This is a genomic window from Ottowia sp., from assembly GCF_047601385.1.
Lineage (GTDB): Bacteria > Pseudomonadota > Gammaproteobacteria > Burkholderiales > Burkholderiaceae_C > Ottowia.
The window spans coordinates 3,247,241-3,359,880 of the sequence record NZ_JASGJP010000001.1; the positions used below are offsets into that span (position 1 = coordinate 3,247,241).

The 112,640-nt window shown below is 69.2% G+C and carries 100 protein-coding genes, 7 tRNA genes and 4 pseudogenes (2 of these 111 running past the window's edge); 55 read left to right on the top strand and 56 right to left on the bottom strand.

The annotated features are described in order from the left end of the window. Positions 1–330: the 5' portion of a transcription termination factor Rho gene (gene rho, locus QM772_RS15765; RefSeq protein WP_415138110.1), read on the bottom strand. 936 nt of this gene lie to the left of the window's left edge; the window shows 330 of its 1,266 coding nt (coding positions 1–330); its start codon is at positions 328–330; its stop codon lies off the left edge, out of view. 232 nt (positions 331–562) lie between these two features. Further along, complete coding sequence (trxA, locus tag QM772_RS15770; RefSeq protein WP_415138112.1) at positions 563–895, bottom strand: thioredoxin TrxA; 333 nt, start codon at positions 893–895, stop codon at positions 563–565. A 103-nt stretch (positions 896–998) separates the two neighbouring features. Between trxA and QM772_RS15775 the strand changes: the two genes are divergently transcribed. Both QM772_RS15775 and QM772_RS15780 read left to right on the top strand, forming a co-directional pair. Continuing rightward, positions 999–3,515, top strand: coding sequence for a PD-(D/E)XK nuclease family protein (locus QM772_RS15775; RefSeq protein WP_415138114.1), 2,517 nt, complete (start codon positions 999–1,001; stop codon positions 3,513–3,515). A 699-nt stretch (positions 3,516–4,214) separates the two neighbouring features. Further along, on the top strand, positions 4,215–7,502 hold the full coding sequence (locus QM772_RS15780) for a UvrD-helicase domain-containing protein (protein ID WP_415138116.1): 3,288 nt from the start codon (positions 4,215–4,217) through the stop codon (positions 7,500–7,502). A gap of 161 nt (positions 7,503–7,663) precedes the next feature. On the opposite strand, the gene QM772_RS15785 is transcribed toward QM772_RS15780, so the two are convergent. Further along, entirely contained in the window at positions 7,664–8,317 is a 654-nt protein-coding gene (locus tag QM772_RS15785; protein ID WP_415138118.1) for a flavin reductase family protein, read from the bottom strand. Positions 8,318–8,415: 98 nt separating this feature from the next. Here QM772_RS15785 and QM772_RS15790 point away from each other — a divergent pair, with 98 nt between their 5' ends. Then, entirely contained in the window at positions 8,416–9,768 is a 1,353-nt protein-coding gene (locus QM772_RS15790) for a TIGR03862 family flavoprotein (RefSeq protein ID WP_415138120.1), read from the top strand. A gap of 194 nt (positions 9,769–9,962) precedes the next feature. Here QM772_RS15790 and QM772_RS15795 read toward each other — a convergent pair whose 3' ends face one another. Genes QM772_RS15795 through QM772_RS15805 form a run of 3 tightly spaced genes read right to left on the bottom strand, consistent with a single transcriptional unit; the run spans position 9,963 to position 13,289 of the window. Beyond that, positions 9,963–11,435 (bottom strand): NAD-dependent succinate-semialdehyde dehydrogenase, encoded by a 1,473-nt coding sequence (locus QM772_RS15795; protein ID WP_415138122.1) that lies wholly within the window; start codon positions 11,433–11,435, stop codon positions 9,963–9,965. Between the two features lie 42 nt (positions 11,436–11,477). Next, entirely contained in the window at positions 11,478–12,923 is a 1,446-nt protein-coding gene (cls, locus tag QM772_RS15800) for a cardiolipin synthase (RefSeq protein WP_415138124.1), read from the bottom strand. Positions 12,924–12,929: 6 nt separating this feature from the next. Then, positions 12,930–13,289 (bottom strand): ArsC family reductase, encoded by a 360-nt coding sequence (locus QM772_RS15805; RefSeq protein WP_415138126.1) that lies wholly within the window; start codon positions 13,287–13,289, stop codon positions 12,930–12,932. A gap of 41 nt (positions 13,290–13,330) precedes the next feature. On the opposite strand from QM772_RS15805, the gene folC reads away from it, so the two are divergent. The 10 genes from folC (at position 13,331) to ribD (ending at position 22,053) form a co-directional block, all read left to right on the top strand. After that, on the top strand, positions 13,331–14,629 hold the full coding sequence (gene folC, locus QM772_RS15810) for a bifunctional tetrahydrofolate synthase/dihydrofolate synthase (RefSeq protein ID WP_415138128.1): 1,299 nt from the start codon (positions 13,331–13,333) through the stop codon (positions 14,627–14,629). A 10-nt stretch (positions 14,630–14,639) separates the two neighbouring features. Then, on the top strand, positions 14,640–15,443 hold the full coding sequence (locus tag QM772_RS15815) for an SPOR domain-containing protein (protein ID WP_415138130.1): 804 nt from the start codon (positions 14,640–14,642) through the stop codon (positions 15,441–15,443). A 171-nt stretch (positions 15,444–15,614) separates the two neighbouring features. Next, a complete protein-coding gene (locus QM772_RS15820; protein WP_415138132.1) occupies positions 15,615–16,103 on the top strand; it encodes a CvpA family protein in 489 nt (162 codons plus the stop codon). Positions 16,104–16,320: 217 nt separating this feature from the next. Then, positions 16,321–17,826, top strand: a complete 1,506-nt coding sequence (purF, locus tag QM772_RS15825; RefSeq protein WP_415138134.1) for an amidophosphoribosyltransferase — start codon at positions 16,321–16,323, stop codon at positions 17,824–17,826. Continuing rightward, complete coding sequence (locus tag QM772_RS15830; RefSeq protein WP_415138136.1) at positions 17,823–19,073, top strand: O-succinylhomoserine sulfhydrylase; 1,251 nt, start codon at positions 17,823–17,825, stop codon at positions 19,071–19,073. The genes purF and QM772_RS15830 overlap by 4 nt, the downstream gene beginning before the upstream one ends. Positions 19,074–19,131: 58 nt before the next feature. After that, positions 19,132–20,538: a glutamate--tRNA ligase gene (gltX, locus tag QM772_RS15835; RefSeq protein ID WP_415138138.1), complete on the top strand. Its 1,407-nt coding sequence runs from the start codon at positions 19,132–19,134 to the stop codon at positions 20,536–20,538. A gap of 35 nt (positions 20,539–20,573) precedes the next feature. Continuing rightward, positions 20,574–20,649: transfer RNA gene (locus tag QM772_RS15840), tRNA-Ala, on the top strand. Positions 20,650–20,676: 27 nt separating this feature from the next. Next, positions 20,677–20,752, top strand: a tRNA-Glu gene (locus tag QM772_RS15845). Between the two features lie 47 nt (positions 20,753–20,799). Then, positions 20,800–20,876 (top strand) — tRNA-Asp (locus QM772_RS15850). A 61-nt stretch (positions 20,877–20,937) separates the two neighbouring features. Next, positions 20,938–22,053 (top strand): bifunctional diaminohydroxyphosphoribosylaminopyrimidine deaminase/5-amino-6-(5-phosphoribosylamino)uracil reductase RibD, encoded by a 1,116-nt coding sequence (gene ribD / locus QM772_RS15855; RefSeq protein WP_415138140.1) that lies wholly within the window; start codon positions 20,938–20,940, stop codon positions 22,051–22,053. Here ribD and QM772_RS15860 read toward each other — a convergent pair whose 3' ends face one another. The 5 genes from QM772_RS15860 to QM772_RS15880 form a co-directional block, all read right to left on the bottom strand. After that, the gene (locus QM772_RS15860) at positions 22,054–22,344 is read right to left on the bottom strand and encodes a hypothetical protein (protein ID WP_415138142.1); all 291 of its coding nucleotides are present in this window, start codon (positions 22,342–22,344) and stop codon (positions 22,054–22,056) included. It lies immediately after the preceding gene. A 167-nt stretch (positions 22,345–22,511) separates the two neighbouring features. Continuing rightward, a tRNA-Arg gene (locus QM772_RS15865) sits at positions 22,512–22,588 on the bottom strand. 15 nt (positions 22,589–22,603) lie between these two features. After that, a tRNA-Pro gene (locus tag QM772_RS15870) sits at positions 22,604–22,680 on the bottom strand. A gap of 37 nt (positions 22,681–22,717) precedes the next feature. Continuing rightward, the gene (locus tag QM772_RS15875) at positions 22,718–23,413 is read right to left on the bottom strand and encodes a glutathione binding-like protein (RefSeq protein WP_415138144.1); all 696 of its coding nucleotides are present in this window, start codon (positions 23,411–23,413) and stop codon (positions 22,718–22,720) included. Between the two features lie 144 nt (positions 23,414–23,557). Continuing rightward, on the bottom strand, positions 23,558–24,577 hold the full coding sequence (locus QM772_RS15880) for a zinc-dependent alcohol dehydrogenase family protein (protein ID WP_415138146.1): 1,020 nt from the start codon (positions 24,575–24,577) through the stop codon (positions 23,558–23,560). A gap of 9 nt (positions 24,578–24,586) precedes the next feature. Here QM772_RS15880 and QM772_RS15885 point away from each other — a divergent pair, with 9 nt between their 5' ends. Continuing rightward, positions 24,587–25,636 (top strand): AraC family transcriptional regulator, encoded by a 1,050-nt coding sequence (locus tag QM772_RS15885; RefSeq protein WP_415138148.1) that lies wholly within the window; start codon positions 24,587–24,589, stop codon positions 25,634–25,636. Positions 25,637–25,749: 113 nt separating this feature from the next. Here QM772_RS15885 and QM772_RS15890 read toward each other — a convergent pair whose 3' ends face one another. The 8 genes from QM772_RS15890 to lexA all read right to left on the bottom strand — a co-directional run bounded on the left by QM772_RS15890 (position 25,750) and on the right by lexA (position 33,725). After that, positions 25,750–27,009, bottom strand: coding sequence for an acyl-CoA dehydrogenase family protein (locus QM772_RS15890; RefSeq protein WP_415138151.1), 1,260 nt, complete (start codon positions 27,007–27,009; stop codon positions 25,750–25,752). 53 nt (positions 27,010–27,062) lie between these two features. Further along, a complete protein-coding gene (locus QM772_RS15895) occupies positions 27,063–28,145 on the bottom strand; it encodes a phosphotransferase (protein WP_415138153.1) in 1,083 nt (360 codons plus the stop codon). A 1-nt stretch (position 28,146) separates the two neighbouring features. Continuing rightward, the gene (locus QM772_RS15900; protein ID WP_415138155.1) at positions 28,147–28,866 is read right to left on the bottom strand and encodes a Crp/Fnr family transcriptional regulator; all 720 of its coding nucleotides are present in this window, start codon (positions 28,864–28,866) and stop codon (positions 28,147–28,149) included. Between the two features lie 147 nt (positions 28,867–29,013). Next, complete coding sequence (locus QM772_RS15905) at positions 29,014–29,793, bottom strand: oxepin-CoA hydrolase, alternative type (RefSeq protein WP_415138157.1); 780 nt, start codon at positions 29,791–29,793, stop codon at positions 29,014–29,016. A 185-nt stretch (positions 29,794–29,978) separates the two neighbouring features. Next, positions 29,979–31,502, bottom strand: coding sequence for a 3-hydroxyacyl-CoA dehydrogenase (locus QM772_RS15910; protein ID WP_415138159.1), 1,524 nt, complete (start codon positions 31,500–31,502; stop codon positions 29,979–29,981). 102 nt (positions 31,503–31,604) lie between these two features. Next, positions 31,605–32,612: a D-2-hydroxyacid dehydrogenase family protein gene (locus tag QM772_RS15915; protein WP_415138161.1), complete on the bottom strand. Its 1,008-nt coding sequence runs from the start codon at positions 32,610–32,612 to the stop codon at positions 31,605–31,607. Between the two features lie 72 nt (positions 32,613–32,684). Then, positions 32,685–32,927 carry a hypothetical protein gene (locus QM772_RS15920; protein ID WP_415138163.1) on the bottom strand — a complete coding sequence of 81 codons (243 nt, stop codon included), beginning with the start codon at positions 32,925–32,927 and terminating at the stop codon, positions 32,685–32,687. A 132-nt stretch (positions 32,928–33,059) separates the two neighbouring features. Beyond that, a complete protein-coding gene (gene lexA / locus QM772_RS15925; protein WP_415138165.1) occupies positions 33,060–33,725 on the bottom strand; it encodes a transcriptional repressor LexA in 666 nt (221 codons plus the stop codon). Positions 33,726–34,257: 532 nt separating this feature from the next. Here lexA and QM772_RS15930 point away from each other — a divergent pair. After that, on the top strand, positions 34,258–34,665 hold the full coding sequence (locus QM772_RS15930; RefSeq protein WP_415138167.1) for a CAP domain-containing protein: 408 nt from the start codon (positions 34,258–34,260) through the stop codon (positions 34,663–34,665). Between the two features lie 66 nt (positions 34,666–34,731). Here QM772_RS15930 and adk read toward each other — a convergent pair whose 3' ends face one another. The 7 genes from adk to QM772_RS15965 all read right to left on the bottom strand — a co-directional run bounded on the left by adk (position 34,732) and on the right by QM772_RS15965 (position 40,640). After that, on the bottom strand, positions 34,732–35,388 hold the full coding sequence (adk, locus tag QM772_RS15935; RefSeq protein ID WP_415138169.1) for an adenylate kinase: 657 nt from the start codon (positions 35,386–35,388) through the stop codon (positions 34,732–34,734). A 148-nt stretch (positions 35,389–35,536) separates the two neighbouring features. Next, positions 35,537–36,292 carry a 3-deoxy-manno-octulosonate cytidylyltransferase gene (kdsB, locus tag QM772_RS15940; RefSeq protein ID WP_415138171.1) on the bottom strand — a complete coding sequence of 252 codons (756 nt, stop codon included), beginning with the start codon at positions 36,290–36,292 and terminating at the stop codon, positions 35,537–35,539. 28 nt (positions 36,293–36,320) lie between these two features. Continuing rightward, the gene (locus tag QM772_RS15945; protein WP_415138173.1) at positions 36,321–38,054 is read right to left on the bottom strand and encodes a carboxylesterase/lipase family protein; all 1,734 of its coding nucleotides are present in this window, start codon (positions 38,052–38,054) and stop codon (positions 36,321–36,323) included. Positions 38,055–38,068: 14 nt separating this feature from the next. Continuing rightward, positions 38,069–38,278 carry a Trm112 family protein gene (locus QM772_RS15950; protein WP_415138175.1) on the bottom strand — a complete coding sequence of 70 codons (210 nt, stop codon included), beginning with the start codon at positions 38,276–38,278 and terminating at the stop codon, positions 38,069–38,071. Positions 38,279–38,285: 7 nt separating this feature from the next. Further along, complete coding sequence (gene lpxK, locus QM772_RS15955) at positions 38,286–39,305, bottom strand: tetraacyldisaccharide 4'-kinase (protein WP_415138177.1); 1,020 nt, start codon at positions 39,303–39,305, stop codon at positions 38,286–38,288. A 268-nt stretch (positions 39,306–39,573) separates the two neighbouring features. After that, complete coding sequence (locus QM772_RS15960) at positions 39,574–39,990, bottom strand: ExbD/TolR family protein (protein WP_415138179.1); 417 nt, start codon at positions 39,988–39,990, stop codon at positions 39,574–39,576. Then, on the bottom strand, positions 39,987–40,640 hold the full coding sequence (locus QM772_RS15965) for a MotA/TolQ/ExbB proton channel family protein (protein WP_415138181.1): 654 nt from the start codon (positions 40,638–40,640) through the stop codon (positions 39,987–39,989). Before QM772_RS15965 ends, QM772_RS15960 begins: the two co-directional genes overlap by 4 nt. Before the next feature lie 352 nt (positions 40,641–40,992). Here QM772_RS15965 and xseA point away from each other — a divergent pair, with 352 nt between their 5' ends. The 3 genes from xseA (at position 40,993) to QM772_RS15980 (ending at position 45,427) form a co-directional block, all read left to right on the top strand. Beyond that, positions 40,993–42,387 (top strand): exodeoxyribonuclease VII large subunit, encoded by a 1,395-nt coding sequence (gene xseA / locus QM772_RS15970; RefSeq protein WP_415138183.1) that lies wholly within the window; start codon positions 40,993–40,995, stop codon positions 42,385–42,387. 77 nt (positions 42,388–42,464) lie between these two features. Further along, positions 42,465–43,046 carry a superoxide dismutase gene (locus QM772_RS15975; protein ID WP_415138185.1) on the top strand — a complete coding sequence of 194 codons (582 nt, stop codon included), beginning with the start codon at positions 42,465–42,467 and terminating at the stop codon, positions 43,044–43,046. Positions 43,047–43,192: 146 nt separating this feature from the next. Beyond that, positions 43,193–45,427 (top strand): NADP-dependent isocitrate dehydrogenase, encoded by a 2,235-nt coding sequence (locus QM772_RS15980; protein ID WP_415138187.1) that lies wholly within the window; start codon positions 43,193–43,195, stop codon positions 45,425–45,427. Positions 45,428–45,484: 57 nt separating this feature from the next. Here the strand turns inward: QM772_RS15980 and QM772_RS15985 are convergent, their stop codons facing one another. Together QM772_RS15985 and QM772_RS15990 are read right to left on the bottom strand one after the other, a co-directional pair. Further along, positions 45,485–45,955, bottom strand: coding sequence for a DUF192 domain-containing protein (locus tag QM772_RS15985; protein ID WP_415138189.1), 471 nt, complete (start codon positions 45,953–45,955; stop codon positions 45,485–45,487). A 128-nt stretch (positions 45,956–46,083) separates the two neighbouring features. Further along, on the bottom strand, positions 46,084–46,290 hold the full coding sequence (locus tag QM772_RS15990; protein ID WP_415138191.1) for a hypothetical protein: 207 nt from the start codon (positions 46,288–46,290) through the stop codon (positions 46,084–46,086). A 152-nt stretch (positions 46,291–46,442) separates the two neighbouring features. On the opposite strand from QM772_RS15990, the gene icd reads away from it, so the two are divergent. Beyond that, positions 46,443–47,702, top strand: coding sequence for an NADP-dependent isocitrate dehydrogenase (icd, locus tag QM772_RS15995; RefSeq protein WP_415138193.1), 1,260 nt, complete (start codon positions 46,443–46,445; stop codon positions 47,700–47,702). A gap of 61 nt (positions 47,703–47,763) precedes the next feature. On the opposite strand, the gene QM772_RS16000 is transcribed toward icd, so the two are convergent. Further along, complete coding sequence (locus tag QM772_RS16000) at positions 47,764–48,036, bottom strand: cold-shock protein (RefSeq protein WP_415138195.1); 273 nt, start codon at positions 48,034–48,036, stop codon at positions 47,764–47,766. A gap of 143 nt (positions 48,037–48,179) precedes the next feature. Between QM772_RS16000 and clpS the strand changes: the two genes are divergently transcribed. Both clpS and clpA read left to right on the top strand, forming a co-directional pair. Further along, positions 48,180–48,554, top strand: coding sequence for an ATP-dependent Clp protease adapter ClpS (gene clpS / locus QM772_RS16005; RefSeq protein WP_415138197.1), 375 nt, complete (start codon positions 48,180–48,182; stop codon positions 48,552–48,554). Positions 48,555–48,656: 102 nt separating this feature from the next. After that, entirely contained in the window at positions 48,657–50,996 is a 2,340-nt protein-coding gene (gene clpA / locus QM772_RS16010) for an ATP-dependent Clp protease ATP-binding subunit ClpA (RefSeq protein WP_415138199.1), read from the top strand. A gap of 100 nt (positions 50,997–51,096) precedes the next feature. On the opposite strand, the pseudogene QM772_RS16015 reads toward clpA, so the two are convergent. The 4 genes and pseudogenes from QM772_RS16015 to QM772_RS16030 form a co-directional block, all read right to left on the bottom strand. Beyond that, positions 51,097–51,174: pseudogene (locus QM772_RS16015) on the bottom strand (aromatic compound catabolic protein); the annotation flags it as partial. 49 nt (positions 51,175–51,223) lie between these two features. Beyond that, positions 51,224–52,597: a tetratricopeptide repeat protein gene (locus tag QM772_RS16020; protein WP_415138201.1), complete on the bottom strand. Its 1,374-nt coding sequence runs from the start codon at positions 52,595–52,597 to the stop codon at positions 51,224–51,226. Then, a complete protein-coding gene (locus tag QM772_RS16025) occupies positions 52,594–52,797 on the bottom strand; it encodes a hypothetical protein (protein ID WP_415138203.1) in 204 nt (67 codons plus the stop codon). Before QM772_RS16025 ends, QM772_RS16020 begins: the two co-directional genes overlap by 4 nt. A 5-nt stretch (positions 52,798–52,802) precedes the next feature. Next, on the bottom strand, positions 52,803–54,290 hold the full coding sequence (locus tag QM772_RS16030) for a glycosyltransferase family 2 protein (protein WP_415138205.1): 1,488 nt from the start codon (positions 54,288–54,290) through the stop codon (positions 52,803–52,805). A 94-nt stretch (positions 54,291–54,384) separates the two neighbouring features. Here QM772_RS16030 and QM772_RS16035 point away from each other — a divergent pair, with 94 nt between their 5' ends. Both QM772_RS16035 and QM772_RS16040 read left to right on the top strand, forming a co-directional pair. Beyond that, entirely contained in the window at positions 54,385–55,350 is a 966-nt protein-coding gene (locus QM772_RS16035; protein WP_415138207.1) for an ATP-grasp domain-containing protein, read from the top strand. Further along, positions 55,341–56,294 (top strand): histidine phosphatase family protein, encoded by a 954-nt coding sequence (locus QM772_RS16040; protein ID WP_415138209.1) that lies wholly within the window; start codon positions 55,341–55,343, stop codon positions 56,292–56,294. Before QM772_RS16035 ends, QM772_RS16040 begins: the two co-directional genes overlap by 10 nt. Here QM772_RS16040 and QM772_RS16045 read toward each other — a convergent pair. Next, positions 56,279–57,331 (bottom strand): response regulator, encoded by a 1,053-nt coding sequence (locus tag QM772_RS16045; protein ID WP_415138211.1) that lies wholly within the window; start codon positions 57,329–57,331, stop codon positions 56,279–56,281. The two genes, QM772_RS16040 and QM772_RS16045, sit on opposite strands and share 16 nt — an antisense overlap. Before the next feature lie 27 nt (positions 57,332–57,358). Between QM772_RS16045 and QM772_RS16050 the strand changes: the two genes are divergently transcribed. Continuing rightward, a complete protein-coding gene (locus QM772_RS16050) occupies positions 57,359–59,230 on the top strand; it encodes a response regulator (RefSeq protein WP_415138213.1) in 1,872 nt (623 codons plus the stop codon). 28 nt (positions 59,231–59,258) lie between these two features. Here the strand turns inward: QM772_RS16050 and QM772_RS16055 are convergent, their stop codons facing one another. Then, on the bottom strand, positions 59,259–59,852 hold the full coding sequence (locus QM772_RS16055) for a PaaI family thioesterase (RefSeq protein WP_415138215.1): 594 nt from the start codon (positions 59,850–59,852) through the stop codon (positions 59,259–59,261). 49 nt (positions 59,853–59,901) lie between these two features. Between QM772_RS16055 and QM772_RS16060 the strand changes: the two genes are divergently transcribed. Together QM772_RS16060 and QM772_RS16065 are read left to right on the top strand one after the other, a co-directional pair. Continuing rightward, positions 59,902–60,360, top strand: a complete 459-nt coding sequence (locus QM772_RS16060) for a MarR family winged helix-turn-helix transcriptional regulator (RefSeq protein ID WP_415138217.1) — start codon at positions 59,902–59,904, stop codon at positions 60,358–60,360. 76 nt (positions 60,361–60,436) lie between these two features. Next, positions 60,437–60,817: a VOC family protein gene (locus QM772_RS16065; RefSeq protein WP_415138219.1), complete on the top strand. Its 381-nt coding sequence runs from the start codon at positions 60,437–60,439 to the stop codon at positions 60,815–60,817. 82 nt (positions 60,818–60,899) lie between these two features. Here the strand turns inward: QM772_RS16065 and QM772_RS16070 are convergent, their stop codons facing one another. The 5 genes from QM772_RS16070 to cyoA are packed head-to-tail and all read right to left on the bottom strand — an operon-like array spanning position 60,900 to position 65,803. After that, on the bottom strand, positions 60,900–61,682 hold the full coding sequence (locus QM772_RS16070; RefSeq protein ID WP_415138221.1) for an SURF1 family protein: 783 nt from the start codon (positions 61,680–61,682) through the stop codon (positions 60,900–60,902). Beyond that, positions 61,660–62,115: a cytochrome o ubiquinol oxidase subunit IV gene (gene cyoD, locus QM772_RS16075; RefSeq protein ID WP_415138223.1), complete on the bottom strand. Its 456-nt coding sequence runs from the start codon at positions 62,113–62,115 to the stop codon at positions 61,660–61,662. Before cyoD ends, QM772_RS16070 begins: the two co-directional genes overlap by 23 nt. Further along, the gene (gene cyoC / locus QM772_RS16080; RefSeq protein WP_415138225.1) at positions 62,115–62,747 is read right to left on the bottom strand and encodes a cytochrome o ubiquinol oxidase subunit III; all 633 of its coding nucleotides are present in this window, start codon (positions 62,745–62,747) and stop codon (positions 62,115–62,117) included. Before cyoC ends, cyoD begins: the two co-directional genes overlap by 1 nt. Next, positions 62,740–64,743, bottom strand: a complete 2,004-nt coding sequence (cyoB, locus tag QM772_RS16085; RefSeq protein ID WP_415138227.1) for a cytochrome o ubiquinol oxidase subunit I — start codon at positions 64,741–64,743, stop codon at positions 62,740–62,742. The genes cyoC and cyoB overlap by 8 nt, the downstream gene beginning before the upstream one ends. Positions 64,744–64,759: 16 nt before the next feature. Continuing rightward, positions 64,760–65,803: a ubiquinol oxidase subunit II gene (gene cyoA / locus QM772_RS16090; RefSeq protein ID WP_415138229.1), complete on the bottom strand. Its 1,044-nt coding sequence runs from the start codon at positions 65,801–65,803 to the stop codon at positions 64,760–64,762. 229 nt (positions 65,804–66,032) lie between these two features. On the opposite strand from cyoA, the gene QM772_RS16095 reads away from it, so the two are divergent. After that, positions 66,033–67,355, top strand: a complete 1,323-nt coding sequence (locus QM772_RS16095; protein ID WP_415138231.1) for an MFS transporter — start codon at positions 66,033–66,035, stop codon at positions 67,353–67,355. Positions 67,356–67,401: 46 nt separating this feature from the next. Further along, positions 67,402–68,865, top strand: a complete 1,464-nt coding sequence (gene sbcB, locus QM772_RS16100; protein ID WP_415138233.1) for an exodeoxyribonuclease I — start codon at positions 67,402–67,404, stop codon at positions 68,863–68,865. A 78-nt stretch (positions 68,866–68,943) separates the two neighbouring features. Here sbcB and serB read toward each other — a convergent pair whose 3' ends face one another. Then, a complete protein-coding gene (serB, locus tag QM772_RS16105; protein ID WP_415138235.1) occupies positions 68,944–69,684 on the bottom strand; it encodes a phosphoserine phosphatase SerB in 741 nt (246 codons plus the stop codon). Positions 69,685–69,749: 65 nt separating this feature from the next. Continuing rightward, entirely contained in the window at positions 69,750–70,355 is a 606-nt protein-coding gene (locus QM772_RS16110; protein WP_415138237.1) for a TetR/AcrR family transcriptional regulator, read from the bottom strand. An 84-nt stretch (positions 70,356–70,439) separates the two neighbouring features. On the opposite strand from QM772_RS16110, the gene QM772_RS16115 reads away from it, so the two are divergent. Next, the gene (locus QM772_RS16115; RefSeq protein WP_415138239.1) at positions 70,440–71,057 is read left to right on the top strand and encodes an NAD(P)H-dependent oxidoreductase; all 618 of its coding nucleotides are present in this window, start codon (positions 70,440–70,442) and stop codon (positions 71,055–71,057) included. Here QM772_RS16115 and QM772_RS16120 read toward each other — a convergent pair whose 3' ends face one another. Together QM772_RS16120 and QM772_RS16125 are read right to left on the bottom strand one after the other, a co-directional pair. Further along, positions 71,058–71,642, bottom strand: coding sequence for a L,D-transpeptidase (locus QM772_RS16120; protein ID WP_415138241.1), 585 nt, complete (start codon positions 71,640–71,642; stop codon positions 71,058–71,060). Positions 71,643–71,845: 203 nt separating this feature from the next. Next, on the bottom strand, positions 71,846–72,748 hold the full coding sequence (locus QM772_RS16125; protein ID WP_415138243.1) for a sulfite exporter TauE/SafE family protein: 903 nt from the start codon (positions 72,746–72,748) through the stop codon (positions 71,846–71,848). A 222-nt stretch (positions 72,749–72,970) separates the two neighbouring features. Between QM772_RS16125 and QM772_RS16130 the strand changes: the two genes are divergently transcribed. Continuing rightward, positions 72,971–73,999 carry an IS30 family transposase gene (locus tag QM772_RS16130; protein ID WP_415133647.1) on the top strand — a complete coding sequence of 343 codons (1,029 nt, stop codon included), beginning with the start codon at positions 72,971–72,973 and terminating at the stop codon, positions 73,997–73,999. Positions 74,000–74,114: 115 nt separating this feature from the next. On the opposite strand, the pseudogene QM772_RS16135 reads toward QM772_RS16130, so the two are convergent. From QM772_RS16135 to QM772_RS16160, 6 genes and pseudogenes are all read right to left on the bottom strand, one after another. After that, positions 74,115–74,394: pseudogene (locus tag QM772_RS16135) on the bottom strand (hypothetical protein); the annotation flags it as partial. Continuing rightward, positions 74,388–74,914: pseudogene (locus QM772_RS16140) on the bottom strand (IS5 family transposase); the annotation flags it as partial. The pseudogenes QM772_RS16135 and QM772_RS16140, both read right to left, overlap by 7 nt. A gap of 66 nt (positions 74,915–74,980) precedes the next feature. After that, positions 74,981–75,779, bottom strand: a protein-coding gene (locus tag QM772_RS16145) for an IS5 family transposase (RefSeq protein WP_415136166.1) whose coding sequence is annotated in 2 segments (ribosomal slippage) — positions 74,981–75,514 and positions 75,516–75,779 — 798 coding nt in all. Because the reading frame shifts where the segments join, the coding sequence is not laid out codon by codon here. Between the two features lie 36 nt (positions 75,780–75,815). Beyond that, positions 75,816–76,757, bottom strand: coding sequence for a hydroxymethylglutaryl-CoA lyase (locus tag QM772_RS16150; RefSeq protein WP_415138245.1), 942 nt, complete (start codon positions 76,755–76,757; stop codon positions 75,816–75,818). Further along, entirely contained in the window at positions 76,754–78,016 is a 1,263-nt protein-coding gene (locus QM772_RS16155; protein WP_415138247.1) for a CaiB/BaiF CoA transferase family protein, read from the bottom strand. Before QM772_RS16155 ends, QM772_RS16150 begins: the two co-directional genes overlap by 4 nt. Next, on the bottom strand, positions 78,006–78,995 hold the full coding sequence (locus tag QM772_RS16160) for a Bug family tripartite tricarboxylate transporter substrate binding protein (RefSeq protein ID WP_415138249.1): 990 nt from the start codon (positions 78,993–78,995) through the stop codon (positions 78,006–78,008). Before QM772_RS16160 ends, QM772_RS16155 begins: the two co-directional genes overlap by 11 nt. Here QM772_RS16160 and QM772_RS16165 point away from each other — a divergent pair. After that, complete coding sequence (locus tag QM772_RS16165; RefSeq protein WP_415138251.1) at positions 78,979–79,788, top strand: GntR family transcriptional regulator; 810 nt, start codon at positions 78,979–78,981, stop codon at positions 79,786–79,788. The genes QM772_RS16160 and QM772_RS16165 overlap by 17 nt on opposite strands. Before the next feature lie 252 nt (positions 79,789–80,040). Here QM772_RS16165 and mfd read toward each other — a convergent pair whose 3' ends face one another. Then, positions 80,041–83,511, bottom strand: coding sequence for a transcription-repair coupling factor (gene mfd / locus QM772_RS16170; RefSeq protein ID WP_415138253.1), 3,471 nt, complete (start codon positions 83,509–83,511; stop codon positions 80,041–80,043). A gap of 125 nt (positions 83,512–83,636) precedes the next feature. Here mfd and ispD point away from each other — a divergent pair, with 125 nt between their 5' ends. Next, a complete protein-coding gene (gene ispD / locus QM772_RS16175) occupies positions 83,637–84,437 on the top strand; it encodes a 2-C-methyl-D-erythritol 4-phosphate cytidylyltransferase (protein WP_415138255.1) in 801 nt (266 codons plus the stop codon). Further along, positions 84,434–84,916 carry a 2-C-methyl-D-erythritol 2,4-cyclodiphosphate synthase gene (ispF, locus tag QM772_RS16180; RefSeq protein WP_415138257.1) on the top strand — a complete coding sequence of 161 codons (483 nt, stop codon included), beginning with the start codon at positions 84,434–84,436 and terminating at the stop codon, positions 84,914–84,916. Before ispD ends, ispF begins: the two co-directional genes overlap by 4 nt. Positions 84,917–84,965: 49 nt before the next feature. Here ispF and QM772_RS16185 read toward each other — a convergent pair whose 3' ends face one another. Together QM772_RS16185 and ompR are read right to left on the bottom strand one after the other, a co-directional pair. Then, on the bottom strand, positions 84,966–86,369 hold the full coding sequence (locus QM772_RS16185; protein WP_415139628.1) for an ATP-binding protein: 1,404 nt from the start codon (positions 86,367–86,369) through the stop codon (positions 84,966–84,968). Positions 86,370–86,455: 86 nt separating this feature from the next. Beyond that, positions 86,456–87,187 (bottom strand): two-component system response regulator OmpR, encoded by a 732-nt coding sequence (gene ompR / locus QM772_RS16190; RefSeq protein ID WP_415138259.1) that lies wholly within the window; start codon positions 87,185–87,187, stop codon positions 86,456–86,458. Between the two features lie 170 nt (positions 87,188–87,357). On the opposite strand from ompR, the gene QM772_RS16195 reads away from it, so the two are divergent. From QM772_RS16195 to rimO, 7 genes and pseudogenes are all read left to right on the top strand, one after another. Continuing rightward, positions 87,358–87,666, top strand: a complete 309-nt coding sequence (locus QM772_RS16195; protein ID WP_415138261.1) for a hypothetical protein — start codon at positions 87,358–87,360, stop codon at positions 87,664–87,666. 59 nt (positions 87,667–87,725) lie between these two features. After that, positions 87,726–88,430 carry an SIMPL domain-containing protein gene (locus tag QM772_RS16200; RefSeq protein WP_415138263.1) on the top strand — a complete coding sequence of 235 codons (705 nt, stop codon included), beginning with the start codon at positions 87,726–87,728 and terminating at the stop codon, positions 88,428–88,430. A gap of 133 nt (positions 88,431–88,563) precedes the next feature. Next, entirely contained in the window at positions 88,564–89,499 is a 936-nt protein-coding gene (locus QM772_RS16205) for an alpha/beta fold hydrolase (protein ID WP_415138265.1), read from the top strand. After that, positions 89,496–91,692 (top strand): annotated as a pseudogene (locus QM772_RS16210) (RelA/SpoT family protein). The gene QM772_RS16205 and the pseudogene QM772_RS16210 overlap by 4 nt, the downstream one beginning before the upstream one ends. 32 nt (positions 91,693–91,724) lie before the next feature. Continuing rightward, positions 91,725–91,801, top strand: a tRNA-Val gene (locus QM772_RS16215). A gap of 123 nt (positions 91,802–91,924) precedes the next feature. Beyond that, positions 91,925–92,479: a polyhydroxyalkanoate synthesis repressor PhaR gene (phaR, locus tag QM772_RS16220; RefSeq protein WP_415138267.1), complete on the top strand. Its 555-nt coding sequence runs from the start codon at positions 91,925–91,927 to the stop codon at positions 92,477–92,479. Positions 92,480–92,522: 43 nt separating this feature from the next. Next, on the top strand, positions 92,523–93,947 hold the full coding sequence (gene rimO, locus QM772_RS16225; RefSeq protein WP_415138269.1) for a 30S ribosomal protein S12 methylthiotransferase RimO: 1,425 nt from the start codon (positions 92,523–92,525) through the stop codon (positions 93,945–93,947). 119 nt (positions 93,948–94,066) lie between these two features. Here rimO and QM772_RS16230 read toward each other — a convergent pair. Then, positions 94,067–94,151, bottom strand: a tRNA-Leu gene (locus tag QM772_RS16230). Between the two features lie 48 nt (positions 94,152–94,199). Here QM772_RS16230 and rnr point away from each other — a divergent pair. Further along, entirely contained in the window at positions 94,200–96,470 is a 2,271-nt protein-coding gene (gene rnr / locus QM772_RS16235) for a ribonuclease R (protein WP_415139630.1), read from the top strand. Between the two features lie 80 nt (positions 96,471–96,550). After that, positions 96,551–97,312: an SDR family oxidoreductase gene (locus QM772_RS16240; protein ID WP_415138271.1), complete on the top strand. Its 762-nt coding sequence runs from the start codon at positions 96,551–96,553 to the stop codon at positions 97,310–97,312. A gap of 2 nt (positions 97,313–97,314) precedes the next feature. Here QM772_RS16240 and QM772_RS16245 read toward each other — a convergent pair whose 3' ends face one another. Next, entirely contained in the window at positions 97,315–98,838 is a 1,524-nt protein-coding gene (locus QM772_RS16245; protein ID WP_415139632.1) for an NAD(P)H-hydrate dehydratase, read from the bottom strand. A gap of 40 nt (positions 98,839–98,878) precedes the next feature. Here QM772_RS16245 and QM772_RS16250 point away from each other — a divergent pair, with 40 nt between their 5' ends. Then, positions 98,879–99,604, top strand: coding sequence for an aspartate/glutamate racemase family protein (locus tag QM772_RS16250; protein ID WP_415138273.1), 726 nt, complete (start codon positions 98,879–98,881; stop codon positions 99,602–99,604). Between the two features lie 19 nt (positions 99,605–99,623). Here QM772_RS16250 and QM772_RS16255 read toward each other — a convergent pair whose 3' ends face one another. Continuing rightward, the gene (locus tag QM772_RS16255) at positions 99,624–100,874 is read right to left on the bottom strand and encodes a D-amino acid dehydrogenase (RefSeq protein ID WP_415138275.1); all 1,251 of its coding nucleotides are present in this window, start codon (positions 100,872–100,874) and stop codon (positions 99,624–99,626) included. 190 nt (positions 100,875–101,064) lie between these two features. On the opposite strand from QM772_RS16255, the gene rpsB reads away from it, so the two are divergent. From rpsB to fabZ, 12 genes are all read left to right on the top strand, one after another. After that, positions 101,065–101,820, top strand: a complete 756-nt coding sequence (rpsB, locus tag QM772_RS16260) for a 30S ribosomal protein S2 (protein WP_415138277.1) — start codon at positions 101,065–101,067, stop codon at positions 101,818–101,820. A 120-nt stretch (positions 101,821–101,940) separates the two neighbouring features. Next, complete coding sequence (gene tsf, locus QM772_RS16265; RefSeq protein WP_415138279.1) at positions 101,941–102,834, top strand: translation elongation factor Ts; 894 nt, start codon at positions 101,941–101,943, stop codon at positions 102,832–102,834. Positions 102,835–102,885: 51 nt separating this feature from the next. Further along, positions 102,886–103,608 (top strand): UMP kinase, encoded by a 723-nt coding sequence (gene pyrH, locus QM772_RS16270; RefSeq protein WP_415138281.1) that lies wholly within the window; start codon positions 102,886–102,888, stop codon positions 103,606–103,608. Between the two features lie 29 nt (positions 103,609–103,637). Then, on the top strand, positions 103,638–104,198 hold the full coding sequence (gene frr, locus QM772_RS16275) for a ribosome recycling factor (RefSeq protein WP_415138283.1): 561 nt from the start codon (positions 103,638–103,640) through the stop codon (positions 104,196–104,198). A 38-nt stretch (positions 104,199–104,236) separates the two neighbouring features. Next, entirely contained in the window at positions 104,237–104,965 is a 729-nt protein-coding gene (gene uppS, locus QM772_RS16280) for a polyprenyl diphosphate synthase (protein ID WP_415138285.1), read from the top strand. Positions 104,966–104,971: 6 nt separating this feature from the next. Then, positions 104,972–105,829, top strand: coding sequence for a phosphatidate cytidylyltransferase (locus tag QM772_RS16285; RefSeq protein WP_415138287.1), 858 nt, complete (start codon positions 104,972–104,974; stop codon positions 105,827–105,829). Next, positions 105,826–107,022 carry a 1-deoxy-D-xylulose-5-phosphate reductoisomerase gene (locus QM772_RS16290; protein WP_415138289.1) on the top strand — a complete coding sequence of 399 codons (1,197 nt, stop codon included), beginning with the start codon at positions 105,826–105,828 and terminating at the stop codon, positions 107,020–107,022. The genes QM772_RS16285 and QM772_RS16290 overlap by 4 nt, the downstream gene beginning before the upstream one ends. A 31-nt stretch (positions 107,023–107,053) precedes the next feature. Continuing rightward, a complete protein-coding gene (rseP, locus tag QM772_RS16295; protein WP_415138291.1) occupies positions 107,054–108,430 on the top strand; it encodes an RIP metalloprotease RseP in 1,377 nt (458 codons plus the stop codon). Between the two features lie 56 nt (positions 108,431–108,486). Next, a complete protein-coding gene (gene bamA / locus QM772_RS16300) occupies positions 108,487–110,784 on the top strand; it encodes an outer membrane protein assembly factor BamA (protein WP_415138293.1) in 2,298 nt (765 codons plus the stop codon). 35 nt (positions 110,785–110,819) lie between these two features. Next, positions 110,820–111,302 carry an OmpH family outer membrane protein gene (locus QM772_RS16305; protein ID WP_415139634.1) on the top strand — a complete coding sequence of 161 codons (483 nt, stop codon included), beginning with the start codon at positions 110,820–110,822 and terminating at the stop codon, positions 111,300–111,302. Between the two features lie 55 nt (positions 111,303–111,357). Continuing rightward, positions 111,358–112,344: a UDP-3-O-(3-hydroxymyristoyl)glucosamine N-acyltransferase gene (gene lpxD / locus QM772_RS16310; protein ID WP_415138295.1), complete on the top strand. Its 987-nt coding sequence runs from the start codon at positions 111,358–111,360 to the stop codon at positions 112,342–112,344. A 60-nt stretch (positions 112,345–112,404) separates the two neighbouring features. Continuing rightward, positions 112,405–112,640: the 5' portion of a 3-hydroxyacyl-ACP dehydratase FabZ gene (gene fabZ, locus QM772_RS16315; RefSeq protein WP_415138297.1), read on the top strand. The gene runs 208 nt beyond the window's last position; 236 of the gene's 444 nt are visible here — the first part of the coding sequence; it begins with the start codon at positions 112,405–112,407; the stop codon falls past the right edge of the window.

The following is a 112,640-nucleotide window of genomic DNA, read 5'->3' on the forward strand; positions in this document are numbered from 1 at the left end:
GTAGCGCTCGCCGTCCTTGGGGATGCGTACCTCGCCCTCGATCATGTCGCCGGTGTGCAGGTTGAAGCGGCGCACCTGGCTGGGGCTGATGTAGATGTCGTCGGTGCTGGCGGTGAAGCTGGTGTCCGGGCTGCGCAGGAAGCCGAAGCCGTCGGGCAGGATCTCCAGCACGCCGTCGGCGAACACCTGCTCGCCCGCCCGGGCGCGCTTCTTGATGAGGGCGAACATCAGCTCCTGCTTGCGCATGCGGCCGGCGTTGTCGATTTCGAGCGTTTCGGCCTGCTTCAGCAGTTCGGAGACGTGCAGCGCTTTCAGTTCGTTCAGGTGCATGGGAGTGGGCGTCCAGCGGTGGGGCTCGCGGTGCGTCGGCATGGGTGGCCGGCAGCGGGGGGTGACGGGGAAAACTAACGCTAGGGGGAGGGGCGACACCCTGCCTGGGTATCGCCGGGGGCGCGCGGCTCGGGTGGGCCAGGGCGTCGGGCCTGCGCCCGGATACGGGGCGCGGCTTGCGGGGGGATTATGACAGGAAACGCGGCCGGGGCCGCGCCAGTTCAGGCTGGACTCAGGCCAGTTGCTGGTCGATGAACTGCGACAACTGCGCCTTGGTCATGGCGCCGACCTTGGTGGCCGCGAGCTGGCCGTTCTTGAACACCATCAGCGTGGGGATGCCGCGGATGCCGAACTTGGCCGGCACGGTGCGGTTCTCGTCCACGTTGATCTTGGCGATCCGCAGCTTGCCGTCGTAAGTGCTGGCCAGTTCGTCCAGCGTCGGCGCGATGGCCTTGCAGGGGCCGCACCATTCAGCCCAGAAATCCACCAGCACCGGCTTGTCGGCGCCCAGCACGTCGGCTTCGAAAGAGCTGTCGCTCACGTGTTTGATCAGGTCATTGGCCATCAGGCGATCCTTCCTCAGCGGGGTTCATCCGAGCGGATAAAGTAGGCCGGATTGTGACAGAAACCCGCCTGCCCGTTCCCCACCCGCGATCCCGCCGCACGCTATGGCCGCGATAGCTGCAAACGATGGCCGCACCAGCGCCAGCGCCGTGCCGGACCATTGGGCCGCGCTGCTCGCCGAGGTGCAGCGCCAGTTGCGCGCGCTGGCCGCCCACCCGGCGCGCAGCGTGGTGCTGCTGCCCTACGCCCAGCTCGTGCCGCTGGCCCGGCGGCTGTGGGCCGTGCAGTGCCCGGACGGCTTCGCGCCGCGCTTCGAGACCACGCGCACCTGGGCCGCGCGCGTGGGCCTGTTCACCCCCGGGCCGACCGATCTCTGCGGCGACCATGGGCGCGACCTCCTCACCGCCGCCTCGCTGCTGGAGGCCGCCGGCCTGGGCGCGCAGCGCCAGCACCTGGCCGGCCCGCTGCTGGCGCAGGCCCAGCAGCTGGCGGCCATTGCCGCCAGCCTGCCGCCCGCGCTGCGCACCGACTGGGCCGAGCGCTCCCGCGCCACGCTGCCCGCGCCGGGCGAAGGCCCGATGGCGCTGGAGGCCGCGCTCGGCCGCATCGCCCTGGCCTGGGCCGGCACCTCCGACTACGCCACCGACGTGCTGTTCGGCGCCCGCGTGCGCGATGCGCTGGACGCGCTGTTCATCGTCCCCGGCCTGCAACCCGACCCGCTGGCCACGCACCTGATCGAGCACCACTTCGAGAAGGCCGTGCTGCTGCCCTGGCCCGCCGACGCGCCCACCGGCGCCGTGGCGCTGCACACCTGCGCCGACGGCGAGGACGAGGCCGAGCGCGCCGCCGCCTGCGTGCTGGCGCACCTGGCCGAGGGCCGCGCGCCGGTGGCGCTGGCGGCGGGCGACCGCGTGCTCACGCGCCGCATCAGCGCGCTGCTGGCCGCGCGCGGCGCGCGGCTGCGCGACGAGCCGGGCTGGAAGCTCTCCACCACCCACGCCGCCGCCCAGGTGGTGGCGCTGCTGCGCACCGCGGCGCGCGGCGCGCCGGCCGACGCGGTGCTGGACTGGCTCAAGCTCGCGCCCGACGTCGATGCAGCGGCCCTGCGCGCGCTGGAGCAGCACCTGCGCCGGCACGCCGTGCGCGGCTGGGCCGAGGCCGCCGCGCGCACGGCGGGCCAGCCGCTCACGGCGCGTGTCGAGGCCCTGCGCGCCGCGTTGCAGGCTCCGCGCCCGCTGCCGGACTGGCTGGCCGCCCTGCGCGAGGCGCTGGCCGCTTTCGGCGCCTGGCAGCCGCTGCGGGAAGACGCCGCCGGCGCCGCCGTCATCGAGGCGCTGGGCCTTGACGATGAGGCCGGCTGGGCGGCCTGGCCCGCTGCCCGCCGCCGCATGGGCCTGCGCGAGTTCACCCGCTGGCTGACCGACACGCTGGAGGCCGCCAGCTTCCGCCCGCCGCACCCGGCCGGCGCGCAGGTGGTGGTGCTGCCGATGAGCCAGCTGCTTGGCCGCCCCTTCGCGGCCCTGGTGCTGCCCGGCGCCGACGAGCAGCGCCTGCCCGCCGCGCCCGAGCCCGCCGGCCCCTGGACCGAGGCGCAGCGGCGCGACCTGCACCTGCCCCGGCGCGAGGAACTGCACGCCGCCCAGGCCGCCGCCTGGCGCGTGGCGCTGGCCGTGCCGCAGGTGGACGTGCTGTGGCGCACCAGCGACGACAGCGGCGAGCCGCTGCTGCCTTCGCCTCTGGTGCAGGCGCTGCAACTGGCGGGGCAGGGCGTCACCGGTGTCGATGCGCGCATCGCCCGCGCCCTCGTCGCCCGGCCCGTGCAGCCACCCGCGCCCAGCGGCGCGGACTTGCCCACGCAGCCGCTCTCGGCCAGCGCCTACGAGATGCTGCGCGCCTGCCCGTACCGCTTCTTCGCCTTGCGCCAGCTCGGGCTGGCGGAGGAGGGCGAGCTGGACGTGGAGGTGGACAAGCGCGACTTCGGCCTGTGGCTGCACGACGTGCTGCGGCGCTTCCACGAGATGCTTCAGGCCGACCCGCCCGCCGATCGCGCGGCCCTGATGGACGCCGCCGCCGAGCAGGCCACGCAGGCCCGGGGTTTGCAAGGCGGTGAGTTCCTGCCCTTCGCCGTGGCGTGGCCGCCCTTGCGCGAGGGCTATCTGCAATGGCTGGCCGGCTATGAATCCACCACCGGCGCCGTGTTCGAGCAGGCCGAGCAGCGCGTGCAGCGGACGCTGGGCGAATTGAGGCTGCACGGCGCCTTCGACCGCGTGGATCGCTTGCCCGATGGCGCGCCGCTGGTCATCGACTACAAGACCGAAAGCCCCGCGCGCACCCAGGCGCGCCTGAGGGCCGGCAGCGAGGACACGCAACTGGCCTTCTATGCGCTGCTCACCGGCCACGATGCGCCGCAGGCGGCTTACCTGAACGTGAGCGAGCGCGAGGCCGCCAAGCTGTACGCGCCGGACGAGCTGCTGCAACTGGCGGGTGCGCTGCACCAGGGCATCTCGGACGATCTGGCGCGCGTGGTGGAGGGGGAGCCGATGCGGCCGCTGGGGGAGGGGAGTGTGTGTGAGTGGTGTGCGGCGAGGGGGTTGTGTCGGAAGGATTTCTGGCATGGGTGAGGAGGCTGTTTTGTTGGCTGCGCCGCTGGCCGGGAGTTCGCCCCGGCGGGCGACCTACTTTCTTTGCTTCGCCAAAGAAAGTAGGCAAAGAAAGGCGACCCCACTTCGCGTGTCCCCTGCGCTGCGCTCCGGGGCAACCTGCGGTGCTCGGTCGTGTGGCGGCATTGCGGAACTCACTTTGCTGCTGCGCAGCGCCGTTCAGACAACCGCAATGAGTCAGAGCACGAAGCGCGTGCATGCTGCGCTGCACGCGCCCGCCCCACGCCCTGCGCTCCTCGGCACGCGCAGAGGGGAGGGGGAACCCCAACGGGCCATCGCTGCGCTCGGCCCCGCACACGCGGCGCGTAGCGCCCGCGCCTTGGAGGCCGAGCGAAGCGATGGCCCGTGTGGACTTCAAACCCCCTGTGGCTGCGCCTGCGGCGCGGGGCTTGCGGGGTGGCGGCTGCACCGCAGGATGCAGACGCTTCGTGAACTGACTCGCCGCGGTTGTCTGAACGGAGCGCCGCAGGCGCGCAGTGAGTTCTGCGGCGCACCCCGCAAGCCCCGCGACGCAGGTTTGCCCCGCAGCGCAGCGAAGGGGTCGCAGACTTGGGGTCGCCTTTCTTTGCCTACTTTCTTTGGCGAAGCAAAGAAAGTAGGTGCGCCGCCGGGCGCACATCCCGGCCAGCAGCGCATCCAACCCCCACAGGCGGCCGAGCAATGACCACCCCCGCCTACGAACACAACAACACCCCCTGCACCCGCGCGGCCTTCTACGCCATCGCCTGCGACCCCCGCCGCCACGTCGCCGTCGAAGCCTGCGCCGGCGCGGGCAAGACCTGGATGCTGGTTTCACGCATCCTGCGCGCGTTGCTCGAAGGTGCTGCACCGCAGGAGATCCTGGCCATCACCTTCACCCGCAAGGCCGCCGGCGAGATGCGCCAGCGCCTGCAAGCCTGGCTGGCCGACTTCGCCCGCCCGCGCGCGGGCGAGACGCCGCCCGCCTGGGCCGCGCGCCTCGACGCCGAACTGCTTGCAAGAGGAATCGAGCCCCAGCGCTTGCCGGACGGGCGCGAGCAGCTACAAAATTTGTATCAAACCCTGCTCGTCAGCGGCCGCACGGTGCAGATCCGCACCTTCCACAGCTGGTTCGCGGCCCTGCTGCGCAGCGCGCCGCTGCAAGTGCTGGCCGACCTGGGCCTGCCCGCCAGCTACGAACTGCTGGACGACACCACCGACGCCGTGGCCGAAGCCTGGCGCCGCGCGCTCGACGCCATCGACGGCGACCCCGCCCTGCGCGCCGACTACGCCGCCCTGGTGGCCGACCTCGGCCGCACCCGCGCGCACGCCGCGCTGGAGGCCGCGCTGGCACGCCGCGTCGAATTCGCGCTGGCCGACGAAGCCGGCCACGTGGATGAAGCGGTGGCGCCACCATCCGCGCTCTGGCCCGAGTTCGCCGACGACGCCCACCCGGCCGACGCGCTGCTGACCGCCGCCGCGCGCGAACGCTGGCTGGCCCGCGCCCGCCAACTCGGCGCCGAGAAGAACAAGACTCCGCAGGCCACCGCTGCCGCCGTGGTCGATGCATTCGAGTCGCTGCCCGAGGCGGCCCCGCGCCTGGCCGCGCTGCAAGCCGCCTTCTTCGTCAAAACAGAAGACCGGCTGACCAAACACTTGCAGAAGTTTCCCGCCGCGCAGGAGGCCGAGCCCGAGTTGCAGCGCCTGCTGGCCGCCGCCCGCCAGCACCAGGCCCGCGCCCACCACCAGCGCATGGCGCGCCTCACGCGCGCTTTCATCCGCGCTTTCGCACTGCTCAAGCAGGAACGCGGCTGGGTCGATCTGGCTGACGTGGAGCGCGCCGCGCTCACGCTGCTGTCCGACGATTTTTTGAGCGGCTACGTGCAGCAGCGGCTGGACGCGCGCGTGCGCCACCTGCTGATCGACGAGTTCCAGGACACCAACCCGCTGCAATGGCAGGCGCTGCACGCCTGGCTGCAAGGCTACGCCGGCGCGGGCGGCGGGCTGGCGCCGCCCAGCGTCTTCATCGTCGGCGACCCCAAGCAGAGCATCTACCGTTTCCGCGGCGCCGATCCGCGCGTGTTCGGCGCCGCGCAGCGCTTCATCGCCGAAGCCCTGGGCGGCGACCTGCTGGCTTGCGACCATACGCGCCGCAACGCGCCCGCCGTGCTGCACGCCGTCAACGCCGTCATGGCCGCGGCGCAGGCGGCGGGCGAGTTCGACGGCTACCGCGCCCACACCACCGAGTCGGCCGATGGCGACGGGCTGGTCGCCGCGCTGCCGCTCATCCCGCGCCCCGAGCGCGCGGCGGACGATGACGACCCCTTCCATTGGCGCGACAGCCTCGCCACCCCGCGCGTCGAGCCCGAGGAACACCAGCGCACGCTGGAGGCGCGCCAGGCCGCGCGCTGGATCGCCGCGCAGGTGGCGGCCGGCACGCCCACCAAGGAAATCATGGTCCTCAGCCGCAAGCGCCAGCCGCTGGGCGAGTTGCAGGCCGAGCTGCGCGCCTTGGGCATCGCCTGCGAGCAGCCCGAGGCGCAGAACCTGGGCGACCTGCCCGTGGCGCAGGACGTGCTGGCGCTGGTCGATGCGCTGGTCTCGCCGGGGCACGACCTGTCGCTGGCGCGCGCGCTCAAGTCGCCGCTGTTCGGCCTGCCCGACGACGACCTCGCGCGCATCGCCCTGGCCGCGCGCGCGGCGGGCGGCGAGCGCCCCGCCTGGCTCGACGTGCTACCAAATACAGAGCTGCTGGCGAAGGACGGACGGGCGCTGCACGCCGATTTGATGCAATACCGGCATTGGCTGGCCACCCTGCCGCCGCACGACGCCCTGCAAGCCATTTACCAGCACGGCGACGTGCTGGCCCGCTTCGCCGCCGCCGCGCCCGCGCCCGAGCGCGCCCACACGCTGGCGCAGCTGCGCGCGCTGCTGGCCGGCGCCTTGCAGGTCAACGGCGGGCGCTACCTCACCGCCTACCAGTGGGTGCGCGCCCTGCGCCGCCAGCGCCTGCCCGCGCCGCGCCACGCGCAACCCGACAGCGTGCAACTGCTCACCGTGCACGGCGCCAAGGGGCTGGAGGCCGACTGCGTGCTGCTGCTGGGCACGGCCGCCGGCGCCGACAGCGCGCGCGCCGGCCCCGGCGTGCTGATCGACTGGCCCGGCAGCGATCCGCGCCCGCGCCGCCTGGCCTTCGTCGCCAACGACCGCGACCCGCCGCCCAGCCTGGACGAATTGGCCGCGGGCGAGGACGCCGCCCGCGCGCGCGAGGAACTCAATGCCCTGTACGTCGCCATGACCCGCGCGCGGCGGCGCCTGGTCGTCAGCGGCGTGGAGCCGCACCGCGCGCCTGCGTCGAGCTGGTGGCAGCGCATCGAGCCCGCCGCCGCGCCGCTGCCCGCGCCCGCCGAACCCGCTGCGGCGGCCGCGCCGCCGGCCGAGTTCTATATGCCGGAAGTGCCTCCAGCGCCCGCCAGTCAAGCGCCAGCAGCTATTAAAACAGAAGTATTCGACGAGCCCGAGCGCAGCGAGCCCACCGATGCCTCGCGCCTGGGCGAGGTCATGCACTGGCTGCTGGAGCACGCCGCCGACGCGCCCCAGGGTTGGCGCGCCGAGCGCATCGCCCAGGCCATGCGCCGCTTCGGCGTCACGCCCGGGCAGGCCGCCCGCGCCGACGCGCTGGCGCGCCGCATCTTCACCGGCGAGGCCGCCTGGGCCTGGTCGCCCGAGCACGTGCTGGAAGCCTTCGACGAAGTCGAACTCGTCCACCAGGGCCAGCGCCTGCGCATCGACCGCCTGGTGCGCCGCCGCGCCAGCGCCGCCGAGCCCGAGGCGTGGTGGGTGCTGGACTACAAGAGCGCGTTCCATCCAGAGCGCGATGCCGTGCTGCAAGACCAGCTTGCCCGCTACCGCGCCGCCATCGAGCGCCTGCACCCGGGGCAGGTGGTGCGGGTGGCGTTCCTGAGCGGGGAGGGCAGGGTGGTGGCATGAGACACCCCGTGTCAACCCCCCGCTGTTTTGAGCAAGGTTTGGAAGGCGCCATGGCGAGCGGGATCGCAGGGCGAGCGCTCGGTCCAGGCACGCCGGATGACACGCACCCAGGCGCGGCACAGGATGCGCACGGCGTTGCGCAAGGGCGCTGGTCGCCACCCTCACATCTCGTCGATCGCCGTGCTGGCGCCGCCGCCGCGCGGGGCCGCCCGGCCTTCCTGCGCCTCGATGGCGAAGCGGTCCCGGCAGTTGACGTAGAAGCTCGCCCCGAAGCGCCCCACGGGGAAGAAGTCCTGCAGGCGCACGCGCCAGCGCTCGGTGTCCACCAGCCCGTCGCGCACGGCCAGCCACTGCACGCGGCCGATGAAGACGTAGCGGCTCTCGGTCTCCAGCGTCTCGTGCAGCACGCATTCGAAGGCCACCGGCGCCTGCACGATGCGCGGGGGCGCCACGCTGCGGGACGGCACCGCCGTCAGCCCGGTGTAGTCCAGCTCGCTCTGGTCCACGGGCAGCCGGTCGCCGCAGCGGTGCATGGCGGCGGCCATGGCCTCGTCGGTGATGTGCACCACGAACTCCCGCGCGCGCAGGATGTGCGCGGCCGTGTCCTTGCGCGCGCCCGCCAGCAGCTTGTTGATGCTGAGCATCACCACGGGCGGGTCTTCGCCCATCATGTTGAACATGCTGAAAGGGGCGGCATTCACCGTGCCGTCCTCGCCCAGCGTGGTGACCAGCGCAATCGGGCGCGGCACGATCAGGCTGGCCATGAGCTTGTAGCGGGCGTGGCTGTCCAGGCCAGCGAAATCGATCTCGGTCATCAGCAGGCGCCTCCTTTCCAGCGCATGGGGCCTGCGCGGCTGCAAGTCACATGCCCGGGCCCCGCACCATGGCGGTGCCGCTGCCGCGAAGACGCACAATGCCGGGCCTGCTGCCCAGACGCATGATGCCTCAGCCCTTGTCCCGCTCGTCCGCGCCCGTCGTCGTCATCGGCGCCGGCCCCGCCGGCCTGATGGCGGCCGAGGTGCTCTCGCGCGCCGGCGTGGCGGTGGATGTGTTCGACGCCATGCCCTCGGCCGGCCGCAAGTTCCTGCTGGCGGGGCGCGGCGGGCTGAACCTGACGCATTCGGAGCCGCTGGCGCCGTTCACCGGGCGCTTCCGGCAGGGCGACGGCGAGGGGGCGGATGCGGTGGCCGGCTGGCTGCGCGACTTCGGGCCGGACGCGGTGCGCGGCTGGGCGGCGGGGCTGGGCGTGCAGACCTTCGTCGGCACCTCGGGGCGCGTGTTCCCCACCGAGATGAAGGCGGCGCCGCTGCTGCGCGCCTGGCTGCACCGGCTGCGCCACCCCGACACGCCCGGCGCGGCGCCGGTGCGCTTTCACATGCGGCACCGCTGGGCGGGTTGGGCGGCGCCGGATACTCCTGATTCGATAGCTGCTCGCGCTTGCCCAGCAAGCGCTGGAGGCACTTTTTGCTTTGAGTCGCCGGCCGGCCCCGTCACCCTGTGCCCGCGCGCCGCCGTGCTGGCGCTGGGCGGCGGCAGCTGGCCGCGCCTGGGCTCGGACGGCGCCTGGGCGCCCTGGCTGGCGCAGGCCGGCGCCGACGTGGCGCCGCTCGCGCCGGCCAACTGCGGCTTCGACGTCGGCTGGTCGCCGTACTTCGCCGAGCGCTTCGCCGGCCAGCCGCTGAAGAACGTGGCGCTGTCCTTCACCGACGGCCGGGGCCACGGCTTCGCGCGGCGCGGCGAGTTCGTGCTGACGGCCACCGGCATCGAAGGCAGCCTGGTCTACGCGGCCAGCGCTTTGCTGCGCGATGAAATCGCCCGCAGCGGCCACGCCACCCTGCACCTGAACCTGCTGCCCGCGCGCACGCCCGAGCAGGTGCGCGCCGCCGTGGCGCACCCGCGCGGCAGCCGCAGCCTGTCGTCGCACCTGAAGAGCCGCCTCGGCCTGGCCGCCGTGCACACCGCGCTGCTGCACGAGCTGCTGCCGCCCGCGCAGCTGCACGATGCGGCCGCGCTGGCGGCGGCCATCGGCGCGCTGCCGATCACGCTGCGCGCGCCGCGTCCGCTGGCCGAGGCCATCAGCAGCGCCGGCGGCGTGCGCTTTGCGGCGCTGACCGACGCGCTGGAACTGCGCGCCCGCCCCGGCCTGTTCTGCGCCGGCGAGATGCTGGACTGGGAGGCGCCCACCGGCGGCTACCTGCTGACGGCCTGCCTGGCCAGCGGCGCGCGCGCCGCGCGGGGCGTGCTGGCGCGGCTGGGCAATGAATGACGAACGACGCAGGCTGACGCGTCAGCGCTTCTCCATCGAGCATCTCTCCGCAGCTTATGAAACTTCACTGCGCGAGAGGCCGCGGAGCAGGCCATGCCAGTGCACCCGTGGCCGGGGTTTCCCCGGCCAGTGGGTGCGCCCCCTTCAAGGGGGGAGGCGCAACATCGCGCAGCGAGTGGAGCAACGGGGGTGGCTCATTTCAATACGTCGCCGATGCACAGGTACTTCATCTCGACGTACTCGTCGATGCCGTGGCGCGAGCCTTCGCGGCCCAGGCCGGACTGCTTGACGCCGCCGAAGGGCACGTGCTCGCTGGCGATGATGCCGACGTTGATGCCCACCATGCCGTACTCCAGCCCCTCGCTCACACGCGTGATGCGGCCGATGTCGCGGGCGTAGAAGTAGCTGGCCAGGCCGAACTCGGTGGCGTTGGCGGCGTCGATGGCCTCCTGCTCGGTCTTGAAGCGGAACACCGGCGCCAGCGGGCCGAAGGTCTCCTCGCGCGCCACCAGCATGTCGGCGGTGGCGTCGGCCACCACGGTGGGCTCGAAGAACTGGCCCGTGAGCCGCTTGCCGCCGGTCAGCACCCTGCCGCCCTTCTTGACGGCGTCCTTCACGTGCTTCTCGACCTTGGCGACGGCCGCCGGCTCGATCAGCGGGCCCTGCGCCACGCCCTCGTCGAAGCCGTTGCCCACCTTCATGGCCTTGACCCTGGCGGCGAACTTCCTGACGAACTTGTCGTACACGCCGTCCTGCGCGTAGATGCGGTTCGCGCACACGCAGGTCTGGCCGGCGTTGCGGTACTTGCTGGCCAGCGCGCCCTCGACGGCCGAGTCGAGATCGGCGTCGTCGAACACGATGAAGGGCGCGTTGCCGCCCAGCTCCAGCGCCAGCTTCTTCACCGTGGGCGCGCACTGCGCCATCAGGATGCGGCCGACCTCGGTGGAGCCGGTGAAGGACAGGTGGCGCACCACGTCGCTCTCGCACAGCACCTTGCCGATGGCCGGCGCGTCGCTGCCGGTGACGACGTTGATCACCCCGTCGGGCACGCCGGCGCGCACCGCCAGCTCGGCGGCGGCCAGGGCGGTGAGCGGCGTCAGCTCGGCCGGCTTGATGACCACGGGGCAGCCGGCGGCCAGCGCGGGCGCCACCTTGCGCGTGATCATGGCGAGCGGGAAGTTCCACGGCGTGATGGCCGCGCACACGCCGATCGGCTGGCGGATGACGGCCAGGCGCCGGTTGTTGTCGAAGGGGGGCAGCGTCTCGCCGTTGATGCGCTTGGCTTCCTCGGCGAACCACTCGACGAAGCTGGCGCCGTAGGCGACCTCGCCCTTGGCCTCGGCGTAGGGCTTGCCCTGCTCGGCGGTCATCAGGCGGCCCAGGTCGTCCTGGTGCTGCATCAGCAGGTGGAACCACTTCATCAGGATGGCGTGGCGCTGCTTGCCGGTCAGCTCGCGCCAGGGGGCCCAGGCGGCGTTGGCGGCCTCGATGGCGGCCTTGGTCTCGCGCGCGCCCAGGTCGGCCACGTCGGCCAGCTTGCGGCCGGTGGCGGGGTCGATGACGTCGAAGCGCTGCCGGCCCTTGACCCATTTGCCGCCGATGAGGCCGTCGGTCTTGAGCAGGCTGGGGTCCTTGAGCAGGGCGAGAGGGGTAGCTTTGGCGTCCATGAAGCGGGTCTCCTGAGGTGATGCGGCCGATTTTAGGCAGGCTTACAGCAGCGGCGAGGCCAGCCGCGCCACGGCCTCGAACAGGCGCTGGTGCGGCGGCGTCCGTCGGGTTTCGGGCACCAGGCGGCAGTGCGACAGGTCGGCGTCGAACATGGCGGCCAGCTGGCGGTTGAAGCCGGGGTCGAACACCACGGCGGCGACCTCGAAGTTGAGGCGGAAGCTGCGGTTGTCGAAGTTGGCGCTGCCCACCATGCCGTAGCGCTCGTCCACCACCAGCGTCTTGGCGTGGAACATGCGGCCGTGGTATTCGAACACCAGCACGCCGGCGTCCTGCAGGTCGGGGTAGTAGGAGCGCGCGGCGGCGGTGACGATGCGCGAGTCGCTGCGCTCCGGCACGATCAGCTTGACCTGCACGCCGCGCAGCGCGGCATTGGTGAGCGCCGCCAGCGCCGCCTCGGTGGGCACGAAGTAGGGCGTGGCCAGCCACGCGCGCTCGCGCGCGAAGTTCAGCGCGTCGATCATGGCGCGGTGGATGGCCTCGGTGTCCGAGTCGGGGCCGGAGGCGACGACCTGCACCGGCAGGCTGCCTGGCGGCTCCTGCGGCAGCAGGTCCTCGTCGGGCGCCGGCACCGGGCCTTCGGCGTAGCGCCAGTCCTGCAGGAACACGTATTGCAGCCAGCGCACCGCGCCGCCGCGCAGCAGCAGGTGGGTGTCGCGGTAGGCGTCGGAGCGGATCTCCTCGTTCTCGTCGTCGGTGACGTTGATGCCGCCGGCGAAGCCGGTGCGCCCGTCGATCACCACGATCTTGCGGTGCGTGCGCAGGTTGACCAGCGGGCGCAGGCGGTCCAGCCGCGTGGGGTGGAACACCGCGAACTCGCCGCCGGCGGCGTGGAAGTCGTCCAGCAGCCGGCGGTGGGGGCGCGACAGCAGGCGGGGCGAGCCGACCGCGTCCACCAGCAGGCGCACCTTGATGCCTGCGCGCGCACGCGCCGTCAGCGCTTGCAGCAACTGCGTGCCGGTCTGGTCGGGCTCGAAGATGTAGTACTCCAGGTGGATGTGGCAGCGGGCGCGCTCCACCTCGCGCAGCAGCGCCCGCAGCGTGGCGCCGCCGCTGGGCAGCAGCGCGACCTCGCGCGCGCTGGACAGCGGCAGCCCGCTGGCGCGCTCGATCAGCGCGGCGTGCTGGCGCGCCCATTCGGGCACCTCGGTGTACTCGGCGCGCAGGGCCTCGCGGTCCTGGCGCGACATGGCCGCGGCCTTGTGGTGCCAGCGCCGCAGCCGCTGGCGCTTGATGCGCTGCGGCCCGAAGTAGGCGTAGATGAAGTAGCCCAGCACCGGCATCAGCGCCAGCGACATGATCCACGCCAGCGTGGAGACCGGCGACTTGCGCTGAAGGATGATCCAGACTGCCAGGGTGACGGTGGAAACCGTCCACACCCAGCCCAGCCAGAAGGTCCAGGGGTGGCCGGCGATGACGAGGCCGCTCACGGCTGCTCAGCCCAGCCGGTGTTCCCAGTCCGCCGGCGCGAAGCCCACGGTCACGCCGCCATCGCTCCACTCGACCACCGGGCGCTTGATGGCGCTGGGCTCGCGCAGCAGCAGCGCGGCGGCGCTGGCGGCGTCGCGCACGCCGGCCTGCGTGGCCGCGTCCAGCTTGCGCCAGGTGGTGCCCTGGCGGTTGAGCACCTTCTCCCAGCCGGCGGCGGCGATCCAGCGGTCCAGATGGTCGCGCGGCACGCCCTGCTTCCTGAAGTCGTGGAAGGCGGCTTCGGCGCCGCGCTCGGCCAGCCAGGCGCGCGCTTTCTTCACGGTGTCGCAGTTGGGGATGCCGTAGAGGGTGACCGGTGCGCTCATGCGGGCGATGATGCCACGCGTCGGTGACAATCCGCAGCCTGATGAATACGCTCGAAGACTGGCTCGCGCACGCCGAGCGCCTGCACCCCAAAGCCATCGAACTGGGCCTGGACCGCGTGCGCGCGGTGGCCGAACGCATGGGCCTGCGCTTCGACTGCCCGGTGTTCACCGTGGCCGGCACCAACGGCAAGGGCTCCACCGTGGCGATGCTGGAGGCCATCCTGGGCGAGGCGGGTTTCCGCGCCGGCGCCTACACGTCGCCGCACCTGGTGCGCTTCGAGGAGCGCTGCCGCGTGCGCGGCGTGCCCGTCGATGCTTCTGAATTGGTAGCTGCCTGCGCAGACGTGGAGCGCGCCAGAGGCCAAATCGACCTGACGTATTTCGAGTTCACCACGCTCGCCATCCTGCACGTGCTGTCGCGCGCCGGGCTGGACGCGGTGATCCTGGAGGTGGGCCTGGGCGGCCGGCTGGACGCGGTGAACGTCATCGACGCCGACTGCGCCGTCATCACCAGCATCGACATCGACCACGCCGAGCTGCTGGGCGGCACGCGCGAGCAGATCGGGCTGGAGAAGGCCGGCATCCTGCGCACCGGGCGCCCGGCCATCGTCAGCGACCCGGTGCCGCCGCAGAGCGTGATCGACCGCGCGGTGGAAATCGGCGCCGACCTGTGGCTGCCCGGGCGCGACTACAACTTCACCGGCGACCGCCAGCAGTGGGCCTGGGCCGGGCGCGGGCGCCGCTACGCCGGCCTGGCCTACCCGGCGCTGCGCGGCGCCAACCAGCTCGTCAACGCCTCCGGCGTGCTGGCGGCGCTGGAGGCGATGCGCCCGCGGCTGCCGGTCACCGCCCAGGCCGTGCGCACCGGCCTGGCCATGGTGGAGCTGCCCGGGCGCTTCCAGGTCGTGCCCGGCCAGCCGGCGCTGGTGCTGGACGTGGCGCACAACCCGCACGCCGTCGCCGCGCTGGCGCTCAACCTGGACGCGATGGGCTTCTACCCCGCCACCCACGCCGTGTTCGGCGCCATGGCCGACAAGGACCTGGCGCCCATGCTCCAGCGCATGGACCCCCTGGTGGACCGCTGGTACTTCACCGACCTGCCCACGCCCCGCGCCGCCAGCGGCGCCGCCTTGTTGGCCGCCTGGCAGGCGCTGACGCAGCGCGGCGACGCCGCCGCGCAGGTGGCCGCGAGCCCCCTGGAAGCACTGCGCGCGGCGGCCTTGGCGGCCACCCCCACTGATAGAATCGTCGTCTTCGGATCGTTCTACACCGTGGGCGGCGTGCTGGAGCACGGCATCCCGCGCCTGCAAGCCGGCCGGCCCGACCCGGCCGAGCGCTGACCCAGGATTTATGGCCTTCTTCAAGTTCCGCCAGCGCGGCCAGCCTCAGCCCGAACCCCGCACCCGTGCCGACGCGCCCGCCGCCGGCGCCCAGGAAACCGTCGATGGCCTGCGCCGCCGCGCGCGCCACCGCCTGGTGGGCGCGGCGGTGCTGGTGCTGGTGGCGGTGATCGGCTTCCCGCTGCTGTTCGACACCCAGCCGCGCCCGGTGGCGGTGGACGCGCCCATCACCATCCCCGACAAGGACAAGGCGCCGCCGCTGCGCGGGCCCGAGGCGTCCCGTGGCAACAACGGCAGCCGCGTGGCCGCCACCGCCAGCCTGGACGAGCGCGAGGAGGTCGTCGCGCCCGCGCCGCGCCGCAGCGAGACCAGCACGCCGGCGCCGGCCGCGCGCCCCGCCGAACCCGCCCGCGACACCCGCGCCGAGGACGAGGCGCGCGTCCGCCGCGAGGCCGAGGCCAAGGCCAAGCGCGAAGCCGAGCAGGCCGCCAAGGCCAAGCGCGAGGAGGCCGCGCGCGCCCGCGCCGCGCTCGAAGGGCAGAACAAGCCCGCGGCCGCCACCCCGGCCGCCGCGGGCGACGACAAGGGCCGCTTCATCGTCCAGGTCGGCGCCTTCGCCGAGGCCGACAAGGTGCGCGAGGTGCGCCAGCAGGCCGAGCGCGCGGGCCTCAAGACCTACACCCAGGTGGTGGACACCAAGGAAGGCAAGCGCACCCGCGTGCGCGTGGGCCCTTTCGCCACCCGCGCCGAGGCCGAGAAGGCCGCCGCCGCGTTGCAGAAGGTCGGCTTGACGGGCGGCATCTACGCGCTCTGAGAAGGTGTGAACGAACCCCGCATGCCCGCCTTGAGCGCCCAAACCCGCCCGCTCGGCGTTGCAAATGCTCGCCATAGCCCGCGCTATGGCTGCGCTTTGCGCCTTGAGCGGACGGCTTTGGACACTCCTTTCGGGCACGCGGGATTCATTCGCACCTTCTGAGACCAGCCCGTGTCCGCCATCGACTGGATCTGCCTGGCCGTGCTGCTGGCCTCGCTGCTGCTGGGCGCCTGGCGCGGGCTGCTGTACGAGGTGCTGGCCATTGCCGGCTGGGTGGTGGCCTTCTTGGCGGCGCGCTGGTCGGCCGGCGTGGTTGGCGGCTGGCTGCCGATGGGCGAATCGAGCGAGCCGCTGCGCCACGCGGCCGGCTTCGTGCTGGTGTTCATCGCGGTGGCGTTCCTCTGCGGCATGCTGGCCACGCTGGCGCGCCACGCCGCCAGGTCGCTGGGCATGCGGCCGGTGGACCGCGTGTTCGGCGCCGCCTTCGGCGTCGCGCGCGGCCTGCTGCTGCTGCTGGTGCTGGCCGCCCTGGTGCTGATGACGCCGCTGCGCGAAGCCGAGTGGTGGCGCCAGTCGGCCAGCGCGCAATGGCTCGAAGCCGCCCTGATGCAGATCCACCCCTGGCTGCCCGAATCTTTCGGCAAATACCTTTCGGCCTGAATGTATGAACCACCCCCGTTGCTCCACTCGCTTCGCGATGTTGCGCCTCCCCCCTCAAGGGGGCGCGCCCGCTGGCCGGGGGAACCCCGGCCAGGAGCGCACTGGCGCGGCCTGCTCCGCGGCCTTTCGGCGCCTTGGGTTTCAAGCGTCGCTGGAAAACTGACCCCTTCGGCCCGACAATCGGCTCATCCCCCACCCCACCACGAGCGCAATCACCATGTGTGGCATCGTCGGCGTTGTCAGCAACGCACCCGTCAACCAGCTCATCTACGACGCGCTGCTGCTGCTCCAGCACCGCGGCCAGGACGCCGCCGGCATCGTCACCCAGCAGGACCGCAAGTTCTTCATGCACAAGGCCAAGGGCATGGTGCGCGACGTGTTCCGCACGCGCAACATGCGCGCGCTGCCCGGCGCCAGCGGCCTGGGCCAGGTGCGCTACCCGACGGCGGGCAACGCCTTCAGCGAGGAGGAGGCGCAGCCTTTCTACGTCAACGCGCCGTTCGGCGTGGCGCTGGTGCACAACGGCAACCTGACCAACGCGCAGGCGCTGCGCGCCGAGCTGTATTCCACCGACCACCGCCACATCAACACCGAGAGCGACTCCGAGGTGCTGCTGAACGTGCTGGCGCACGAGCTGGAGAAGGCCACGCGCGGCGCCAAGCTGGGGCCGGACGAGGTGTTCGCCGCCGTCGCCGGCGTGCACCGGCGCGTGCGCGGCTCCTACGCGGTGATCGCGCACATCGCCGGGCGCGGCATGCTGGCCTTCCGCGACCCGTTCGGCATCCGCCCGCTCAGCTTCGGCCGCGCGCCGGACGGTGGCGTGATGGTGGCCAGCGAATCCGTCGCGCTGGAGGGCACCGGCTACGCGCCCGAGCGCGACCTGGCGCCGGGCGAGGCGATCTACGTCACGCTGGACGGCGCGCTGCACGCGCACCCCTGCGCCGAGCGGGCGCAGCTGTCGCCCTGCATCTTCGAATACGTGTACCTCGCGCGGCCCGACTCGGTGCTGGACGGCATCTCGGTCTACCAGGCGCGCCTGAACCTGGGCGAGACGCTGGCCAAGCGCGTGGTCTCCACCGTGCCGCCGGACGAGATCGACGTGGTGATCCCCGTGCCCGAGTCCAGCCGCCCCAGCGCCACCGAGCTGGCGCGGCTGCTGGGCAAGCCCTACCGCGAGGGCTTCGTCAAGAACCGCTACGTCGGCCGCACCTTCATCATGCCGGGCCAGGCGGTGCGCAAGAAGTCGGTGCGCCAGAAGCTCAACGCCATCGCCAGCGAGTTCGCCGGCCGCAACGTGCTGCTGGTGGACGACTCCATCGTGCGCGGCACCACCAGCCAGGAGATCGTGCAGATGGCGCGCGAGGCCGGCGCGCGCAAGGTCTACCTCGCCAGCGCCGCGCCGCCGGTGCGCTTTCCCAACGTCTACGGCATCGACATGCCGACCAAGGAAGAGCTGGTGGCGCACGGCCGCACGGAAGAAGAGGTGCGCCGCATCGTCGGCGCCGACGCGCTGATCTACCAGGACGTCGAGGCCATGAAGCGTGCCATCGGCGCGCTGAACCCGGCGGTGCAGGGCTTCGACGCCTCGTGCTTCGACGGCGTCTACGTCACCGGCGACATCACCGACGGCGACATCGCGCGCATGAACCAGCAGCGCGTGAAGACCGGCGAGGACGACGAGGACGCCTCCCGCCTGACCCTGCCCAACGCCACCACCGCATGACCCAAGACCAAGATACTCCTGGCCAGGACGGCCGCCAGCGCCCGCTGCCAGCCGGTTTGCACCCCGATACTCTCGCTGTCCGCGTCGCCATCGAGCGCAGCCAGTACGGCGAGAACTCCGAGGCGCTGTACCTCACCAGCGGCTTCGTGCAGCCCGACTCGGCCACCTCGGCCGAGCGCTTCGCCAGCGGCCAGGGCTACACCTACACGCGCACCTCCAACCCCACCGTCACCGCGTTCGAGAACCGGCTGGCCGCCATGGAGGGCGCCCAGGCCGCCATCGCCGCCGCCAGCGGCATGGGCGCGGTGCTGCTGATGATCATGGGCCTGCTGAAGGCGGGCGACCACGTGGTGCTGTCGCGCTCCATGTTCGGCTCCACGCTCAACCTGTTCGGCAAGGAATTCGCCAAGTTCGGGGTGGAGACCAGCTTCGTCTCGCAGACCGACGTGGCCGAGTGGCGCGCCGCCGTGAAGCCCAACACCAGGCTGCTGTTCGCCGAGACGCCCACCAACCCGCTCACCGAGGTGTGCGACATCGCCGCGCTGGCCGAGATCGCGCACGCCGCCGGCGCGCTGCTGGCGGTGGACAACGCCTTCGCCACGCCCGCGCTGCAACAGCCCATGCGGCTGGGCGCCGACGTCGTCATGCACTCCGGCACCAAGTACCTCGACGGCCAGGGCCGCGTGATGGCCGGCGCACTGTGCGCCAGCGCCGAGCTGGTGCGCGAAAAGTTCGCCCCCGTCGTGCGCACCGCCGGCATGGTGCTCTCGCCCTTCAACGCCTGGGTGGTGCTGAAAGGGCTGGAGACGCTCGGCGTGCGCATGAAGGCGCACTGCGAGAACGCGTTGGCCGTGGCGCGCTGGCTGGAGGCGCAGCCCCAGGTCGCGCGCGCCTACCACCCCGCCTTGCCCTCGCACCCGCAGCACGCGCTGGCCATGCGGCAGATGAGCGGCGGCGGCGGCGTGGTCACCTTCGAGGTCAAGGGCGAGGGCGCCGAGCAGCTGCGCCGGCGCGCCTTCCACGTCATCGACAGCTGCCAGCTGCTGTCCATCGCCACCAACCTGGGCGACACCAAGACCATCGTCAGCCACCCCGCCACCACCTCGCACGGGCGCCTGACTGAAGAGCAGCGCCTGGCCGCCGGCGTCAGCCAGGGCGTGATCCGCGTGGCGGTGGGGCTGGAGCATCCGCGGGACGTGATCGCCGACCTGGCGCGCGGCCTGGCGCGCTGCGGCGACATCCCTTGATTTGCTTTTGATTTGATAGCTGCTCACGCTTGGCCATCAAGCGCTGGAGGCCGAAAACATGCCTGAAAACTCCGCACCCACGCCACGCGTGCGCACGCGCTTCGCGCCATCGCCCACCGGCTTCATCCACCTGGGCAACATCCGCTCGGCGCTGTACCCCTGGGCTTTTGCGCGCTCGCGGCAGGGCGACTTCATCCTGCGCATCGAAGACACCGACCTGGAGCGCTCCACGCAAGCCGCCGTCGACGTGATCCTCGAAGGCATGGCCTGGCTCGGCCTCGACCACGACGAAGGCCCCTACTACCAGATGCAGCGCATGGAGCGCTACAAGCAGGTGCTGGCGCGGTTGCAGGAAAAGGGCCACGTCTATCCCTGCTACATGAGCGTGGAAGCGCTGGATGCGCTGCGCGAGAAGCAGATGGCCGCCAAGGAAAAGCCCCGCTATGACGGCACCTGGCGCCCCGAGCCCGGCAAGCAGCTGCCGCCGGTACCCGAAGGCGTGAAACCCGTGCTGCGCTTCAAGACACCCAGGGACGGCATCGTCGGCTGGGACGACAAGTGCAAGGGCCGCATCGAATTCCAGAACGGCGAACTCGACGACCTCGTCATCGCCCGTCCCGACGGCACGCCCACGTACAACTTCTGCGTCTGCGTGGACGACATGGACATGGGCATCACCCACGTCATCCGCGGCGACGACCACGTCAACAACACCCCGCGCCAGATCCACATCTTCGAGGCGCTGGGCGCCACGGTGCCCGTCTTCGCCCACCTGCCCACCGTGCTCAACGAGCAGGGCGAGAAGATGAGCAAGCGCAACGGCGCCAAGCCCGTCACGCAGTACCGCGACGAAGGCTACCTGCCCGACGCGATGGTCAACTACCTCGCCCGCCTGGGCTGGAGCCACGGCGACGACGAGATCTTCAGCCGCGCGCAGTTCCTCGAATGGTTCGACCTCGACCACCTGGGCCGCAGCGCCGGCCAGTTCGACGAGGCCAAGCTGCGCTGGGTCAACGCCCAGCACCTGAAAGCGATGGACGACGCGGCCCTGGCGCCGCTGGTCGCCGCGCAGCTGAAAGCGCATGGCATCGAGGCCGACGAGCGCCTGCCCGCCATCTGCGGCCTGTTCAAGGACCGCTGCGATACCACCGTCGCGCTGGCCGACTGGGCGCGGGCTTTCTACGCCGACGTGCAACCCAAGGCCGAAGACCTGGCCAAGCACGTGACCGATGCCGTCAAGCCCGCCATCGCCACGCTGGCGGCGAAACTGGCCGGCGTGGAGTGGCGCACCGACGCCATCGCGGCGGCCATCAAGGAGACGCTGGCCGCGCACGGCCTGAAGATGCCGCAACTGGCCATGCCCGTGCGCGTGCTGGTCATGGGCACGCCGCAGACGCCCTCGCTCGACGCCGTGCTGGCGCTCGGCCAGCGCGAAAAAGTTCTGGCGCGTTTGAACCGGGCCTGAATTTCGACATATAATGCGAGGCTCGACACCCGAGAGGGGGTATAGCTCAGCTGGGAGAGCGCTTGCATGGCATGCAAGAGGTCAGCGGTTCGATCCCGCTTACCTCCACCAACCGAAGTGTCGAAGTTCCCAGGTTTTGACCCTATCGTCTAGAGGCCTAGGACATCACCCTTTCACGGTGAGTACCGGGGTTCGAATCCCCGTAGGGTCGCCAAGTTTTGTGGCGCTTGGCTCCGCGAGGAGCGAAAGCTGCACCAACGCGGAGCGGTAGTTCAGTTGGTTAGAATACCGGCCTGTCACGCCGGGGGTCGCGGGTTCGAGCCCCGTCCGCTCCGCCAAAAATCAACGGGTTAGCAGCGCAAGCGGCTAACCCGTTTTCTTTTTTCCACCGCCTTGCCCATGACCGCCGACGCCCTCGATCCGCCCATGCGCCTGGCGCTCGATCTGGCCGCGCGGGCGCGCGTTGCGTGCCCGCCCAACCCGGCCGTGGGCTGCGTCATCGTGGGGACCGACGGCGCGGTGCGGGGGCAGGGCCACACGCAGCCGGTGGGGCAGGCGCATGCCGAGGTGATGGCGCTGCGCGACGCGGCGGCCCGCGGGCATCCGGTGGCCGGCGCCACGGCGTACGTCACGCTGGAGCCCTGCGCGCACCACGGGCGCACGGGGCCATGCTGCGACGCGCTGGCTGCGGCCGGCATCGGCCGGGTGGTGGCCTCGCTGCAAGACCCGAATCCGCGCGTGGCGGGCCAGGGCTTCGCGCGCTTGCGCGCGGTCGGCATCGACGTGCAGGTGGGGCCCGGCGCGGAGGAATCACGCGAGCTGAACATCGGCTTCTTCAGCCGCATGGTGCGCGGCCTGCCCTGGGTGCGCCTGAAGGCGGCCGGTTCGCTCGACGGGCGCACGGCGCTGCCCAACGGGCGGAGCCAGTGGATCACCTCGCCCGAGGCGCGCGCCGACGGCCACGCCTGGCGCGCGCGCGCCTGCGTGGTGCTGACGGGCATCGGCACCGTGTTGCAGGACGACCCGCAACTCGACGTGCGCCTGGCCGCCGCGCCGCGCCAACCCGATCTGGTGGTGGTGGACAGCCGGCTGGAAACGCCGATGAATGCCCGCCTGTGGCACGTCGATAGACGTCGCGTGCGCATCTACACGGCGGCGCAGGACACCGCGCGCCAGCAAGCCCTGGCTGATCGGGGCGCCGAGGTGATCGTGCTGCCCGATGCGCGCGGCAAGGTCGATCTGGCGGCCATGCTGCGCGACCTGGCGCGGCGCGAGGTGAACGAGGTGCACGTCGAGGCCGGCTTCAAGCTCAACGGCTCGCTGATGCGCGCCGGCCTGGTGGACGAGTTGCTGCTCTACCAGGCGCCGCTGCTGCTGGGCGAGGGGCAGGGCATTGCCGCCATCGGGCCGTTCGAGACGCTGGCCGAAGGCACGCGCTTCGAATGGCGCGACGTGCACCGTGTCGGCCCCGACCTGCGGGTGCTGGCGCGCGGGCTGGGCCGCGGCGGCTTCTGATCAACTGGCCGGGTTGGCGGGGCGCGCCTGCGCCGTCTTGCCGGGGTCGAGCACGGCCAGCTGCATGGAGATGTCGAACAGCCGCACCTTGCTGGCGTAGTGCCGGTCCAGCCGCCATTCGTCCAGGATCTCCATCGCCAGCTTGAACTTGTCGGCGTCCAGCAGGTACAGGTCGGTGATCGGGAAGCTCGCCTCCGACTCCAGCGCCAGCACCAGGCGGGACAGGGTTTTGGCGTTGGCGTCGTTCGGCTGGCGTTCGATGAATTTGCGGGCTTCCTTGATGGCGCGCATGACGGGGCGTCCTTTCGGCGGGCGTGTTGGGGTGGGGTGCGCGGCGGCAACGCAGCGGCGCACGGGTCGGCGATCGACCACCGGATGATGCTAGCGAACGGGCGCGCGGCGCGCTACCGCATCATCGAACTGTCACCAAACTGAAATGAGCGCCGCGCGCGGTGGGGTGGCCTGCCCGGAGGGAGTCGAACCCCCGACCCACGGCTTAGAAGGCCGTTGCTCTATCCAACTGAGCTACGGGCAGATCGACGGGATGAGGTGGTCGGCGTGGCGGGATTCGAACTCGCGACCCTCTGCTCCCAAAGCAGATGCGCTACCAGGCTGCGCTACACGCCGACAAGAGGCCGATTCTAACTGGCGCCATCGCACCGGCTCAGCGCCGCCGGTACTGCGTCTGGCCGAACAGCACTTCCTTCTCGGCGGCGCTGCGCACCGGCTTGCGCCGCTCGGCCAGCACCTGCACGCCGCGCTGCACCGCCGGGCGCGCGGCGACGCGGTCGAACCACCCCTTGAGCGCGGGGTAGTCGGCCCAGTCGATGCCCTGGTTCTCCCACGAGCGCAGCCAGGGGAAGACGGCGATGTCGGCGATGGTGTATTCGTCGCCCGCGATGTAGGCGCCGGTGTGCTCGATCTGCCGGTCCATCACGCTGTACAGGCGCTTGGCCTCGTTGGTATAGCGGTCGATGGCGTAGCCGATCTTCTCCGGCGCATAGAGGCGGAAGTGGTGCGCCTGGCCGAGCATGGGGCCGACGCCGCCCATCTGGAACATCAGCCACTCCAGCGCGCGGTAGCGGCCGCGCACGTCGGCGGGCAGAAAGCGTCCTGTCTTGCCGGCCAAGTAGAGCAGGATGGCGCCGGACTCGAACAGCGAGATGGGCGCGCCGTCCGGCCCGTCGGCATCGACGATGGCGGGGATCTTGTTGTTGGGGCTGATGGCCAAAAAGTCCGGCTGGAACTGGTCGCCCGCGCCGATGTCCACGGCGTGCACGCGGTAGGGCAGGCCGCACTCCTCCAGCATGATGTGGACCTTGTGGCCGTTGGGCGTGGGCCAGGAATACATGTCGATCACGGGGCGCTCCTTGCGGGGGTGGGTTGGCCACATTGTGGCCGGCCCGGCGACGAAAAGCGTTCGGGTGTCAGGTATCCAGAACGAAGAACGCGAGCCGTGGGGCCGCGCGTTCGATGGATACCACTGGGCGGCGTGCCCTGGCGTTCATTCGTCGGTGTGTCGTATGACGACTTTGCCGAAGTGGGCACCAGTGTCGAAGTACTCGAATGCCTGCCTGGCTTCGGAGAAACTGAATAGGCGATCGATGACGGGACGCAAGTTCCGCGCATCGATCGCCTCGTTCATCATCTCGAACTGCCGGCGGCTACCGACCGTGGAGCGTATGACGGTAACGATGTTGCTGCCAAGGCTTGCCGGATCGAAAGTTGTCGATTTGGACAGGACGCCAATCAGATTGATCTGAGCACCCAGGGCCGCGGCTCTTATGGAGCGCTCCAGCGTCCCGATGCCGCCCACCTCGATGACGTGGTCCGCTCCGCGTCCATGCGATGCCTTGCGGACCGCGATGTGCCAGTCAGGATCTTCGCGGTGGTTGATCGTCACATCTGCTCCGAGGGCAGTCAGCTTCGCCGCTTTCTCCGTGCTGGACGTGGTCGCGATGACGCGAGCCCCCATCAGCTTGGCGAACTGAAGCGCAAAGACGGAGACGCCGCCTGACCCTTGCGTCAATACGATTTCTCCAGGCAATACCCGCCGAAAGGCCGTCAGGGCCGACCAGGCGGTCAGGGCTGCGCAGGGCAGGGTGGCGGCCTCCTCGAACGTCAGGCTGTCTGGCAGCGGAACACACGCATCCTCATCGGCGACACGAAGTTCGGTCAGCCAGCCGTCCTCGGAGAGGGTGGGTTGAACGCTGATCGCCTCTGCCGAAATCGGGCCTGCGATCCATTTGGGCAGAAAAGAGCCGGCAACGCGATCACCCACCTGGATGCGGGATACCCGGGGCCCGACGGCAATGACCTCGCCAGCCCCGTCCGATAGGGGAACGCGGCCCGCGGGCACCGCGGACCGACCGTACTGGCCCTTCAGGAGCAGGAGATCGCGGTGGTTCAGCGAACTGGCCCGCACGCGGATCAAGACCTTCGTGTCCGCTGGCCGGGGATCTGGATGGTCTTTCAAGACCAGCCCATCCAGGCTGCCTAGCTTGTCGATGTGATAGCTCAGCATAAGTTCTCCATGTCGTTCTCGGACAGTTTCATGGAGGAGAGCTGGCTGATCTATCGTCATAAGTGCAAATTCATGTGCCAATCGTCCAGACGGTGCTATCTTTGGCGCGTGGATGCGCTGACCGACATTCTCTCGACCGTCCGTTTGCGCGGAGCCCTTCACACGAGGCTGGAGGCGAGTCCTCCCTGGGGCATTGATTTCGCGGCTTCGGAGAAGCTGCGCTTTGCGCTGGTTTCGCATGGCTTTTGCCATCTCGTGCCGGGAGGCGGCTCAGCGCCGATCCCGTTGAAGCGCGGGGATGGCTTCTTGCTCGTGGGCCCGGAGCCTTTCTCTCTTCGGGACAGGCCGCAATCGCAGGCGCAGCCCTGCGCGACCGTTGTCGATCGTGCCGCTGGCGGATTCGTCAAGATCGGCGACGGGCCAGCCGCCACGAGCCTTGTCCTCGGGTGGTTCACGTTCGAGCCGGGGAGCAGCAGCCTTCTCCGCGATCTTCTTCCGCCCATCACCTGCTTCAGCCTTTCCAGCCCGAGGTTTCGCACCACTCAGGCCGCCCTCGATCTTCTTTCCGCCGAAGCATCGAGTGACGCTCCCGGAGCCGACCTGGTCGTCGGGCGTGTCGGCGACATTCTTCTGGTCGAAGCCATCCGGGCCCATCTGGCGAACAGCGACGTGCATGAGGCCGGCCTTGTCTGCCTTCTCGCCGACAGAAGGATCGCCCGCGCCCTGCAGGCCATCCACGCAGACGCGGGGCATGCCTGGACGCTGGCGGAGCTTGCGCATATCGCCGGAATGTCGCGTTCGTCGTTGGCGGCCGAGTTCCGGCGCAAAGCGGGTCAGCCGGTCATGGACTACGTGGTGCGCTGGCGCATGCGGCTGGCCTGCATGCGTCTGCGCGACTCCAGCATGCCCTTGTCGCGGATCGCCCGCGAGGTTGGCTACGAGGCCGAAAGCGCCTTCGGCCGGGCGTTCAAGCGCATCATGAAAATAACGCCCGGCGCATATCGTCGGTCCATGCGCGGGCGCGGTGGCGAGGGCGATCGAGAACCGTCTGTGCGATGAAAGAAAAAGCGCAGTGTCCATCCGGACACCGCGCTTGCTCTTTGCTATGTTATCGATAGCTGCCGGCGCTTGCTACATGGGCGATAGAGGCCGATTTGGCTTGTAATCCACGCTCAGGAGCCGCGCGTGATGGGCATCTCCACTTCCTTGGCGCCCACCGCGTACTTGGCCAATTCCAGCTTGGCCAGCGAGTTGCGGTGCACTTCGTCCGGGCCGTCGGCCAGGCGCAGGGTGCGCTGGTGGGCGTAGCTGTTGGCCAGGATGAAGTCGTCGCTCACGCCGCCGGCGCCGTGCGCCTGGATGGCCCAGTCGATGATGCGGGTGGACATGTTGGGCGCCACGATCTTGATCATGGCGATCTCGGCCTGCGCGACCTTGTTGCCCACGGTGTCCATCATGTAGGCGGCCTTGAGCGTGAGCAGGCGCGCCTGCTCGATCATGCAGCGCGCCTCGGCGATGCGCTCGCGCCACACGCCCTGGGTGGAGATGGGCTTGCCGAAGGCCACGCGCTGGTTCAGGCGCTTGCACATCATCTCCAGCGCGCGCTCGGCGGCGCCGATGCTGCGCATGCAGTGGTGGATGCGGCCCGGGCCGAGGCGCCCCTGGGCGATGGCGAAACCCTGGCCCTCGCCCTTGAGCAGGTTGCCGGCGGGCACGCGCACGTTCTCCAGCAGCACCTCCATGTGGCCGTGCGGCGCGTCGTCGTAGCCGAACACGGACAGCGGGCGCAGCACCTTCACGCCCTTGCTGCTGGCGGGCACCAGGATCATGGACTGCTGCGAGTGGCGCGGCGCCTCGGGGTCGGTCTTGCCCATCACGATGTAGACGGCGCAGCGCGGGTCGCCGGCGCCGGAGGACCACCACTTGCGGCCGTTGATGACGTATTCGTCCCCCTCGCGGCGGATCGAGCACTCGATGTTGGTGGCGTCGGACGAGGCCACGGCCGGCTCGGTCATCAGGAAGGCCGAGCGGATCTCGCCCTTGAGCAGCGGCTCCAGCCACTCGTCCTTGTTGGCCTCGGAGCCGTAGCGCTCGATGGTCTCCATGTTGCCGGTGTCGGGCGCGGAGCAGTTGAACACCTCGGGCGCCCAGGGGTTGCGGCCCATGATTTCGCACAGCGGCGCGTATTCGAGGTTCGACAGACCCTCGGGCGCGCGCGGCGAGCGCGGCAGGAACAGGTTCCACAGGCCGGCGGCGCGCGCCTTGGGCTTGAGCTGCTCGATGATCTTGGTGGGCACCCAGGCGTTGCCCTTGGCGCGGTTCTCGGCCACTTCGCGCAGGTAGACGGATTCGTTGGGGTAGATGTGCTCATCCATGAAGGCCAGCAGCCTGGCCTGCAGGTCCTTGACCTTGGGGGTGAACTCGAAATCCATGACGTGTCGTCCTCGGTTGGTGGAAATGAAAAGGGCGGTTCGCCGGTGCCGGTCTAGGCCCGTTGCGCGAACTGCCAGGCCAGCTCGGCCATGGGCCGCGCGCGCGCGCCGTTGGCGCGGGCCTGCTCGCTGGAGGCGGTGCCGGCTTCCACCCGCTTGGCGATGCCTTGCAGGATGGCGGCGATGCGGAACATGTTGTAGGCGAGGTAGAAGTTCCAGTCCGGCGCCAGCGCCTCGGGCGTGGTGAAGCCGGTGCGCTCGCAGTAGCGGCGGATGTAGTCCTGCTCGCTGGGGATGCCCAGGCTGGCCAGATCGAGCCCGCCGATGCCGCGGAACAGGTTGGCGTCGATGTGCCAGGACATGCAGTGGTAGCTGAAGTCGGCCAGCGGGTGGCCCAGGGTGGACAGCTCCCAGTCCAGCACGGCGAGCACGCGCGGCTCGGTGGGGTGGAACATCAGGTTGTCGAGCCGGAAGTCGCCGTGCACGATGCTGGTGAGGTCGGTGCGGGCGCTGGCCGGGATGCTGGCGGGCAGCCACTCGATGAGCTTGTCCATCTCGGGGATGGGCTGCGTCACGGAGGCCAGGTACTGCTTGCTCCAGCGGCCGATCTGGCGCTCGAAGTAGTTGCCGGGCTTGCCGTAGCTTTCGAGTCCGCGCGCCTTGTAATCGACCTTGTGCAGCGCGGCGATGACGCGGTTCATCTCGTCGTAGATGGCCGCGCGTTCGGCCGGCGCCATGCCGGGCAGGGACTGGTCCCACAGCACGCGGCCTTCGACGAATTCCATCACGTAGAACGCGCGGCCGATGACGGACTCGTCATCGCAGAGCACGTGCATGCGCGCCACCGGCACGGCGGTGCCGGCCAGGCCGGTCATGACGGCGAACTCGCGCTCGATGGCGTGCGCCGAGGGCAGCAGCTTGGCCACCGGGCCGGGCTTGGCGCGCATCACGTAGCTGCGCGCGGGCGTGACGAGCTTGTAGGTGGGGTTGGACTGGCCGCCCTTGAACATCTCTACGGACAACGGGCCGGCGAAGCCGTCCATGTGCCGGCCGAGCCAGGCGGAAAGCGCAGCGACATCGAAGGCGTGGGCTTGCGCCACGGGGCGGGTGCCGGTGAATTGGTCGGTACTGCTCATGTCAATGCTCTGAATCGCCGATGTTCAGCAGGGCGGCGCGGTCGCGCACCACCAGGCCGCCGGGCTCGATGCGGATCACGCCCTCGCGCTCCATCGTCTTGAGCTCCTGGTTGACGCGCTGGCGCGAGGCGCCCAGCAGTTGCGCCAGCTCTTCCTGCGCCAGTTGCAGGGTGATGCGCACCTCGTCGTCCGCCGACAGGCTGGGCACGCCGTAGCTGCGCACCAGGTGGCTGAGCTGCTTGGCCAGGCGCGCGCGCAGCGGCAGGGTGTTGAGGTCTTCCACCTGCCCGAACAGCAGGCGGATGCGCCGCGCCTGCAGGCGCAGCAGGGCTTCGTACAGTTCGGCGTGCTGGCTGAGGATTTTCTGGAAGTCGGCGCGCGCCACGCACAGGATGGTGGTGGCGCCATGCGCATAGGCGTCGTGCGTGCGCCGGTCGCCGTCGAAGATGGCGATGTCGCCGAACCAGATGCCCGGCTCCACGTAGGTCAGCGTGATCTGCTTGCCGGTCAGCGTGGTCGAGCTCACGCGCACCGCGCCTTTGGCGCAGGCGATCCAGTGCTCGGGCGGCTCGCCGCGGGCGGCGATCAGGTCGCCGTCCTGGTAGCGTTTGACGAAGGCGCATCGAAGGATGTCGTGCCGCAGAGAGGGTGAAAGGGAGGAGAACCAGCGACCACCGTTGATCGCCTCGCGTTCCTCCATCGTAAGAATGGGGTCGTCCATGGTCTGTCCTATGGGTGACTGCGAAACCCGGCATTGTCGCCCGGGGGACGGCGGCGGCATGGCGAATGACATCGCTGCGCTTCGATGACGAATGACCTATCCCGTCATTGGACATGCCCGGGCGCCAGCCGGGTGGTCATCTGTCATTCACTCGTAGCGCGGGGTCTGCCGGGAAAGGAACGCCGCGATGCCGATGCCGCCGTTGGCGTGGTGCAGGTTCTTCACGAAGTGCTCGCGCTCCAGCGCCAGTTGCGTGGGCAGGTCGTTGGCGCTGGCTTCGTTGATCAGTTCCTTGATGCTGGTCAGGACGTTGGGTGCGCGCGCGCCGAGCCTGGCCGCCCAGTCCAGCGCGGTGCCCAGCGCCTGGCCGGCGTCGCACAGGCGGCCCACCACGCCCAGCTCGTGCAGGCGCTGGGCGCCAATGCGCTCGCCCAGCATCAGCAGCTCGGTCACCAATTGGCGCGGCAGCGCGCGCGACAGGCTCCAGCTGCCGCCGCCGTCGGGCGACAGTCCGACGCTGCTGTAGGCCATGACGAACACCGCGTTGCGCGCGGCCACGATCAGGTCGCAGGCCAGCGCCAGCGAGAAGCCCGCGCCGGCGGCCGGCCCTTCGACGGCGGCGACGACGGGCTTGGGGAAGGCGCGGATGGCCTCGATCCAGGTGTGCAGCTCCTCGATGCTCTGCGCCTGCACCTCGGGCGGTTTCTGGCGGTTGGCCTGCAGGCGCTGCAGGTTGCCGCCGGCGCAGAAGATGTCGCCCTCGCCGGCGATGACGACGCAGCGCACGTCGGGGTTGGATTCGGCGGCGTTCAGCGCCTCGACGCCGGCGGCGTACATCTCGGGGCCGAGCGCGTTGCGGTGCTCGGGGTTGTGGATGGTCAGCACCATGGTGCTGCCCTCGAAGGTGCTGCGCAGTTCGGCGGTCATGGTGGTACGGTTGCTATTTTATCGGTAGCTGCTGGCGCTTGTCTGGCGGGCGCTGGCGGCATATTCTTTATCTAAAGAGGGGCTGCGGAGCAAGCCATGCCCGCGAACGCCACGCCCGGACCTGCGCCGGGCATTGGCGTTGTCCCTCCTCTGGGGGGAAGGCACCGAAGGTGACTCAGGGGGGATCAACTTTCTTCGTGCAGCAGCGACAGGCCGATGGCGCCGCGCCGGCGCAGCCAGGGGCTGGGGCGGTAGCGCGGGTCGCCGTACACGGTTTGCAGGTTGAACAGCACTTCCAGCACGTTGGCCGGGCCGAACTTGTCGCCCATGGCCAGGGGCCCGAGCGGATAGCCGAGGCCGAGCGTGACGGCGGTCTCCAGGTCCCGCGGGCTGCACACGCGCTGCTGGCACATGTCGGACGCGATGTTGACGATGGTGGCCACCACGCGCTGGGTGACGAAGCCGCCGGAGTCGCGCACCACGCTCACCGCCTTGCCGTCGCGCGAGAACAGCGCGTGGGCGGCATCGCGCATGTCGCTGCGCGTGGCGGGGTTGGTGGCCAGCACGCGGCGCCTGGTGGCCTTGTCGTCCACCAGCAGGTCGATGCCGATGGTGCGCGCCGGGTCCAGCCGCTCGACCACCGCCACGGTGGTGACGTCGAAGCCCAGCGGCGCCACCAGCGTCAGCGCATGCATCGAGGGCGAGGGACCGGTCTCGATCTTGGCGCCCAGGTCCTTCAGCAATTGCAGCAGCTCGGCGCGGCGCGCGGCGCGGGGGGAGACCCACACCGGCGGCAGCTCGGCCACCTGCGGCACGGGCGGTTCGGGCGCCATTTGGGCGGCGCCGTCCACGTACTTGTAGAAGCCCTCGCCCGACTTGCGGCCCACCACGCCGCCGGCCAGCCGCTGCGCGGTGATGACGCTGGGGCGGTAGCGCGGCTCGTCGTAGTACTGGCGGTAGATGGATTCCATCACCGGGTGCGAGACGTCCAGCGCGGTCAGGTCGAACAGCTCGAACGGCCCGAGCCTGAAGCCCACCTGGTCCTTCAGGATGCGGTCGATGGTGGCGAAGTCGGCCACGCCCTCGCTGACGATGCGCAGCGCCTCGGTGCCGTAGCCGCGCCCGGCGTGGTTGACGACGAAGCCCGGCGTGTCGGCCGCCTGCACCGGCGTGTGGCCCATCTGGCGCGCGTAGTCGGTCAGCGCGGCGCAGGTGTCTGGGCTGGTCTTCAGGCCGGCGATGACCTCCACCACCTTCATCAGCGGCACCGGGTTGAAGAAGTGGTAGCCGGCGAAGCGCTCAGGGCGCTTCAGCCCGGCCGCGATGGCTGTCACCGACAGCGACGAGGTGTTGCTGGCCAGCACGGCGGCGGGCTGCACGATGCCTTCCAGCTCGGCGAACAGCGCCTTCTTCACGTCCAGCCGCTCGACGATGGCTTCGACCACCAGGTCGCAGCCTGCCAGCTCGGCCAGGCTGGCGGCGGGCCGCAGGCGCGCCTTGTGGGCGGTGGCCTGGGCGGGGTCGAGCCGCCCCTTGTCGGCCAGCTTGTCCCACTGCGCGCCGAGCGCATCGCGCGCCTTGGCGATGGCGTCCGCCTGGGTGTCGAACAGCAGCACGGCGCTGCCGGCCTGGGCGGCGATCTGGGCGATGCCGCGGCCCATGGCGCCGGTGCCCACGATGCCCACGGTGGTGAAGCGAGGAGTCGTCATGCCGGCAGATTATGGTGCACGACGATTGCTATGTAAAAAATAGCTGCCGGCGCTTGACTGGTGAGCGCTGGAGGCCAATTTGGCTTTAAAACTTTCTGCGCTTCAGCGCCTGACCTGCAAGGCGCCGGGGTTGACGATGTTGGTCGGCGTGCCGCGCAGGTAGTTGACGACGTTGTCGAACGCGGCGCCGAAGTACAGCTCGTAGCTGTCCTGCTCCACGTAGCCGATGTGCGGCGTGCAGATGCAGTTCTCCAGCCGCAGCAGCGCGTGGCCTTGCAGGATGGGCTCGGTCTCGAACACGTCCACCGCCGCCATGCCGGGGCGGCCGCGGTTGAGCGCGCTGACCAGCGCGTCCGGCTCGATCAGCTCGGCGCGCGAGGTGTTCACCAGCAGCGCGGTGGGCTTCATGCGGCCCAGGTCCTCCAGCCGGACGATGCCGCGCGTGGCGTCGGCCAGCCGCAGGTGCAGCGACAGCACGTCCGACAGGGCGAAGAACTCGGCCCGCGAGGGCGCGGCGTGGTAGCCGTCGGCGCGCGCGCGCCCCATCGATTCGGGCGAACCCCAGACCATCACGTTCATGCCGAAGGCGCGGCCGTAGCCGGCCACCAGCCGGCCGGTCTTGCCGTAGCCCCAGATGCCCAGCGTGCGCCCGCTCAGCACCGTGCCCAGGCCGAAATTGGGCGGCATCGACGCCGCCTTCAGCCCCGACTGCTGCCAGGCGCCGTGCTTGAGGTTGCCGATGTATTGCGGCAGGCGCCGCGCGGCGGCCATGATCAGCGCCCAGGTCAGCTCGGCCGGCGCCACCGGCGAGCCCACGCCCTCGGCCACGGCGATGCCGCGCGCCGTGCAGGCCGCCACGTCCACGTGGGGGCCCACGCGGCCGGTCTGCGAGATCATCTTCAGCCGCGGCAGCTTCTCGATCAGCTGGCGCGTGATCTGCGTGCGCTCGCGGATCAGCACGATCACCTCGGCGTCGCGCAGGCGCACCGACAACTGGCCCAGACCCTTGACGGTGTTGGTGTAGACCTTGGCCGGATAGGCCTCCAGCTTGGCCGCGCAGGCCAGCTTGCGCACGGCGTCCTGATAGTCGTCGAGGATCACGATGTTCATCCCCGCATTGTGCCGCCGGCCGCGCGGCGGGCCATACGGCGAGCCAGGCGCAACCGGCGGTGCGCGTGCCCTTCAGGCGCGGCGCGGCTGCGGCGGCGTCTGCGCCGCCTCGATGGCGGCCAGGCGCTCCAGCTCGGCACAGACATCGACCAGGCGGCCGGAGATGCGCAATTCCCCCGCGCCGGCGGTCGGCTGCGTCACGCGCACGGCGGGCCGGGCCGGGCCGCGGGCAACCGGACGCGCGGCGGCGATGCGCGCGCGGCGGCGGTAGGCGGGCACGGCGTAGTCGGCCAGGTGAAAGACGTTCGTTCCCATGTAAAACCTCTCAGGACGGTTGGACACAGGCGAGATTGACCAAGGGGTGCGCCGCCGCAGGGTGTGGGCGATGGCCAAGGCGCCATCGCCTGCACGCCCGCCACCTGGGCGGCGCAAGGTGGAAGGTGCGCGCTACATCAGCATGCTGTTGCGGATCAGGCCCACGGCCAGGCCCTCGATCTCGAAAGGCTCGCCCGGCTGCACCACGATGGTGGGGTAGTCGGGGTTCTCGGCGTGCAGCTCGATGCGGTTCCTGTCGCGGTGGAAGCGCTTGACGGTGACGTCCTCGCCCAGCCGTGCCACCACGATCTGGCCGTTGCGCGCCTCGCGCGTGGCCTGCACGGCCAGCAGGTCGCCGTCCATGATGCCGGCATCGCGCATCGACATGCCGCGCACGCGCAGCAGGTAGTCGGGGCGCTGGGGAAACAGGGTGGGTTCGAGGTGGTAGGTCTGGTCGACGTGCTCCTGCGCCAGGATGGGCGAGCCGGCGGCCACGCGGCCGATCAGCGGCAGCGCCAGCTGCGCCATGCCGGGCAGCGGCAGGCTGAAGGCGTCGCCGCGCACCGCCGCGCGGCCCGCGCCCTTCAGCCGGATGCCGCGCGAGGTGCCGCTGACCAGCTCGATCACGCCCTTGCGCGCCAGCGCCTGCAAGTGCTCCTCGGCGGCATTGGCCGACTTGAAGCCCAACTGCGCCGCGATCTCGGCCCGCGTGGGCGGCGCGCCGGTGCGGGCGATGGCGTGCTGCACCAGTTGCAGGATCTGCTGCTGGCGGGCGGTGAGCTTGGGACTGTCTTGCATGGCGAACCTCTTGGGCTGTATCGATCTACAGTTACTGTAGTTTTGCACAGTTTTCGGGTGCGTGCAATAGTTGCGTATTGGCGGCATCCGCGGATGCTCGGCCTGTCGGTGGCGCGGCAGTGCCGCTACAGTGCAATGTCCGAAAAACGTTCTAGCCCATCTCAGCGCCATGTCCCACCCGACCGATATCTCCTCACGCGCCGCCCGGATCGCGTTGCTCAGCCTGCTGTGCTCCGCCGTCGTGGCCTGCGGCGGAGGCAGCGATGCGCCCGCCGACCCGCCGGCCAGTGACGGCGATACCACCGCGCCAAGTCCCACGCCCACGCCCACGCCCGCGTCGCCGTCACCGGAGCCGGCACCGTCGCCAACGCCCGCGTCCCCGGCTGCGCCTGTGCCCGCCCCTTCGCCGGCGACGCCCGCGCCACCTGCGCCGAGCCCGTCGCCCACACCGTCGCCCGCGCCTACACCGTCGCCTACACCGTCGCCCACGCCCGCGCCGTCGCCGGCCGCGGGCGCCAGTGCCTGCGGCGACATGGGCGATCTGCTGGCCGCCATCAACGCGGTGCGGGCGCAGGCGCGCAGTTGCGGCAGTACGGCCATGCCGGCCGCATCCGCGCTGTCCTGGAACTCGGCGCTGGCCAGCGCAGCCGCCGGGCATTCCGCCGACATGGCGGCCAACAATTTCTTCGACCACGTCGGCACCGGCGGCAGCACCCTGACCAGCCGCGTCAACGCGGCGGGCTACGCGTGGTCGGCCCTCGCCGAGAACATCGCCGCCGGCAACTCGACCGTCGCGGCCACGGTGAGCCAATGGGTCGCCAGCCCGAGCCACTGCCAGGCCATGATGAGCGCCACCTACGTGCACGTCGGCGGCTCGTGCATGTACAACGCCAGCGCCACCTACCGCTACTACTGGACGATCGATCTCGGGCGGCCCTGACGCCGCCCATGCGAAACGCCCCGGCGCCATGACGGCGCCGGGGCGTTCGCTTGGGGCGGGGGCGGCTCAGTTCGACAACGCGGCCAGCGCGCGGGCCTTGATCTCCTCCACCGAGCCGGTGCCGCTGATCTTGCGGTAGCGGGGCGCGGCGGCCGGGTCGGCCTTGGCCCAGGCGCTGTAGTACTCGACCAGCGGGCGCGTCTGCTGGCTGTAGATCTCCAGGCGCTTGCGCACGGTGTCTTCCTGGTCGTCGGCGCGCTGCACCAGCGGCTCGCCGGTGACGTCGTCCTGGCCGTCCACCTTGGGCGGGTTGAACTTGACGTGGTAGGTGCGGCCCGAGGGCGGGTGCTGGCGGCGGCCGCTCATGCGCTCGATGATGGCGTCGAAGGGCACGTCGATCTCCAGCACGCAGTCGAGCTTGACGCCGGCGGCCTTCATGGCCTCGGCCTGCGGGATGGTGCGCGGGAAGCCGTCGAACAGGAAGCCGTTGGCGCAGTCGGGTTGGGCGATGCGCTCCTTCACCAGGTTGATGATCAGCTCGTCGCTGACCAGGCCGCCGGACTTCATCACGCTCTCGGCCTGCTGGCCCAGCGGCGTGCCGGCCTTGACGGCGGCGCGCAGCATGTCGCCGGTGGAGATCTGCGGGATGCCGTACTTCTGGCAGATGAAGGTGGCCTGCGTGCCTTTGCCGGCGCCGGGCGGGCCCAGAAGAATCAGTCTCATCTTGCTCCTCGGGTGGAAGTGGGCGGTGTCTCGCCGCTTTGTAGGTGGTGCGTGGTCGGGATCAAGCGGCCAAGAATAGCACGCGCACACACTGGACGGCGCTTCCGCGCGTGCTGCGGGGTGGGCGCTTGGGAGCGGCCCGGCGCGCTCAGGCGAACAAGTCGCGCACGCGCGCCAGGTCCTGCGGCGTGTCCACGCCCGGGCCGGGGGCCTCGGCCGCCACGTGCACGGCGATGCGGTGGCCGTGCCACAGCACGCGCAGCTGCTCCAGTGCCTCGCACTGCTCCAGCGGCGCCGGCGGCAGCGCGGGAAAGCCGCGCAGGAAGCCCGCCCGATAGCCGTAGAGGCCGATGTGGCGCAGCGGCGCCGGCTGCGCGGGCAGCCGGGTGATGCCGCCGGCGAAGCCGTCGCGCCACCAGGGCAGCGGCGCGCGGCTGAAGGCGAGCGCCAGGCCCTGCGCGTCCAGCACCACTTTCACGACGTTGGGGTTGGTGAAATCTTCTACGGTTTTTATAGCGTGCGCCGCAGTGCTGACGGGCGCCAGCGGCTGTTTTTGCAATAAACCCGCGACGGCGTCGATGAGCGCGGGGTCGATCAGCGGCTCGTCGCCCTGCACGTTGACCACCACGTCGCCGCCGTCCAGGCCGAGCAGCTCGCAGGCTTCGGCCAGGCGGTCGCTGCCGCTCGGGTGGTCGGCGCGGGTGGGCACGGCGCGCACGCCGTGCGCGGCGCAGGCGGCGACGATCTCGGGCGCGTCGGCGGCCACCACCACCTGGGCGGCGCCCGACAGCTCGGCCCGCTCGGCCACGCGCACCACCATCGGCTTGCCGGCGATGTCGGCCAGCGGCTTGTTGGGCAGCCGGGTGGAGGCCAGCCGGGCGGGGATGAGGACGGTGAAGCTCATGGCGCTGCGCGGCGGCTGCGGGCCGTGGTCATTGCACCGAGATGCGGCGCGCCGTGTCCGACGCGTCGAAGACCAGCTTGCGGGGCCAGTTCGGCCACGCCGTGCCCAGCGCCGGGTCGTTGGGGTCGCCGGTGCGCGCGAACGCGGCCAGCGCGGACATCATCGCGTCGGACAGCGCCAGCCGCCCGGGCTGGTTGGCGGCGCTGACGACCACGTTCGCATACAGCGAGGGGCCGAAGTTGCCGAACAGGAACGGCAGGTCGAACGCGTGCGCGGCGCCGTAGATGTCGTTCCACGGCGCGGGCTCGCGCCGCCAGTCGAAGCGGTAGCTCCATACCTGGCTGGGGGTGCGCGTGGCGAGCGCGTCCAGCAGGTTGTCGCGCGCGGCGACGAAGAACCTGGCGTCCAGCTCGGCCACCGCGGCGTGGTAGGCGGCCGCATCAGGATAGGACGGGTGGATGACGCTGCCGAAGGTGGCGGACGCGGCCTTCGCCGGGTCGAACAAGGTCTGGAACAGCTGCGGCTCGGGCAGCTTGATGCCCGGCGCATGGCCGACCAGCGGCAGGAAGGCGGACAGCAGCGTGGTTTCGCTGGCCGTCAGGCCCGCCAGCACCGGCACCTGGACGTAGTCGCCGGCCAGGATGGCGGCGATCGGGTCGGTGGCGACCACCGTGCCTTCGGGGATCGGCCCGCACGCGGTGGAGTTGCCCAGGCCCCCGACCGTCTTCAGCCCCACCTGCAGCAAGGTGCTGGCCGGCTTGCCGCGCAGGTAGGCGGCGATCTCGGCGCTGGCGCGGCCCTGCACCCAGGCCGTGGCCGCCGCGGCGTCGGCGGCGCTGCCGTCGTCGATCAGCAGCTTCAGCAGCAGCAGGTTGGCCAGCGCCTCGTGCACGGGCACGGGGCTGACGATGGGGATGTAGCCTTTGTTGCCCGCCAGGTCGTTGACCGGCTGCGGAAAGCCCGGGCTGGTGCCCAGCGAGATGCCGCCCGACAGCGGCGCCAGCCTGTGGAACAGCCCGGCCGTGCGCCGGCTAGGCGCGGTGAGCACGGCCAGGATGTCGATGGCGCCGGCCGACTGGCCCGACAGCGTGACGTTGCCGCTATCGCCGCCGAAGCGGTCGATGCTGCCCTGCACGAACTTCAGCGCCTGGATGATGTCGAGCACCGCGAAGTTGCCGGACTGGTCGTCGGCCGTCAGGCTCGGGTCGGCGGCGGCGTCGCGCAGCGCCGGGTGGCGGAAGAAGCCGAGCTGGCCGAGCCGGTAGTTGGCGGTGACGACCACCGCGTTGGCTTTTTTGGCCAGCGCCGCGCCGTCGTACGTCGGGTCGCCGCTGTAGCCGGTGATGTTGCTGCCGCCGTGGATGAAGACGATCACCGGCAGGCCGGTGGCGCCGGTGGCGGGGCGCCAGATGTTGAGCGACAGGCAGTCCTCGCTGCCCGGCGTGTGGCCGCTGGCCAGGTTGTCGCCCACGGTGGCGTCGAAGGTGTTGGCGTTGCCCGGGCTGTAGAGGCGCGGGTTCTGGATGCAGGACGGCCCGAAGGCCTTGGCGGGCAGCGTGCCCGTCCACGCGGCGGGCTCGACCGGCGCCTTCCAGCGCAGCGCGCCCTCCGGGGCCTTGGCGAAGGGGATGCCTTTCCAGAAATAGGTGCCCGAGCCGGCGCTGTCGTCGACGCCCTCGACCCGGCCGTAGGCGGTGTCGCGGATCTGCGGCGGCGTGCTGCCGCAGGCGCCGGGGCGGCCCTGGCGGGGGAGCGGTTCCATGGGCTGGTTTCCTTTCAGCCGACCAGCGGCGTGCGCGGCGGCAGGGCGGCCAGTTCCTCGTCCGACAGCGCGCGCGCCTCGCTCTCCAGCATGATCGGGATGCCGTCGCGCACCGGGTAGGCCAGGCGGGCCGAGCGCGAGATCAGCTCGTGCTTCTCGCGGTCGTGGTCGAGCGGGCCCTTGGTGACGGGGCAGACCAGCAGTTCGAGCAGTTTCGGGTCCATGCGCGGGTCAGGAGGAAGGTGGGCTGGGATGATAGCCCCGCGCGGCCAGCGCGGCGTCCAGCGCGGCGAAGAGCGCGGGCGGCAGCTCCAGTGCCAGCGGCACCGCCAGGGCGTCGGGCCAAAGGCGCCACAGCTTCACAGCATCTTTTTCGGTGCAAATCAGCTCCTGGCGCTTGTCTGACGGGCGCTGCCAGCTATTGAAATCGTAGTGATCTGGCAACGCTTCGCAGCGGGCCAGCGCCAGGCCGGCGGCGCGCAGCATGGCGAAGAAGTCTTCGGGCCGCGCGATGGCCGCCAGTGCGTGTACGGGCTGGCCGCGCAGGCTGGCCAGCGGCACACGCGTGCCGTCGGCGCGCATGGCCTCGGGCGCCAGCGCGCGCCGCTGCGCGAAGGCTGGCGCGCCGTTTTCAGGCGGCCGGGCGCCGCCGTACAGCACGGCATCGGCGGCGCGCGGCCAGGGCTCGCGCAGCGGGCCGGCGGGCAGCAGCCAGCCGTTGCCGATGCCGTCGCCGCCGAACACGCACACCTCCACGTCGCGCGCCAGCGCCAGGTGCTGCAGGCCGTCGTCGCACAGCAGCACGTCGGTGCCGGGGTGGGCGGCCAGCAGGGCGCGGCCGGCCTCGGCGCGGCAGCGCGCCACGAACACCGGCACGCCGGCGCGGCGGGCGAGCAGCAGCGGCTCGTCGCCCACGGCGCGCGGGTCGGCGTCGGGCGTGACCTCGCGGCAGCCGCCGTCGGTGCGTCCGTGGCCGCGCGAGACGATGCCGGGGCGCCAGCCGCGCGCCTTCAGGTGTTCGGCGATGGCCAGCGTGGCCGGCGTCTTGCCGGCGCCGCCGGCAACGACGTTGCCGACCACGATCACCGGCACCGGCAGCCGTTCGGCCCGCGCCCAGCCGCGCCGGTAGGCCGCGCGGCGCAGCGCCGCCAGCGCGCCATAGAGCAGGGACAGCGGCCACAGCCCGCAGGCCAGCGGTCCGCGCCGCTGCCAGGCGGCGCGCAGGCGGTGTTCGAGGGCGCCGCGGCGCATGGCGCGCGCTTAGGGCCTGTGAACGCTATGGGAGGGGATCGCGTTGCCTCGCCCAGGGGCTGGATGCCAGGCACCCGTGCGCGGCAAGGCCGGCGCCTTGCAAGCGCGGGCAACGCCGCAGACGGCCCCTGGGCGAGGCCACCCGAAGGGAAGCTGGGCACGGCCGGCCCCTCGGCGTTGCCGGCGTACGCACGGCGTCGCGCGCCTTGATGGGCGGGCTGTGCCGAGCTTCGCGACCCCTCCCATAGCGTTCACAGGCCCTGGTGCGTCAGCGCGCGTTGCCGCTGGTCTGCGCGGCGAAGGTGATGCGCGTCAGCCCTTCGCGGCGGGCGGCGTCCATCGCCGTGACCACGGCCTGCACGGGCGCGGCGGCGTCGGCGCTGATGATGAGGATGCTGTCCTGGCTGGCCAGCCCGCGCAGCGCGCTGGCCACCGCGTCCACGCTGCGCGCCTGAAGCGGCTGCTTGTTGACGGCGTAGCGGCCGTCGGCGGCGACGGCGACGATGATCTCCTTGGGCCGGTCGCGCGCGGCGTCGGCGTCGGCCACCGGCAGCAGCACCTGCAGCTCGGTGAACTTGCTGTAGGTGGTGGTCAGCATCAGGAAGATCAGGATCACCAGCAGCACGTCGATGAACGGGATCAGGTTGATCTCCGGCTCCTCGGGCGGGTGCGGGCGGAACTTCACCGCGCGGCCCCGTTGGCGCCGCCCGGGCACAGGCGCTCCAGGTGGCGGGCGAAGCGCTCGGCCGACAGCTCCAGCTCCAGCACGTAGCCGTCCACCTTGCTGCGGAAGTAGCGCCAGCAGATCAGCGCCGGAATGGCGATGACCAGCCCGAACGCGGTGTTGTACAGCGCCACCGAGATGCCGTGCGCCAGCTGCGCCGGGTTGCCGCCCGACAGCGCGCCGCTCGGCGCCTGCGAGCCGAAGATCTCGATCATGCCGATCACCGTGCCCAGCAGGCCCAGCAGCGGCGCCGCCGAGGCGATGGTGGCGATGGCCGGCAGGTAGCGCTCCAGCCGGTGCGCGACCTCGCGGCCGGCGCCTTCCATGGCGGCGCGCATGTCCTGAGCGGTGCAGCGCGGGTTCTGGTTGATGGCGCGCCAGCCGGCGGCCAGCACCTCGCCCAGCGCGGAGTGCGCGGCGAGCTGGTTCACCGTGTCGGGCGCCGGCACCGCCTCGCGCGAGACGCCGATGGCCTCGTCCACCAGACCGGGCGAGAGGATGCGGGCACGCTTGAGCTTGACGGCGCGCTCGACGATGAAGGCCAGCGCCAGGATGGAGCACAGGATCAGCGGCCAGATCGGCCAGCCGGCGGCTTGTATGATCGAAATCAAGGGTGGTTCTCTCCGTGGTGCGCGCGCCGCGCGGCGGGTCGGGCCGGCAGCGGAAGGAGCCTCAAGGCGCCAGCCGGCGATTATGGCGCACGCTATCCGCCGGGCCGCCTCGCCCATGCACACATTCTGTGGATAACTTTGTGAAGAACCCCTGGCTGTCGGCGCCCAGGCCGCGCCAATACTGGCTCCGTGACGAATTGCTGAAGCGATGGGCACGAAAAATACAAGAAAAATCAATAACTTGCACGTACTCTCGTGCTCGCCGCCCGACCGGTGGCGATGGCTTCGCCGCAGGCGCCGCCGTGTGGAGTAGTCGGGCAGGCGCGCGTGCGCCAACATCCCGCCAGCCCGCATGAACACTGGCTTTCTCGGCCCAGGCCCAGCAACGGCGCCGCGCGTGTGGCAAGTCGGGGCGCTGGCGCGCGCCGCCGCGGACGCGCTGGACGCGCGCTTCAACCCCGTCGCGGTGCGCGGCGAGGTCTCGGGCTTCACCCGCGCGGCCAGCGGGCACTGCTACTTCGCGCTGAAGGACGCCGCCGGCCAGCTGCGCTGCGCCATGTTCCGCCGCGCCGCCGCGCTGCTGGACTTCAACCCGCGCGAGGGCGACCAGGTCGAGCTGCGCGGCCGCCTGACGGTCTATGAGCCGCGCGGCGACCTGCAACTGGTGGTGGAGTCGATGGCGCGCGCCGGCCAGGGCGCGCTGTTCGAGCAGTTCCTGCGCCTCAAGGCCAGGCTGGAAGCCGAGGGCCTGTTCGACCCCGCCCGCAAGCGCGCGCTGCCGGCGCTGCCGCGCGGCATCGGCCTGGTCACCTCACCCGGCGCGGCGGCGCTGCACGACGTGCTGACGGCGCTGGCGCGGCGCGTGCCGCACATCCCCGTGCTGCTGGCGCCGGCCGCGGTGCAGGGCGCCGGCGCGCCGGCCGAACTGCGTGCGGCGCTACAAAAACTGTATCTGCTGGCGCAGGGTGGACGGGCGCTGGAGGCCGATTCGGCTCATAAGATCGATGTCATCCTGCTGGTGCGCGGCGGCGGCTCGATCGAGGACCTGTGGGCCTTCAACGACGAGCAGCTCGCCCGCGCCATCGCCGCCAGCCCGGTGCCGGTGATCGCCGGCGTGGGGCACGAGACCGACTTCACCATCGCCGACTTCGTGGCCGACCTGCGCGCGCCCACGCCCACGGCGGCGGCCGAGCTGGTCAGCCCGCCGCGCGCGCAGTGGCTGGCCGGCGTGGAGGCCACGGCCGAGCGCCTGGCGCGTGCCTTGCGCGGCCGGCTCGACGCCGAGGCCCAGCGCATCGACTGGTTGGCCGGGCGCCTGGGGCGGCCTTCGTCCGCCGTCGCCGCCGAGCGCACCCGGCTGGAGCGCCACGCCGCGCGCCTGCGCCACGCCCTGGCCCTGCGGCTGGAGCGCGAGCGCACGCGCCTCGACCGCGCCGGCGAGCGCCTGCCGCGCGCCGCCGTCCCCCCGCTGGCCGCCGGGCAGGCCCACCTGGCCCGCCTGGCCGAGCGCCTGCCCGCCGCCCTGGCGCGCCAGGGCGAGGCCGCGCACGAGCGCCTGCACCGCGCCGAGCTGCGCCTGGCCGCGCTCGACCCGCGCCGCGTGCTGGAGCGCGGCTACGCCTGGCTGGCCGACGAGGGCGGCCGCCCGCTCACCCGCGCCGCGCAGGCCGAGCCCGGGCAGGCCGTGGCCGCCACGCTGGCCGACGGGCAGGTCGATATGACCGTGGTGCGTCAGAGGTTGCGCTGAGTTCCTACAATCGACCGGCGCCAGGCGACCTAAGATCGCCCTGCGACCCTTACAACCCACGACAAAAGGATCCCACGATGGAACGCGTACTGCCGCCCCTGCCCTATCCCCACGACGCGCTCGCTCCCGCGTACAGCAAGGAAACGCTGGAATACCACCACGACAAGCACCACAAGGCTTACGTGGACAAGCTCAATGAGCTGCAAAAGGGCACCGAGTTCGAGCACATGGAGCTCGAAGACGTGATCAAGAAGGCCCAGGGCGGCATCTACAACCAGGCCGCGCAGATCTGGAACCACACCTTCTTCTGGCACTGCATGAAGCCGAACGGCGGCGGCGAGCCCACCGGCGCGCTGGCCGCGGCTATCACCAAGAAATGGGGCAGCTTCGCCGACTTCAAGAAAGCCTTCGTCACCAGCGCCGTCGGCAACTTCGGCAGCGGCTGGACCTGGCTGGTGAAAAAGGCCGACGGCAGCGTGGACATCGTCAACATGGGCGCCGCCGGCACCCCGCTGACCACCGGCGACACCCCGGTGCTGACGGTGGACGTGTGGGAGCACGCCTACTACATCGACTACCGCAACCTGCGCCAGAAGTTCGTCGAGACCTTCTTCGACAAGCTGGCCAACTGGGACTTCGCGGCCAAGAACTACGGCTGAACGCCCCGCCTGTGCCGGCAAGCCGCCTTCGGGCGGCTTTTTTTTATGGCTCAGCGGCCCGTAAGCGGCCCCTGTCATGATGTACGCTGTGCGTTTTCGCGCATCGATCGGCCACCACCCCAAGAATGAATTCCGGAGAACCCAGCATGAGCACCCCCCAGTCCACCATCGTCTACACCCTGACCGACGAAGCGCCCCTGCTGGCCACCGCGTCGCTGCTGCCCATCATCCGCGCCTTCACCGCGCCCGCCGGCGTGACGGTGGAAACCAGCGACATCTCGGTGGCTGGCCGCATCCTGGGCCAGTTCCCGGAATGCCTGACCGAGGCCCAGCGCGTGCCCGACAACCTGACCGAGCTGGGCAGGCTCACCCTCAAGCCCGAGGCCAACATCATCAAGCTGCCCAACATCAGCGCCTCGGTGGCGCAGCTCAAGGCGGCCATCAAGGAACTGCAGGGCAAGGGCTACAAGATCCCCGACTTCCCCGAGAACCCGAAGACCGACGAGGAAAAGGACATCCGCGCGCGCTACAACAAGTGCATCGGCAGCGCCGTGAACCCGGTGCTGCGCGAGGGCAACTCCGATCGCCGCGCGCCCCGCGCCGTCAAGGAATACGCGCGCAAGAACCCGCACAGCATGGCCGAGTGGAGCCAGGCCTCGCGCAGCCACGTCTCGCACATGCACAGCGGCGACTTCTACAGCGGCGAAAAGTCGATGACGCTGGACCGCGCGCGCAACGTCAAGATGGAGCTGGTCACCAAGAGCGGCAAGACCATCGTGCTCAAGCCCAGGGTGGCGTTGCAGGACCGCGAGGTGATCGACTCCATGTTCATGAGCAAGAAGGCGCTGCTGGCCTTCTACGAGAAGGAGATCGAGGACGCGCGCAAGACCGGCGTGATGTTCTCGCTGCACGTCAAGGCCACGATGATGAAGGTTTCGCACCCGATCGTGTTCGGCCACTGCGTGCGCATCTTCTACAAGGAAGCGTTCGCCAAGCACGCCAAGCTGTTCGACGAGCTGGGCGTGAACGTCAACAACGGCATGGTCGATCTGTACAACAAGATCGCCACGCTGCCGCAGAGCCAGCAGGACGAGATCAAGCGCGACCTGCATGCCTGCCACGAGCACCGCCCCGAGCTGGCGATGGTCGATTCGGCCAAGGGCATCACCAACTTCCACTCGCCCAACGACGTGATCGTGGACGCCTCCATGCCCGCCATGATCCGCAACGGCGGCAAGATGTGGGGCGCCGACGGCCGCCTGAAGGACGTCAAGGCCGTGATGCCCGAGAGCACCTTCGCCCGCATCTACCAGGAGATGATCAACTTCTGCAAGTGGCACGGCGCGTTCGATCCCCGCACCATGGGCACCGTGCCCAACGTCGGCCTGATGGCGCAGCAGGCCGAGGAATACGGCTCGCACGACAAGACCTTCGAGATCCCCGAGGACGGCGTGGCCAACATCACCGACCTGGACACCGGCGAGGTGCTGATGAGCCAGAACGTGGAGCAGGGCGACATCTGGCGCATGTGCCAGGTCAAGGACGCCGCCATCCGCGACTGGGTGAAGCTGGCCGTGACGCGCGCGCGCCAGTCCGGCATGCCGGTGGTGTTCTGGCTCGATCCGTACCGCCCGCACGAGGCGCAGCTCATCACCAAGGTCAAGATGTACCTGCACGAGCACGACACCAACGGCCTGCACATCGAGATCATGAGTCAGGTGCGCGCCATGCGCTACACGCTGGAGCGCGTGATCCGCGGGCTGGACACCATCAGCGCCACCGGCAACATCCTGCGCGACTACCTGACCGACCTGTTCCCGATCATGGAGCTGGGCACCAGCGCCAAGATGCTCTCCATCGTGCCGCTGATGGCCGGCGGCGGCATGTACGAGACGGGCGCGGGCGGCTCGGCGCCCAAGCACGTGCAGCAGCTCGTGGAGGAGAACCACCTGCGCTGGGATTCGCTGGGCGAGTTCCTGGCGCTGGCGGTGAGCCTGGAAGAGCTGGGCATCAAGGCCGGCAACGGCAAGGCCAAGCTGCTGGGCAAGGCGCTGGACGCCGCCACCGGCAAGCTGCTCGACAACAACAAGGGCCCGTCTCCCAAGACCGGCCAGCTCGACAACCGCGGCAGCCACTTCTACCTGGCGCTGTACTGGGCGCAGGAGCTGGCCGCGCAGACCGAGGACGCCGAGCTGGCCGCCAAGTTCAAGCCGCTGGCCAAGGCGCTGGCCGACAGCGAGCAGGCCATCGTCAAGGAGCTGGCCGACGTGCAGGGCAAGCCGGCCGACATCGGCGGCTACTACATGCCCGACCTCGTCAAGCTCGACGCCGTGATGCGCCCCAGCGCCACGCTGAACAAGGCGCTGGCTGCGCTGGCTTGAGCCGGGGTTTCAAGCCAAATCGGCCTCCGGTGCCCGTCCATAAAGCGCGGGAAGCTATTATTTAAATAGCGCATTGCGCAGCTTGGCGCCCGCCTTCAGGTGCCGTTGCGCGAACCAGCCCTGGTTCATCTCCAGCACGTAGCGCACCGGCTTGGCCGAGCAGTGGCTGGATTCATCCAGCGGCTTCATGTCGGCCAGGTTGACGATGGTGCCGTCGTCGGCCAGGAAGGCGGCCGTCAGCGGGATCAGCGTGTTCTTCATCCAGAAGCACTGCACGCCCGGCTGCTCGAACACGAACAGCATGCCTTCGTGCGGTGGCATGTCCTGGCGGAACATCAGGCCGGTCTGGCGTTCGTGCGGCGCGGCGGCCACTTGAGCGTCGATGCGGTACATGCCCGCCTGCAGGTTCACGCGCGGCAGGTTCATCTGCGGGCTGCCTTGCGCCAGCGCGGCCATGGCTGCCAGACCGAAGGCGGTGGCCACGAGGCAGCGCATAAGGGGAAGAAACGAAAGAAGGGCGGAGGTCATGGACATAAGCCTAGCAGGCAACGAAACGACCTTCACGCCGGACAGCGGCGTGCAACAGCGGCCTCGCCGAAATCGGGGAGAAAAAGGAAAAAAGCCCGCGCGAGCGGGCTTTTCGGTACAGACCGGGTTCAGGCGGCCTTGTGGGCGTGCTTGTGGCTCTTCTTTGCGGTCTTGTGCTTGGCCGGGGCTTTGGCGTGATGGCCCTTGGCCTTCGCGGGGGCTGCGGCAGCAGGTGCGGGGGCGGCTTCGGCGGCCGGTGCGGCAGGGGCGGCCGCTTGCGCGAAAGCCCCGGAAACGAACAGGCCAGCCGCGAGGAGAGCGAGGAATTTCTTCATAGGTGCCAATCGTTGAAAAGTCTGTCGGAAGCCATGCGAAAGGCCGCATGGTCCATCCTCAACGGCCGGGGCCGGGCGGCGTTGACACGGCTAGAATTTCTGCGCTCCGCCCGCTCCTCGCGCGGGCAGCGGCCACCACGGAGACAGCATTCATGACCGCCTACCAGCACATCCAGATTCCCGCCGAAGGCCGGAAGATCACGGTCAACCCCGACTTGTCGCTGAACGTTCCCGACCACCCCATCATCCCCTACATCGAGGGCGACGGCACCGGCGTGGACATCACGCCGGTGATGATCAAGGTGGTCGATGCCGCCGTGCACAAGTGCTACGGCGATGCGCGCCGCATCCACTGGATGGAGGTCTACGCGGGCGAGAAGTCCACCCGCGTCTACGGCCCCGACGTCTGGCTGCCCGAGGAGACGCTGGCGATCCTGCGCGACTACGTGGTCTCCATCAAGGGGCCGCTGACCACGCCGGTGGGCGGCGGCATCCGCTCGCTCAACGTGGCGCTGCGCCAGGAGCTGGACCTGTACGTCTGCCTGCGCCCGGTGCAGTATTTCAAGGGCGTGCCCTCGCCGCTGAAGGAGCCCGAGAAGGTCAACATGGTGATCTTCCGCGAGAACTCGGAGGACATCTACGCCGGCATCGAGTGGGAGGCCCGGAGCGACAAGGCGCGCAAGCTCATCAAGTTCCTGACCGAGGAGATGGGCGTTGGCAAGATCCGCTTCCCGGAGACCTCGGGCATCGGCGTCAAGCCCGTGTCCATCGAGGGCACCGAGCGCCTGGTGCGCAAAGCGATCCAGTACGCCATCGACAACGACAAGCCCAGCGTGACCCTGGTGCACAAGGGCAACATCATGAAATACACCGAGGGCGGCTTCCGCGACTGGGGCTACGCGCTGGCGCAGCGCGAGTTTGGCGCCGAGCCGATGGACGGCGGGCCGTGGTGCAGGTTCAAGAACCCGAACACGGGCCGGGACATCATCGTCAAGGACTCGATCGCCGACGCCTTCCTGCAACAGATCCTGCTGCGCCCGGCGGAATACAGCGTCATCGCCACGCTGAACCTGAACGGCGACTACATCTCCGACGCGCTGGCGGCCCAGGTCGGCGGCATCGGCATCGCGCCGGGCGCCAACCTGAGCGACAGCGTCGCCTGCTTCGAGGCCACCCACGGCACCGCGCCCAAGTACGCCGGCAAGGACTACGTGAACCCCGGCTCCGAGATCCTCAGCGCCGAGATGATGCTGCGCCACATGGGCTGGAAGGAGGCGGCCGACAAGATCATCGAAGCGATGGAGGCCGCGATCCAGAGCAAGCGGGTCACCTACGACTTCGCGCGCCTGATGGACGGCGCCACGCAGGTCAGCTGCTCTGGCTTCGGGCAGGTGATGATCGAGCAGATGTGAGGCGCCTGCGCCCAGCAAAAAGCCCGGCCGAGCCGGGCTTTTTGCTGATGGAGGCAGGCGCTCAATGCGCCATCGGCGGCTGTTCGCCGACCGCGGATGCCGGTGGCATCTCGCCCGGCAGCGGCTCCGCCGACTCGGTGCGGATGTGCATCGCCAGCAGCCCCTTGGGGCCCTGGTTCACCTCGTAGCTGACGCGGGCGCCCTCCTTCAGCGTCTTGAAGCCGTCCATGTCGATGGCCGAGAAGTGCGCGAACACGTCCGGCCCGCCGCCATCCGGCTCGATGAACCCGAAGCCCTTCAGGTCGTTGAACCATTTCACTTTGCCGTTGGCCATGTCTCGCTCCTTGGTGTTATGACTTCCGTCCTGGGCGAAGTGTGCTGTAACAACTTTGGGCTTGTCAATCAACCCTGCGGCACCGTGCTGGGATGGCGCGGAACTTGCCAGCGTTCCTGCCGTCGCTTGACGCGATCGATAGAATGGTTTCGATGGCAACTTCTCCCCCGACTCCGCCCAAGCCCGGCGGCCCGATCGCGCCGGTGCGCCAGCCCGACGGCGGCGGCGAGGTCGTGCTCGAACGCGTGCCGCAGAAGGTCAAGCCGCCGCAGATGTACCAGGTGGTGATGCTCAACGACGACTACACGCCGATGGAGTTCGTCGTCGTCGTCATCCAGGAATTCTTCGGCAAGGACCGCGAGACGGCCACCCAGATCATGCTCAAGATCCACCTGGACGGCAAAGGCATCTGCGGCGTCTATTCGCGCGACGTGGCGGCCACCAAGGTGGACCAGGTGCTGGACGCGGCGAAGCAGGCCGGCCACCCCCTCCAGTGTGTCAGCGAGCCGGTCGAATGAGGGCGCGGACCATGGCGTTGAATATCACCGAACTTCCCCCATTTGCGTTTATCGAAGCCGGGAGCCCGTCGTAAGCTGTCGGCGTAAAAGGAAAGCACCATCATGATCGCCCAGGAACTGGAAGTCAGCCTCCACATGGCCTTCGTCGAGGCCCGTCAGCAGCGCCACGAGTTCATCACCGTGGAACACCTGCTGCTGGCCCTGCTGGACAACCCCAGCGCCGCCGAGGTGCTGCGCGCTTGCTCGGCCAACATCGACGACCTGCGCAAGTCGCTGACCAACTTCATCAAGGACAACACGCCCCAGGTGGCCGGCACCGACGAGGTGGACACGCAGCCCACGCTGGGCTTCCAGCGTGTGATCCAGCGCGCCATCATGCACGTGCAGTCCACCGGCAACGGCAAGAAGGAGGTGACCGGCGCCAACGTGCTGGTCGCCATCTTCGGCGAGAAGGACTCGCACGCCGTCTACTACCTGCACCAGCAGGGCGTGACGCGGCTGGACGTGGTGAACTTCATCGCCCACGGCATCCGCAAGAGCGACCCGCCCGAGCAGCCCAAGCAGCCCGACGGCCAGCAGGCCGGCGGCGGCGAGGCCGAGGAGGGCGGCAGCGAGCGCAGCGAGAAGGCCTCGCCGCTGGAGCAGTTCACCGTCAACCTGAACCAGAACGCCAAGGACGGCAAGATCGACCCGCTGATCGGCCGCGAGTACGAGGTCGAGCGCACCATCCAGATCCTGTGCCGCCGGCGCAAGAACAACCCGCTGCTGGTGGGCGAGGCCGGCGTGGGCAAGACCGCCATCGCCGAGGGCCTGGCCTGGCGCATCACCGAGGGCAACGTGCCCGAGGTGCTGGAGGGCGCCATCGTCTACGCGCTCGACATGGGCGCGCTGCTGGCCGGCACCAAGTACCGCGGCGACTTCGAGCAGCGCCTGAAAGGCGTGCTCAAGGGCCTGAAGGACAAGCCCGGCGCCATCCTGTTCATCGACGAGATCCACACGCTCATCGGCGCCGGCGCGGCGTCGGGCGGCACGCTCGATGCGTCCAACCTGCTCAAGCCGGCGCTGTCGTCGGGCCAGCTCAAGTGCATCGGCGCCACCACCTTCACCGAGTACCGCGGCATCTTCGAGAAGGACGCGGCGCTGTCGCGCCGCTTCCAGAAGGTGGACGTGGTCGAGCCTTCGGTGCCTGAAACCATCGAGATCCTCAAGGGCCTCAAGACCCGCTTCGAGGAGCACCACAGCGTCAAGTACGCCGCGGCCGCGCTGCAAGCCGCGGCCGAGTTGTCGGCCAAGTACATCACCGACCGCCACCTGCCCGACAAGGCCATCGACGTGATCGACGAGGCCGGCGCCGCGCAGCGCATCGCCCTGGCCAGCAAGCGCAAGAAGACCATCGGCAAGCACGAGATTGAGGAGATCGTCGCCAAGATCGCGCGCATCCCGCCGGCCAGCGTTAGCAACGACGACCGCAGCAAGCTGCAAACGCTGGAACGCGACCTGAAGAGCGTGGTGTTCGGCCAGGACAAAGCGCTGGAGGTGCTGGCCGCCGCCGTCAAGATGGCGCGCTCGGGCCTGGGCAAGGGCGACAAACCGATCGGCTCGTTCCTGTTCAGCGGCCCCACCGGCGTCGGCAAGACCGAGGCGGCCAAGCAGCTGGCCTACATCATGGGCGTGGATCTGATCCGCTTCGACATGTCGGAGTACATGGAGCGCCATGCCGTCAGCCGCCTGATCGGCGCGCCTCCCGGCTACGTCGGCTTCGACCAGGGCGGCCTGCTGACCGAGGCCATCAGCAAGAAGCCGCACTGCGTGCTGCTGCTCGACGAAATCGAGAAGGCGCACCCCGACATCTTCAACGTGCTGCTCCAGGTGATGGACCACGGCACGCTGACGGACAACAACGGGCGCAAGGCCGACTTCCGCAACGTCATCATCATCATGACGACCAACGCGGGCGCCGAGACCATGAACAAGGCCACCATCGGCTTCACCAACCCGCGCCAGGCGGGCGACGAGATGGCCGACATCAAGCGCCTGTTCACGCCCGAGTTCCGCAACCGGCTGGACGCCATCGTCAGCTTCAAGCCGCTGGACGAGCAGATCATCCTGCGCGTGGTGGACAAGTTCCTGCTGCAGCTGGAGACGCAGCTGGCCGAGAAGAAGGTGGAGGTCACCTTCTCCGACACGCTGCGCAAGTTCCTGGCGAAGAAGGGTTTCGACCCGCTGATGGGCGCGCGCCCGATGCAGCGCCTGATCCAGGACACCATCCGCAAGGCGCTGGCGGACGAACTGCTGTTCGGCCGCCTGATCGAAGGCGGGCGCCTGTCGGTGGACCTGGACGACAAGGACGAGGTGCTGCTCGACATCACTCCGCTGCCCAAGCGCGAGCGCGCCAAGGGCGCCGAGCCGGCCGAGCCGGAAGAGGAATTGGCGGCGGATTGACGCCCGCCCCCCTCTGAAGGAAAAGGCTGGTTGCCTGCGCAACCAGCCTTTTGCTATTTAGTTGATAGCTGCTGGCGCTTGACTGGAGGGCGCTGGAGCCCTATTTGGCATCGAAAACCAGGCAGGTCGTGGTGGCGTGCGCGTAGAGTGTGCCGTCCGGCCCCACCAGCCGCGCTTTCGGTCTGGAACCGGCTCCCTGACACTCATGAATCTTCGGCGGATGGTCTTCAGTCCAGCAGATAACGCCAACCCACCGAAGCTTCCAGTTCGCGGCCCAGCGAGCGTCGCTCCAGGCTGAACACCACGGCGTGCGTGCGGGACAGCGGATAGATCAGCCGTCCATGGACGCCGAGATTGGACGGCTGCCGGCCGTAAGCCACGCCCAGGTTCAACAGCAGGCCTCGCGCGCCGGTTTCTCGGTACAGGTCGAGCGCAACCGCTTGCTGGGTACCACTGGCCCGCTCGCGGCCGTTGTAGTACGTGCCGGCTACCGTCCACTGGCGGTCGAGGTCGTAGCTCAGGCCACCGAACAGCAAACTGGCATTCCAAGGTGACGAGAAACTTTTGCGGCCGCCCAGATACACCTGCAGCGGGCCGGTGCCGGCCGCGCCCAAGCGGCGAGTGAAGCGCAGTTCCACTCGATGCTCGGCCGGGCGCGCGTCGCGTTCGCGCCGCTCCAGGCTGGCCGACCACCGCAGGCCGCCTTCCGTCTGTGCGTGGTAGCCCACGCGGGCCTGCCAGGCAGGAAGAGGGGTGCTGTCGGTCAGGCGCTCGGCGGGCAGCTCGCGGCTGTTGCGGCCCAGGCTGAATTCCACGCCCTCCTGGGCGTTGACCAACAGCATCAGCGCGGCGCTGGCCGTGGTGGCCGTGCCGGCGGCCAGCCGGGCCATGCCCAGGCTGGCATCGAAGCGCAGGCGGAAGCTCTGGTCGGCGGCCTGCAGGCCGCGGCTGGCCTCGGGATCGCCAGGCGTCTCGGCCAGCACTTGCCGGAAGCTTTCGCGCGCAGTATCGGGGCGCAGCTGATACAGGTCCAGCCAAGCCAGGCCCAGACGGGCTTCACGGCTGGCCGGCTCGGCCTGCTGCGCCTGCTGGTAGAACTCGCGCGCCGCTTCGGCTCGGCCCAGGGCGCGGGCGACACGGGCGCGCCCCAGCAGGGCGGGTTGCGAGGCGGGATCGCCGCGCCGCAGATGCGCATAGAGAGCATCGGCCTCGATGAAGTCGCCATGCCATTCGAGAGTGACGGCCAGATCGAAGGTTGGCGCGGTTTCTTCCGGTGCCATGGCATGGGCGCGGCGCAGCGCGGCCAGCGCCGCATCCAACTGTCGCTGGTCGCGGGCCAGCACGCCCTGCAGCCAGGGCACGTGCCAGTCGGCGGGCTGGGCTTCGGCGCAGCGGGCCAGCAGGGCGGTGATCTGTGCCACGGGCTGCGGACGCTCGGCCAATCCGCGCTGGGCGGCGCCCAAATCGCAGGCGGGCAGCGGGGGTGGCGCGGCTGTAGCCTGCCCTTGGGCGGCGCAGGGCCAGGAGGGCAGCAGGACGAGGGCGAGGCCGAGGGTCTGTGCGGAGCACAGGATTCGTCTTGAGGCGGCGCGGCGGCTCATAGCATCTGGGCCAGCCATCGCAGGGCCAGTACGGTCGCGAGGCTGACGGCCAATGCCAGCGCTTCGCGGGCGATCAGGCGCCGCTCCATTGCCTGGTCGGTCGCCAGCAGGCGCTGGAAGGCGTCCGAGGGCGCGCACGCTGCCGTGGCGGGCGGCAGTCCGGCCGGCGCTGCATCCAGCGGCAGCGGGCTGGGCGGCACGCCGCTCAGGAGGGCAGGATGTGGGCCTTGCCCGATTTCTCTGTCTTGTCCCATTGCAGGCTCGTCTGGCGGAATTCCGCGACATAGGCCGCGAAGGTGATGGCGCATTGCAGCGGGCCGTAGCCCACCAGCACCAGCAGGAAGTTGCACAAGCCGCGCGGCAGGCCGGCCTTCTCGGCGCGGTAGGTGGCCCAGGCGGCCAGCATGCTCAGCGCCGTCCAGGAATAGATGAGCAGCATCAGCAGGTCGAAGCCGCTCCGTATCAGGTGTGGGTGGCCAGTGCGCGGCAGCGCCGGCAGCAGGTGCGCCGGCGTGAAGGAGAACAGCATGATGGCCAGCGATACCAGCCCCGGATAGGTGATGCCCTCGAACCAGGACCGGCGGCCGGTGCCGGGGTCGATCAGGCAGCTGTACAGGGTGACGAACAGGTGGGCCGCGATGCTCAGGCCCCAGAAGCTGGCCAGCAGCAACCAGGCCTCTCTGGGATCGAGCAGGTACAACGACACCATGCCCACCGAACCCATGATCATGAACACCGGCATCAGCACGATGCTGAACCACATCACGCCGAAGGGAACGGACGACAGCCGGGTGGCGCCGAAGGGGTTGAACCACATGCGGCGGAAATGGCGAGTCAGTTGCAGGTTGCCGCGTGACCAGCGCAGCCGTTGCTTCCACAGCGCCACCAGGCTGCCGGGCTCTTCGGCCCAGACCACGGCGTTGCCGTCGAACACCGCCTGGTTGCCGGCCAACTGGGTGCGGAAGGTGGTGAAGGTGTCCTCGGCCAGGGTGCTGGTATCGATGGCGCCGCCGATGGCGACGAGGTTCTCGCGCCGGTGCAACTGAGCGCCGCCGGCCAGGCAGGCCAGGGCGCCCATCACGTTCTGCGCCCGGCGCGAGGCGGCCTGGGCGGTGACGTACTCGAAGGCGATATAGCGCGACACCAGGTTGTCGGGCTGGCTGCCTTCCTTGATGTAGGCCGTGACCGAGCCCACCCGCGGGTCGGCCAGGTGACGCGCCATGCGCCGCAGCGTGGGGGCCTCGAACAGCACGTCGGCGTCCATGATCAGCACCGCCTCCGCCCAGGGCTCGCGCAGCACCGCCTCCAGCCCATGGTTGAGGGTGTGGGCCTTGCCCTGGCCGCCGCGCTCGCGCCGCAGGTGCACGACCTGGCCGGGGTATTCGCGCGCCTTGGCTTGCACTACCTCGGGCGTGTCGTCGGTGCTGGCGTCGTCCACCACGTAGATGCGCAGCGCCCCGGCCGGGTAATCCATGCGAACCAGCATGTCAATGCTGGCGGCCACCACCAGGCCTTCGTTCCAGGCCGGCACCAGCACCGCGACCCGCGGCGTGAAGTCGCCACATTGCCCGTAGTGATTGCGCGCCCCATGCATCCCCACCATCAGAAACTGCATCAGCGCCGCCGCCACCGGCAGCATGCTCAGCAGGATCAGGGCCACGCAGAACATGCCCAGCCAGGTGAGGGAAATCATGCGGGCCGGTATACCACAGCGCCCGGGCCGCGGGGCGTGCACAGGCCGCACAATAGGCCCATCGGATCGGCCTGTCTCGCGACGGCAGCAACGCATGAAGATTCTTCTCACGGGGGCCGGCGGCCCGGCCGCCATCAGCGTCTGGAAAAGCCTGGGCGCCAGCCACGAACTCCACATGGCCGACATGGACCCGCGCGCCCCCGGCCTGTACCTGGTGCCGGCGCCGCAGCGCCTGGTGCTGCCGCGCGGCGAAGCGCCCGGCTTCGCCGACGAAGCCCTGGCCGCCTGCCGCTCTCGTGGCATCCAGGCCCTGGTGAGCACCGTCGATGCCGAACTGGTGCCGCTGGCGCTGCGCCGCGCCGACTTCGAGGTCGCCGGCATCCAGCTGCCGCTGTCCCCGCTGGACACCCTGCGCCTGTGCCGCGACAAGCTGGCGCTGCTGGCGCACCTGCACGGCGTGGTGCCGGTGCCGGTCCATGCGGTGCTGACCGAGGCGCCGTTCGAGCTGTCCGCGCCGCTGCCCTGGTTCGCCAAGCCGCGTGGGGGCTCCGGCTCGCGCGACCTCACCCTGCTGGAGACACGCGCGGCCCTGGCCACGCTGCCCCGCGACGGCTCGCTGCTGGTGCAGGAATACCTGCCCGGCGAGGAGTATTCGGTGGACGTCTACGTGCGGCGCGACGGCGAGGTGGTGGCCGCGGTGCCGCGCGAGCGCATGAAGACCGACTCCGGCATCGCCATCACCGCCCGTACCGTTCGGGTGCCGGAGGTGGTCGATGCCGCCGTGCGTGCCGCGCGCGGCGCTGGCATTCGCCACGTGGCCAACGTGCAGTTCCGCCGGGGCGCCGACGGTGTTTTCAAGCTGCTGGAAATCAATCCGCGCTTCCCCGGCACGCTGCCGCTGACCACCGCCGCCGGCGTGGACATGCCGGCGCTGCTGGTGGCTGAACTTGAGGGGCGTTCGCTGCCGGATGGCCTGCTGCCGTTCGAGGAGCTGATGTCGGTGCGCTACCTGACCGAGAAATTCGTCGATCCGCAGGAATGGAGGGCGCTGTGCCAGTGACCGCCTGGCTGCTGCGCCATGGGCAAAGCGTGGCCAACGCCGGCCTGCCCACTGACAGCCACGAAGACGTGGCGCTGACCGAGGTGGGCGAGGCGCAGGCGCGGGAGGCGGCGCTGCGGGTCGTGCAGCAGCCCGACCTCATCGTGATCTCGCCCTTCCTGCGCGCACAGGCCACTGCCCGGCCGCTGCGCGCGTGCTGGCCGGCGGCGCCGGTGCAGACCTGGCCCATCCAGGAGTTCAGCTACCTGGCGCCGGTGCGCTGCCGCGGCACCACGGCGGACATGCGCCGTCCCTGGGTGCGCGACTACTGGGAGCGCGCCGACCCCGGCCACTGCGATGGCGAGGGCGCCGAGTCGTTCGCCGGCTTCATGCGGCGGCTGGCCGATTTCCGCGCCCGCCTGCTCGGCCTGGGCGACGCCTTCGTGGTGGCGGTGGGCCACGGGCAGTTCTTCAAGGCCTGCCTCTGGGGCGAAGCGCTGGGCTATCCGGCCACCGCTGCCGGCATGGCCGCCTACCGCGCGGCGGAAATCAGCCAGCCGATGCGCAATGGTGAAATTCTGATCTGGCAGCCGGTGCCGCCTGCCACCGGCGAACTGGACCTGGAGCGTGCCCTGAACTTTCTGGATGGCGATACCGAGATACTGCGTGAACTGCTGGCTACCTTTGGGCGCGACGCGTTGCCGGAGTTGGCGGGCTTTCGCGCGGCCATCGCCGAGAGCAACCGGGCCGGCATCCTGAAATATCTGCATAGGCAGGTGCCTACGCTGGCCATCATCGCTACCGAAAGCCTGCATGCCCAGGCGCAGGCGCTGTACCAGCAGTTGCGTGCACGGCAGCCTGCCGCCGGGGAGGGCGTGGGCGACCTCGCGTTGCAGCGCTGCGCCGGCGTGGCCGATGCCATGGACCGCCTGCTGGCGCAGGCGGCGGCTCAGGTGTCGCGCTGACGCTTCACCTCCATCGGCTCGGCCAGGCCGTAGCCGCAGAAGCGGCCCCAGTAGCGGGCGGTGGCGCGGATGAAGTCTTCCTGCAGGTAGGCTCGCTGCACCGTCTGGCTGCGGTAGGCCGCGATGGCGCGCAGCTTGTCTTCCAGGTGGCTGGAGATGTCGATGAACAGGTGCGGCTGGAAGGCTACCGTGCTGGAGGGCGACTGGTAGCAATAGAGATTCGGCACCTCGCGCGCCGCCACGATGGTGGCCAGGTGGGCGTTGCGATGGTCCTGGTGGTTGTCGTTCTGCGAATGCGTATAGACATGGGTGGGCCGCAACTCGGCGATCTGCCGCTCGATCACGGAGATGGTTTCCCGGCTCTCGGAGATGGCGGTGTCGTGCAGACCGCCCCAGCGCAGCGTGGCGTTCAGCACGGCGGCGGCCTGGTGAGCCTCCTGGTCGCGTTCTGTCGGGTCGCCCCCGTACATGCCCTGGCTGAGGGTGAGGATCACCAGACTGTCGCCGTGCGCACGGTGCTTGGCCAGCGCGCCGCCGCAGCCGATCTCGACGTCGTCCGGATGGGCGCCGATGGCCAGCACCAGCTTGCGGTGGCGGCGCCGGCGTTCGGCCGCCTCGCCGGCCATACGGGTGGCGTTGGCCAGCAATTCCTCTTTCGCGACGGGCTTGAACAGCAGGCCATCGGCATGGCCCTGCAGCGCGCGCTGGGCATAGTCTGCGCTGCGGTGCGCGGTGATCACCAGCACCGGTGCCCATGGGTCGGCGGCCTTCACCGCCTCCAGCAGGGCCAGGCCGTTCATGTCCGGCAACTCCACGTCGGTGATCACCAGGTCCCAGGCGTGGGCGGCCGCCTGCCGCAGACCTTCCTCGCCGGTGTCCACCGCGGTCACCGCCGCCAGTCCATCGGCCTCCAGCCAGCTTCGCAGCAGCAGGGTGTGCACGGGGCTGTCCTCGATCAGCAGAATCTGCAGGCTGGCGGCTGGATGCATGCATGAAAGATACACGATGGCTTGCGCGCCGCTCGTGCAGTCTTCCACGGCGTTGCCTCCGCGCTACCATGGCGCATGACTCAGCAGGATTTGGGCGAGCTGCATCGCTTCGCGGTGGATGCCTCGGGCCTGGCGCCGTGGGAGTGGGACATTCCTTCGCAGCAGGTGTTTCTCAGTCCGCAATGGTCGCGGCTGATCGGTCCCACCGGTCATCTTCTGCGCATGGAAGATCTGCTGGCCCGCATTCATGCCAAGGACGTGGAGGGGGTGCGGCGCAGGCTGGAGGAAAGCGTGCAGGGCCTGCGCCCGCGCTTCCAGGCCGAGTTCCGCATCCAATTCGGCGAGGAATGGCTTTGGACGGAAGCCCTGGGCACGGTGACCCAGCGCGACGCCGCCGGCCGCGCGCTGCGCATGATGGGCACCGCCGCCGATATTTCACAGCGTCGCCGCACGCAGGAAGCGCTTGTCGCCGCGCGGCGCAGCGCCGAGGCCGGCGACCGTGCCAAAAGCGAGCTGCTGGCCAACGTCAGCCACGAGATGCGCACGCCGCTGAACGCCATTCTTGGCTTGACCAACCTGCTGCTGCAATCACCGCTGAACGACGAGCAGCGCAACTTTCTGCACCTGATCGACAGTTCGGCGGGCAACCTGCTGGCGCTGCTGAACGACGTTCTCGACTTCTCCAAGATGGAGGCCGGCAAGCTCAGCTTCGAGCAGGTGCGCTTCGATCTGCGGCGCTGGCTGAACGATCTGGTGGCGCCGCATGCGCTGGCGGCGGGAAAAAAAGGACTGCGGTTCGAAACCCAGGTCGCGTCTGAGCTGCCGCAGACCCTGGTGGGTGATCCGGTGCGGCTGCGCCAAATCCTGTCCAATCTACTGGCCAACGCGATCAAGTTCACCGCAAAGGGCCGCATCGCAGTTTCGCTGGCCCTGGGGCCGGACAATGGTGACCTGGGCGGAGTGCGCCTGCGCCTGCTGATGGAGGTGCGCGACACCGGCATCGGCATCCCGGCCGACCAGCAGCAGGCGATTTTTGAGGCTTTCACCCAGGTCGATGCCTCCACCACTCGCCGCTACGGTGGCTCTGGGCTGGGTCTGGCCATTTCCGCGCGGCTGGCGTCGATGATGGATGGCGCCATCCGCGTGCACAGCGAGCCGGGGCAGGGCAGCCAGTTTCAGGTGTCGGTGACCCTGACCCAGATGGACGATGCGCCGGACACCACCCTGATTGCACCGCTGGCCTCCGAAGAAATCGCGCTGGCCGGCCGCAAAGTTCTGTTGGCCGAGGACAACGCCGTCAACGAGCTGCTGATGCGCCGCATGCTCAAGCAAATGGAATGCAGCGTGGAGGTGGCGCGCGACGGCAGCGAGGTGCTGGCCCTGTGGCAGCGCCAGCCCTTCGATCTGATCCTCATGGACGTGCAGATGCCGGGTCTCTCGGGTTTCGACGCCACCGCGCGCATCCGCAGGCATGAGGCCCGCGCCGGCGGCCACATGCCCATCGTCGCGTTGACTGCCCACGCCATGCCAGGCGATCGTGAGGAGTGCCTGGCTGCCGGCATGGACAGCTACGTCAGCAAGCCGGTGTCGGCTGAAATGCTCACGCAGGCCATGCGCTCAGCCCTGGGCGCTGGCGTCGCCGGCCCGCAGGTGCTGCTGCCCGCTCTGGACTTGCTTCTCCCGGATGTCTCCGCCGCCCCGCCCGGAGCGGCGGCGGCCGCCGCGGCGCCGCTGGATCAGTTGCGCTCCGCGCTGCAGCGCCGTGATGGCGCGGCCGTGCTGGTGGCGCTGATGGATATCGAGTCCTGGTTGTTGCAGGGCCGCGACGCCGGGAATGCTCTGGCCATGGCCACCAGCCTGGCCAACGCCGCGCGCCAGGGTCATTGGGCGCTGCTGGTGCAGGCGCTGCCGGTGTTCGAAAAGAAAGTGCAGCGCGCTGGAGGATGAGTGCGGGCGACCGCGTTGCAGTGGTGGCTCAGATAACTTGCTCGTTTGTCTGGATCTGCCTTTTTGCAACGTGCCCTTCCTTGTTGGCGCCAACCTCGAACACCAGACACGTCGTGGAGGCGTGCGCGTAGAGTGTGCCGTCCGGCCCCACCAGCCGCGCTTCGGCCGTGGCGAGCTGGCGGCCGCAGTGCACCACCTGGCCGATGGCGCGCACCCGCCGCACCTTGGGCGTGATGGCCTTGACCAGGTTGAGGCCCAGCTCCGCCGTGGTGTAGGCGCGGCCCGGCGGCATCATCGTGTGCACGGCGCAGCCCAGCGCCGAGTCCAGCAGCGTGGCGAACCAGCCGCCGTGCACCGTGCCCAGCGGATTGAGGTGGCGCTGCGAGGGCGTGCCCTGGAACACCGCGCGGCCCGGCCCCACCTCGATGACGGTGAAGTCCAGCGTCCTGGCGATCTCGGCGTAGGGCAGGGTGCCGTCCGTGATGCCCTGCATGATCTCCAGCCCCGTCTTGCCCGCGATTTGCTCGGGGCGGGCCACGCCCGGGCCGGGGCCGGCGTCGAGCCGGGCCTGCACGCGGGCTTCGTCCTCCAGCCAGCGTTCGAGTTCGTTCGTCTGTGCCATGTGCGCTCCTCGTGATGCAGCCAAAATTATTGCATATACAATCATTTCCATGAGCACCGCCGCCCGCCCGCAGGGCTGCACCAACTTCAAGCTGCGCCAGCTGATGCGCCGCGTGGCGCGTCACTACGACGCCGAGTTGGCGCGCGCCGGCCTCAAGACCACGCAGTACTCGCTGCTTTCGCACGTGCTGCACCTGGGGCCGCTGCGGCCGGTGGATCTGGCGCGCGAGATGGGCCTGACGCCTTCGACACTGACGCGCAACCTCCAGCCGATGGTGGCTGCGGGGTGGCTGGAGCTGGCCGACGGCCCCGATGCGCGCAGCCGCTTGGTCGCCATCACGCCGGCCGGTCGAGCCAAGCGCGCCGAGGCGCAGCGCCGCTGGCGTGCTGCGCAAGAGGGGTTGAATGCGCTGCTCGGCGTGGAGCGCGTGGCTGCGCTGCACGCTCTGATCGACGACAGCCTGGGCCTGCTGGCCGGCGGCGAGGACGAGGGCGCGCACGACGAATGACGGCGCGCCGACGCTTCGGCCGGTGCTGCTAGCATGGTTCCGCGCTCATTACTTTTCACGCCTCACGAGGAGACCCATGTTCAGCCACATCATGATCGGCACCAACGATCTCGAAAAATCCAAGCGGTTCTACGACGCCGTGCTCGCCGTCATCGGCGCCAAGCCCGGCATGGTGGATCGCCACCGCGTGTTCTGGCGCGCCAATGGCGGCACGTTCAGCGTCAGCCAGCCGATCGACGGCCAGCCGGCCACGCGCGGCAACGGCTCGACCATCGGCTTCGCCATGGCCAGCCCCGAACAGGCCGACCAGTTCCATGCCGCCGCCATCGCGCACGGCGGCGTGGCCATTGAAGACCCGCCCGGCTGGCGCGGCGGCCCTGGGGGCATGTATCTGTGCTATTTCCGCGACCCGGACGGCAACAAGATCTGCGGCCTGCATCGTCCGCCCAAGGCTTGAGTCTTTAAGCCAAATCAAGCTCCAGCGCCCGCCAGACAAGCGCGAGCAGCTATCAAATCAATAGAGATGGCGCGGCGCCAGATCATGCGCCATGCCGGCGCCCGGACCGCGCCACGATCCAGGCGGCGCTTGCCACCATCAGCGCCAGGCCGTACCAGGTCAGGGCGTAGACGGCGTGGCTGTTGTGAAAGCGCACCACGGTCATGCCGGGGCGGGGGCCGTCGGCGGGCGCCGCCGTCTGGCCGGGCAGGCCGGCATCGATGAAGAAAGGCGCGGCGGGTGCCAGCCCTTGGGCGGCCGACATGGCCAGCACGTCGCGCGAATGCCAGCGCCCGGCCTGCGGGTCGTTGCGGCGCAGAAAGCCACCGCCCGGCTCGTTCATGCGCAGCAGGCCGGTGATGGTGGTGGCGTCGGCGCCGGGCGCGCGCGGCGCGGCCCAGTCCTGGCGCGCCGACGCGGGCACGAAGCCGCGGTTGATCCAGACGAACGATCCGTCCGGCAGCCGCAGCGGCGTCATGACCCAGAAGCCGGCGCCCAGTTCGGTGGCCGCCTGAGACAGCAGCGTTCTGTCCGCCAGCAGGCGGCCATGGATTTGCACCGGCTGGTATTCGTGCCGCGCTGTGGTGATGTTCGCCCACGGGCCGAGGCTGCCGAGCGGCACGGGCGCCGCGTGGATGCGCTGCTCCACCCGCGCGATCAGATCGAGTTTCCAGGCGCGGCGCTGCACCTGCCAGGTGCCCAGGGCGATGAAGGCGGCGAACAGGGTGATGCCTGCCAGCGCGAGCGCCGCCAGGGGCCAGCGGGAACGCGGGCGGGCGGGCGGCTCGTGGTCGTGGGGAGGCTCAGTTGGTGGCCGCGCCGCCATGGCCGTGCGGCGCCGCGGGCGCCTGCGTGGCGGCGGGCGCGCTGCCCGCCGCGTGTTCGGCATGGCCCGGCATCATGTGGGTGTTCATGTGGAACATGACCCACAGGGTGCCGGCGATGGTGATGGCCACGAAGACCACGCTGAAGATGGTGGACAACATGGTCCAGCCGCCTTCCGCCTTGCCGTTCATGTGCAGGAAGCAGACCATGTGCACCAGAATCTGCACCACGGCGAAGGCGCCCAGCGCCAGCACGGCGGTGCCGCGGTTGCTGATGACCCCGGCCATCACCAGCCAGAAGGGAATGGCCGTCAGCACCACCGAGAGGAAGAAGCCGATGATGTAGGACGAGAAGCTGCTGTGCGGGCCGTCGTCGTGGTGGTGGCCATCCGCATGCCCGTGGGCCGGGCCGGCGTGAACATCGTGCGTGCTCATCACAGCACCCCCATCAGGTACACGAAGGTGAAGACGCCGATCCAGACTACGTCCAGGAAGTGCCAGAACATCGACAGGCACATGAGGCGGCGCTTGTTTTCGCGGATCAGGCCGTGCTTGCCGATCTGGATCATCAGCACCACGAGCCAGACCAGGCCGAAGCTCACGTGCAGGCCGTGCGTGCCCACCAGCGCGAAGAAGGCCGACAGGAAGGCGCTGCGCTGCGGGCCGGCCCCTTCGTGGATGAGGTGCGCGAACTCATACAGCTCCAGTGCGATGAAGGCCAGCCCGAACAGGCCCGTGACCAGCAGCCAGCCCAGCGTGGCGGGCACGTTGGCCCGCTGCTTGCACAGCATGGCGAAGCCGAAGGTGATGGACGACATCAGCAGGAAGGCGGTGTTGAGGGCCACCAGCGTCAGGTCGAACAGCTGCGCGCCGGTGGGGCCGCCCGCGTAGCTGCGGCCCAGCACACCGTAGGTGGCGAACAGCGCCGCGAAGATGAGGCAGTCGCTCATCAGGTAGAGCCAGAAGCCCAGGGCGGTGCCGTTCTCGGGGTGGGGCTCGTGCGCCAGGTGGTATTCGCGCGCCGGCAGGGCGGCTGCGCCGGCATGGAGGGTGTGCGTGTCAGACATGGGTGGCCGCGAGTTGCTGGGTGCGCAGGTTTTCGGCTTCCGTCACCTCGGCGGCCGGGATGTGGTAGTCGCGCTTGTAGTTGAAGGTGTGGACGATCGCCGCCAGCACCATCGCAGCGAACGACAGCCCCGCCAGCAGCCACATGTGCCAGATCAGCGCGAAGCCCAGCACCAGCGAGAGCATCGAGATCACCACGCCCGCAGCCGTGTTGGCCGGCATGTGGATGGGCTGGAAGCCGGCCAGGGGGCGCTGATAGCCGTGCTTCTTCATGTCCCACCAGGCGTCGATCTCGTGCACCACGGGAGTGAAGGCGAAGTTGTATTGCGGCGGCGGCGAGGAGGTGGCCCACTCCAGCGTGCGGCCGTTCCACGGGTCGCCGGTGGTGTCGCGCAGCTGGTCGCGTCGCAGGTAGCTCACCCCGAGCTGGATGATGAAGCAGGCGATGCCCAGCGCGACGATGGCAGCGCCGCAGGCGGCGATCACGAACCAGATCTGCAGGGACGGATCCTCGAAGTGGCTCACGCGGCGCGTGATGCCCATCAGCCCGAGGATGTACAGCGGCATGAAGGCGACCCAGAAGCCGACCAGCCAGCACCAGAACGAGCACTTGCCCCAGAACTCGTCGAGCCGGTAGCCGAACGCCTTGGGGTACCAGTAGTTGATGCCCGCGAACAGCCCGAACACCACGCCGCCGATGATGACGTTGTGGAAGTGCGCGATCAGGAACAGGCTGTTGTGCAGCACGAAGTCGGCCGGCGGCACGGCCAGCAACACGCCGGTCATGCCGCCGATGGCGAAGGTGCACATGAAGCCGATGGTCCACAGCATCGGCACCGTGAAGTGGATGCGGCCCCGGTACATGGTGAACAGCCAGTTGAAGATCTTGGCGCCGGTCGGGATCGAGATGATCATCGTTGTGATGCCGAAGAAGGTATTCACGCTGGCGCCCGAGCCCATGGTGAAGAAGTGGTGCAGCCACACCAGGTAGGACAGGATGGTGATGCAGACCGTGGCGTACACCATTGAGGTGTAGCCGAACAGGCGCTTGCGGCAGAACGTGGCCACCACCTCGGAGAAGACGCCGAAGGCGGGCAGGATCAGGATGTACACCTCGGGGTGGCCCCAGATCCAGATCAGGTTCACGTACAGCATGGCGTTGCCGCCCAGGTCGTTCGTGAAGAAGTTGGTGCCGACGTAGCGGTCCAGGCTCATCAGCGCCAGCGCCGCCGTCAACACGGGGAAGGTCGCCACGATCAGCGCGTTGGTGCACAGGGCGGTCCAGATGAAGACGGGCATCTTCATCAGGTCCATGCCCGGCGCGCGCATCTTGAGGATGGTGACGATCAGGTTGATGCCCGACAGCGTGGTGCCCACCCCCGCGATCTGCAGCGACCAGATGTAGTAGTCGAGCCCCACGCCGGGGTTCTGGTTGCCCAGGTTCGACAGCGCCAGCCAGCCGGAGGTGGAGAATTCGCCGAGGAACAGCGAGGCCATCACCAGCACCGCGCCGGCGGTGGTCATCCAGAAGCTGAAGTTGTTCAGGAACGGGAAGGCCACGTCGCGCGCGCCGATCTGCAGCGGTATCAGGTAGTTCATCAGCCCCGTGACCAGCGGCATGGCGACGAAGAAGATCATGATCACGCCGTGGGCGGTGAAGATCTGGTCGTAGTGGTGCGGCGGCAGGTAGCCCAGGTTGTCGCCGAAGGCCATGGCCTGCTGCAGGCGCATCATGACGGCGTCGGAGAAGCCGCGCAGCAGCATCACGATGCCGAGCACCATGTACATGATGCCGATGCGCTTGTGGTCGATGCTGCAGAACCAGTCGCGCCACAGCGGTCCCCAGAGGCGGAACTTGGTGAGGACGGCCAGCAGCGCGATGCCGCCCAGCACCACGGCGATGAAGGTCCACAGCACGATGGGCTCGTGCGCCATGGGCACGGAATCCCAGGTCAAGCGGCCGAGGAGCAGGTGGGGCGCGGTGGGTTGTTCTGTCATGTCGAGCGCGTCGCCGTTATTGCAGGATGCTGGCGCCCGGCATGCCGGGCGCTGGCGCGGGGGCCAGGACGATCGGTCCGCTGTCCGCCGTGCACAGCGCCTGCGGCAGGTTCAGGCCCCGGGCCTTCACGTAGGCTTCGTCGCCACGGGCATCGATGGCCATCATGTCGCGCATGCAGAGCTGTCCCGCCTCGACGCAGCGGTTGAGCACGCGGTCGTAGAGATCCGCCTGCACCGGGGCGAAGCGCTGCACCGGGTCGCGCTCGCTCGGCTTGGCCAGTTGCAGGTAGGCGGCGCCGTCGAGCGGTTTGCCCTCGGCGCGGGCCTTTGCCACCCATTGGGCGAAGTCCTCGTTGCCGAGGCCGTGGAACTTGAAGGTCATGCCCGAGAAGCCCGCGCCGCTGTAGTGCGAGCTCATGCCGGGGAACACGCCCGGCCGGTTGATGACCGCGTTCAGCTCGGTCTGCATGCCGGGCATGGTGTAGATCATGCCGGCCAGGTCGGGCACGTAGAACGCGTTCATGGTGGTGCTGGACGTGAGCTTGAACAGGATCGGGCGGTCCACCGGAGCGGCCAGCTCGTTGACCGTGGCGATGCCCTGCTCGGGGTAGAGAAACAGCCATTTCCAGTCCAGTGCCACGACCTGCACTTCCAGCGGCTTGACGTTGGTCGGGAGGGCGCGCGCGGCGTCGATGCGGTCCAGCGGGCGGTAGGGATCCAGCTTGTGGGTGCCGATCCAGGTGAGCGCGCCGAGCGCGATGACGATCAGCAGCGGTATCGTCCAGATCACCAGTTCCAGGATGGTCGAGTGGTGCCAGTCGGGGTCGTAGTCGGCTTCGGCCTGGGCGCTGTTCTGGCGGTATTTCCAGGCGAACCACAAGGTCAGCAGGATCACCGGCACGATGATGACGAGCATCAGCAGCGTGGAGGTGATCACCAGCTGGCCCTGCTGAGCGGCGACGTCCCCCGCCGGGTTGAGGACGCGGGCCTTGTCGCAGCCCGCGAGGCTCACCGCCGCGGCGGCCGCGAGCCAGGCAAGTCCTCGGCTGCTCGGTTTCATGCGTCGCCGCCGGGGCGCGCCAGGGGATGCTGACATGGGAGGGTGGGAGGGCGGAAAATGATGAGTATCAAGAATCGGGAACAACTGTAATGCGGCGGCAAAGAACCACTATCGCATTGGGGACAATGGCGCCGGCCGGCACCCCGGCTGGACGTGCTTCGTGGTTGCCAAACCGCTCGAATCCGTGTGCAATCGGCCCCGAACACGTCACCTCAAGTAGGATTCGCGCATGAGCAGCACCAGTTACACGCATTCACCGGTTGCCCCCGCTGGCGCCCGCGCCAGCGGCCATCACGGCGACGTTTCGCCCAGCGAGGTGGCGGTGGGCGTGATCATCGGGCGCTCGTCGGAGTATTTCGACTTCTTCGTCTTCGGCATCGCCTGCGTGCTGGTGTTTCCGCAGGTGCTGTTCCCTTTTCTCCCCAGGCTGGACGGCATGCTGATGGCCTTCGCCATCTTCTCGCTGGCGTTCATTGCCCGGCCCTTCGGCACCGCGCTGTCGATGGCCATCCAGCGCCGCTGGGGGCTGGCGGTCAAGCTCACCATCGCGCTGTTCCTGCTGGGCAGCAGCACCGTCAGCATGGCCCTGCTGCCCAGCTACGAAAGCGCGGGCGCGGCGGCGATCTGGGCGCTGGTGGTGCTGCGCGTCGGCCAGGGGCTGGCGCAGGGCGGTTCGTGGGACGGCCTGCGTTCGCTGCTGGCCATGACGGCGCCCGAGAACCGGCGCGGCTGGTACGCCATGATCGGGCAGCTCGGCGCGCCCATCGGCTTCATTCTGGCGGCGGCCCTGTTCGCCTACTTCCGCGGCCAGCTCAGCGAGGCTGAGTTCCTCGACTGGGGCTGGCGCTACCCCTTCTGCGTGGCCTTCGCCATCAACGTGGTGGCGCTGTTCGCGCGCCTGCGGCTGGTGGTCGATCCCAGCTACGCCGCCATGCTGGAGCAGCGCGACCTGGAGCCGGTGAAGGTGCGCGAGCTGCTGGATACCGAGGGCGGCACCGTCGCCATCGACTCCTTCGCCGCGCTGGCCGGTTTCGCGCTGTTTCACCTGGTCACGGTGTTCGCGCTGTCGTGGGGCATTACGGTATCCGCTCAGCCGGTGGGCGAGATCCTGTCCGTGCAGATCGCTGGCGCCGTGTGCGCGGCCGTGGGCATGGTGGTGGCCGGCGCGCTGGCCGACCGCTTCGGCCGGCAGGGCATTCTGCTGGGGGTGACGGTGCTGATCGGCCTGTTCAGCCTGGTGACGCCGGTGCTGCTGGCCGGCGGCTCGGCGGGGCAGAACGTCTTCATCCTCGCTGGCTTCATCCTGCTGGGCCTGTCCTACGGCCAGTCCTCGGGGGTGGTGACGTCCAACCTGCCCAGGCGCCTGCGCTACACCGGGGCCGCGATCTCGACCGACGTGGCCTGGCTGATCGGCGCCGCCTTCGCGCCCCTGGTGGCGATGGGGCTGTCGGCCCGCTTCGGGCCGGTGGCCGCCGGCCTGTACCTGCTCTCCGGCGTGGTCTGCACCCTGATCGCGCTGTGGATCGGCCGCAGCGCCAAGCCGCGCGAGTGACGCCCGCGCTGGCGGCGGGCGCCGCGCTGGTTATGCTGGCGCCCCAATGACCACGCCTACTTCCGGTACGCCGACTTTCCTCTGGCACGACTACGAGACCTTCGGCGCCAACCCGCGCCGTGACTGGCCGGCGCAGTTCGCCGCCGTCCGCACCGACGCCGAGCTGAACGAGATCGGCGCGCCGCTGATGCTGTACTGCCGGCCGCCGCTCGACCGCCTGCCCGAGCCCGAGGCCTGCCTCATCACCGGCATCGTGCCGCAGGCATGCGCTGTCAGGGGCCTGCCCGAGCACCGCTTCGCCGAGCACGTCAACGCCGCGCTGTCCGAGCCGGGGACCATCGGCGTCGGCTACAACTCGATCCGCTTCGATGACGAGGTGACGCGCTTCCTGCTGTGGCGCAACCTGCTCGACCCCTACGCGCGCGAGTGGCAGAACGGTTGCGGCCGCTGGGACCTGCTGGACGTGGCGCGCTGCGCGCACGCGCTGCGGCCCGAAGGCATCGAATGGCCGCTGGGCGACGACGGCCTGCCGACCTTTCGGCTCGAAAAGCTCAGCGCCGCCAACGGCCTGGCGCACGGCAACGCGCACGACGCGCTGTCCGACGTGCGCGCCACCATCGCCCTGGCGCGGCTGCTGCGCGAGAAGAACGCCAGGCTGTACGACTTCTGCCTGGCGCTGCGCAGGAAAGACCGCGTGGCGCAGGAGCTGGGCCTGCCCACCACGCTGCGCGAGGCTCGGCCCTTTCTGCACGTCAGCGGCCGCTTCGGCGCCGCGCGCGGCTGCATCGCCGTGATGGCGCCGCTGGCCATGCACCCGACCAACAAGAACGAGCTACTGGCCTGGGACCTGTCGGCCGACCCGTCCGAGCTGGCCGCGCTGAAGGCCGATGAAGTGCGCGCGCGCCTGTTCACCGCCACGGCCGACCTGCCCGAGGGCGTGGCGCGCCTGGCCATCAAGGGCGTGCACCTGAACAAGTCGCCCATCGTCATCGGCAGCCTCAAGACGCTGCGGCCGGAGCTGGCCGAGCGCTGGGGCATCGACTTCGGCGCGGCCGAGACGCACTTCGAGCGTCTGCGCGCGCTGCCCGATCTGAGCGCGTTGTGGGCCCAGGTCTACGCGCGGCCCCCGTCGGATGCCGCGTTGGACGTGGACGAGGACCTGTACGGCGGTTTCCTCGGCGACGCCGACCGCCGCCGCCTGGCGCGCCTGCGTGCGCTCGACCCGCGCGAGCTGGCCGTGGCCCGCACCGGCTTCGACGACGAGCGCCTGCCCGAGCTGCTGCTGCGCTACCGTGCGCGCAACTTCCCCGACACGCTGAACGCGCAGGACGCCGCCCGCTGGGACGCGCACCGCGCCGCGCGCCTGCTGCGCGGCGAAGGCGGCGCGCTCACCGTGCAGGGCCTGTTCGACCGCATCGACGGCCTGGCCGAATCGGTGGAGGACGAGCGCGGCCAGGGCGTGCTGGAGGCGCTGTACGAGTGGGCCGAGCAGATCGCGCCCGAGGAGTGATATGCTATTTAATCGATAGCTGCCAGCGCACGCCCATCAAGCGCTGGAGGCCGATTTGATATAAAAGTCTGTGCAGGCTCAGGCGCCGGCCTCGAACACTTCCAGCAGCCGGTCCAGCCCGCCTTGGTTGATCGCCACCGCCGCCTGCGCGCGCACCGCCGGTTTGGCGTGGTAGGCCACCGACAGGCCGGCCTCGCCCATCATCGGCAGGTCGTTTGCGCCGTCGCCCACGGCGATGGCCTGCCGGGGCGAGATGCCCATCAGCGAGGCCACTTCCAGCAGCGTGCGGCGCTTCTCCGCGCCGTCGCAGATGTCGCCCCAGGGCTGATCGACCATGCGGCCCGTGAGCCGCCCGTGCTCGACCTCCAGCACGTTCGAGCGCGCGAAGTCGATGCTTAAGGCCGCCGCCACGCGGTCGGAGAAAAAGGTGAAGCCGCCCGAGACCAGCAGCGTGGTCAGCCCGGCGGCCTTGGCGGCGGCGATCAGCTCCTTGGCGCCAGGGTTGAAGCGCAGGCGCTCGGTGAACACGCGCTCCAGGTGCTCCACGCCCACGCCCTTGAGCAGCGCCACGCGGCGGCGCAGGCTGTCCTTGTAGTCGGCGATCTCGCCGCGCATGGCGGCTTCGGTGATGGCGGCCACCTCGGCCTTGCGGCCGGCGGCGTCGGCGATCTCGTCCACGCACTCGATGTTGATCAGCGTGGAGTCCATGTCGAAGGCGATCAGTTTGAAATCGCGCAGGGCCAGCGGCGGCGTGATGCCGCGCACCGCCAGGCCCGGGCTGATCTCGCGCGCCTCATGCGCTGAAGTGGTGGTGTTCATCTGCTTTTGATTTGATAGCTGCCAGCGCTTGCCAGGAAAGCGCTGGCGCACGAAAAGACCCTGAATTATCCACGCCCGGGCGCATGCGGCGCCAGCAGGGCGCGCAGCGCCGGCTCCACGGCCTGCATGGGCAGGTGGCCGGCCATCACCAACTGCGCCAGGCCGTGCACCGTGCCCCACAGCGCGGCGCCCAGCGCGTCGCCATCGACGTCGGGCAGATCGTCGGCCTGCTGCATGGCGGCCACGCAGTCGCGCAGCAGCGCCTCGTTGGCGGCGATGAGCGGGGCCGACTCGGCATTGGGCGCCCCGGGCGGGCAGAGCTGGGCGTCGAACACCAGCGCGAAGGCGTTGGGCTGCGCGTGGGCGAAGCCCACATAGGCCAGGCCCAGGGCCAGCAGGCGCTGCACCGGCGCGCTTTCATGCTCCACGGCGGCCTGCTGCGCGTGCAGGAAGCGGCGCATGCATTCGGTGCCCACGGCCTTCAGCAGCGCGTCGCGGTCGGCGAAGTAGTGGTAGGGCGCGGCATGGCTCACGCCGGCGGCGCGCGCCACCTCGCGCAGGCTGAGCTGCGCCGCCGGGCGCGTGGCGAGCAGCCCGAAAGCCGCGTCCAGCAAGGCTTGCCGCAGGTTGCCATGGTGGTAGGGGCGCTCGGACTCGATTGAACTTGACACGAGAAAGATTATAGCGGACACTGCGCCCAAGGCAATCTTTACGACGTCAAGATTGCTGAATCCCCCTCTTCAAAGGAATCCGCCATGACCGCCATCCTCGTCATCGACGCCCACCCCAACCCCGACTCGCTGTGCACCGCGCTGGCCGCGCGCTACGCCGAATCGGCCCGCCAGGCCGGCGCCGACGTGACCGTGCTGGCGCTGCGCGACCTGCGCTTCGACCCCGTCCTGCACCAGGGCTACCGGGGCGAGCAGTCGCTGGAGCCCGACCTGCTGCGCGCCCAGGGCCTGATCGAGGCCAGCGCGCACGTGTGCCTGGTCACGCCGCTGTGGTGGGGGTCGGTGCCGGCGCTGCTCAAGGGCTTCTTCGACCGCGCGTTCCAGCGCGGCTGGGCCTACCGCTACCTGCCCGGCGGCAACCCGCTGGGCCTGCTGGCCGGCCGCTCGGCGCGCGTGCTGCTGACCACCGACTCGCCTGGCTGGTACCTGCGCCTGCTGCAAGGCGACCCGACGGTGAAGCAACTGGTGCGCAGCACGCTGCGCTTCTGCGGCTTCAAGCCGGTGCGGGTGACGCGCTTCGGCCCCGTGCACGGCAGCACGCCGCAGGCGCGTGCCGGCTGGCTGGAGCGGGCCGCCGCCGTGGGCGCGCAGGACGCCGGCCGCCTGGGTCGCCGCGCCGAGCCGGTGGCGTCGGCGGGTTAGTCAGGGCGCCGCGCCTGGGGCGGCGAACGGGAACACGCTGGCCAGCGGCTTGACCTCTGGCAGCACGTAGACCACGCCGACGCTGCGGCTGAACAGCGGGTCGATGTAGCGGTCGTAGAAGCTGGCCGGCACGTTGATGCAGCCGAAGGAGATGCGGTTGTCCGCCACGCCGGGCGAGTCCAGCCGCTGCGTGCGCGCTTCGCCGGGGACGTGGCGCACGCGGTGCATCGAGAGGGCGGCGTCGTAGTCGAGCCAGACGATGTCCTCGCCCTGGGTGTTGCGGCCGGGCTCGGTGACGTAGCGGCCGGCGGAGGTGATCTTCTCGTGCGGCCGCACGCGGGCCAGCGGGCGGGTGCCGATGTCGGCCGGCGCCGCGTCGCCGCGCGCTTGGCCCACCAGCACCGGCGTGCGCGCCACGGCGCGGCCCTGGCCGTCGAACACCCACAGCGCGGCGGCGGGCTTGTCCACGATGCCGAAGGCGCGGCCGCCGGCATCGGTGTGGCGTATCACCTGGGCGGCGAAGTCGATGGCTGCGGCTTCTGCCGCCGGGTCCGGCGGCGCGAAGGTTCCCGCCTGCGCGCACACGGCTGCCAGCGCCAGCAGGGCTGCTGTGAGCAGTGAGCATGATGCGGCGCGGCAGAGCACGATAGGGTACGTTATACCGCACCGATCAGTCACCCCAGTCCTCGCCGAACGGCATCCATTGGCGCGTGGTCCGGGAGGCCGTCCACCGCGCGGGTACGCAGGACGGACGCAAGCTCCCAGAAGATATTTTTTTAAGCAGTGCCTCAGCCGAAAATTTTGTAGAGGTTGTAGAGGCTCAGCAGCGAAATCAGCGTGCCCACAATCGCCAGCAGCAGCTTGGGCGGTGCATGTTTGGTCAGCACCGCCGCGAAAGGTGCCGCGAACAATCCGCCGAACACCAGCCCCGCGATCACCGTCCAGTGCGTGAAACCACCCAGCACCGTGAAGGAAATACCACCGGCAATCGCCAGGAAGAATTCGGCGGCATTTACCGAGCCGATGGTGGTGCGGGGGTACTGTCCACTACCCAGCAAAGACGTGGTCACGACAGGCCCCCAGCCGCCGCCGCCCACCGCATCCACGAAACCACCGGTAAACGCCAAAGGTGCCACGTAGGTGGGTGGATCGGTTTTGATGCGCAACTGTCCCCAGACTTTGGAGAGAATATACAGGCCAATCAGCAGGAGATAGCCGGATATCCAGGGTTTGAGCGTGTTGCCGTCTATCGATGTGACGATGTAGGCTCCAGCTACGCCGCCAATGATGCCGGGAATGAGCAGGCGTTTGAACAACTGCCGGTTGATGTTGCCTAGTTTCCAGTGCGACAGCCCGGAAAATCCTGTGGTGAAAATCTCGGCGATATGCACGGATGCCGAAGCGGCGGCTGGCGGTACGCCGGTCGAAAGCAGGAATGTCGTGGAAGTGACGCCATAAGCCATGCCCAGCGCGCCATCCACGATTTGTGCAACCAGGCCAACGGCCGCCGCAGTCCAGAATCCGTTGCTGGATAAGCCCTCGCCAATTGCTGTGAGCGCATGGTCGGGAATCCATAGATAACCGATTCCCAATATCGTGAGAAATAATAATGGCAGAGTCCGGATCAGCCAGTATTTTGTATCGCGTACCCGCACGGCCAAGCCGGACGTCGGAGAAAAGGAATTTGCCATGATAAATGATTCCCCAAATTGGATTTTAATATACCTCGGATTCTTATGCTATCAGTTGTTGTTTATGCGGAGAAATAATTAATTCCAATATGGTTATGCGGAAAATCCTGCGGCGAAGCAGGGCTGAGTGCGGCAGCGCGAAGATTGGAGAGCAAACAAGCTCCAGCGCTTGGCGGCCTCAAATCTGAAGTGCACCCCCCCCCCTTCAGAATTGAGGCATCCATGACCGAAAGAACCTACGAGCAGCTCAGTGAGATGGAGCGCTACGCGATAGCGCTGGGCCTGCAGCAAGGGCAGAGCCAGAGCGCCATAGCCAGAGCGCTGGGCCGCTCCAAGAGCACCATCAGCCGTGAGTGCAAGCGCAATGGAGGTGCCCAGGGCTACACCTCCAAGTACGCCCAGCAGCGCTGTGACAGACGCAGGCACTTCGCCCGCGCTTTGCCCAAACTGCACCGCGACGGCCCCCTGTTCCCCCTGGTGTGCGCGCATCTGCGCCAGCACTGGTCACCCCAGCAGATTGCAGGACACTTGAAGGCCCTGCACCCCGATGACAAGCGCATGAGAGCGTCACACGAGAGCATCTACACCTGCATCTATGCCCAGCCCAGGGGCGAGCTGAAGAAAGAGCTGGTGTCGTGCTTGCGCATGGCCCATGCCAAACGCTGGCCCCGCTCCAAGGGCAAGGATCGGCGCGGGGAGATCCAGGATTTGATGAGCATCCACGTACGCCCGCCCGAGGTCGAGGATCGCCAGCTTCCCGGCCACTGGGAGGGTGATCTGATCAAGGGGGCGGCCAACGCCAGCGCCATCGGCACGCTGGTGGAGCGCACCACGCGCCTGGTGCTGCTGGTCAAGCTGCCACATCCCAACCCGGCCACGGCCGCGCACGTGCTGCAGGCGTTCAGCGACAAGCTCAATGGCATTGCCAGCCCTATGCGCAAAACCCTGACCTATGACCGAGGCTCGGAGATGGCCGAGCACGCCAGGCTGAGCGAGAACACGGGCATGAGGGTGTACTTCTGCGATCCCCACAGCCCCTGGCAGAGGGGCAGCAACGAGAACACCAATGGGCTGCTGCGCCAGTACTTCCCCAAAGGCACCGATCTGAGCGGCTATACGCAGGAGCAGCTTGATGCCGTCGCCGATGAGCTCAATGGCCGTCCCAGGATGACCTTGGGCTACCGCACTCCGCTTGAGGTCTATGCTCAGCACCTACAACTATTGACCCAGCGCGGGGACTCCGTGCATTGAATCAATGTTGCACTTGGACTTGAATCCGCCCTTGCTGGGAAAGCGTTGGAGGCTATTAAAAGAATAGCGAAGTTTTGGCGGCTTCGATCCCGCGCGCGTTGCGGTTGATTGCGCCTCAGGCGGCCGGCGGCCGCCCCAAACTGCGCAGCACATCCCGCACCATCTGCGCGCGGTCCTTCGGCTCCTTCAGCTCGCGCTCGATGCGCAGCTTGTCGTTGCCCGCCAGCTTGATGTGCCGGTTCTTCTGGATCGGGCCGATGATCGCCATGGGGTCGATCGGCGGGTTGGGCTTGAAGCCGATGTGGATGACACCCGGCGCCGCGTCCACCTTCTGCACGCCGTAGGCCGCGCTTAAGCACCGCAGGCGGTAGCACGTCGATCAGCGTGGCGGCTTGCCGCTCTTGCCCCGCACATCGGGCAAGGCATCGACCAATTGCCCGAAGACCACCGAGTCATGCCGGTTGGCGCCGGTGACGCAGAACATCAGTGGGATGCCCTGGCGGTCCGTGACGAGGTGGCGTTTGCTACCGAGCTTGCCCCTGTCCGTGGGATTGGGGCCCGTGTACGAGCCCCCGGGGTTGGGCACGCTGGCCGCGTCCAGGCTGGCTCGGCTGAAATCCAACCGCCCGGCGCCGCGCAATTCAGCCAACAGCAGCATGTGCAATGGGTGCCCCACACCGGCTTCCTGCTATTGGCGCAGTCGCCGTCAGCAGGTCATGCCACTGACAAAGCCCAACTCTTGCGGCAGCTCTTCCCAGGGGATGCCTGTGCGCAGCACGAACAGGGTGCCGTTCAATGCCTCTCGTCGCTCACTCGCGGGCGCTCGCCCTTGGCCGAGGGCACGAATACCGGCAGCAGCGGCTCGATCTTCTTGAACAGTGCCGCGCTGATCTCTTTGTTTTTACTTCGACCCATGCATCGTCAAACGCTGATCAGGCCGTTGACGATGACCGGGGTGTGTTAGTCGCTCTTAGAGCGTGTTTACGATCTCCTGAGTAGCAGAGCCAGAAACGCCAAGTGGACGAACTGCAAGCTGGTATTGAGCCATCGCTCACAGTTCTTCCATAGCCTGCGGTTTTTCTCCAACCACGCAAAGCTGCGCTCAACCACCCAGCGCTGGGGCATGACCTTGAAAGTGTGCAGCTCGCTTCGCTTGGCAATCTGCACCGTCACATGCTCACCCAGGATGTCCTTGACGCCTTGGGCGAAGGGAGCTCCTGTGTAGCCGCTGTCCGTCAGCACACTTTGCACCCGCCCCAGCGACTGCTTGCAGCGCTTGAATGCCGCAAGCGCTCCTTTGCGATCCGTCACTTCGGCTGTGGTTACCGCCACGGCATGGGGCAGGCCCTGGGTGTCCACCGCGATGTGTCGCTTGATACCCGAGACTTTCTTGCCTGCGTCGTAGCCTTTGAAGCCCGCTGTGTCAGCGTTCTTGACGCTCTGCGCGTCCACGATCAAGAACGCGCTGCAGGCGTTGCGCCCCAGTTTCTCTCGGGCCGCGCCAACCTGATTTTTTTAAAGCCTGCTCCAGCACGCTCACTCCGTGCTGGTCAGGCTCGCTCCACTTGCGCCAGTACGCATAGACGTTGTGCCACTTGGGGAACTGCGGTGGCAGATAGCGCCACTGGCAACCCGTGCGCAGCAGGTACAGCACTGCACAGAACACCTCGTACAGATCGAGCTTGATCGGTTTGGTGCTGCGCCGAACGCTGCGCAGCAGCGGCTCTATCTCGGCAAACTTCTCTCGACTTATGTCGCTTGGGTACGGCTTTCTCTTCACCCAAGGATTGTCGGGGATGAGATCGTAAACACGCTCTTAGGCTTGCACCACCTCGGGTCGGGCTTGGATCAGGTCGCGCACCAAACCACGTCCGACATGGCTGCGTGGCTCGATGTCCAGGATTTTTGCGATTTCACTGCTGGCGGCAGCGATCTCGGCTGCTTTGACGCCCGTCTGGATACCGAGCAGCTCCAGCATCATGGCCAAATCCTCGGTCGGGAAGTTACCCACGGCTCCCACGTCGCCGGGCATCGCGATCCCTCCTCCCAAGCCACAAATCGAAGTCTCGATCCAACTGACGCCAGCTTGAAGTGCAGCAAGAACGTTCGCCGTGGCCATTCCAGACAGATTGTGGACGTGAAACCCCAACTCGATACCTGGGAAACGGTCGAATGCACTTGAGAAGAGTTCGTACACGTGCTTCGGGTCTTCCATGCCCACGGAGCCCGCCAAATAGAAGCGGCGAATGCCTTCCGCATGAAGGCGTGCGAGCATGTCCAGTACCATGCGGCGATCTATGAGGCCTTCATATGGGCACCAGAACGATCCCCCCAACGCCATGACGAATCGGATCGACGCCTGCTGCGCGATCTCGAAAGCCTTGATGGCCTCCTCGGCCGCTTCGTCTAGCGTGCAGTTTTGGTTCTTGCGAAGGTAGGTGGGGCTCATGATGGTAAGGCCCACCATTTCGTCCACCCGCGCCTTCACGGCGCGATGAGCGCCGTACGCATTGGGCACGAGGCCACGGTAAATGATGCCGGGTCTACGCTGGATCAGCTCAAATACCTTGTCCGCATCGGCAAGATTAGGGATCGCCCTGGAATGGGCGAAGCAGGTGACTTCTATGACAGGAAGGCCCGCCGTGCTTAGCCGGTCGATCACCTGAACCTTCGTTGAGGTATCCACCGGCCTTGGAAAGCTCTGAAGCCCGTCCCTCGGGCCGACCTCCACGATCGTGACGGACGACGGGAGCTTCATGTCATCTCCCCGGCGGGCACTCTCACATCGATCCCATGCGCCGCGAGAAATTCATGGGAATAACCGAGTCTTTGCACTAGGATCTCATGGTTATGCTCACCCTGCCGCGATCCACCGTGGCGTACCTTGCCCGGCGTGCGCGAGAGCTTGCCTACGACGTTCTGCATGCGCAACGGACCGCCTATCTCCTCATCGTCCACAGCGACAATACTTTCACGGGCCTGGATGTGCGAGTCCGCGCAGATGTCCGCCACGTCATTAACAGGCGATATGGCTGCCTCGAATGTAATGAATCGCTCCCACAGCTCCGCCATGTCGAATCGCTCGATAGCCGCCTGAAGGGTCTCGTCAAGCGCATCGACATTCGCGATCCTCAGCCGGTTGTCGCGAAACCTCGCATCCCCGATCAGCTCGGGGACTTCCAATGCCTCACAGATCCGCTCGAAGATAGCCTGTGAACTTCCGGCAATCGACACATACTTACCGTCGCGCGTACGGTAGATATTGCGAGGCGCCGCGAAGGGCAGCCGGCTGCCGACACGCTGCTGCACAATTCCTAGTTGGTCGTAGTTCACTACAAACGGGCCAATGAGTGTGAGCAGCGTTTCATAGAGCGCGAGATCGATGACCTGCCCACATCCCGAACGCCGTTGCTCGTGCAGCGCAGTGGAAACGAGAAAAGCCCCCATCAGCGCCGTCGTGGCATCTGCGAGACCGAATCCCGGAAGCAATGGAGGCGTATCAGGTGCGCCATTGATATTGACGAACCCCGCATAGGCTTCCGCCACCGTTCCAAAACCGGGGCGCATCCGGTAAGGTCCCGTCTGGCCGAAGCCGCTGACCCTGAGCATGATGAGCCGGGGATTGATTTTGGAAAGAACGTCGTAGCCCAGCCCCCATCTTTCGATGGTTCCGGGCCTGTAGTTCTCGATGATGACGTCGACATCGGCGGCGAGCTTTTTGACTACTTCCACGCCGAGCGTGCTGCTCAGGTCGAGCGTGATGGACTTCTTGCCGCGATTGACGATCTTGTAGTAGAGGCCAACGCCATTCTTGTTCTCGCCCCAGTACCTGATCTCGTCTCCGCGGCCAGGTCTTTCCACCTTGATCACGTCTGCGCCAAAATCGGCCAGATACATTGACGACATTGGCGCGGCCAGGAGATTCGAGATATCGAGAACCTTCACACCGGCCAGCGCGCCCGATTGGCGTGCCTCGTCAGCCTGCTGCTCTCCTGACTGGATGAATTCAGTCGACACGGATATTGCCTTTCTTGATCACTTCGGTCCAGACCGGCGTGTATGTCTTCATATAGGAGCCGTAGGCATCCGGCCCAAGCGACATGATCTCGAGTTCCATGGCCTGGGCCTTCGACTTGACCTCTGGCGCTTGCAAAGCTTTGATCGCCGCATCGGAAAGCTTCTTCACCACAGTTGCGGGTGTGCCCGCAGGTGCGAGCAGGCCCCACGTACCAGCCGCCACCAAGCCGGGAAAGCCAAGTTCCTGGACGGTAGGCACGTCAGGCATGGAGGAAAGGCGCTCCGCCGAGAGTATGGCCAGGGCTCGTAGCTTTCCGGACCTTACCAGCGGAAGGACAGCGGGCGGTGTATCGGTGACCATGGCTACATGTCCCGCAATCGTGTCGGTCAGGCTTTGGCCGGCACCCTTGTAAGGAACATGGGTGAGCTTGATGCCGGCACGCCCTATGAACATCTCGGAGGCCAGGTGCGTGATGGTTCCGACACCCGAAGACCCGTAGCTCAGGTTTTCTTTCTTGGCTCGGTCGATGAGTTCGAGCAGAGTCTTCGGAGCGGTAGGCGCGTTCGCTGTGACGATGACGAACGCAGTGCGGAAAAGCCCCGCGACGGGCATGAAATCCACTTCCGTGTGGTACTTCGCATTGGGATTGATGGCTGGCAGCACCATCGTAGTTCCCTCCGCGCCCATGACGATCGTGTGGCCGTCGGGTGGAGCATGAGCCACCAGTTCCATCCCTAAGGCCCCACCTGCCCCCGGCCGGTTGTCGACCACGACCGGCTGACCCAATGCCTGTTGCATGCCGTTTTCGATAAGGCGCGCAATCGCATCGCTGCCCGTCCCTGGCGCGGTCGTCACTACCAGCCGGATAGGCTTGTTGGGAAAAGTAGGCCCCTCCTGCGCAGCCGCCGTGGGTAGCGCGCAGGCAAGAAGAATCGCGACAATCCAGTTGCTACGATATGTCATGATTTCCAAACCCATCGAAGAACATTTTGTCGACAGAATACAGGCGACAATAAAGAGCGCCTATAAGGAAAAACCCGTGGCAGATGCTTCCTTCGTCGTCGAACGGGCGCCAAGCCTGGGCGCCCAGGTAACCCAGTACCTCCTCGAGGCCATAGAAGCAGGCAGGATTCGTCCCGGCGATCGACTAGTGGAAACCGATCTCGCGGTGAAACTGGGCATCAGTCGGGCTCCCCTGCGCGAGGCGCTGCGCCATCTCTCAAGTTCTGGATTAGTCGAGCACCGGCCGGGCCGTGGAACCTATATCGCCAACGCGTCGGACGATTCAGTGGAGCAGATGGGCTTGTTCCGGGGCATGCTGGAAGGAGATGCTGCAACTCTGCTGGCGAGCCGGCGACCTACCGATATATTGCGTGAGCTTGCCGATCTCATCCGGCACATGGAAACGCCGGACGTCATCGGTGATCCGTTGCGGTTTGTCGATTTTCATTGGATCTTCCACAGGACTATCTGCATGGGAGCGGACAATGAATACCTGCTTACTTCCTGGGATCAGGTGAGCCGGCAGATCAAGATGTATCTGAACACCCGGCTACACGTGCTGGATCACGGCAGAGTCGTGCGCAACAACCGCGCAGTCTTACAGACACTGGCCAGTGCCGATCCCGCGACGGCAGGGGCGCTAGTGAGAAGTCTCATCATCCGCCAAACCTTTCACGTATTGGGTCGGGCGCTACCCGTTGAGCTTTCCTGCCTCGTGACACTGACCGTGGACAACGAGGGCCAAGTGGTATCTATCTCGCCCTCATGATCCCTTGAAGACTCCACCATGATTGTCGAGTGTGTGGATATGCCCGTCAGCATGCTCTGAGTGACATACGCGCCATCCCGGCTACGTGCCTTGTACGCCACCGGAACTCGCTCACGCAAGCCGCCGCGCGCACCAACGTCTTGTCAAGCCGCTAATGAGCTGATGAAAAAATCCTTGGTGGCATCCTGCTGACTGTAGGCAGTACCCAATCTGTAACACCGTGGCGGGCGCAAGCCAGAGAAGCCGGCTGCTTCACGCCACCTGCGGTCTACCCAAACTGCGCAGCACATCCCGCACCATCTGCGCGCGGTCCTTCGGCTCCTTCAGCTCGCGCTCGATGCGCAGCTTGTCGTTGCCCGCCAGCTTGATGTGCCGGTTCTTCTGGATCAGGCCGATGATCGCCATGGGGTCGATCGGCGGGTTGGGCTTGAAGCCGATGTGGATGACACCCGGCGCCGCGTCCACCTTCTGCACGCCATAAGGCGTCGAGAGCACGCGTAGGCGGTGCACGTCGATCAGCGTGGCGGCCTGCGGCGGCAGCTTGCCGAAGCGGTCGACGATCTCCTCCACCAGCGCGTCGATCTGCTCGCTGGTCTTGGCCGTCGCCAGCTTCTTGTAGAACGACAGGCGCAGGTGCACGTCGCCGCAGTAGTCGGTGGGCAGCAGGGCGGGGGCGTGCAGGTTGATCTCGGTGGTGGCCTGCATGGGGCTGAGCAGGTCGGGCTCGCGGCCGGCCTTCAGCGCCTTCACGGCCTCGGCCAGCATCTCGTTGTAGAGCTGGAAGCCGATCTCCATCATGTTGCCGCTCTGGTTCTCGCCCAGCACCTCGCCGGCGCCGCGGATCTCCAGGTCGTGCATCGCCAGGTAGAAGCCGCTGCCCAGCTCCTCCATCTGCTGGATGGCTTCCAGCCGCTGCGCGGCCTGCTTGGTCAGGCTTTCGATGTCGGGCACCATCAGGTAGGCATAGGCCTGGTGGTGGCTGCGGCCCACGCGCCCGCGCAGCTGGTGCAGCTGCGCCAGGCCGAATTTGTCGGCGCGGCTGATGACGATGGTGTTGGCGGTGGGCACGTCGATGCCGGTCTCGATGATGGTGGAGCACAGCAGGATGTTGTGGCGCTGCGCCACGAAGTCGCGCATGACCTTCTCCAGCTCGCGCTCGGGCATCTGGCCGTGGGCGACGGCGATGCGCGCCTCGGGCAATATCTCTTCCAGCTTCTGGCGCCGGTTCTCGATGGTCTCCACCTCGTTGTGCAGGAAGTAGACCTGCCCGCCGCGCTTCAGCTCGCGCAGCACGGCCTCGCGGATCACGCCCGTGCCCTCGTTGCGCACGAAGGTCTTGATCGCCAGGCGGCGCTGCGGCGCGGTGGCGATCACGCTCAGGTCGCGCAGGCCCTCCAGCGCCATGCCCATGGTGCGCGGGATGGGGGTGGCCGTGAGCGTCAGCACGTCCACCTCGGCGCGCAGGGCCTTCATGGCCTCCTTGTGGCGCACGCCGAAGCGGTGTTCCTCGTCGATGATGAGCAGGCCCAGGTTCTTGAACTGCGTCTTCTCGCTCAGCAGCTTGTGCGTGCCGACGACGATGTCCACGCTGCCGTCGGCGATGCCCTTGAGCGCGGCGGTGATTTCCTTGGCGCTGCGGAAGCGGCTCATCTCCGCCACCTTCACCGGCCACTTGGCGAAGCGGTCCACCAGCGTCTGGTAGTGCTGCTCGGCCAGCAGCGTGGTGGGCGCCAGGAAGGCGACCTGCTTCCCACCCGTCACCGCCACGAAGGCGGCGCGCAGCGCGACCTCGGTCTTGCCGAAGCCGACGTCGCCGCACACCAGCCGGTCCATCGGCTGCGGGCTGATCATGTCCTGCACGACGGCGTGGATGGCGGCCTTCTGGTCGGCCGTTTCCTCGAAGCCGAAGTCGGCCGCGAACTGCTCGTAGTCGTGCGCCGAGTAGCGGAAGGCATGGCCCTCGCGCGCGGCGCGGCGGGCGTAGATGTTCAGCAGCTCGGCGGCGGCGTCGCGCACCTGCTCGGCGGCCTTGCGCCGGGCCTTCTCCCACTGGCCGCTGCCCAGGCGGTGCAGCGGCGCTTCGTCGCCGCTCACGCCGGTGTAGCGGCCGATCAGGTGCAACTGCGACACGGGCACGTACAGCGTGGCGTCGCCGGCGTATTCGAGGTGCAGCATCTCCTGCACGGCGGGCGTGCCGTCGGCGTTTTTCTCACCCAGATCCATGTTGACGAGACCGCGGTAGCGGCCGATGCCGTGCTGCGTGTGCACCACCGGGTCGCCCACGTTCAGCTCGGAGAGGTCCTTGATCAGCGCCTCGACGTCGCTCACCTGCTCCTGCTTGCGGCGGCGGCGCTGGGTGCTGCCGGCGGCGAACAGCTCGGTCTCGGTGATGAAGTCGATGCCGCCTTCCAGCCAGGCGAAGCCCTGCGCCAGCGCGGCGGTGGCGATGCCGGTGGGTTCGCTGCTGGCGCTGAATTCCTCCAGCGAATCGAAGGCGGGCGGGTTCAGGCCCGAGGCGCGCAGGAAGTCCAGCAGGCTCTCGCGCCGGCCGTCGCTCTCGGCCAGCACCAGGGCGCGCCGGGGGCTCGCGCGAGGATTGGAGCGGAGATGGGCGTGCAGGCGCGCCAGCGGGTCGTCGGCGCCGCGCACCACCGTGAGGTCGGGCAGCTTTTGAGCGAACGCGCTTTCGGCCACGTCCTCCACGCCGGGGCGGATGGCGAGCTGCGCGTGCGGCTTGGCGGCCCGGTAGAACTGCTCGGCATCGAGGAACAGCGCCTCGGGCGGCAGCACGGGGCGCTCGGGGTCGCCCTGGGCCAGGCGGTAGCGCTCGCGCGTGTCCTGCGCGAAATGCTGAAAGGCAGATTCGAGATCGCCATGCAGCACCAAAGTTGCGTCGGTGCCGAGGTAGTCGAACACGGTCGCCGTGCTGTCGAAGAACAGCGGCAGGTAGTACTCGATGCCGGCCGTGGCCACGCCGTTGCCCATGTCCTTGTAGAGGCGGCTGCGCGTGGGGTCGCCCTCCAGCAGCTCGCGCCAGCGCTGGCGGAACTTGGTGCGGGCGGCCTCGTCCATGGGGAACTCGCGGCCGGGCAGCAGGCGCACCTCGGGCACGGGGTAGAGGCTGCGCTGGGTGTCGGGGTCGAAGCCGCGGATGGAGTCGATCTCGTCGTCGAACAGGTCCACGCGGTAGGGCATGGGGCTGCCCATGGGGAACAGGTCGATCAGCCCGCCGCGCACCGCGTATTCGCCGGGGCTGACCACCTGCGTGACGTGGGTGTAGCCGGCCAGGGTGAGCTGGCTCTTCAGCGCCGCCTCGTCCAGCTTCTGCCCCTGCTTGAAGTGGAAGGTGGTGCCGGCCATGAACGACGGCGGCGCCAGCCGCACCAGCGCCGTGGTGGCGGGCACCAGCACCACGTCGGCCTGCCGCTGGCGGATGGCCCACAGCGTGGCCAGACGCTCGCTGATCAGGTCCTGGTGGGGCGAGAAGCTGTCGTAGGGCAGCGTCTCCCAGTCGGGGAACAGGGTGGTGCGCAGCGCGGGCGCGAAGAAGGCCAGCTCGTCCATCAGCCGCTGCGCGTCGGCGGCGTCGGCGGTGAAGATGGCGGTCAGCCTGCGCTCGCCGGCCTCGCGGCGCGCCAGCTGCGCCAGCAGCAGCGCGTCGGCCGAGGCGGGCGGGCGGGGCAGGGCGTGGCGTTTGCCGGAGGTGAGCTTGGGCAGGTCCATGGCGAAAATGCGGGTACGGCGGAAACGACGAAAACCCCCGGCCACGACGGACGGGGGTGTGGATGCCATTTTAGCTTTATGAACAAAATAGCCCTCCAGCGCTTATCCGGCAAGCGCTGGCAGCTATGATTAGCATAGTGAACCCGACGACGCGCCCGCCCCGCTGCTTTGCCCTGCTGCCCTGCGCCGGCAGCGGCTCGCGCGCGGGCACCGCGGTGCCCAAGCAGTACCAGCCCGTGGCCGGCGTGCCGATGGTGCGCCACACGCTGGCGGCGTTCGCGGCGGTGCCGCGCATCGCCCGCGTGCTGGTGGTGGTGGCGCCGGGCGATGAGGTACTGGCGGCGGATGCTTCCGTTTCGATAGCTGCCTGCGGTGGCGTGACGCGCGCCGAGAGCGTTTTCAATGGCCTGGCCACGCTGCGCGCGCAGGGCGCGCGCGACGGCGACTGGGTGCTGGTGCACGACGCCGCGCGCTGCCTGGTCACGCCCGCGCAGATCGACGCGCTGATCGACGCCTGCCTGCCCGACGCCGTGGGCGGCCTGCTGGCGCTGCCGCTGCCCGATACGCTCAAGGCCGAGCACGGCGGCCGCGCGGCCGCCACCATCGACCGCGACCACAAATGGCTGGCGCAGACGCCGCAGATGTTCCGCCTGGGCCTGCTGCACGGTGCGCTGGCCGAGCGCGCCGCCACGGGCTTTGCCGGCATCACCGACGAGGCGAGCGCGGTCGAGGCGGCGGGCCTTCAGCCGCTGCTGGTGCGCGGCAGCGCGCGGAACATCAAAGTCACCTATCCAGAGGACTTCGCGCTGGCCGAAGCCGTCTTGAGCGCTGCCCGGCCGCCCGAAGGCGCGAAGGCCCCCCTGGGGGGCAGCGCAGCATGCGAAGCAGCGGAGCGTGGGGGCACTTTGGGGAGCCGAGAGAAATGAGTTGCAACTTCCGCATCGGCGAAGGCTGGGACGTGCACGCCCTGGTGCCCGGCCGCCCGCTGGTGATCGGCGGCGTGCGTATCCCGCACACGCACGGCCTGCTGGGCCATTCCGACGCCGACGTGCTGCTGCATGCCGTCACCGACGCGCTGCTGGGCGCGGCCGGGCTGGGCGACATCGGGCGGCACTTTCCCGATACCGACGCGCGCTTCAAGGGCGCCGACTCGGCCGCGCTGCTGGCCGAGGCCGCGCGCCGCGTGGGCGAGGCCGGCTGGCGCGTGGGCAACGTGGACAGCACCGTTGTCGCGCAGGCGCCGAAGCTGGCGCCGCACATCCCGGCCATGGTGCAGCGCATCGCCGACGTGCTGGGCATTGGCGCCGCGCAGGTCAACGTCAAGGCCAAGACGGCCGAGCGGCTGGGGCCGGTGGGGCAGGGCGCCAGCATCGAGGCGCGCGCGGTGGTGCTATTGTTAAAATAGCTGCTGGCGCTTGACTGGCGGGCACTACAGGCCGATTTGGCTTGAAATCTCAGCGCTTCTTCCGGCGCCCCGGCGGGGCCGGCTGCTCCACCGCCAGCGGCAGGCGGATCAGCGCCATCAGGCCGCCGCTGGGGCTGTTGCCGAACTCCAGCACGCCGCCCATGTTGTGCACCACCTTGGCGACGATGGCCAGGCCCAGCCCGGTGCCGGTGGCCGCGGTGCGCGCGCTGTCGCCGCGGTAGAAGGGCCGCGTCAGGTTGGCCAGCAGTTCGGGCGGCACGCCGGGGCCGTGGTCGCGCACGCGCAGCGTCACCGTCTGCTCGCGCACGGTGGCGGCCATGCGCACCCGCGTGATTTCGGTGCCGGGCGTGCGGCCGTAGCGGCGCGCGTTCTCCAGCAGGTTGCCCAGCACGCGCGAGAGCTCGATCTCGTCGCCCACCACGCGCAGCTCGGGCGCGATGTCGATCTGCACCTGCATGTCCTCGCGCGCCATGAAGGGCTGGGCGCAGGCGCGCGCCAGATCGGCCAGCGGCAGCACCTGCAGGTCGGCGTGGTCGGGCCGCGCGTAGTCGAGGAACTTCTCGATGATGGTGTCCACCTGCGCGATGTCGGCCGCCATCAGCTCGCGCGCCTCGGGGTCGGGCACGCTCATCTCGGTCTCCAGGCGCAGGCGCGCCAGCGGCGTGCGCAAATCGTGCGAGATGCCGGCCAGCATCTCGGCGCGGTCGCGCTCTATTTTTGAGAGCTGGCCGGCCATGCGGTTGAAACCGACGTTGACCTCGCGGATCTCGCGCGCGCGGGCGTTCTCGTCCAGCCGCTCCTGGTAGTCGCCCTCGCGCACGCGCGCGGCGGCGACCGAGAGCTTGCGCAGCGGCTGGTTGATCAGCCGCGCCAGCGCCGCCGCGCCGAGCAGCGACAGCGCGCCCAGCGTGGCCAGCCACAGCAGCCAGGCGCCGCCGCCCAGCAGCGCGCCGATGCGCGAGCGGTCCATCAGCAGCCAGTACGAGTCGCCCTCGATCGAGAAGCCCACCCACAGCCCGGTCTCGCCGTTGACGCTGCCGGCCACCACGGTGCCGGGGCCCAGGCGCGCGATCAGCTCGCCGCTCATGCGGCGCTCCAGCTCGGTCTGGGTGAACAGGTCGAACTTGTCGCCCGGCTCGTGCGGCAGGATGCGCACCTTCTCCTGGTCGGCCAGCGTCTTGATGAGCGAGATGCGCGCGATGGCGTCGGAGTGGATCAGCGCCGCGCGCGAGAGGTTGACCAGCGAGGCCACCTGGCGCGCGTTGTCGATCACGCGCGGCTCGTATTCGAGCGTGCGGAACAGCTGGTACCAGCCGATGGAGGAGCCCAGCAGCAGCAGCCCGATCAGGAAGAAGGTGCGCCAGAACAGGCTGAAGCCGAACGGCCGGCGGCGGCTGGCCTGCTCGGCCTCCTGCTCCAGCGCGGCGTTCATCGAGTCGGGCAGCTCGGCCCGCACGGTCGGCGTGGACTCTTCGGTGTCGAAGTCGGAGGCCGCGCGCGCGGCCTCGGGGCGCGGCGTCAACTGGCGCCGTCGGGCACGAAGACGTAGCCCACGCCCCACACGGTCTGGATGTACCTGGGGCTGGAGGCGTCCTGCTCGATCAGCTTGCGCAGGCGCGAGACCTGCACGTCCAGGCTGCGGTCGAAGGGCTCGAACTCGCGCCCGCGCGCCAGCTGCGCCAGCTTCTCGCGCGACAGCGGCTGGCGCGGATGGCGCACCAGCGCCTTCAGCATGGCGAACTCGCCGGTGGTCAGCGGGATCTCCTCGCCGTTCTTGTGCAGCGAGCGCGCGCCCAGGTCGAACTGGAAGGGGCCGAAGCCGACCGATTCGTTCTCGGCCGACGGCGCGCCCGGCGCCTCCTGCGGCGGGCGGCGGCGCAGCACGGCGTGGATGCGCGCCAGCAGCTCGCGCGGGTTGAAAGGCTTGCCCAGGTAGTCGTCGGCGCCGACTTCCAGGCCGACGATGCGGTCCACGTCCTCGCCCTTGGCCGTCAGCATGATGATGGGCGTCTTGTCGCCAGCGGCGCGCAGGCGGCGGCACACCGACAGGCCATCCTCGCCGGGCATCATCAGGTCGAGCACGATCAGGTCCACGGTGTCGCGCAGCAGCGTGCGCGAGAGGGCCTTGGCGTCCTCGGCGGCGATGACCTCGAAGCCCTCCTGCGTCAGGTAGCGGCGCAACAGGTCGCGGATGCGCGCATCGTCGTCCACGACGACGATCTTGTCGGTACGGTTGGCTGCCTGGTTCATTGAAGTCCTTGGTCCAATTTGTAACAGAGCCATTGTGATCGCGGAATCCCCGGGAAGTTGGGGTTGGCCCCCTCGGCTTTTCACCGTGTTACATCTTTTGCCCGCTGTTGGGGGCCTGCGGCGCGCAAGTGCGCGCCGACTGTGCGATGGTCGCGCGTTGAGTGAAGATCATGAAGTTCAACGTCTTTCTTCGCTGCGGATTGCTCGCCGCGGCGGTGCTGCCGGCGGCAGTTTGGGCGCAGGCCAGCGGCGAGGCCGCCGAGGCCGGCCCGGCCGGCGCGAGCGACCGCGCAGCGGCCGTGCGCAGCGCGCTCTGGCAGGCCATCGAGGCGCATCACCGCCAGCGTGACGCCATGCCCTCGCCGCCCGACCGGCGGCTGACCTCGGCCGAGCTGCAGGAGCTGCGCATCCAGGTGCGGCGCGCCTGGGACCGGCCCGACGCGGCGCCGTCCGTCGGCGAGCAGTCGGCGCAGCGCTGAAGCCGCACAATGCCCTCCCGCGCCGCCTGGTCGGGCGGCGCCCCATCCTCCTCCGTCGCATGAAACCTCGCCTTGCCCTGACCGCCTGCCTGGCCGCTGCCGCGTGCGGCGCCGCCGTCGCCCAGCCTGCCGCCATCGCCCCGCCGCGGAACGTGCTGCAACTGTCGGCCAGCGGCCAGGTGGAGGTGCGGCAGGATCTGCTGACGCTGACGCTCGCCGCCACGCGCGAGGGCGCCGACGCCGCCGGCGTGCAGGCCGAGCTGCGCGAGGCCGTGGACGCGGCGTTGGCCGAGGCGCGCAAGACCGCGCAGCCGCAGCAGATGGACGTGCGCAGTGGCGGCTTCGGCGTGCATCCGCGCTACGGCCGCGACGGCAAGATCGGCGGCTGGCAGGGCCGCGTCGAGGTGGTGCTGGAGGGGCGCGACTTTCCGCGCATCACCCAGGCCGCCGCGCGCGCCTCGTCGATGACCATCGGCAGCCTGGCGTTCGGCCTGAGCCGCGAGCAGCGCGCCCGCGTCGAGGGCGAGGCCCAGGCGCAGGCCATCGAGCGCTTCAAGGCCAAGGCGGCCGAGATCGCCAAGGCGTTCGGCTTCGGCGGCTACACGCTGCGCGAGGTCAGCATCAGCAGCAGCGGCGTGCCGGAGGTGCGCATGTACGCCAGGGCCCAGGCTGCCAGCACGCTGTCGGCCGACGCGCCGGTGCAGCTCGAGCCGGGCCAATCGGTGGTCGAGGTCACGGTCTCGGGCTCCGTCCAGGCTCAGTGAGTCAAGGGTCAAATCGGCCTCCAGCGCTTGCTGGTAGAGCGCGGGAAGCTATTAATAATATAGCAATCCCTTGGCGCACGCAGCCGCGCGGGCTTTGTCTTACGATGGCCGGGTCAACCATTCCCAAGCCGACATGACCGCGCCGACCCTGCACCACGTCACCTGCCCCGACGCCGCCGGCGGTCACCGCATGGCCTGGTGGCAGTGGGGCGACGCGCGGGCGCCGCACCTGGTGGTGTGTGCGCACGGTCTGTCGCGGCAGGGCCGCGACTTCGACGTGCTGGCCCGCGCGCTGCTGGCCCGCGCCGCCGGGCAGGGCCGGCCGCTGCGCGTGGCCTGCCCCGACGTGGCGGGCCGGGGCGAGAGCGACTGGCTTCCCGACCCGATGGGCTACCAGTTCCCCACCTACGCGGCCGACATGCTGGCGATGCTGGGCGCGCTGCACCGGCAGGCCGCCATCGGCCCGCTCGACTGGGTCGGCACCAGCATGGGTGGGCTGATCGGCCTGACGCTGGCCGGCGCGCCCGGGCTGCCGCTGCCGGCGCCCATCCGGCGGCTGGTGCTGAACGACGTCGGCCCCGCCATCGAATGGGCAGCGCTGGCGCGCATCGGCCAGTACCTGGGCAAGGCCGGCACCTTCGCCACCGTGGAAGAAGCCGCCGCCGCGCTGCGCGCGGTGTCGCAGGGCTTCGGCCCGCACACCGACGCCGAGTGGATGGCCCTGTCGCGCCCCATGCTGCGCGCCCTGCCCGAAGGCGGCTGGCGCCTGCACTACGACCCGGCCATCGCCGTGCCCTACGCGACGATGACGCGCGAGGCCACGGCGCAGGGCGAGGCCGCGCTGTGGCAGCTCTACGACCAGGTGCGGGCCGAGACGCTGGTGCTGCGCGGCGCCGACTCCGACCTGTTGTCCGCGGCCACCGCGGCGGCGATGGGCGAGCGCGGCCCGCGCGCCGCTGTGGTGGAGTTCGCCGGCGTCGGCCACGCGCCCACGCTGGTGGCGGCGGACCAGGTGCGCGCGGTGCTGGACTTTCTGTTGCCTTCAGAGAGGGGGGCAGCCCTGTCATGAGCGCTCCGTCGGCTCTCGACGCGGCGCCTGCCCAGCGCCTGACCGATGCCGCCGGCCCGGCGGACGCGCCCGGCATCCGCCAGCGCGCGCGCGCCTTCGCCGAGCCGCTGATCAGCGGCGAGACCACCAGCTCCGGCGAAGGCGTGCTGGCCCATGCCGACGCGGCGGCCGACATCCTGGCCGAGATCGGCGGCTCCGAGGCCATCCAGGCGGCGGTGTACCTCAGCTACGCCTGCGGCCAGCTCAGCCGCCCGGACGAGGTGATCGGCAAGGCCTTCGGCGAGAGCTTCGCCCGGCTGGCGCTGGAAACCCACAAGCTGGAGGCGGTGCAGAAGCGCTCGCGCGCCCGCCGGCAGAACCACGCGGCCGATTCCGAGCTGGCCGGCCAGCAGACCGAGTTCGTGCGCAAGATGCTGCTGGCCTTCAGCCGCGACCTGCGCGTGGTGCTGCTGCGCCTGGCCTCGCGCCTGCAGACGCTGCGCCACTGCGCCGCCGTGCGCCGGCCGCCCACGCCGGGGCTGCTGCGCGAGTCGCACGAGGTGTTCGCCCCGCTGGCCAACCGGCTGGGCATCTGGCAGATCAAGTGGGAGATGGAAGACCTGGTCTTCCGCTTCCAGGAGCCCGACACCTACAAGCTGGTCGCCTCGTTGCTGGAGGAAAAGCGCGTCGAGCGCGAGGCCGCGCTGGAGCAGCGCCGCGCCGAGATCGAGCAGGCGCTGCGCGCCCAGGGGCTGAACGCCGCCGTCAGCGGCCGGCCCAAGCACATCAGCAGCATCGTGCGCAAGATGCGCGGCAAGGGGCTGGACTTCGGCCAGGTGTTCGACGTGCGCGCGCTGCGCGTGCTGGTGGACACGGTGGACGAGTGCTACGCCGCGCTCGGCTGGGTGCACCAGCGCTACACCCAGGTGGCGGGCGAGTTCGACGACTACGTCGCCCGGCCCAAGGTCAACGGCTACCAGTCGCTGCACAGCGTGGTGCGCGACGAGGACGGCAAGGCCTGGGAGATCCGAGATCCGCACGCACCAGATGCACCAGCACGCCGAGCACGGCGTGGCCGCGCACTGGGCTTACAAGGAGGCCGGCACCAAGGGCTACGCCGGCGTGTCCGCCGCCAGCGGCTACGACGCCAAGATCGCCGTGCTGCGGCAACTGCTGGCCTGGGAGCGTGACCTCTCCGGCGGCAGCGCGCACGTCGGCCTGTTCGACGACCGCATCTACGTGCTGACGCCCGAGGCTTCCATCGTCGAGCTGCCCGCCGGCGCCACGCCGGTGGACTTCGCCTACAGCGTGCACACCGACCTGGGCCACCGCTGCCGCGGCGCGCGCGTCGACGGCGCCATGGTGCCGCTGAACACGCTGCTGGCGAACGGCCAGACGGTGGAGATCGTCGCCGCCAAGGAGGGGGGGCCCTCGCGCGACTGGCTCAACGCCGACCTGGGCTACCTGGCCTCGTCGCGCGCCAGGACCAAGGTGCGCGCCTGGTTCAACGCCCAGCACGTGCGCGAGAACGTCGCCCGCGGCCGCGAGATGGTCGAGAAACTCTTGCAGCGCGAGGGCCGCACCGCTGTGTCGCTGGAGCACCTGGCGGGCGAGCTGGGCTTCAAGACCGCCGACGCGCTGTTCGAAACCGTGGGCAAGGACGAGCTCTCCCTGCGCAGCATCGAGGCCGTGCTGCACCCGCCCGCGCCGGCGCCCGATGCCGACGCGCAGGTGCTGCTGCGCAAGCCGCGCGGCGGCGGCGGCGCGGGCGGCGTGCTGGTGGTGGGGCTGGACTCGCTGCTGACGCAGACGGCGCGCTGCTGCAAACCGGCGCCGCCGGACGAGATCGCCGGCTACGTCACGCGCGGGCGCGGCGTCAGCGTGCACCGGCGCGACTGCCCGGCCTTCCGCGAGCTGCTGGCGCGCGAGCCCGAGCGCGTGATCGACGTGGACTGGAGCCAGCCCGCCACCGGCCACGCGCCCGCCTACCCGGTGGACGTGGCGGTGGAGGCGGTGGACCGCCAGGGCCTGCTGCGCGACATCTCCGACGTGTTCGCGCGCGAGAAGATGAACGTCATCGGCGTGCAGACGCAGTCCGTCAAGGGCTGGGCGTGGATGACCTTCACCGTCGAGGTGAGCGACACGCGCCGGCTGGCGCAGGTGCTGGGCATGGTGAAGGACGTGGCTGGTGTGCGGGTCGCCCGCCGACGCTGATCTGCTATAGTCGCGGGCTCGAATCTTCGTGCAGGCGCGTAGCTCAGCTGGTTAGAGCACCACCTTGACATGGTGGGGGTCGTTGGTTCGAGTCCAATCGCGCCTACCAATTCCTTTCGTTTTCCTGCTCGGTTTCCAGGCCGCGCTGCCCTCGGGGTAAGCCATGCCCAGGGCCGCCCTTGCGGCAGCCTAGAATCGGTTGCACCGCAGCAGCCCACGAGCATCGAGACGCATGAGCCGTACCAGAACCCCGGCGCCCGCCGCCGGCGAATCCAAGGGCAAGCCTTCGCGGCGGGTCATCAAGAAGTACCCCAACCGCCGGCTCTACGACACGGAAAGCTCGGCCTACGTCACGCTGGCCGAGGTGCGCGAACTGGTAATGAAGCGCACGCCCTTCACGGTGCGCGACGCCAAGACCGGCGAGGATCTGACGCGCAGCATCCTCTTGCAGATCATCCTGGAAGAAGAGGCCGGCGGCGCGCCGATGTTCACCGAGGCGGTGCTGGCCAACATCATCCGCTTCTACGGCCACGCGATGCAGGGTTTCATGGGCTCGTATCTGGAGAAGAACGTCCAGGCGTTCATGGAGATCCAGGCCAAGCTGGCCGAGCAGTCGCAGGGGCTGACGCCGGAGATGTGGACCCAGTTGATGCACATGCAGTCGCCCATGATGCAGGGCATGATGGGCAGCTACCTGGAGCAAAGCAAGAACATGTTCCTGCAGATGCAGGAACAGATGACGCGCCAGACCGAGCAGGTGCTGGGCGCGTTCGGCGTCAAGCGCTGAACGTGCGCGCCGCCCCGGGCTATGGGGCACCGATTTTTTGAACATGAACGACACCACCACGATGGCGCCTCCGCGCGTCGGCTTCGTCAGCCTGGGTTGCCCCAAGGCGCTGACCGACTCCGAACTCATCCTCACTCAGCTTTCCGCCGAGGGCTACCAGACCAGCAAGACCTTCGAGGGCGCGGACCTGGTCATCGTCAACACCTGCGGCTTCATCGACGAAGCCGTGAAGGAAAGCCTGGACACCATCGGCGAGGCGCTGGCCGTCAACGGCAAGGTCATCGTCACCGGTTGCCTTGGTGCAAAAACGATAGCTGTCAGCGCAGATGGAGCGGGCGCTGGAGGCCAAAAAGACTCTGAAAATCTGGTCAGGCACCTGCACCCTTCGGTGCTGGCCGTCACCGGCCCGCACGCCACGCAGGAAGTGATGGACGCGGTGCACCAGCACTGCCCCAAGCCGCACGACCCGTTCATCGACCTGGTGCCTGGCGCCTTCGGCGAGGTGGGGCTGAAGCTCACGCCGCGCCACTACGCCTACCTGAAGATCAGCGAGGGCTGCAACCACCGCTGCACCTTCTGCATCATCCCCTCGATGCGCGGCGACCTGGTGAGCCGCCCGATCGGCGACGTGCTGAGGGAGGCGCGCGCGCTGTTCGAGGGCGGCGTGAAGGAACTGCTGGTCATCAGCCAGGACACCTCGGCCTACGGTGTGGACGTGAAGTACCGCACCGGCTTCTGGGACGGTCGCCCCGTCAAGACCCGCCTGCTGGAGCTGGTGCAGCAACTCGCCGACCTGGCCGAGCCGCACGGCGCCTGGGTACGGCTGCACTACGTCTACCCGTATCCGCACGTGGACGAGATCCTGCCGCTGATGGCCGAAGGGCGCGTGCTGCCCTACCTCGACGTGCCCTTGCAGCACAGCCACCCCGACGTGCTGCGCCGCATGAAGCGCCCGGCCAGCGGCGAGAAGAACCTGGAGCGCATCGCGCGCTGGCGCGAGGTGTGCCCCGAGATCGTGGTCCGCTCCACCTTCATCGCCGGCTTCCCGGGCGAGACGGAAGAAGAGTTCGAGCACCTGCTCGACTTCGTGCGCGCCGCGCGCATCGACCGCGCCGGCTGCTTCGCCTACTCGCCGGTCGAGGGCGCCACCGCCAACGACCTGCCCGGCATGCTGCCGCCCGCGCTGCGCGAGGAGCGCCGCGCGCGCTTCATGGCCGTGGCCGAGGAGGTGTCCACCGCCAAGCTGCGCGAGCGCATCGGCGCCACCATGCAAGTGCTGGTCGATTCCGCGCCCGCGCTGGGCCGGCGCGGCGGGGTGGGGCGCAGCTACGCCGACGCGCCCGAGATCGACGGCACCGTGCAGCTGCTGCCGCCGGAGAAGATCAGCAAGACGCTGAAAGTAGGCGAGTTCACGCGTGCGCGCATCGTGGGCACGCAAGGCCACGATCTCGTGGCCTTGCCGGTGTGATGAAGGGGCCACGATCTCGTGGCCTTGCCCGTTTAACGATGAGGCAAGAAAAAAGCCACCCGGAGGTGGCTTTTCGAAGCAGCGTGTCTGATAACCTCAAACCCGTTGCATGCATTTGTTGGTGCCCAAGAGAGGACTCGAACCTCCACGCCTCTCGGCGCTAGTACCTGAAACTAGTGCGTCTACCAATTCCGCCACCTGGGCATCAGGAACCAAGGATTCTATATCAAAAATTCAGACATTTCCAGCAGCCTGCTGGATGAAATCGAAGGCACGGTGCAAGGCCACCGCGACGGCCACGGCTTCGTGGCGCGCGACGACGGCCAGCCCGACATCTACCTGCCGCCCAACGAGATGCGCGCGGTGCTGCACCGCGACCGCGTCAAGGTGCGCATCGTGCGCCACGACCGGCGCGGCCGTCCCGAGGGGCGCGTGCTGGAGATCGTGGAGCGCCCGCCGCACCCGATCATCGGCCGCCTGCTGAATGAAGGCGGCATCTGGCTCGTCGCTCCCGAGGACAAGCGCTACGGCCAGGACGTGCTGGTGCCCAAGGCCGCCATCGGCGCCGCCAGGCCGGGCCAGGTGGTGGTGGTCGAGTTGACCGAGCCGCCGGCGCTCTACGGCCAGCCCGTGGGCCGCGTGAAGGAGGTGCTGGGCGAGATCGACGACCCCGGCATGGAGATCGAGATCGCCGTGCGCAAGTACGGCGTGCCGCACGAGTTCTCGCAGGCCGCCATCGGCGAGGCGCGTGCGCTGCCCGACGCCGTGCGCGCCGAAGACCACCAGGGCCGCGTGGACCTGACCGACGTGCCCCTGGTCACCATCGACGGCGAGGATGCGCGCGACTTCGACGACGCGGTGTACTGCGAGCCCGCCGTCGTCAGCGGCCGCGGCAAGAAGCCCAACGGCTGGCGCCTGCTGGTGGCCATCGCCGACGTCAGCCACTACGTGCGCACCGGCAGCCCGATCGACATCGACGCCTACGACCGCGCCACCAGCGTCTACTTCCCGCGCCGCGTGATCCCCATGCTGCCCGAGAAGCTGAGCAACGGCCTGTGCTCGCTCAACCCCGACGTGGACCGCCTGTGCATGGTGTGCGACATGCTGGTGTCGGCCCAGGGCGAGGTGGCGGCCTACCAGTTCTACCCGGCGGTGATGCACAGCCACGCCCGCTTCACCTACACCGAGGTGGCGGCCATCCTGGCCAACACGCGCGGACCCGAGGCGGCACGCCGCAAGGCGCGCGTGCCCGATCTGCTGAACCTGCACGACGTGTTCGGCGCCCTGCTCAAGGGCCGCGCGACGCGCGGCGCGGTGGACTTCGACACGGTGGAGACGCAGATCGTCTGCGACGAGTCGGGCCACATCGAGAAGATCGTGCCGCGCACGCGCAACGACGCGCACCGCCTGATCGAGGAATGCATGCTGGCCGCCAACGTGTGCAGCGCCGACTTTTTGCAACAGGGCCGGCAGCCCGGCCTGTACCGCGTGCACGAGGGTCCCACGCCCGAGAAGCAGGATCTGCTGCGCGCCTACCTGAAGGCGCTGGGCCTGGGCCTGACGATCAGCGAGACGCCCGAGCCGGCCGAGTTCCAGCGCATCGCCGAGGCCACCAAGGACCGGCCCGATGCCGAGCAGATCCACATGATGCTGCTGCGCTCCATGAGCCAGGCCATCTACACGCCCGTCAACAGCGGCCACTTCGGCCTGGCCTACGAGGCGTACACGCACTTCACCAGCCCCATCCGGCGCTACCCCGACCTGCTGGTGCACCGCGTCATCAAGGCCATCCTGGGCAAGCAGAAGTACCGCCTGCCGGCGCTGCCCACGCCCGGCGAGGCGCACGAGAAGCTCAAGGTCAGGTTGCAGAAGAACAGCGCCGCGCGCGGGCGCGACCCCGATTCGCCCGCCGCCCGCCTGTCGCCCGAGATGCAGGCCTGGGAGGCCGCCGGCCTGCATTGCAGCGCCAACGAGCGCCGCGCCGACGAGGCCAGCCGCGATGTCGAGGCCTGGCTCAAGTGCAAGTACATGAAGGAGCACCTGGGCGAGGAATACGCCGGCACCGTGAGCGGGGTGACCAGCTTCGGCCTGTTCGTCACCTTGCAGGACATGTACGTCGAAGGCCTGGTGCACATCACCGAGCTGGGCGGCGAGTACTTCCGCTTCGACGAGGTGCGGCAGGAACTGCGCGGCGAGCGCACCGGCATCCGCTACGCCATCGGCACGAAGGTGCGGGTGCAGGTCAGCCGCGTGGACCTGGACGGGCGCAAGATCGACTTCCGGCTGGTGGACGAGGGCGGCGAGCTGATATCGCGCGCTCAACGCGACAAGGGCGCGGCGCCGGCCGGCGAGCGCGGCCAGCCGGCCAAGGCCTCGGACAAGCGCGCCGCGCGCAAACAACGCCAGGAGCGCCAGGCGCGCCAGGAAGGCGAGGGCGCGCGCCCTTCGCCCATCCAGGCGCTGCGCTCGGCCGTCAAGAACGCCGCAGCCAAGGTCAAGAAGAGCAACAAGCCGCGCCGGTGAGTCGCCTTACTATGGTTTAGATAGCTGCTGGCGCTTGCTGGACGGGCGCTGTAGGCACTTTTCTTATAAAGGAATCGCGCATGAGCAACCCAGCTTCTTCCCGCGTCGCCGTGGTCACCGGCGCCGGCACCGGCATCGGCCGCGCGGCGGCGCTGGCCCTGCTGGGCGACGGCTGGCGCGTGGTGCTGGCCGGCCGCCGGCCCGAGCCGCTGCATGAGACGGCGCAGGCCAGTGCCGCAGGTGAGCGCGTGCTGGCCGTGCCCACCGACGTGACCGATCCGGCGGCGGTGGCGGCGCTGTTCGAGCGCGCCGTGGCGGCGTACGGTCGCGTCGATCTGCTGTTCAACAACGCGGGCATCGGCAACCCCCCCGGCCCGTTCGAGGACTGGACGGCGGAGCAGTGGCGCGGCGTGGTCGATGTCAACCTGAACGGCATGTTCTATGGCCTGCAACAGGCCTTCCGCACCATGAAGGCACAGACGCCGCGCGGCGGGCGGATCATCAACAATGGCTCCATCTCGGTGCACGCGCCGCGCCCCAACTCCGCCGCCTACACCGCCACCAAGCACGCCGTGGCGGGCCTGACCAAGACGGCCGCGCTCGACGGGCGCAAGTACGACATCGCCGTCGGCCAGATCGACGTGGGCAACGCGCTCACCGAGCTGGCGGCGGCCTTTACCCGGGGCGTGCCGCAGGCCAACGGCGAGATCGCGGTGGAGCCGGTGATGGACGTGAATATCGTCGGCCAATCGGTGCTCTACATGGCCAACCTGCCGCTGGAGGCCAACGTGCTGTTCCACACAGTGATGGCGACCAAGATGCCCTTGGTGGGGCGGGGCTGAGGCTAAGGCGACAAGGCCCGCGCCAGTGCGCCGGCGGTGAACGCGCGGCCTTCGTTCCACGTGTCCGCCGCCGCGCCGTGCTGGTACACGCCGGCGCAGGCCGCCTCGAACGCCACCAGGCCGGCCGCCAGCCGCGCGCCGATCAGCCCGGCCAGCACGTCGCCCGTGCCGGCGGTGCTCAGGCGCGCGTTGCCCGTGGGGTTGATGTGCGGCGTTTGGCCGGGCGCCGCGATGACGGTGCCCGAGCCCTTGAGTACGGCCACGGCCTGGAACCGGTCGGCCAGTGCACGTGCGGCAGCGAGGCGGCCCTGCTGCACGTCCGCCGCGCCGATGCCCAGCAGGCGCGCGGCTTCCAGCGGGTGTGGCGTCAGCACCGTGGCTTGGCCGCGCGCGGCGCGTTCGCGCAGGCGGGCGGCCAGCGCGTCGTCGCCGGCCAGTGCGTTCAGCGCGTCGGCGTCCAGCACCAGGCGCGGCGCTTCTTGCAACACGCGGGGCAGTTGCGCCTTCACCGATGCGCCGCCGCCGCAGCCGCAGACCACGGTAAGGGCATCCAACGGCAGCGCCTCGGCGCGCCGAAACATCAGCTCGGGCTGCGCCACGTCGCAGCGCAGTTCGGGCATGCCCAGCAGCGCGACGTAGACCCGCCCCGCGCCGCCGTGCAGCGCCGCGCTGGCGGCCAGCAGGGCCGCGCCGTTCATGGCGCTGCCGCTCTCCAGGGCCTCGCCGCCGATCACCGCTACGTCGCCGAAGCTGCCCTTGTGGCTGGCGTGCGGTCGAGGTGCCGGTGTGGGCGCGCCGCTCAGCCAGGCCGTGGGCGGCTCGTCGGGCGCTACGCCCAAATCGTCGAACCAGACCTGCCCGCAGGCGTCGCGGCCCTGCGCGGTGAACAGGCCGGGCTTGCGCGTGAGCAGGCTGAGGGTGTGGCGCGGTGCGGTGCGGGATTCAAAGCCTTTTTGGCCTCCAGGGCAGGTGGGGCGGGCGCCAGCAGCTATTTTATTTGTAGTATCTTCGTGAAACGCGCCGGTATCGGCATCCAGCCCGGTGGGCAGGTCCACCGCCAGCACTGGCGCCGGACCTGCATGCAGCAGGCGCAGCCATTCGGCCATGCGCCCGTCCGGCGCGCGTGCGGCGCCGATGCCCAGCAGGGCGTCGATGCACAGGTCTTGCGCTTGCAGCACAGGCGGTTCGTCGGCGAAGCACACGCCCGCGTCATGCGCGCGCTGCCACGACGCCCGCGCGTCGGCCGGCGCTCGTTCCGGGCTGCCGAGCCAGGTCACCACCGGGTCCAGGCCCCAGCGGCGCAGATGCATCGCAGCCTCCAGCCCGTCGCCGCCGTTGTTGCCCGGCCCGCAGGCGATCCAGACGGTGCGCGCATGCGGCGCCAGCGCCAGCGCCAGCCGCGCGGTGGCCAGACCCGCGCGCTGCATTAGTGTGTGCGGCGGGAGTTCGGCAGCGGCGCGCGCCTCCCATCGCCGCGTGGCGGCCACGTCATACAAGGGGTGGCGGATGGTCGGGTCGAGCAGCATGGGCATGGGATGATTGTCCGCTCATGATCGGATTCATCGCATGACACTCTGCGCCTCTCTGGCCGCCCCTCTGCACGTGGGCATCGTTGGCTGCTCGGCAGAGGGCGCCGCCCTGTGCTACCGCACGCTGTGCGCGGAAGGCGCGGCACGGCTGGGCGAGCACCGGCATCCGCCCGTGTCGATGCACACCCCTTCACTCCAGGACTACGTGCAATGCCTCGAACGGGGCGATCTGGACGGCGTGGCGGCGTTGATGCTCGACTCCGCGCGCCGGTTGCAGGCGGCAGGCGCCGAATTCCTGATCTGCCCCGACAACACGGTGCACGCGGCATTCGACCGTGTGCGCGAGGCTTCGCCCTTGCCTTGGCTGCATATCGCGGAGGTGGTGGCGGAAGAAGCGCTGCGTCGGGGTTTGCGCCGCGTCGGGCTGACGGGCACCGCCTGGCTGGTGGCCAGCGATGTCTACCCGGCAGCGCTGGCGGCGCGCGGCATCGACTGCGTGCGGCCGACCGAAGCGCAGCGGCTGGAGATGGGCCGGCGCATCATGGACGAACTGGTGCCCGGCCGCATCGAATTCGCCACGGTCCGGTACTTCCAGTCGGTGGTGGAGCACTTCCGGGATGTCGGATGCGATGCGGTGATCCTGGGCTGCACGGAGATTCCGCTCGTCCTGAGCGACGCCAACGCCGCGCTGCCGACGCTCGACTCGACCCGCCTGTTGGCGCGCGCGGCGCTGGATCGGGCGCTGGCAGGAATGTCCTGCTGAAAGCGGCCACAGCGCCGGCTCAGCGCAGGCGCTCCAGGCCCAGGCCCTCGGTGTCGATGGCCGGCTCGCGCCCGGCCACCAGGTCGGCCATCACCCGCGCCGACCCGCAGGACAGCGCCCAGCCGCTGGAGCCGTGCCCCAGGTTCAGCCACAGGCCGGGGACGCCGCTGGCGCCGATGATCGGCGGGCCGTCGGGCAGCATCGGGCGCGCGCCCTTCCACACCTGCACGCCGCTGGACAGGCGTCCGGCGGCCGGGAACCAGTCGTTCAGCACCTTGTAGAGCGTGCGCACGGCGGCGTCGTTCACGGCATCGGGATGGCCGCCGATTTCGGCCGAGCCGGCCACGCGCACACGCTGGCCCATGCGCGTGATGGCGACCTTGTAGCGCTCGTCCATCACGCCGCTGCGCGGCGCGTGCACCGGCTCGGGGATGTGGGCGCTGATCGAGTAGCCGTACACCGGCCGCAGCGGCAGGTGGATGCCCAGCGGCCGCAGCAGCGCGGCCGACTGCACGCCCGCGCACACCACCACCGCGTCGAAGCGCTGTGGCGCGGGGTCGCCAGCTATGTAAAGCGTAGCTGCCTGCGCTTGATCCACGCGCGCCACGGGCGTATTGAACATGAAGCGCGCGCCCAGCGCCTCGGCCGCGTCGCGCAGGATCAGGGCGAACTGCCGGCAGTTGCCCACCTCGTCCTGCGGCAGATGGATGGCGCCGGCCAGCGGGGTGCCGGGGTGCAGCGCGGGCTCGATCTGGCGCGCTTCGTCGCCGCTGATCTCGTGGAAGGGCACGCCCAGCTCGCGCAGCACGGCCAGGCCGGGCTGCACCATGCGGCGGTCGTTCTCGCTGCGCAGCAGCACCATGTAGCCCTCGCCGCGGTCGAAGTCGTAGGCCATGCGCGCGGCCACCTGGTGCAGGCGCTGGCGGCTGTAGAAGGCCAGGCGTTGCAGCCGGGCGCGGTTGGCGGCGTAGGCGGCGGCGTCGCAGGCGCGCAGCCAGCGGCGCATCCAGCCCAGGTCGGCGGCGGCCAGCGGGCGCGCGATGCGCACCGGCGCATGGCGCGCCAGCAGATGGCCCAGCACCTTGCCGGGCATGCCGGGCGCGGCCCAGGGCGTGACGTAGCCGGGCGCCACCACGCCGGCGTTGGCGAAGCTGGCGCCTTCGGCGACGGTGGCGTGGCGCTCGAACACGGTGACCTGGTGGCCGTCGGCGGCCAGTTCGTAGGCCGTGGTCACGCCGACGATGCCGGCGCCGAGGATGGCGATGTTCATGAGAAGGCGGGGCTTGCGGGGCGTGCTAAAATCTTCGGGTTTTGCTGCCTGAAGGGCCTGACAAGGATTCCCGGCGCGGCAAGACAAATCGCAAACCGGCCCCTACGAGGTGTCGCCACTCAGCCTTCACAGGTCTTTGGTGGCGATGGGCGGGCCGGATTTTAGACCCAACCTTGCAAAGGTACTTCCCATGTCCGTGACCATGCGTCAAATGCTGGAAGCCGGTGTCCACTTCGGTCACCAGACGCGCTTCTGGAACCCCAAGATGGCCCCCTTCATCTTCGGCCATCGCAACAAGATCCACATCATCAACCTGGAAAAATCGCTGCCGATGTTCCAGGAGGCGCAGAAGTTCGCCAAGCAGTTGGCGGCCAACCGCGGCAACATCATGTTCGTCGGCACCAAGCGCCAGGCGCGCGAGATCGTGGCCGAGGAAGCGCGCCGCTGCGGCATGCCCTTCGTCGAGCAGCGCTGGCTGGGCGGCATGCTGACCAACTTCAAGACCGTCAAGACCTCGCTCAAGCGCCTGAAGGAGATGAAGGCCCAGCAGGAAGCCGGCCTGGAGAGCATGAGCAAGAAGGAGCAGCTCATGTTCACGCGCGAGATGGACAAGCTGGAGCGCGACATCGGCGGCATCCAGGACATGACCGCGCTGCCCGACGCCATCTTCGTCATCGACGTGGGCTACCACAAGATCGCCGTGTCCGAGGCCAAGAAGCTGGGCATTCCGCTGATCGGCGTGGTCGATTCCAACCACAACCCGGACGGCATCGACTACGTCATCCCCGGCAACGATGACTCGGCCAAGGCCGTGGTGCTGTATGCGCGCGGCATGGCCGACGCCATCCTGGAAGGCAAGGCCAATGCCGTGAACGACGTGGTCAAGGCCGTGCAGGCCGAGGGCGACGACGAGTTCGTCGAAGTGCAGGACGAAACTGCCGCCTGACGGCGCCCGCAGCCGCCCCGTGCGGCTGGCAGCAAAGGGGCGCCACCGCCCCTTTTTTCAATTTTTTTCTGGCACGGGCTTCGGCCCGGCCACGAACACCAGATACGGAGTAAACAAGACATGGCAGCAATCACCGCAAGCATGGTCGCCGAACTGCGCGCCAAGACCGACGCCCCCATGATGGAGTGCAAGAAGGCGCTGACCGAGGCCGATGGCGACATGGCCAAGGCCGAGGAGGTTCTGCGCGTCAAGCTGGGCACCAAGGCCGGCAAGGCCGCCAGCCGCGTCACTGCCGAGGGCGTGATCGCCGCCCACATCGACGGCAGCGCCGGCGCCATGGTCGAGGTCAACTGCGAGACCGACTTCGTCACCAAGAACGAGATGTTCCTGGCCATGGCCCAGGCCGCCGCCCGCCTGGCGGCCGAGCAGAACCCGGCCGACGTGGCTGCGCTGGCCGCGCTGCCTTACGAGCAGGACGGCTACGGCCCCACGCTGGAAGGCGTGCGCACGGGCCTGATCGGCAAGATCGGCGAGAACATGAGCCTGCGCCGCTTCGCGCGCAAGGCCGGCGGCGGCAAGCTGGCCAGCTACCTGCACGGCACGCGCATCGGCGTGCTGGTGGAATACGAAGGCGACGAGGTGGCCGCCAAGGACGTGGCCATGCACGTGGCCGCCATGAAGCCCAAGGCGCTGACCGCCGCCGACGTGCCTGCCGAACTGGTGGAAACCGAGCGCAGCGTGGCCACCGCCAAGGCGGCCGAGTCCGGCAAGCCGGCTGACATCGCCGCCAAGATGATCGAGGGCGCGGTGCAGAAATACCTCAAGGAGGTGTCGCTGTTCAACCAGCCCTTCGTCAAGAACGACAAGCAGACCGTCGAGCAGATGCTGAAGGAAAAGAACACCAAGGTGCTGGGCTTCACGCTGTACGTGGTGGGCGAGGGCATCGAGAAGAAGGCCGACGATTTCGCTGCCGAGGTGGCTGCGCAGGTCGCGGCGGCTCAGGGCAAGGCTTGATCGCCCTGCGCCGTTAAACTCCGTCCGCCGCCACTGCCCAGACACCTGCCGATGACCAAAGCCAAGCCCGCCCACCGGCGCATCCTGCTCAAACTCTCCGGCGAAGCCCTGATGGGCGACGATGCCTTCGGCATCAACCGGGCGACCATCGAGCGCATCGTGGGCGAGGTCGCCGAGGTCACGCGCATGGGTGTGCAGGTGGCGGTGGTGATCGGCGGCGGCAACATCTTCCGCGGTGTGGCGGGCGGCTCGGCCGGCATGGACCGCGCCACCGCCGACTACATGGGCATGCTGGCCACGGTGATGAACGCGCTGGCGCTGGCCGACGCCATGAACCACCAGGGCCTGACGGCGCGCGTGATGTCGGCCATCGCCATCGAGCAGGTGGTCGAGCCCTACGTGCGGCCCAAGGCGCTGCAATACCTGGAAGAAGGCAAGGTGGTGGTGTTCGCGGCCGGCACCGGCAACCCGTTCTTCACCACCGACACCGCCGCCGCGCTGCGCGGCGCCGAGATCGGCGCCGAGCTGGTGCTCAAGGCCACCAAGGTGGATGGCGTGTACACCGCCGACCCCAAGAAGGATCTCCAGGCCACGCGCTACGCCAAGCTGACGTTCGACGAGGCGATGACGCGCAACCTGGGCATCATGGATGCCACCGCCTTCGCGCTGTGCCGCGACCAGAAGCTGCCGATCAGGGTGTTCTCGATCTTCAAGCCCGGCGCGCTGAAGAGCGTGGTGCTGGGCGCCGACGAAGGCACGCTGGTGCACGCCTGAGCCCGCGGGTCTCGTGAAGGAGCTTTGACATGACGATTGCCGACATCAAGAAGAACGCGCAGGCCAAGATGGACCAGTCCATCGCCGCCTTCAAGAGCAACCTGACCAAGATCCGCACCGGCCGCGCCAATCCGGCGCTTCTGGACACCATCCACGTCGAGTACTACGGCAACCACGTGCCGCTGTCGCAGGTGGCCAACGTGTCGCTGCTGGACGCGCGCACCATCAGCGTGCAGCCGTGGGAAAAGGGCATGGGTGCCAAGATCGAGAAGGCCATCCGCGAGAGCGAGCTGGGCCTGAACCCCGCCAGCATGGGCGACCTGATCCGCGTGCCCATGCCGCCCATGAGCGAGGAGCGCCGCAAGGAGATGACCAAGGTGGTGCGTCAGGAGGGCGAGCAGGCCAAGATCGCCATCCGCAACCTGCGCCGCGACGCCAACGAGGCGATCAAGAAGCTGGTCAAGGACAAGGAAGCCACCGAGGACGACCAGAAGCGCTCCGAGGCCGAGATCCAGAAGGCCACCGACAAGCACATCGCCGAGATCGATGCGCTGGTGGCTTCGAAGGAAAAGGACATCATGGAGGTCTGAGGCTCACGCCTCGCCTTCGTACGGTTCGCTTTCCGCGCATGGCGAAAGCACCCATCCCGTCCGCGCCGCCGCGCCACGTCGCCATCGTGATGGACGGCAACGGCCGCTGGGCCAAGCGTCGTTTCCTGCCGCGCATCGCCGGCCACCGGCAGGGCGTGGAGTCGCTGCGCCGCTGCATCCGCGCCTGCGCCGAGCGCGGCGTGCAGGTGCTCACGGTGTTCGCCTTCTCGTCCGAGAACTGGAACCGGCCCGAGGAGGAGGTCAGCGGCCTGATGGATCTGCTGGGCAAGGCGCTGGCGCGCGAAGTGCCCGAACTGCGCCAGGGCGGCATCCGCGTGCACTTCGTCGGCGACCGCGCCGCGCTGTCCGAGCGGCTGCGGCGCGACCTGGCGCAGGCCGAAGGCCAGACGGCTGACAACACGCGGATGGTGCTGAACGTCTGCCTCAACTACGGCGGCCGCTGGGACATCGCCCAGGCCGCGGCGCGGCTGGCGGCGGCGGGCGAGCCGATCACCGAGGCTTCGCTGTCCGGCGCGATGGCGCTGGCCCACGTGCCCGACCCCGACCTGCTGATCCGCACCGGCGGCGAGCGGCGCATCAGCAACTTCCTGCTGTGGCAGTGCGCGTACAGCGAGCTGGTTTTCAGCGACCGGCTGTGGCCCGACTTCGACGAGGCCGCGCTGGACGAGGCCCTGGCCGACTTCGCCGCGCGCGAGCGCCGCTTCGGCCAGACCTCGGAGCAGGTGGTGCGCGTCGCCGCGCACTGACCGTTCATGCTGCTGCAACGCGTCATCACCGCCCTGGTGCTGCTGGCCGTGCTGCTGGCGGCGCTGTTCGCCGCCTCGCCCGCGCCCTTCATCGGCCTGACGCTGGTGGCCATCGCCGCCGCCGCATGGGAGTGGGCGCGGCTGAACGGCGTGCCCGGCGCCGGTGCGCTGGCCACTGGTCTGCTGTGCGCCGTGGTGTGCGCTGGCCTGTGGTGGTTCGGCGCCGTCGAGCAGCCGCTGCCGGGACTGTGGCTGGCTGTTGCGGCGGCGTGGGTGTTGGGCGGCGCCTGGCTGCTGGGACGCGGCGTGGCGGGCTGGCCGCAGGTGCCGCGCGGGCTGCGCTGGCTGATCGGCGTCGGCGGGCTCTGCCTGGCCTGGCTGGCGATGGCGCAGGCGCGGCGCATCGGCATCAACTTCCTGCTTTCGGTGCTGTTCCTGGTCTGGGCGGCCGACGTGTTCGCGTATTTCGCCGGCCGCGCGCTCGGCGGCCGGCTGACGGGCGGCCGCAGGCTGGCCCCGAGCATCAGCCCCGGCAAGAGCTGGGAGGGCGTGTGGGGCGGCATGGTGGGCGTGCTGGTCGTCGCCGCCGTGTGGATTTGGCTCGACGGACGCTACGGCATGGACAGCGCCAGCCTGTACACCCGCCTGCTGCAAGGCGGCTGGTGGCTGCTGGTGCCGGGCGTGCTGTTCCTGGCGGCGATGAGCGTGGTGGGCGACCTCAACGAATCGCTGGTCAAGCGCGCCGCCGGCATGAAGGACTCCAGCCAGCTGCTGCCCGGCCACGGCGGCGTGCTGGACCGCATCGACGCGCTGCTGCCCACGCTGCCGCTGGCGATGATGCTGGTCACGGTGGGGCAGGCATGACGCGCCCGCTGCGGCTGGCGGTGCTGGGGTCCACCGGCTCGATCGGCGCCAACACGCTGGACGTGGCGGCGCGCCACCCGGAGCGCTTCGAGGTGGTGGCGCTGACGGCCGCCACCCAGGTCGATGCGATGCTGGCGCAGTGCGAGCGCTTCCGCCCGCGCGTGGCCGTCATGGCCAACCCCGCGCACGCCGCCGAGCTGGCCGAGAAAATCAAGCAAAAAGGGCTTCCAACGCAGGTGGAGCAAGCGCCAGCAGCTATTGAAAGCATAGCTTCCTGGGGTGAGGTGGACGTCGTCATGGCGGCCATCGTCGGCGCCGCCGGTCTGGCGCCCTGCATTGCCGCGGCGCGCGCGGGCAAGCGCCTGCTGCTGGCCAACAAGGAGGCGCTGGTGGTCGGCGGCGAGGTGTTCCTGCGCGCCGTGCGCGAGGGCGGCGCGACGCTGCTGCCCATCGACAGCGAGCACTCGGCCATCTTCCAGTCGCTGCCCGACGACCCGGCCACCTGGGCGGCGCGCATCGATCGCATCATCCTCACCGCTTCGGGCGGGCCATTCCGCACTCGCGCGCCTTCGTCGCTGTGCGAGGTCACGCCGGAAGAAGCCTGCGCGCACCCCAATTGGGTGATGGGCCGCAAGATCTCGGTCGATTCGGCCACCATGATGAACAAGGCGCTGGAAGTGATCGAAGCCCGCTATCTGTTCGGCGTGGCGCCCGGGCAGTTGGAGGTGGTGATCCATCCGCAGAGCGTGATCCACTCGATGGTGCAGTACCGCGACACATCGGTGGTGGCCCAGCTCGGCACGCCGGACATGCGCGTGCCGATCGCCTACGGGCTGGCCTGGCCCGAGCGCATCGAGTCCGGCGCCGCCGCGCTCGACTTTCGCGCCCTTCAGGACCTGAGCTTCGAGCCCATCGACGCCGACGGCCACCGCGCGCGCTACCCCGGCCTGGCCCTGGCTTGGGAGGCGCTGGCCGCCGCGCCTGGCAGCTGCGCGGTGCTGAACGCCGCCAACGAGGTGGCGGTGGCGGCCTTCCTGGAGCGCCGCATCCGCTTCGACCAGATCCACCACGTCAACCTTGCCACGCTGGGCGGCGTGCAGCCCGGCGCGCCGGACGACGTGCCCGCGCTGCTGGAACTGGACGCGCGCGCCCGCGCCGCCGCGCATGCTGCGGTGCAGGCGATGGCGCGCTGAACTTTTTGCCCCTGGCCAGAACCATAGACGCATGCTGCTCACCCTGATCGCCTTCGTCGTTGCCTTGGGGCTGCTGATCGCCGTGCACGAATGGGGGCACTACCGCATGGCGGTGGCGCGCGGCGTGAAGGTGCTGCGCTTCTCGGTCGGCTTCGGCCGCACCCTCTTGCGCTGGAAGCCGCGCCGCCAGCGGCCGGGGCAGGACACCGAGTTCGTCATCGGCGCCATTCCCTTCGGCGGCTACGTCAAGATGCTGGACGAGCGCGAAGCGCCCGTGCCCGAGGAAGAGCGGCACCTGGCCTTCAACACCCAGACGCTGACGACGCGCGCGCTCGTCGTCGCCGCCGGCCCGGTGGCCAACCTGCTGCTGGCGGTGCTGCTCTACGCGGCCGTCAACTGGATCGGCGTGGACGAGCCGCGCGCCGTGCTCTCGCCGCCGGTGGCCGGCTCCCTGGCCGAGCGGGCGGGCCTGCAGGGCGGCGATACCGTGCAGCGCGCCGCGCTGGCGGGCGACGAACTGGCGCCGGTGGCCTCGTTCGAGGGCTTGCGCTGGATCCTGACGCGCGGCGCGCTGGACAGCCAGGACGTGGTGCTGGAGGTGGCGCGCGCCTCCAACGGCCGCCTGGCGGAGGTGACCCTGCCCCTGACCGCGCTGGCCACGCACGATCCCGATGCGCGGCTGTTCCGCGCCATCGGCATCGTCTCGCCGCTCAGCCAGCCGGTGATCGGCGAGGTCATGCCGGGCGGCGCGGCCGAGCGCGCGGGGCTGCGGGCGGGCGACGTGGTGCAGCAGGTCGGCGGCACGCCGGTGCAGGACGGGCAGCAGCTGCGCGAGCTCATCCGCGGCTCGGGTGCGCAAGGCCAGCCGTTGGCGGCGGCGTGGCGCATCGAGCGCGACGGTCGGGTACTCCAGGTGGAGGTGCAGCCCGATCAGGCCGAGGACAAGGGCCAGCGCGTCGGTCGCATCGGCGCCCTGGTGGGCGGCGCGCCGGACATGGTCACGGTGCGGCGGGGCCTGATGGACGGCCTGTGGGCCGGCGCCGAGCGCGTGTGGGAGGTGTCGGCGCTGTCGCTCAAACTGCTGGGCCGCATGCTGGTGGGCGAGCTGTCGCTGAGGAACCTGAGCGGCCCCATCGCCATCGCCGATTACGCCGGCAAGTCGGCCGCGCTGGGCCTGACCTATTACCTGGGCTTTCTGGCCTTCATCAGCGTCAGCCTGGGGGTGCTCAACCTGTTGCCCGTGCCGGTCCTCGATGGGGGGCACCTGATGTATTATCTTTGGGAGGCGGTGACGGGCAAGCCCGTTGCTGGTGTGTGGCTCGAGCGACTGCAGTACATGGGCATGACCCTGCTGCTGGCCATGATGGCCATCGCGATGTTCAACGACGTCGCGAGCCGTTGGGGCTGATCGCTTCGCTTCGGTTCGTTCTGGCGGCCTGCCGGGCCGCGCTTCTCTCAGCACTCATGAATCTCATCGCACAACGACTGCGCCTGCGCACCGTGTCCGCCGTGGCGTCGCTCGCGCTGGCTTCGCAGCTGGCCTGGGCGGTCGATCCCTTCACTGTCAGCGACATCCGCGTCGAGGGGCTGCAGCGCATCGAGCCCGGCACGGTGTTCGCGTCGCTGCCGGTGCGGGTCGGCGAGACCTACAACGACGACAAGGGCGCGGCCGCCATCCGCGCGCTGTACGCTTTGGGCGTGTTCACCGACGTGCGGCTCGAAGTGGCCGGCGACGTGCTGGTGGTGATCGTGCAGGAGCGCCCCACGGTGGCCTCGGTCGAGTTCGCCGGCAACAAGGAATTCACCAACGAGGTGCTGCAAGGCGCCCTGCGCGACGCCGGCCTGGCCGCCGGCCGCCCCTACGACCGCGCGCTGGCCGACCGCGCCGAGCAGGAACTCAAGCGCCAGTACATCAACCGCAGCCTGTACGGCGCCGAGGTGCAGACCACCGTCACGCCGATGGAGCGCAACCAGGTGCGCCTGACCTTCAACATCACCGAAGGCCGGCCGGCGCGCATCCGCGACATCGACATCGTCGGCAACCGGGCGTTCTCCGATTCGCAGCTCAAGGGCCTGTTCGATCTCGACACCGGCGGCTGGCTGTCCTGGTACACCAAGAGCGACCAGTATTCGCGCGCCAAGCTCAATGCCGCGCTGGAGTCGCTGCGCTCGTACTACCTGGCGCGCGGTTACCTCGACTTCAAGATCGACTCCACCCAGGTCGCCATGGCGCCGGACAAGGAGGCCATCACGCTGACCGTCAACGTCACCGAGGGCGAGCGCTTCGTCGTCACCGGCGTCTCGCTCGACGGCAACTACCTCGACAAGGACGACGAGTTCAAGTCGCTCATCACCATCAAGCCCGGCGAGCCCTACAACGCCGACCAGGTGGCCGAGACGACCAAGGCATTCACCGACCACTTCGGCAACTACGGCTTCGCGTTCGCCACCGTCGAGGCGGTGCCCGAGGTGGACCGCGCCAACAACCGCGTGGCCATCGTGCTGCGCGCCGACCCGTCGCGCCGCGCCTACGTGCGCCGCATCAACGTCCAGGGCAACACGCGCACGCGCGACGAGGTGATCCGGCGCGAGTTCCGCCAGCTCGAATCGTCCTGGTACGACGCCGAGAAGATCCGCCTCTCGCGCGACCGGGTGGACCGCCTGGGCTACTTCACCGACCTGTCCATCACCACCGCCGAGGTGCCCGGCGCGCCCGACCAGGTGGACCTGAACGTCGAGGTCAAGGAAAAGCCCACCGGCAACATCTCGATCGGCGCCGGCTATTCGTCGTCCGAGAAACTTTCGTTCACCTTCGGCCTGTCGCAGGAAAACGTGTTCGGCTCCGGCAACAAGCTCGACTTGCAGCTCAACACCGGCAAGTACAACCGCACCGTGGTCGTCAGCGCGACCGACCCGTACTTCACCGTCAACGGCGTCTCGCGCACCGTGGACGTGTACTACCGCACGCAGAAGCCCTACCAGGACCAGGGCGGCAACTACACGCTGGTGACCATGGGCGTTGGCCTGAAGTTCGGCCTGCCGGTGACCGAACTCGACCGCGTGTACCTGGGCATCAACGCCGAGCGCACGCGCATCAAGCCGGGCACCAACATCCCGGCGGCGTACCTGGCCTATGCCGAGAAGTTCGGCTACACCAGCTCGGCCTTCCCGTTCACGCTGGGCTGGTCGCGCGACTCGCGCGACAGCGCGCTGGCACCCAACTCCGGCCGCTACCAGCGCCTGACGGGCGAGCTGGGCCTGTTCGGCGATGCGCGCTACGTCAAAGGGAATTACCAGTACCAGCAGTTCGTGCCGCTGTCCAAACAGTACACGCTGGCCTTCAATGGCGAGCTGGGCTGGGGCAAGGGGCTGAACGGGCGGCCGTTTCCCGTGTTCAAGAACTTCTACTCCGGCGGCCTGGGGTCGGTGCGCGGCTACGAGCAGTCCACCCTGGGGCCGCGCGACGTCACCGGCGCCTACATCGGTGGCACCCGCAAGTTCACGGTCAACACCGAGTTCATCACGCCCTTCCCCGGCGCGGGCAACGACCGCACGCTGCGCCTGTTCGCCTTCGTGGACGCCGGCGCGCTGTACGGCGAGGACGAGAAGATTTCGGGCGACGCGCTGCGCTATTCCACCGGCGTGGGCTTCAGCTGGATCTCACCCCTGGGTCCGCTGCGCTTTGCCTTCGCGGTGCCGCTGCGCAAGAAGCCCGGCGATAGAATCCAACGTTTGCAATTCCAGATCGGGACATCGTTTTGAAGCAGTTCGTTTCGCGCGGCGCGGCAGCCGCGGCCATGGTGGGTGCGGTGCTGTGCGCGGCGCCGGCGTTCGCGCAGGAGGCCGCGGCCCGCATCGGTTTCGTCAACACCGACCGCATCCTGCGCGAGGCCGCGCCGGCCAAGGCCGCGCAGACCAAGCTGGAGCAGGAGTTCTCGCGCCGCGAGAAGGAGATCGACGATACCGGCCTGGCGCTCAAGACCGCGTCCGAGCGATTCGAGCGCGAGGGCGCCACCATGAGCGAGAGCCAGCGCCAAGCGCGCCAGCGCCAGTTGATGGACCAGGACCGCGAGTTCCAGCGCAAGCGCCGCGAGTTCCAGGAAGACCTGAACTCCCGCAAGCAGGAAGAGCTCCAGCAGATCATCGACCGCGCCAACCGCGTGGTGAAACAGGTGGCCGAGGCCGAGAAGTACGACGTCATCCTGCAGGAGGCCGTCTACATCAATCCCCGGCTCGACGTCACCGACAAGGTGATCAAGGCGCTCAACGCCGGCAAGTGAGCGCGGCGGCCGCACGCCGATGATGCGGCTGCCCTAACTGGAGAAGGCGCCTGTCATGACCCTGCGAACCGGCGCCATCGTCCAGGCCCTGGGCGGCGATCTGTTCGGTGACCCCGACCGGCTCCTCGCGCGCCTGGCGCCGCTGGAAGGCGCCGAACCGTCCGAGTTGAGCTTCCTGGTCAACCCCAAGCTGACGCACCTGCTGGCCGGTACCCGGGCCGGCTGCGTCATCGTCGGCCCGGCATTGGCCGAGGCCGCGCGCAGCCGGGGCGACTGCATCGTCGCCGCCGATCCGCACCTGTACTTCGCCCGCGTGACGCAGCTCTGGAAGCGCTTGCACGGCGGCGCGGCGCGCCCCGGCATCCATCCCAGCGCTGTGGTGGAGGAGGGCGCCTTCGTCGATTCCAGCGCCAGCGTCGGCGCGCTCTGCTTCGTCGGCCGCGGCGCGCGCATCGGCGCCGGCACGGTGCTGCACCCTCGCGTCACCGTGGGCGAGGACTGCGTGATCGGCGCGCGCTGCATCGTCCAGAGCGGCGCCGTGATCGGCGGCGACGGCTTCGGCTTCGCGCCGCGCGAGGGCGCGTGGGAGAAGATCGAGCAGCTCGGCGCCGTGCGCATCGGCGACGACGTGGAGATCGGCGCCAACACCTGCATCGATCGCGGCGCGCTGCAAGATACCGTCGTCGAGGACGGCGTCAAGCTCGACAACCTGATCCAGATCGGCCACAACTGCCACATCGGCCGGCACACGGCGATGGCCGGCTGCGTGGGCGTGGCCGGCAGCGCGCGCATCGGCGCGCACTGCACGGTGGGCGGGGCCGGCATGATCCTGGGACACCTCACCATCGCCGACCACGTGCACATCTCCTCGGCCTCCATCGTCACGCGCTCGATCCTCAAGCCCGGGCACTACACCGGGTTCTTCCCGATCGACGAGAACGGCGCCTGGGAGAAGAACGCCGCCACCCTCAAGCACATCCATGGCTTGCGCGAGCGTGTCAAGCACCTCGAAAGGCTGCTTCCCGACGAGGATGAAGCATAAAATAGGCCTCCTGCGCCCGTCTGGCGGGCGCTACCAGCTACCAAAACAGAAGCATCGAGCATGATGGACATCCACCGCATCCTGACCAAGCTGCCCCACCGCTACCCGTTCCTGCTGGTGGACCGCGTGCTCGACATCGACCTGCAGGCGCGGACCATTCGCGCGGTCAAGAACGTCACCGTCAACGAACCCTGTTTCACCGGGCATTTCCCCGCGCGTCCGGTCATGCCCGGCGTGCTGATGCTGGAGGCGATGGCGCAGACCTGCGCGCTGCTGTCGTTCGAGACCGAGGGCAT

Coding starts and splice junctions, on each gene's coding strand:
- trxA (WP_415138112.1), bottom strand. CDS start 895: ATGGCCAATGACCTGATCAAACACGTGAGCGACAGCTCTTTCGAAGCC.
- QM772_RS15775 (WP_415138114.1), top strand. CDS start 999: ATGGCCGCGATAGCTGCAAACGATGGCCGCACCAGCGCCAGCGCCGTG.
- QM772_RS15780 (WP_415138116.1), top strand. CDS start 4,215: ATGACCACCCCCGCCTACGAACACAACAACACCCCCTGCACCCGCGCG.
- QM772_RS15785 (WP_415138118.1), bottom strand. CDS start 8,317: ATGACCGAGATCGATTTCGCTGGCCTGGACAGCCACGCCCGCTACAAG.
- QM772_RS15790 (WP_415138120.1), top strand. CDS start 8,416: ATGCCGGGCCTGCTGCCCAGACGCATGATGCCTCAGCCCTTGTCCCGC.
- QM772_RS15795 (WP_415138122.1), bottom strand. CDS start 11,435: ATGGACGCCAAAGCTACCCCTCTCGCCCTGCTCAAGGACCCCAGCCTG.
- QM772_RS15805 (WP_415138126.1), bottom strand. CDS start 13,289: ATGAGCGCACCGGTCACCCTCTACGGCATCCCCAACTGCGACACCGTG.
- folC (WP_415138128.1), top strand. CDS start 13,331: ATGAATACGCTCGAAGACTGGCTCGCGCACGCCGAGCGCCTGCACCCC.
- QM772_RS15815 (WP_415138130.1), top strand. CDS start 14,640: ATGGCCTTCTTCAAGTTCCGCCAGCGCGGCCAGCCTCAGCCCGAACCC.
- purF (WP_415138134.1), top strand. CDS start 16,321: ATGTGTGGCATCGTCGGCGTTGTCAGCAACGCACCCGTCAACCAGCTC.
- QM772_RS15830 (WP_415138136.1), top strand. CDS start 17,823: ATGACCCAAGACCAAGATACTCCTGGCCAGGACGGCCGCCAGCGCCCG.
- gltX (WP_415138138.1), top strand. CDS start 19,132: ATGCCTGAAAACTCCGCACCCACGCCACGCGTGCGCACGCGCTTCGCG.
- ribD (WP_415138140.1), top strand. CDS start 20,938: ATGACCGCCGACGCCCTCGATCCGCCCATGCGCCTGGCGCTCGATCTG.
- QM772_RS15860 (WP_415138142.1), bottom strand. CDS start 22,344: ATGCGCGCCATCAAGGAAGCCCGCAAATTCATCGAACGCCAGCCGAAC.
- QM772_RS15880 (WP_415138146.1), bottom strand. CDS start 24,577: ATGCTGAGCTATCACATCGACAAGCTAGGCAGCCTGGATGGGCTGGTC.
- QM772_RS15885 (WP_415138148.1), top strand. CDS start 24,587: ATGTCGTTCTCGGACAGTTTCATGGAGGAGAGCTGGCTGATCTATCGT.
- QM772_RS15890 (WP_415138151.1), bottom strand. CDS start 27,009: ATGGATTTCGAGTTCACCCCCAAGGTCAAGGACCTGCAGGCCAGGCTG.
- QM772_RS15895 (WP_415138153.1), bottom strand. CDS start 28,145: ATGAGCAGTACCGACCAATTCACCGGCACCCGCCCCGTGGCGCAAGCC.
- QM772_RS15900 (WP_415138155.1), bottom strand. CDS start 28,866: ATGGACGACCCCATTCTTACGATGGAGGAACGCGAGGCGATCAACGGT.
- QM772_RS15905 (WP_415138157.1), bottom strand. CDS start 29,793: ATGACCGCCGAACTGCGCAGCACCTTCGAGGGCAGCACCATGGTGCTG.
- QM772_RS15910 (WP_415138159.1), bottom strand. CDS start 31,502: ATGACGACTCCTCGCTTCACCACCGTGGGCATCGTGGGCACCGGCGCC.
- QM772_RS15915 (WP_415138161.1), bottom strand. CDS start 32,612: ATGAACATCGTGATCCTCGACGACTATCAGGACGCCGTGCGCAAGCTG.
- QM772_RS15920 (WP_415138163.1), bottom strand. CDS start 32,927: ATGGGAACGAACGTCTTTCACCTGGCCGACTACGCCGTGCCCGCCTAC.
- lexA (WP_415138165.1), bottom strand. CDS start 33,725: ATGCAAGACAGTCCCAAGCTCACCGCCCGCCAGCAGCAGATCCTGCAA.
- QM772_RS15930 (WP_415138167.1), top strand. CDS start 34,258: ATGGGCGATCTGCTGGCCGCCATCAACGCGGTGCGGGCGCAGGCGCGC.
- adk (WP_415138169.1), bottom strand. CDS start 35,388: ATGAGACTGATTCTTCTGGGCCCGCCCGGCGCCGGCAAAGGCACGCAG.
- kdsB (WP_415138171.1), bottom strand. CDS start 36,292: ATGAGCTTCACCGTCCTCATCCCCGCCCGGCTGGCCTCCACCCGGCTG.
- QM772_RS15945 (WP_415138173.1), bottom strand. CDS start 38,054: ATGGAACCGCTCCCCCGCCAGGGCCGCCCCGGCGCCTGCGGCAGCACG.
- QM772_RS15950 (WP_415138175.1), bottom strand. CDS start 38,278: ATGGACCCGAAACTGCTCGAACTGCTGGTCTGCCCCGTCACCAAGGGC.
- lpxK (WP_415138177.1), bottom strand. CDS start 39,305: ATGCGCCGCGGCGCCCTCGAACACCGCCTGCGCGCCGCCTGGCAGCGG.
- xseA (WP_415138183.1), top strand. CDS start 40,993: ATGAACACTGGCTTTCTCGGCCCAGGCCCAGCAACGGCGCCGCGCGTG.
- QM772_RS15975 (WP_415138185.1), top strand. CDS start 42,465: ATGGAACGCGTACTGCCGCCCCTGCCCTATCCCCACGACGCGCTCGCT.
- QM772_RS15980 (WP_415138187.1), top strand. CDS start 43,193: ATGAGCACCCCCCAGTCCACCATCGTCTACACCCTGACCGACGAAGCG.
- QM772_RS15985 (WP_415138189.1), bottom strand. CDS start 45,955: ATGACCTCCGCCCTTCTTTCGTTTCTTCCCCTTATGCGCTGCCTCGTG.
- QM772_RS15990 (WP_415138191.1), bottom strand. CDS start 46,290: ATGAAGAAATTCCTCGCTCTCCTCGCGGCTGGCCTGTTCGTTTCCGGG.
- icd (WP_415138193.1), top strand. CDS start 46,443: ATGACCGCCTACCAGCACATCCAGATTCCCGCCGAAGGCCGGAAGATC.
- QM772_RS16000 (WP_415138195.1), bottom strand. CDS start 48,036: ATGGCCAACGGCAAAGTGAAATGGTTCAACGACCTGAAGGGCTTCGGG.
- clpS (WP_415138197.1), top strand. CDS start 48,180: ATGGTTTCGATGGCAACTTCTCCCCCGACTCCGCCCAAGCCCGGCGGC.
- clpA (WP_415138199.1), top strand. CDS start 48,657: ATGATCGCCCAGGAACTGGAAGTCAGCCTCCACATGGCCTTCGTCGAG.
- QM772_RS16020 (WP_415138201.1), bottom strand. CDS start 52,597: ATGAGCCGCCGCGCCGCCTCAAGACGAATCCTGTGCTCCGCACAGACC.
- QM772_RS16030 (WP_415138205.1), bottom strand. CDS start 54,290: ATGATTTCCCTCACCTGGCTGGGCATGTTCTGCGTGGCCCTGATCCTG.
- QM772_RS16035 (WP_415138207.1), top strand. CDS start 54,385: ATGAAGATTCTTCTCACGGGGGCCGGCGGCCCGGCCGCCATCAGCGTC.
- QM772_RS16050 (WP_415138213.1), top strand. CDS start 57,359: ATGACTCAGCAGGATTTGGGCGAGCTGCATCGCTTCGCGGTGGATGCC.
- QM772_RS16055 (WP_415138215.1), bottom strand. CDS start 59,852: ATGGCACAGACGAACGAACTCGAACGCTGGCTGGAGGACGAAGCCCGC.
- QM772_RS16060 (WP_415138217.1), top strand. CDS start 59,902: ATGAGCACCGCCGCCCGCCCGCAGGGCTGCACCAACTTCAAGCTGCGC.
- QM772_RS16065 (WP_415138219.1), top strand. CDS start 60,437: ATGTTCAGCCACATCATGATCGGCACCAACGATCTCGAAAAATCCAAG.
- QM772_RS16070 (WP_415138221.1), bottom strand. CDS start 61,682: ATGGCGGCGCGGCCACCAACTGAGCCTCCCCACGACCACGAGCCGCCC.
- cyoD (WP_415138223.1), bottom strand. CDS start 62,115: ATGAGCACGCACGATGTTCACGCCGGCCCGGCCCACGGGCATGCGGAT.
- cyoC (WP_415138225.1), bottom strand. CDS start 62,747: ATGTCTGACACGCACACCCTCCATGCCGGCGCAGCCGCCCTGCCGGCG.
- cyoB (WP_415138227.1), bottom strand. CDS start 64,743: ATGACAGAACAACCCACCGCGCCCCACCTGCTCCTCGGCCGCTTGACC.
- cyoA (WP_415138229.1), bottom strand. CDS start 65,803: ATGAAACCGAGCAGCCGAGGACTTGCCTGGCTCGCGGCCGCCGCGGCG.
- QM772_RS16095 (WP_415138231.1), top strand. CDS start 66,033: ATGAGCAGCACCAGTTACACGCATTCACCGGTTGCCCCCGCTGGCGCC.
- sbcB (WP_415138233.1), top strand. CDS start 67,402: ATGACCACGCCTACTTCCGGTACGCCGACTTTCCTCTGGCACGACTAC.
- serB (WP_415138235.1), bottom strand. CDS start 69,684: ATGAACACCACCACTTCAGCGCATGAGGCGCGCGAGATCAGCCCGGGC.
- QM772_RS16115 (WP_415138239.1), top strand. CDS start 70,440: ATGACCGCCATCCTCGTCATCGACGCCCACCCCAACCCCGACTCGCTG.
- QM772_RS16125 (WP_415138243.1), bottom strand. CDS start 72,748: ATGGCAAATTCCTTTTCTCCGACGTCCGGCTTGGCCGTGCGGGTACGC.
- QM772_RS16130 (WP_415133647.1), top strand. CDS start 72,971: ATGACCGAAAGAACCTACGAGCAGCTCAGTGAGATGGAGCGCTACGCG.
- QM772_RS16150 (WP_415138245.1), bottom strand. CDS start 76,757: ATGAAGCTCCCGTCGTCCGTCACGATCGTGGAGGTCGGCCCGAGGGAC.
- QM772_RS16165 (WP_415138251.1), top strand. CDS start 78,979: ATGATTTCCAAACCCATCGAAGAACATTTTGTCGACAGAATACAGGCG.
- QM772_RS16160 (WP_415138249.1), bottom strand. CDS start 78,995: ATGGGTTTGGAAATCATGACATATCGTAGCAACTGGATTGTCGCGATT.
- mfd (WP_415138253.1), bottom strand. CDS start 83,511: ATGGACCTGCCCAAGCTCACCTCCGGCAAACGCCACGCCCTGCCCCGC.
- ispD (WP_415138255.1), top strand. CDS start 83,637: ATGATTAGCATAGTGAACCCGACGACGCGCCCGCCCCGCTGCTTTGCC.
- ispF (WP_415138257.1), top strand. CDS start 84,434: ATGAGTTGCAACTTCCGCATCGGCGAAGGCTGGGACGTGCACGCCCTG.
- QM772_RS16185 (WP_415139628.1), bottom strand. CDS start 86,369: ATGAACGCCGCGCTGGAGCAGGAGGCCGAGCAGGCCAGCCGCCGCCGG.
- ompR (WP_415138259.1), bottom strand. CDS start 87,187: ATGAACCAGGCAGCCAACCGTACCGACAAGATCGTCGTCGTGGACGAC.
- QM772_RS16195 (WP_415138261.1), top strand. CDS start 87,358: ATGAAGTTCAACGTCTTTCTTCGCTGCGGATTGCTCGCCGCGGCGGTG.
- QM772_RS16200 (WP_415138263.1), top strand. CDS start 87,726: ATGAAACCTCGCCTTGCCCTGACCGCCTGCCTGGCCGCTGCCGCGTGC.
- QM772_RS16205 (WP_415138265.1), top strand. CDS start 88,564: ATGACCGCGCCGACCCTGCACCACGTCACCTGCCCCGACGCCGCCGGC.
- phaR (WP_415138267.1), top strand. CDS start 91,925: ATGAGCCGTACCAGAACCCCGGCGCCCGCCGCCGGCGAATCCAAGGGC.
- rimO (WP_415138269.1), top strand. CDS start 92,523: ATGAACGACACCACCACGATGGCGCCTCCGCGCGTCGGCTTCGTCAGC.
- QM772_RS16240 (WP_415138271.1), top strand. CDS start 96,551: ATGAGCAACCCAGCTTCTTCCCGCGTCGCCGTGGTCACCGGCGCCGGC.
- QM772_RS16245 (WP_415139632.1), bottom strand. CDS start 98,838: ATGCTGCTCGACCCGACCATCCGCCACCCCTTGTATGACGTGGCCGCC.
- QM772_RS16250 (WP_415138273.1), top strand. CDS start 98,879: ATGACACTCTGCGCCTCTCTGGCCGCCCCTCTGCACGTGGGCATCGTT.
- QM772_RS16255 (WP_415138275.1), bottom strand. CDS start 100,874: ATGAACATCGCCATCCTCGGCGCCGGCATCGTCGGCGTGACCACGGCC.
- rpsB (WP_415138277.1), top strand. CDS start 101,065: ATGTCCGTGACCATGCGTCAAATGCTGGAAGCCGGTGTCCACTTCGGT.
- tsf (WP_415138279.1), top strand. CDS start 101,941: ATGGCAGCAATCACCGCAAGCATGGTCGCCGAACTGCGCGCCAAGACC.
- pyrH (WP_415138281.1), top strand. CDS start 102,886: ATGACCAAAGCCAAGCCCGCCCACCGGCGCATCCTGCTCAAACTCTCC.
- frr (WP_415138283.1), top strand. CDS start 103,638: ATGACGATTGCCGACATCAAGAAGAACGCGCAGGCCAAGATGGACCAG.
- uppS (WP_415138285.1), top strand. CDS start 104,237: ATGGCGAAAGCACCCATCCCGTCCGCGCCGCCGCGCCACGTCGCCATC.
- QM772_RS16285 (WP_415138287.1), top strand. CDS start 104,972: ATGCTGCTGCAACGCGTCATCACCGCCCTGGTGCTGCTGGCCGTGCTG.
- QM772_RS16290 (WP_415138289.1), top strand. CDS start 105,826: ATGACGCGCCCGCTGCGGCTGGCGGTGCTGGGGTCCACCGGCTCGATC.
- rseP (WP_415138291.1), top strand. CDS start 107,054: ATGCTGCTCACCCTGATCGCCTTCGTCGTTGCCTTGGGGCTGCTGATC.
- bamA (WP_415138293.1), top strand. CDS start 108,487: ATGAATCTCATCGCACAACGACTGCGCCTGCGCACCGTGTCCGCCGTG.
- QM772_RS16305 (WP_415139634.1), top strand. CDS start 110,820: ATGGTGGGTGCGGTGCTGTGCGCGGCGCCGGCGTTCGCGCAGGAGGCC.
- lpxD (WP_415138295.1), top strand. CDS start 111,358: ATGACCCTGCGAACCGGCGCCATCGTCCAGGCCCTGGGCGGCGATCTG.